The sequence below is a fragment of the Salipiger thiooxidans genome (genome assembly GCF_900102075.1).
GTDB classification, from domain to species: Bacteria; Pseudomonadota; Alphaproteobacteria; order Rhodobacterales; family Rhodobacteraceae; genus Salipiger; species Salipiger thiooxidans.
The window spans coordinates 1-81,125 of sequence record NZ_FNAV01000019.1; the positions used below are offsets into that span (position 1 = coordinate 1).

General features: G+C 61.2%; 88 protein-coding genes and 4 pseudogenes. 55 read left to right on the top strand and 37 right to left on the bottom strand.

The window, feature by feature from the left end; translation table 11 throughout:
- Nucleotides 1-351 (top strand): annotated as a pseudogene (locus BLQ77_RS22915) (hypothetical protein); the annotation flags it as partial.
- A 19-nt stretch (nucleotides 352-370) separates the two neighbouring features.
- Here BLQ77_RS22915 and BLQ77_RS29975 read toward each other — a convergent pair.
- Nucleotides 371-448: pseudogene (locus tag BLQ77_RS29975) on the bottom strand (IS6 family transposase); the annotation flags it as partial.
- A 212-nt stretch (nucleotides 449-660) separates the two neighbouring features.
- Complete coding sequence (locus BLQ77_RS22920; protein WP_206894423.1) at nucleotides 661-1,308, bottom strand: TetR/AcrR family transcriptional regulator; 648 nt, start codon at nucleotides 1,306-1,308, stop codon at nucleotides 661-663.
- A 156-nt stretch (nucleotides 1,309-1,464) separates the two neighbouring features.
- On the opposite strand from BLQ77_RS22920, the gene BLQ77_RS22925 reads away from it, so the two are divergent.
- From BLQ77_RS22925 to BLQ77_RS22975, 11 genes and pseudogenes are all read left to right on the top strand, one after another.
- Nucleotides 1,465-2,325: an FAD binding domain-containing protein gene (locus tag BLQ77_RS22925; protein ID WP_072704201.1), complete on the top strand. Its 861-nt coding sequence runs from the start codon at nucleotides 1,465-1,467 to the stop codon at nucleotides 2,323-2,325.
- On the top strand, nucleotides 2,322-2,822 hold the full coding sequence (locus BLQ77_RS22930) for a (2Fe-2S)-binding protein (protein ID WP_072704168.1): 501 nt from the start codon (nucleotides 2,322-2,324) through the stop codon (nucleotides 2,820-2,822). Before BLQ77_RS22925 ends, BLQ77_RS22930 begins: the two co-directional genes overlap by 4 nt.
- Nucleotides 2,819-5,182, top strand: a complete 2,364-nt coding sequence (locus BLQ77_RS22935; protein WP_089963103.1) for a xanthine dehydrogenase family protein molybdopterin-binding subunit — start codon at nucleotides 2,819-2,821, stop codon at nucleotides 5,180-5,182. The genes BLQ77_RS22930 and BLQ77_RS22935 overlap by 4 nt, the downstream gene beginning before the upstream one ends.
- Nucleotides 5,179-5,640, top strand: coding sequence for an SRPBCC family protein (locus BLQ77_RS22940; protein ID WP_089963105.1), 462 nt, complete (start codon nucleotides 5,179-5,181; stop codon nucleotides 5,638-5,640). Before BLQ77_RS22935 ends, BLQ77_RS22940 begins: the two co-directional genes overlap by 4 nt.
- 80 nt (nucleotides 5,641-5,720) lie before the next feature.
- The gene (locus BLQ77_RS22945; RefSeq protein WP_072704150.1) at nucleotides 5,721-6,794 is read left to right on the top strand and encodes a C4-dicarboxylate TRAP transporter substrate-binding protein; all 1,074 of its coding nucleotides are present in this window, start codon (nucleotides 5,721-5,723) and stop codon (nucleotides 6,792-6,794) included.
- A 40-nt stretch (nucleotides 6,795-6,834) separates the two neighbouring features.
- Complete coding sequence (locus BLQ77_RS22950) at nucleotides 6,835-7,380, top strand: TRAP transporter small permease subunit (protein ID WP_165617183.1); 546 nt, start codon at nucleotides 6,835-6,837, stop codon at nucleotides 7,378-7,380.
- Nucleotide 7,381: 1 nt separating this feature from the next.
- Nucleotides 7,382-8,704, top strand: a complete 1,323-nt coding sequence (locus tag BLQ77_RS22955) for a TRAP transporter large permease (protein ID WP_072704144.1) — start codon at nucleotides 7,382-7,384, stop codon at nucleotides 8,702-8,704.
- A gap of 99 nt (nucleotides 8,705-8,803) precedes the next feature.
- Nucleotides 8,804-9,349 (top strand): annotated as a pseudogene (locus BLQ77_RS22960) (IS110 family RNA-guided transposase); the annotation flags it as partial.
- Between the two features lie 142 nt (nucleotides 9,350-9,491).
- Entirely contained in the window at nucleotides 9,492-11,126 is a 1,635-nt protein-coding gene (locus tag BLQ77_RS22965) for a TnsB C-terminal domain-containing protein (RefSeq protein WP_110476937.1), read from the top strand.
- A gap of 1 nt (nucleotide 11,127) precedes the next feature.
- Nucleotides 11,128-12,009: a TniB family NTP-binding protein gene (locus BLQ77_RS22970; RefSeq protein WP_038147410.1), complete on the top strand. Its 882-nt coding sequence runs from the start codon at nucleotides 11,128-11,130 to the stop codon at nucleotides 12,007-12,009.
- Nucleotides 11,946-12,722 (top strand): TniQ family protein, encoded by a 777-nt coding sequence (locus BLQ77_RS22975; protein WP_242661826.1) that lies wholly within the window; start codon nucleotides 11,946-11,948, stop codon nucleotides 12,720-12,722. The genes BLQ77_RS22970 and BLQ77_RS22975 overlap by 64 nt, the downstream gene beginning before the upstream one ends.
- On the opposite strand, the gene BLQ77_RS22980 is transcribed toward BLQ77_RS22975, so the two are convergent.
- A protein-coding gene (locus BLQ77_RS22980; RefSeq protein WP_089963108.1) for an IS5 family transposase occupies nucleotides 12,653-13,410 on the bottom strand; the annotation gives its coding sequence in 2 pieces (ribosomal slippage) (nucleotides 12,653-13,089 and nucleotides 13,089-13,410; 759 coding nt in all). The two genes, BLQ77_RS22975 and BLQ77_RS22980, sit on opposite strands and share 70 nt — an antisense overlap.
- Nucleotides 13,411-13,585: 175 nt before the next feature.
- Here BLQ77_RS22980 and BLQ77_RS22985 point away from each other — a divergent pair.
- Genes BLQ77_RS22985 through BLQ77_RS22995 form a run of 3 tightly spaced genes read left to right on the top strand, consistent with a single transcriptional unit; the run spans nucleotide 13,586 to nucleotide 16,241 of the window.
- On the top strand, nucleotides 13,586-14,800 hold the full coding sequence (locus BLQ77_RS22985) for a multicopper oxidase family protein (protein WP_242661827.1): 1,215 nt from the start codon (nucleotides 13,586-13,588) through the stop codon (nucleotides 14,798-14,800).
- Nucleotides 14,801-14,817: 17 nt separating this feature from the next.
- On the top strand, nucleotides 14,818-15,747 hold the full coding sequence (locus BLQ77_RS22990; RefSeq protein ID WP_242661828.1) for a WD40/YVTN/BNR-like repeat-containing protein: 930 nt from the start codon (nucleotides 14,818-14,820) through the stop codon (nucleotides 15,745-15,747).
- Entirely contained in the window at nucleotides 15,747-16,241 is a 495-nt protein-coding gene (locus BLQ77_RS22995) for a DUF411 domain-containing protein (RefSeq protein ID WP_089963110.1), read from the top strand. Before BLQ77_RS22990 ends, BLQ77_RS22995 begins: the two co-directional genes overlap by 1 nt.
- 75 nt (nucleotides 16,242-16,316) lie before the next feature.
- Here the strand turns inward: BLQ77_RS22995 and BLQ77_RS23000 are convergent.
- A protein-coding gene (locus BLQ77_RS23000; RefSeq protein WP_375360194.1) for an IS5 family transposase occupies nucleotides 16,317-17,071 on the bottom strand; the annotation gives its coding sequence in 2 pieces (ribosomal slippage) (nucleotides 16,317-16,735 and nucleotides 16,735-17,071; 756 coding nt in all).
- 79 nt (nucleotides 17,072-17,150) lie between these two features.
- Between BLQ77_RS23000 and BLQ77_RS23005 the strand changes: the two genes are divergently transcribed.
- Complete coding sequence (locus tag BLQ77_RS23005; RefSeq protein WP_089963206.1) at nucleotides 17,151-17,603, top strand: c-type cytochrome; 453 nt, start codon at nucleotides 17,151-17,153, stop codon at nucleotides 17,601-17,603.
- 291 nt (nucleotides 17,604-17,894) lie between these two features.
- On the top strand, nucleotides 17,895-18,557 hold the full coding sequence (locus BLQ77_RS23010) for a L,D-transpeptidase (protein ID WP_089963112.1): 663 nt from the start codon (nucleotides 17,895-17,897) through the stop codon (nucleotides 18,555-18,557).
- Between the two features lie 25 nt (nucleotides 18,558-18,582).
- Here the strand turns inward: BLQ77_RS23010 and BLQ77_RS23015 are convergent, their stop codons facing one another.
- Entirely contained in the window at nucleotides 18,583-18,867 is a 285-nt protein-coding gene (locus BLQ77_RS23015; protein ID WP_089963114.1) for a hypothetical protein, read from the bottom strand.
- 182 nt (nucleotides 18,868-19,049) lie between these two features.
- Here BLQ77_RS23015 and BLQ77_RS23020 point away from each other — a divergent pair, with 182 nt between their 5' ends.
- Both BLQ77_RS23020 and BLQ77_RS23025 read left to right on the top strand, forming a co-directional pair.
- Nucleotides 19,050-21,404, top strand: a complete 2,355-nt coding sequence (locus BLQ77_RS23020; RefSeq protein ID WP_089963115.1) for a heavy metal translocating P-type ATPase — start codon at nucleotides 19,050-19,052, stop codon at nucleotides 21,402-21,404.
- Between the two features lie 63 nt (nucleotides 21,405-21,467).
- Nucleotides 21,468-21,980, top strand: a complete 513-nt coding sequence (locus BLQ77_RS23025) for a L,D-transpeptidase family protein (RefSeq protein ID WP_089963117.1) — start codon at nucleotides 21,468-21,470, stop codon at nucleotides 21,978-21,980.
- Here the strand turns inward: BLQ77_RS23025 and lnt are convergent.
- Genes lnt through BLQ77_RS23075 form a run of 10 tightly spaced genes read right to left on the bottom strand, consistent with a single transcriptional unit; the run spans nucleotide 21,961 to nucleotide 29,446 of the window.
- Nucleotides 21,961-23,568: an apolipoprotein N-acyltransferase gene (gene lnt / locus BLQ77_RS23030; protein ID WP_110476938.1), complete on the bottom strand. Its 1,608-nt coding sequence runs from the start codon at nucleotides 23,566-23,568 to the stop codon at nucleotides 21,961-21,963. The two genes, BLQ77_RS23025 and lnt, sit on opposite strands and share 20 nt — an antisense overlap.
- Nucleotides 23,535-23,993 (bottom strand): signal peptidase II, encoded by a 459-nt coding sequence (gene lspA / locus BLQ77_RS23035; RefSeq protein ID WP_089963118.1) that lies wholly within the window; start codon nucleotides 23,991-23,993, stop codon nucleotides 23,535-23,537. The genes lnt and lspA overlap by 34 nt, the downstream gene beginning before the upstream one ends.
- Before the next feature lie 25 nt (nucleotides 23,994-24,018).
- Nucleotides 24,019-24,801 (bottom strand): ZIP family metal transporter, encoded by a 783-nt coding sequence (locus BLQ77_RS23040; protein ID WP_089963119.1) that lies wholly within the window; start codon nucleotides 24,799-24,801, stop codon nucleotides 24,019-24,021.
- A gap of 12 nt (nucleotides 24,802-24,813) precedes the next feature.
- A complete protein-coding gene (locus BLQ77_RS23045; RefSeq protein ID WP_089963121.1) occupies nucleotides 24,814-25,269 on the bottom strand; it encodes a DUF411 domain-containing protein in 456 nt (151 codons plus the stop codon).
- A gap of 3 nt (nucleotides 25,270-25,272) precedes the next feature.
- Nucleotides 25,273-26,646, bottom strand: coding sequence for a M23 family metallopeptidase (locus BLQ77_RS23050; protein ID WP_089963123.1), 1,374 nt, complete (start codon nucleotides 26,644-26,646; stop codon nucleotides 25,273-25,275).
- Entirely contained in the window at nucleotides 26,643-27,269 is a 627-nt protein-coding gene (locus tag BLQ77_RS23055; RefSeq protein ID WP_089963124.1) for an SCO family protein, read from the bottom strand. The genes BLQ77_RS23050 and BLQ77_RS23055 overlap by 4 nt, the downstream gene beginning before the upstream one ends.
- Nucleotides 27,269-27,736, bottom strand: a complete 468-nt coding sequence (locus tag BLQ77_RS23060) for a copper chaperone PCu(A)C (protein WP_089963126.1) — start codon at nucleotides 27,734-27,736, stop codon at nucleotides 27,269-27,271. Before BLQ77_RS23060 ends, BLQ77_RS23055 begins: the two co-directional genes overlap by 1 nt.
- Nucleotides 27,737-27,759: 23 nt before the next feature.
- Nucleotides 27,760-28,419, bottom strand: a complete 660-nt coding sequence (locus tag BLQ77_RS23065) for a DsbA family protein (RefSeq protein ID WP_089963127.1) — start codon at nucleotides 28,417-28,419, stop codon at nucleotides 27,760-27,762.
- A complete protein-coding gene (locus tag BLQ77_RS23070) occupies nucleotides 28,416-28,838 on the bottom strand; it encodes a disulfide bond formation protein B (RefSeq protein WP_089963129.1) in 423 nt (140 codons plus the stop codon). Before BLQ77_RS23070 ends, BLQ77_RS23065 begins: the two co-directional genes overlap by 4 nt.
- A gap of 5 nt (nucleotides 28,839-28,843) precedes the next feature.
- On the bottom strand, nucleotides 28,844-29,446 hold the full coding sequence (locus BLQ77_RS23075) for an SCO family protein (RefSeq protein WP_242661830.1): 603 nt from the start codon (nucleotides 29,444-29,446) through the stop codon (nucleotides 28,844-28,846).
- Nucleotides 29,447-29,617: 171 nt separating this feature from the next.
- Between BLQ77_RS23075 and BLQ77_RS23080 the strand changes: the two genes are divergently transcribed.
- From BLQ77_RS23080 to BLQ77_RS23150, 15 genes are all read left to right on the top strand, one after another.
- A complete protein-coding gene (locus BLQ77_RS23080) occupies nucleotides 29,618-30,034 on the top strand; it encodes a MerR family transcriptional regulator (protein ID WP_089963132.1) in 417 nt (138 codons plus the stop codon).
- 115 nt (nucleotides 30,035-30,149) lie between these two features.
- Nucleotides 30,150-30,728, top strand: coding sequence for a cation efflux transmembrane domain-containing protein (locus tag BLQ77_RS23085; protein ID WP_089963134.1), 579 nt, complete (start codon nucleotides 30,150-30,152; stop codon nucleotides 30,726-30,728).
- 96 nt (nucleotides 30,729-30,824) lie between these two features.
- On the top strand, nucleotides 30,825-31,580 hold the full coding sequence (locus BLQ77_RS23090; protein ID WP_089963135.1) for a transglutaminase-like domain-containing protein: 756 nt from the start codon (nucleotides 30,825-30,827) through the stop codon (nucleotides 31,578-31,580).
- Complete coding sequence (locus tag BLQ77_RS23095; RefSeq protein ID WP_089963137.1) at nucleotides 31,570-32,526, top strand: cation diffusion facilitator family transporter; 957 nt, start codon at nucleotides 31,570-31,572, stop codon at nucleotides 32,524-32,526. The genes BLQ77_RS23090 and BLQ77_RS23095 overlap by 11 nt, the downstream gene beginning before the upstream one ends.
- Nucleotides 32,527-33,173: 647 nt before the next feature.
- Nucleotides 33,174-34,613 carry a multicopper oxidase family protein gene (locus BLQ77_RS23105; RefSeq protein WP_083840589.1) on the top strand — a complete coding sequence of 480 codons (1,440 nt, stop codon included), beginning with the start codon at nucleotides 33,174-33,176 and terminating at the stop codon, nucleotides 34,611-34,613.
- A gap of 38 nt (nucleotides 34,614-34,651) precedes the next feature.
- Entirely contained in the window at nucleotides 34,652-35,107 is a 456-nt protein-coding gene (locus BLQ77_RS23110) for a DUF411 domain-containing protein (protein ID WP_009503830.1), read from the top strand.
- A 66-nt stretch (nucleotides 35,108-35,173) separates the two neighbouring features.
- The gene (locus BLQ77_RS29730) at nucleotides 35,174-35,308 is read left to right on the top strand and encodes a hypothetical protein (protein ID WP_009503829.1); all 135 of its coding nucleotides are present in this window, start codon (nucleotides 35,174-35,176) and stop codon (nucleotides 35,306-35,308) included.
- Nucleotides 35,309-35,510: 202 nt separating this feature from the next.
- Nucleotides 35,511-35,888 (top strand): c-type cytochrome, encoded by a 378-nt coding sequence (locus BLQ77_RS23115; protein WP_375360214.1) that lies wholly within the window; start codon nucleotides 35,511-35,513, stop codon nucleotides 35,886-35,888.
- Nucleotides 35,885-36,481 (top strand): DsbE family thiol:disulfide interchange protein, encoded by a 597-nt coding sequence (locus tag BLQ77_RS23120; protein WP_089963142.1) that lies wholly within the window; start codon nucleotides 35,885-35,887, stop codon nucleotides 36,479-36,481. Before BLQ77_RS23115 ends, BLQ77_RS23120 begins: the two co-directional genes overlap by 4 nt.
- Entirely contained in the window at nucleotides 36,478-36,990 is a 513-nt protein-coding gene (locus tag BLQ77_RS23125) for a TlpA family protein disulfide reductase (RefSeq protein ID WP_089963143.1), read from the top strand. Before BLQ77_RS23120 ends, BLQ77_RS23125 begins: the two co-directional genes overlap by 4 nt.
- Nucleotides 36,991-37,072: 82 nt before the next feature.
- The gene (locus tag BLQ77_RS23130; protein WP_068286437.1) at nucleotides 37,073-37,354 is read left to right on the top strand and encodes a hypothetical protein; all 282 of its coding nucleotides are present in this window, start codon (nucleotides 37,073-37,075) and stop codon (nucleotides 37,352-37,354) included.
- Between the two features lie 40 nt (nucleotides 37,355-37,394).
- Nucleotides 37,395-37,667 carry a hypothetical protein gene (locus BLQ77_RS23135; RefSeq protein ID WP_071974092.1) on the top strand — a complete coding sequence of 91 codons (273 nt, stop codon included), beginning with the start codon at nucleotides 37,395-37,397 and terminating at the stop codon, nucleotides 37,665-37,667.
- Between the two features lie 60 nt (nucleotides 37,668-37,727).
- The gene (locus tag BLQ77_RS23140; RefSeq protein ID WP_242661831.1) at nucleotides 37,728-38,423 is read left to right on the top strand and encodes an SCO family protein; all 696 of its coding nucleotides are present in this window, start codon (nucleotides 37,728-37,730) and stop codon (nucleotides 38,421-38,423) included.
- On the top strand, nucleotides 38,420-38,911 hold the full coding sequence (locus BLQ77_RS23145) for a hypothetical protein (protein ID WP_089963146.1): 492 nt from the start codon (nucleotides 38,420-38,422) through the stop codon (nucleotides 38,909-38,911). The genes BLQ77_RS23140 and BLQ77_RS23145 overlap by 4 nt, the downstream gene beginning before the upstream one ends.
- A complete protein-coding gene (locus BLQ77_RS23150) occupies nucleotides 38,908-39,648 on the top strand; it encodes a cytochrome c biogenesis CcdA family protein (protein ID WP_207545879.1) in 741 nt (246 codons plus the stop codon). Before BLQ77_RS23145 ends, BLQ77_RS23150 begins: the two co-directional genes overlap by 4 nt.
- A 103-nt stretch (nucleotides 39,649-39,751) precedes the next feature.
- On the opposite strand, the gene BLQ77_RS23155 is transcribed toward BLQ77_RS23150, so the two are convergent.
- The 4 genes from BLQ77_RS23155 to BLQ77_RS23170 all read right to left on the bottom strand — a co-directional run bounded on the left by BLQ77_RS23155 (nucleotide 39,752) and on the right by BLQ77_RS23170 (nucleotide 44,489).
- Entirely contained in the window at nucleotides 39,752-40,516 is a 765-nt protein-coding gene (locus tag BLQ77_RS23155) for a MauE/DoxX family redox-associated membrane protein (RefSeq protein WP_207545880.1), read from the bottom strand.
- Between the two features lie 22 nt (nucleotides 40,517-40,538).
- A complete protein-coding gene (locus BLQ77_RS23160; protein ID WP_089963151.1) occupies nucleotides 40,539-41,411 on the bottom strand; it encodes a DUF305 domain-containing protein in 873 nt (290 codons plus the stop codon).
- A gap of 132 nt (nucleotides 41,412-41,543) precedes the next feature.
- Nucleotides 41,544-41,963: a Cu(I)-responsive transcriptional regulator gene (gene cueR, locus BLQ77_RS23165; RefSeq protein WP_066010352.1), complete on the bottom strand. Its 420-nt coding sequence runs from the start codon at nucleotides 41,961-41,963 to the stop codon at nucleotides 41,544-41,546.
- Between the two features lie 18 nt (nucleotides 41,964-41,981).
- Nucleotides 41,982-44,489 (bottom strand): heavy metal translocating P-type ATPase, encoded by a 2,508-nt coding sequence (locus BLQ77_RS23170; RefSeq protein WP_089963153.1) that lies wholly within the window; start codon nucleotides 44,487-44,489, stop codon nucleotides 41,982-41,984.
- 140 nt (nucleotides 44,490-44,629) lie between these two features.
- Between BLQ77_RS23170 and BLQ77_RS23175 the strand changes: the two genes are divergently transcribed.
- The 4 genes from BLQ77_RS23175 (at nucleotide 44,630) to BLQ77_RS23200 (ending at nucleotide 49,316) form a co-directional block, all read left to right on the top strand.
- Complete coding sequence (locus BLQ77_RS23175; RefSeq protein ID WP_009815466.1) at nucleotides 44,630-44,830, top strand: heavy-metal-associated domain-containing protein; 201 nt, start codon at nucleotides 44,630-44,632, stop codon at nucleotides 44,828-44,830.
- A 915-nt stretch (nucleotides 44,831-45,745) separates the two neighbouring features.
- Nucleotides 45,746-47,209, top strand: a complete 1,464-nt coding sequence (locus BLQ77_RS23190) for a TolC family protein (RefSeq protein ID WP_089963157.1) — start codon at nucleotides 45,746-45,748, stop codon at nucleotides 47,207-47,209.
- Between the two features lie 11 nt (nucleotides 47,210-47,220).
- Nucleotides 47,221-48,579 carry a multicopper oxidase family protein gene (locus BLQ77_RS23195; protein WP_110476940.1) on the top strand — a complete coding sequence of 453 codons (1,359 nt, stop codon included), beginning with the start codon at nucleotides 47,221-47,223 and terminating at the stop codon, nucleotides 48,577-48,579.
- Between the two features lie 47 nt (nucleotides 48,580-48,626).
- Entirely contained in the window at nucleotides 48,627-49,316 is a 690-nt protein-coding gene (locus tag BLQ77_RS23200; protein ID WP_089852425.1) for a copper-binding protein, read from the top strand.
- Nucleotides 49,317-49,559: 243 nt separating this feature from the next.
- On the opposite strand, the gene BLQ77_RS23210 is transcribed toward BLQ77_RS23200, so the two are convergent.
- Complete coding sequence (locus BLQ77_RS23210) at nucleotides 49,560-51,818, bottom strand: heavy metal translocating P-type ATPase (RefSeq protein WP_242661832.1); 2,259 nt, start codon at nucleotides 51,816-51,818, stop codon at nucleotides 49,560-49,562.
- A gap of 271 nt (nucleotides 51,819-52,089) precedes the next feature.
- Here BLQ77_RS23210 and BLQ77_RS23215 point away from each other — a divergent pair, with 271 nt between their 5' ends.
- Complete coding sequence (locus BLQ77_RS23215) at nucleotides 52,090-52,836, top strand: hypothetical protein (RefSeq protein ID WP_242661833.1); 747 nt, start codon at nucleotides 52,090-52,092, stop codon at nucleotides 52,834-52,836.
- Nucleotides 52,837-52,955: 119 nt separating this feature from the next.
- Here the strand turns inward: BLQ77_RS23215 and BLQ77_RS23220 are convergent, their stop codons facing one another.
- The 3 genes from BLQ77_RS23220 to BLQ77_RS23230 form a co-directional block, all read right to left on the bottom strand.
- Nucleotides 52,956-53,183 carry a hypothetical protein gene (locus tag BLQ77_RS23220; RefSeq protein WP_089963162.1) on the bottom strand — a complete coding sequence of 76 codons (228 nt, stop codon included), beginning with the start codon at nucleotides 53,181-53,183 and terminating at the stop codon, nucleotides 52,956-52,958.
- A gap of 167 nt (nucleotides 53,184-53,350) precedes the next feature.
- Nucleotides 53,351-53,608 carry a helix-turn-helix domain-containing protein gene (locus BLQ77_RS23225; protein WP_009503807.1) on the bottom strand — a complete coding sequence of 86 codons (258 nt, stop codon included), beginning with the start codon at nucleotides 53,606-53,608 and terminating at the stop codon, nucleotides 53,351-53,353.
- Nucleotides 53,609-53,732: 124 nt separating this feature from the next.
- Entirely contained in the window at nucleotides 53,733-53,984 is a 252-nt protein-coding gene (locus tag BLQ77_RS23230; protein WP_072794323.1) for a hypothetical protein, read from the bottom strand.
- Nucleotides 53,985-54,194: 210 nt separating this feature from the next.
- On the opposite strand from BLQ77_RS23230, the gene BLQ77_RS23235 reads away from it, so the two are divergent.
- The 15 genes and pseudogenes from BLQ77_RS23235 to BLQ77_RS29515 all read left to right on the top strand — a co-directional run.
- Nucleotides 54,195-54,563 (top strand): hypothetical protein, encoded by a 369-nt coding sequence (locus tag BLQ77_RS23235; RefSeq protein WP_089963164.1) that lies wholly within the window; start codon nucleotides 54,195-54,197, stop codon nucleotides 54,561-54,563.
- Between the two features lie 43 nt (nucleotides 54,564-54,606).
- Nucleotides 54,607-55,227: a lytic transglycosylase domain-containing protein gene (locus BLQ77_RS23240; RefSeq protein ID WP_089963166.1), complete on the top strand. Its 621-nt coding sequence runs from the start codon at nucleotides 54,607-54,609 to the stop codon at nucleotides 55,225-55,227.
- The gene (locus BLQ77_RS23245) at nucleotides 55,224-55,517 is read left to right on the top strand and encodes a TrbC/VirB2 family type IV secretion system protein (RefSeq protein ID WP_073038186.1); all 294 of its coding nucleotides are present in this window, start codon (nucleotides 55,224-55,226) and stop codon (nucleotides 55,515-55,517) included. Before BLQ77_RS23240 ends, BLQ77_RS23245 begins: the two co-directional genes overlap by 4 nt.
- Nucleotides 55,510-55,788: a VirB3 family type IV secretion system protein gene (locus BLQ77_RS23250; protein WP_009808059.1), complete on the top strand. Its 279-nt coding sequence runs from the start codon at nucleotides 55,510-55,512 to the stop codon at nucleotides 55,786-55,788. The genes BLQ77_RS23245 and BLQ77_RS23250 overlap by 8 nt, the downstream gene beginning before the upstream one ends.
- Nucleotides 55,778-58,153, top strand: coding sequence for a VirB4 family type IV secretion/conjugal transfer ATPase (locus BLQ77_RS23255; protein ID WP_089963167.1), 2,376 nt, complete (start codon nucleotides 55,778-55,780; stop codon nucleotides 58,151-58,153). The genes BLQ77_RS23250 and BLQ77_RS23255 overlap by 11 nt, the downstream gene beginning before the upstream one ends.
- Nucleotides 58,150-58,419 carry a hypothetical protein gene (locus BLQ77_RS28510; protein ID WP_131822051.1) on the top strand — a complete coding sequence of 90 codons (270 nt, stop codon included), beginning with the start codon at nucleotides 58,150-58,152 and terminating at the stop codon, nucleotides 58,417-58,419. The genes BLQ77_RS23255 and BLQ77_RS28510 overlap by 4 nt, the downstream gene beginning before the upstream one ends.
- Nucleotides 58,409-59,563: a lytic transglycosylase domain-containing protein gene (locus tag BLQ77_RS23260; RefSeq protein WP_207545881.1), complete on the top strand. Its 1,155-nt coding sequence runs from the start codon at nucleotides 58,409-58,411 to the stop codon at nucleotides 59,561-59,563. The genes BLQ77_RS28510 and BLQ77_RS23260 overlap by 11 nt, the downstream gene beginning before the upstream one ends.
- Nucleotides 59,563-60,372, top strand: a complete 810-nt coding sequence (locus BLQ77_RS23265; protein ID WP_089963171.1) for a type IV secretion system protein — start codon at nucleotides 59,563-59,565, stop codon at nucleotides 60,370-60,372. Before BLQ77_RS23260 ends, BLQ77_RS23265 begins: the two co-directional genes overlap by 1 nt.
- 14 nt (nucleotides 60,373-60,386) lie before the next feature.
- Nucleotides 60,387-61,043 (top strand): VirB8 family type IV secretion system protein, encoded by a 657-nt coding sequence (locus BLQ77_RS23270; protein WP_089963172.1) that lies wholly within the window; start codon nucleotides 60,387-60,389, stop codon nucleotides 61,041-61,043.
- 2 nt (nucleotides 61,044-61,045) lie between these two features.
- A complete protein-coding gene (locus BLQ77_RS23275) occupies nucleotides 61,046-61,741 on the top strand; it encodes a TrbG/VirB9 family P-type conjugative transfer protein (RefSeq protein ID WP_089963174.1) in 696 nt (231 codons plus the stop codon).
- Complete coding sequence (locus BLQ77_RS23280; protein WP_089963176.1) at nucleotides 61,738-63,117, top strand: TraB/TrbI/VirB10 family type IV secretion system protein; 1,380 nt, start codon at nucleotides 61,738-61,740, stop codon at nucleotides 63,115-63,117. The genes BLQ77_RS23275 and BLQ77_RS23280 overlap by 4 nt, the downstream gene beginning before the upstream one ends.
- 4 nt (nucleotides 63,118-63,121) lie before the next feature.
- Nucleotides 63,122-64,108 (top strand): ATPase, T2SS/T4P/T4SS family, encoded by a 987-nt coding sequence (locus tag BLQ77_RS23285; protein ID WP_089963177.1) that lies wholly within the window; start codon nucleotides 63,122-63,124, stop codon nucleotides 64,106-64,108.
- Entirely contained in the window at nucleotides 64,105-64,296 is a 192-nt protein-coding gene (locus tag BLQ77_RS23290; protein WP_089963179.1) for a DUF4177 domain-containing protein, read from the top strand. The genes BLQ77_RS23285 and BLQ77_RS23290 overlap by 4 nt, the downstream gene beginning before the upstream one ends.
- Nucleotides 64,296-64,709, top strand: coding sequence for a hypothetical protein (locus BLQ77_RS23295; RefSeq protein WP_089963180.1), 414 nt, complete (start codon nucleotides 64,296-64,298; stop codon nucleotides 64,707-64,709). Before BLQ77_RS23290 ends, BLQ77_RS23295 begins: the two co-directional genes overlap by 1 nt.
- Before the next feature lie 12 nt (nucleotides 64,710-64,721).
- Nucleotides 64,722-65,564: pseudogene (locus BLQ77_RS29515) on the top strand (TrbL/VirB6 family protein); the annotation flags it as partial.
- Here BLQ77_RS29515 and BLQ77_RS23305 read toward each other — a convergent pair.
- The 14 genes from BLQ77_RS23305 to BLQ77_RS23370 form a co-directional block, all read right to left on the bottom strand.
- Entirely contained in the window at nucleotides 65,524-68,022 is a 2,499-nt protein-coding gene (locus tag BLQ77_RS23305; protein ID WP_089963182.1) for a strawberry notch-like NTP hydrolase domain-containing protein, read from the bottom strand. The pseudogene BLQ77_RS29515 and the gene BLQ77_RS23305 sit on opposite strands and share 41 nt — an antisense overlap.
- 106 nt (nucleotides 68,023-68,128) lie before the next feature.
- The gene (locus tag BLQ77_RS23310; protein ID WP_089963184.1) at nucleotides 68,129-68,404 is read right to left on the bottom strand and encodes a type II toxin-antitoxin system RelE/ParE family toxin; all 276 of its coding nucleotides are present in this window, start codon (nucleotides 68,402-68,404) and stop codon (nucleotides 68,129-68,131) included.
- On the bottom strand, nucleotides 68,391-68,690 hold the full coding sequence (locus tag BLQ77_RS23315; protein WP_044353023.1) for a type II toxin-antitoxin system RelB/DinJ family antitoxin: 300 nt from the start codon (nucleotides 68,688-68,690) through the stop codon (nucleotides 68,391-68,393). Before BLQ77_RS23315 ends, BLQ77_RS23310 begins: the two co-directional genes overlap by 14 nt.
- Before the next feature lie 104 nt (nucleotides 68,691-68,794).
- On the bottom strand, nucleotides 68,795-69,451 hold the full coding sequence (locus tag BLQ77_RS23320) for a DUF6927 domain-containing protein (RefSeq protein WP_089963186.1): 657 nt from the start codon (nucleotides 69,449-69,451) through the stop codon (nucleotides 68,795-68,797).
- Nucleotides 69,451-70,044, bottom strand: coding sequence for a regulator (locus tag BLQ77_RS23325; RefSeq protein ID WP_089963187.1), 594 nt, complete (start codon nucleotides 70,042-70,044; stop codon nucleotides 69,451-69,453). Before BLQ77_RS23325 ends, BLQ77_RS23320 begins: the two co-directional genes overlap by 1 nt.
- A gap of 74 nt (nucleotides 70,045-70,118) precedes the next feature.
- Nucleotides 70,119-72,101: a ParB/RepB/Spo0J family partition protein gene (locus BLQ77_RS23330; RefSeq protein WP_089963189.1), complete on the bottom strand. Its 1,983-nt coding sequence runs from the start codon at nucleotides 72,099-72,101 to the stop codon at nucleotides 70,119-70,121.
- A 156-nt stretch (nucleotides 72,102-72,257) separates the two neighbouring features.
- Nucleotides 72,258-72,647, bottom strand: coding sequence for a DUF3768 domain-containing protein (locus BLQ77_RS23335; RefSeq protein WP_089963191.1), 390 nt, complete (start codon nucleotides 72,645-72,647; stop codon nucleotides 72,258-72,260).
- Nucleotides 72,648-72,734: 87 nt separating this feature from the next.
- Nucleotides 72,735-72,944, bottom strand: a complete 210-nt coding sequence (locus tag BLQ77_RS23340) for a DUF6330 family protein (protein WP_088726107.1) — start codon at nucleotides 72,942-72,944, stop codon at nucleotides 72,735-72,737.
- A 23-nt stretch (nucleotides 72,945-72,967) separates the two neighbouring features.
- The gene (locus BLQ77_RS23345) at nucleotides 72,968-73,906 is read right to left on the bottom strand and encodes an ArdC family protein (protein ID WP_089963192.1); all 939 of its coding nucleotides are present in this window, start codon (nucleotides 73,904-73,906) and stop codon (nucleotides 72,968-72,970) included.
- 40 nt (nucleotides 73,907-73,946) lie between these two features.
- Entirely contained in the window at nucleotides 73,947-74,432 is a 486-nt protein-coding gene (locus BLQ77_RS23350; RefSeq protein ID WP_089963194.1) for a hypothetical protein, read from the bottom strand.
- A 1,196-nt stretch (nucleotides 74,433-75,628) separates the two neighbouring features.
- Entirely contained in the window at nucleotides 75,629-76,840 is a 1,212-nt protein-coding gene (gene repC / locus BLQ77_RS23355; protein WP_089963197.1) for a plasmid replication protein RepC, read from the bottom strand.
- Nucleotides 76,841-77,053: 213 nt separating this feature from the next.
- Nucleotides 77,054-77,983 (bottom strand): plasmid partitioning protein RepB, encoded by a 930-nt coding sequence (repB, locus tag BLQ77_RS23360; RefSeq protein WP_089963198.1) that lies wholly within the window; start codon nucleotides 77,981-77,983, stop codon nucleotides 77,054-77,056.
- Nucleotides 77,967-79,160, bottom strand: coding sequence for a plasmid partitioning protein RepA (repA, locus tag BLQ77_RS23365; RefSeq protein ID WP_009827042.1), 1,194 nt, complete (start codon nucleotides 79,158-79,160; stop codon nucleotides 77,967-77,969). The genes repB and repA overlap by 17 nt, the downstream gene beginning before the upstream one ends.
- Before the next feature lie 134 nt (nucleotides 79,161-79,294).
- Nucleotides 79,295-80,176 carry a recombinase family protein gene (locus tag BLQ77_RS23370; RefSeq protein WP_089963200.1) on the bottom strand — a complete coding sequence of 294 codons (882 nt, stop codon included), beginning with the start codon at nucleotides 80,174-80,176 and terminating at the stop codon, nucleotides 79,295-79,297.
- 226 nt (nucleotides 80,177-80,402) lie between these two features.
- Between BLQ77_RS23370 and BLQ77_RS23375 the strand changes: the two genes are divergently transcribed.
- Nucleotides 80,403-81,125: hypothetical protein (locus tag BLQ77_RS23375; RefSeq protein WP_089963209.1), on the top strand; the 723-nt coding region annotated here is incomplete at its 3' end.

Below are 81,125 nucleotides of genomic sequence, written 5' to 3' on the forward strand. Positions count from 1 at the left end.
GCTATGGGCGGGGCAGGGGGGCTACGGGCCTCGGGCTTGCCACCTGAACGTTTGGCCCGCTGGTTGGATGGGATGAACAGCGCGATTCTAGCGACGATGCGAACACTTGACGAAATTGAAGCGTGGACCGGTCGGGCAGAAAACGTCATGGCGCATTTGTCTGGCCGCACGCCAGTCGCCTTAAGAAAAATATTCGCGGAATGGCCCCTGCTCTCCGCCCCAATGGCTGAGATAGTGACCGGCGCCAGTCGCGCCGCCGTTCAGCGCAATCTGGCATGGATGGAGGCCAAAGATTTAATCCGCGAAGTGACAGGGCAGGGGCGCTTTAGGATGTGGCGGATCGAGATCTAGTTGCATTTTAAGGCCCAGCGCTCTCGATCAGATTGTACCGCCATTTTCGGTTTATGTGCCGAATGCTGTCGAAATGTGGATTATACCGATGATTAACGCGTTAGATGGTCATCGGCGGTATCCTCTATTCGCTCGGAACGCCATTTCTGCTGTGGAGGAACATGCGCTTTTCATGACACGATCTGGCACGGTCTTGTCGTCGCGGCGACAAGCGTGACCTGACGCAGCTGACCTTTGCCGGGGCGTAGGGGTGCCGACGCCGCATGCACACTCTACCGCTAATCACCCAACGGGTAGCGGATGGCCGACCTAACGCTTTGACCTGCCATCAAGCGCCCCGTCGAAGAAATTCGACACCGTGGCGCGCACTGCCTCCTCCACGTCGATTTCAATCGGCATGTTGTAGACGAATTTTCGAATCGCGATGTAAAACACCGCGCCGTGCAGCCCCCAAAACAGTTCGAGTTCGTCCGAACCGGGTGGCGCGCTCGGGTTCACTTCGCCCCGCTCCCGGCGCAGTTCCATCGCCGCCGGCTCGATAATCTTGTTGCGCACGATGTCAAGATAGCGCTCGGTCAGCCCGTACGACTTTAGTCCTGATGACACAAAGATTCGGACCCAGTCATAGTCGAACACCCGTTCTGCATATTCGACATAGAACTGCGTCAGCCGTTCCCGCAGCGTCCGGTTCCGCTCAAGCACCAGGCTTTCCCACTCAGGGTTCCAACGCTTGAGGTAGACATGGTCGTAAACACGCTCGATCAGCGCGTCCTTGCTTTCGAAATGCCTGTATATAACGGCGTGGGACACGCCCATGCGCTTGGCCAGCTCTCGGGTCTGGCCCTCGAAGCCCGATTCGGCAAAAAAGCGCACCGCCTCGGTCACGATCAGCTTTTCACGCTCTTCGGCGCGCATGTTCTTGCGGCGCGGTGCCTTGGTCCCGGTGTCTGAGGTCATGCCCGTCTCATGTCATTTTCCAACACGAGGATAGCGGCAAACAAAAAAGTTACCAAGTGGTCATTTTATCTTGACCGACTCCCGGCGCGATGATTTAGATAAGTTACCAAACGGTCACTTTTGCAGCTGGAGGAGCTGCGGACCGAAGGGGGGAAAGTGAAATTACCATCGTTCGAATACCTGCGTGCGCGCAGCATGGAAGAAGCGTGGGCGCTGCATTCCGAGGCCGGAGGCGACGCCGTCTACCTGTCCGGCGGGCACAGCGTCGTGCCCTCTATGGCGCTGCGGTTGCAAGCGCCGTCGCGGCTGATCGACATCTCGCAGATCGCCGAGCTGCGCGGGGTTTCGCTTGCTGATGGCACGCTGCGCATCGGTGCGATGACCCGCCACGCCGAGGTGCTGGCAGACCCGCTGATCGCGCGCCATGCCCCCTTGCTCTCGCAGGCTGCGCCGCATGTAGCGCACCCCGCGATCCGCAATCGCGGCACCATCGGCGGCAACCTCGCGCTGGCCGATCCGGCATCGGAATTCCCGGCCGCCGTGCTGGCGCTGCGCGCTGAAATCGAGGCGACGGGCCCCGAAGGCCGCCGCCTTATCGCAGCCGACGACTTCTTTCTCGACCTATACGAGACTGCCCTCGCCCCCGGCGAATTGCTGACCGCGATCCACGTGCCGCTGCCTCCCGAGAGCCGCCTTTTCGGCTTTGACGAGATTGCCCGGCGCCGGGGCGATTACGCCATGGTCGGCGTTGCGGCGCAGGCGGATGTTGCGGGTGGCGTGATCGCCGATGCGTCGGTCACACTCTTTTCGGTGGGCTTTACCCCCGTGAGGGCCAAGGCGGCAGAGCAGGCGCTGGACGGCGCGCCCCTGTCGCCCGAAAGCATCGCCCGCGCGCAGGCGGCGCTTGCGCAGAATCTCGACCCGCCCGAGGATCCCGGCTTTCCGCCAGAGCGGAGGCTGCAACTTGCGCGCGTTCTTCTGGGCCGGGTGCTGAGCCGAATGGAGCCGGTGAAATGAAACATCTGCTGACCACGACCGTGAACGGTGAACAGGTGCAGGAGGCGGTCTCGCCCCGCACCAGCCTTGCGGATTTCCTGCGCGAGGACATGGGCCTGACAGGCACGCATCTGGGCTGCGAGATGGGCGCCTGCGGCGCATGCCTCGTGCTGATGGACGGCGCGCCCGTCCACGCCTGCCTGGTGCTCGCGGTGCAGGCCGAGGGCTGCACTGTCGAGACCATCGAAGGGCTGACCGAAACCGGCGCCGCCGCCGATCTGCAGGCGCGGTTCCACGACCGCAACGCGCTGCAATGCGGCTATTGCACCAACGGCATGCTGATGAGCGCACAGGCTCTGCTGGCGGCCAACCCCGATCCCAGCCGTGACGAGATCCGCGACGCGCTGTCCGGCAACTACTGCCGCTGCACCGGCTATGAGGCTATCGTCGATGCCATCGCGGCCACCGCCAGTGACCGCGCCGCCCTGCCCGAGACAAAGGCGGAGGCAGCGGAATGACGATGCATATCGGCCAGGCGGCACGGCGCGAGAATGCCCGCCGTCACCTTGCCGGGCGCGGCCGTTTTGTCAGCGACCTTGCCCTGCCCCGCATGCTGCACGCGGTCTTTGTCCGCAGCCCCATGGCGCGCGGCCGGATTTTCGAGATCGACACCTCGGAGGCCAGCGCCTGCCCCGGCGTCGTGCGGATCTTTACCGCCGCCGAACTGAACGCCCGCTGCACGCCCTGGATCGGCACGCTTGGCCATTTCGCGGGCATGCAGAGCCCGCCGATGAACATCCTTGCCGAGGACGAAGTGCTGTGGACCGGCCACCCGGTCGCGATGGTGCTGGCCCGCAGCCGCGCCGAGGCGGAAGACGCCGCCGAGCTCGTGATGCTCGACATCGAGGACGCCGAGCCTGTCACCGACGGGGCCGCCGCCCTGCGCCCCGGCGCACCGCTGGCCAACCCCGCCGCACGAGACAACCTGTGTTACGAGGCCGTGCTCGAAACCGCTGACGTGGACGCGGCCTTTGCCGGTGCCGCGCATGTGGTCGAGGCCAGCATGACCTTTGGCCGGCACACGGCCGTGACGCTTGAACCGCGCGCGGTGATTGCTGATTTCGATGCGTCGAGCGGGGCGCTCACCGTGCATCATGGCACCCAGACACCCTACCAGTTCCAGGACGTCTATTCCCGCCACTTCGGCCTGCCCGAGGGCAAGGTGCGCGTCATCGCCCCTGATGTGGGCGGTTCCTTCGGCATGAAGCTGCATGTCTACAACGAGGAAATGGGCGCCGTCGCGGCCAGCCTGATCCTCGGGCGCCCGGTGCGCTACGTCGCCGACCGGCTGGAAAGCTTCCTGTCGGACATTCACGCCCGCGACCACATCGTGCAGGGCCGCATGGCGCTGGATGCCGAGGGCACGATCCTTGCGATGGAGGTCAATGATCTGACCCAGGTCGGCGCGATCTCGGCCTATCCGCGCACCAGCGCCGCCGAGGGCAACCAGGTGATCCGCCTCATGGGTGCGCCCTACCGCATGTCCGACTACCGCGGGCGGCTTTCGGTCGCGTTTCAGAACAAGGTCCAGACAAGCCAGTATCGCGCCGTGGGCCACCCCATCGCCTGCGCCGTGACCGAGGCGCTGGTCGAACGCGCGGCCGAGGCCACGGGGCTTGATCCGTTCGAGATTCGCGCCCGCAACCTGATCGCCGACGATGCCTATCCGCATGTCTCGGCCACCGGTTACCAGTTCGAAAAGCTGTCGCATCAGGCTTGCCTTGCCAAGCTGCACGAGATGATGGAGCCCGACGCGCTGCGCGCCGAGCACGCCAGCCTGCGCAAGCAGGGCATCTATCGCGGCTTCGGCATTGCGTCCTTTGTCGAGATCACCAACCCCGGCGCGGCTTTTTACGGCGTTGGCGGTGCCAGGATCTCGGCGCAGGACGGGGCGGTTGTGAGGATGATGCCCTCGGGCGACATTCACTGTGCCATTTCGGTCACCGAACAGGGACAGGGCACCGAGACGATCATCGCGCAGGTTGTGGCCGATCAGCTGGGCGTCACGCCCGAGCGCGTGAGCGTGACAACCGGCGACACCGCGACCACGCCCAGCGGCGGCGCCACCTGGGCCTGCCGGGGTGCAGGCATCGGCGGCGAGACCGCGCTGCGCGCCGGGCGCAGGCTGCGCGACCGGATCCTGACGCTGGCGGGAGCGCTGGTGCAGGCCGACCCGGCGAGCCTGCGGCTCGAGAACGGCGCGGTGGTCGATGCCACCGGGGCGGCCCGGATCACGCTGGAGGAGATCGGCCGCATCGCCACCTACCGGCCCGACACCCTGCCTGACGGGATCGACCATTCGCTGACCGTGGCGCATCACTTTGCGCCCACCGGCTATCCGTTCGATTTCACCAATGGCATCCAGGGATCGCTGGTCGAAGTCGATGTCGAAACGGGCCTCGTGCGGATCCTCAAACACTGGGTGGTCGAGGATTGCGGCCGCATTATCAACCCGCTTCTGGTCGACGAACAGATCCGCGGCGGCGTCGTGCAGGGGCTTGGCCCCGCCTTTTTCGAGGAATGCCAATACGATGCGGACGGGCAGCTGACCAACGGCTCGCTTGCCGACTACCTCGTGCCCATGGCCTGCGAGATGCCCGACATCGAGATTGCCCATATCGAGACACCCACCGGCGACACGATCCTTGGCGCCAAGGGCGTGGGCGAGGCAGGCACCGCCGCTGCCGGTGCCGCAGCGATGAACGCGGTGAACGACGCGCTGCGCCCGTTTGGCGCGCGGCTCACCCAGACCCCCATGACTCCGCTGCGCATCCTCGATGCGCTTGACGCGGCCCGAGAGGAAAGGACCGATCCATGAAGCTCGACGGAGAGCAGTTTCTGAACGCCGACCCGCAGACCGTCTGGACGGCGCTTTTCGACCGCGACGTGCTGGCCGGGGCGATCCCCGGCTGCGAAAGCCTCGACCAGCTCAGCGCAACCGAGTTTGCCGCCGTGGTCAAGCTCAAGATCGGCCCCGTATCAGCGCGCTTCAAGGGCGACGTAGAACTGAGCGACATCGTGCCCGGCCAGTCCTGCACGCTTTCGGGCAAGGGCTCGGGCGGGATCGCGGGCTTTGCCAAGGGCGCCGCGCAGGTGACACTGACGCCCGAGGCGGGCGGCACGCGTCTTTGCTACGACGCCGATGTCGCGGTGGGCGGCAAGCTTGCCTCGCTCGGCAACCGTCTGATCGGCGCCACGGCGCAGAAACTGACCGATGCCTTTTTCGCCAACCTGTCCGATGCGCTGACCCCGCCCGAAGAGGCCCGGTCGGCCTGACCCGCTGGCGCGCAGCGGATGCGGCTCCGCCGCGAAAAAGGCGCGCAGAACAAAGCACCATCCCTGGGAGGAGGATACCAATGACCACCACGCGCAGGGCCTTTCTGGCCACAAGCTCGGCAGCCTTGGCGCTGCCTTTTCTGAACACGCGCAGCATCGCGGCAGAGAACATCTCGGTGCAGATCGGGTCGAGCCACCCGACCAACAACATCTGGGTCTATGCCATGCAGACCGCGCTGCAACCGGCGCTGGACAAGCTGCTGGCGGACGCAGGCGGCGAGTATTCGGTGACCTGGAACGAGAACTACGGCGGCACGCTCTACAAGTTCAAGGACACCCGCGCTGCGGTGCGCGACGGCATCGTCGACGTGGGCATGGTCGGCACGGTCTGGGAAGGCTCGGCCATGCCGCTGCAGAACGTGACCTATTTCACGCCCTTCGCCAACGCCGACCACAACGTCACCATCGACATCTTCGACAAGCTGACCGACGAGCTGCCCGAGCTGCGCGCCGGATGGACCGACCAGAACATGGTGCATCTTTCCTCGCTGGTGACCGACAGCTACGACGTCTATGCCACATTCCCGATCGCTTCGGTCAATGACATTCGCAACCGCCGCCTGAACGCGCCGGGCACCTCGGCCAATTGGCTGGCCGATACCGGCTGCACACCGGTCGACGGCGCGCTGACCACCTATTACACCGATATCCAGACCGGCGTTTCCGAAGGCACCCTGTCCTTTGCCAGCGGCATCCAGCCGACACGCGTCTACGAGGTTGCGCCGCATCTGACACGGGTCGGCTTCGGCTCGATGTATTTCGGCGGGATTGCGGTAAACAAACGCTTCTTCGACAACCTGCCCGAGCCGGTGCAGACGGCGCTAAAAGAAGCCGGGCGGATCACATCGCGCGCGCACGGCGACTACATCACCAAACGCACCACCGAGGCGATGACCGAGATGGAGGCCGCCGGGCTTCAGGTCACCGAGATGGCAACCGCCGAGCGTGAACGCTGGGCCGCCACGCTGCCCGATGTCGCCAGGCCCTGGCTCGATGCCAACGGTGCGGCGGCGGCGGCGGTGGTCAAGGCATATTTCGCCGAACTCGCAGCCCGTGACATCACGCCGGCCCGCGACTGGACCAAGGGTCTCTGACACTATGGCCCTGATCCAGCGCGCATCAGAGGATGCCCCCATGCAACGCGCCAGTTTCCTGTCAACCGGTCTGCCCGCGCTCCGGCGCGGGCTCCAACTGGTTTTGAACGCGATGGCCGCAGTGGGCACGCTGTGGGTCTTTGCCATCATGATGCTGATCGTGGCCGATGTGGTCGGCCGCAATTTCCTAGCCACGCCGATCATTGGCGTGGCCGAGATCTCAGCCCGCTCGGTCGTGGCTATCGTCTTCCTGCTGCTGCCGCCCGCCGCGCTGAACGGGATGCTGATCCGGTCGGATTTCCTGATGCGCGGGCTTCAGCGCCTGTCGCCCGGCGCGGCGCGGCTGCTCGACGGGCTGTTTGCGCTTGCGGGCGCGGTCATCTTTGGCCTGGTGGCGCTGGCCGCCTGGCCTGACACACACGACGCCTGGGTCAGTTCTGAGTTTTTCGGGGTCCGCGGCGTCTGGACCCTGCCGACCTTCCCGTTCCATCTACTGGTGGTGCTGGGGGCCTCGGCCACCAGTCTCGCCTTCACCGTCTCGGCGGCTGAAACCCTTTTGAAACAGCGCGCTGTCGGAGATACCTGAGATGAGCAGCATCACCATCGGACTGATCCTCATCGGCGCACTCGTCGCGCTTGTGCTTCTGGGAATGCGCATCGCCGTGGCGCTGATGGTCGTGGCCTTTGCCGGGGTCTGGATCATTCGCGACAGCTTCGACCTGTCGATGCGGCTGATGTCCATCGCCGCCTATAACGGCGTTGCCAACTACCTGTTCGCAACCATCCCGCTGTTTGTTCTGATGGGGCACCTGGTCAGCATCTCAAGTGTCGGCAAGGACACGTTCGATGTGGCCGAGGCGCTGCTGCGCCGCCTGCTTGGCGGGCTGGGCATCGCAACCGTGGCGGCAAACACCGTCTTTGCCGCCGTAACCGGCGTTTCCATCGCCTCGGCGGCCGTATTCACCAAGGTCGCGGTGCCCGAGATGACGCGCCACGGCTACAAGCCCTCGTTCTCAGCCGGCACCGTCGCGGGCAGTTCGGTGCTGGGCATGCTGATCCCGCCAAGCCTGCTGCTGATCATCTACGGCGTGCTGGCCGAACAATCCATCGGCCGGATGTTCATAGCCGGGCTGGTCCCCGGCGCATTGCTGGCGGCAGGCTTCGTGCTGTGGATTCTACTGCTGGCGAAATTCGCGCCCCGTTTCGTCTTTGCCGCCGCCAATGACGAGGGGGTCGAGCCGGACACGCAGCCCCATCCCGACATGGTGGCGACGGAACTGCTGCTCAAGATCGTGCCCATCGTCGTGCTGGTCACCTTTGTTCTCGGCGGGCTATATTCCGGTTTCTTCACCCCCACCGAGGCTGGCGGCGTCGGTGCTTTTGCCGCGCTCGTCATCGCCCTTTTCCGGCGCAGTCTCGACCTGCGCCGCTCGTGGGCGGTGCTCAGCCAGACCGGCACTATTTCGGTCGGTATTCTCGCGCTGCTGGTGGCCGCCGGGTTCTACAGCCAGATGCTGGCCGTCGCGGGCATTCCCGCCGCCATCGGCGCTTTTGTCACCGACAGCGGTTTCGGCGCGGTGGGGTTCCTCGTCGTTTACGTGCTGCTGGTGCTGCTTCTGGGCATGATCCTGGACAGCAGCTCGATCCTGCTGATCGTTGTGCCCATCGCCGCCCCCATCGCGCAGAGCCTTGGCTACGACCTAGTTCAATTCGGCATCATCACGGTGATAGCGGTCGAGGTCGGGTTGCTTACACCGCCCTTCGGGATCTCGATCTTCACGGTACATTCGACGTTGGGGGACCGGGACGTATCGCTGGAATCGATCTTTGCCGGCGCCCTGCCCTATGTCGGCGTAATGCTGGGCGTTCTGATACTGGTGGCCGCTTTTCCCGGTCTGATCATTGGCTGAACGCGGCCTTAGCTGCAATGGGCCTTGATGCTGTAACCGCCCCCCGGCGGCATCGATGTGCCAAAGTGGGATCGCAACAATCCGTATTGGGAGGCGGTCATGTCGGAGATTATCACGGTTGGACTGGATCTGGCGAAGAATGTGTTTCAGGTCCACGGCGCTGACAGCAAAGGCAATGCTGTCTTACGCAAGAAGCTCAGAAGAGCTCAGGTGATCGAGTTCTTCGAGAAGTTGCCGCCCTGCCTGGTGGCGATGGAGGCTTGTGGCGGCGCGCATTTCTGGGGACGGGAACTGTCCAGGCTCGGTCACGACGTCAGGCTCATCCCGCCCGCCTATGTGAAGCCCTTCATCAAGCGGCAAAAAAATGATGCGGCTGACGCCAAGGCGATCTGCGAGGCCGCGCAGAGACCGAATATGCGCTTCGTGCCCGTGAAGAGTGAGGAAACGCAAGGGGCGAGCAGCGTCTTCCGCGTCCGAGAATTGCTCGTCCGGCAGCGAACTCAGGCCATCAACGCGCTCCGCGGACACCTCACCGAGTACGGCCGGGTCGTGCCTCAGGGGGCGACAAATGCCCGGCGCCTGGTTGCCCTTGTCGCGGACGAGGGCTCGGGACTGCCCGCAACGGCGCGGGCTTCTCTGAGTGTCGCGTAGCCCTTAATTGTGAGATGAGAAATCCAATGAAATCAACGGCAGTCCTTTGCCCTTAAATATGAGATTTTGCCTTTAATTCCGATATTCTTGCTCTTAAACCTGAGACAGGGTTCACAGACATGTGCGGCAAATATCGATGGATGATGATGGCGAAGCCTCAGTTGCAGTTGGTGCTGAAGAGTCGCGCAGGGCCGCCGTGCTACGTGCGCTTGTTCAGGCATATCTTAATGGGGCTGGCAGTCTGGAAAGCGGCATCAATGACGCCGTTTGGGAGCTTGGTGTCAGCAGGGCGACGGTCTGGCGTTGGATAAAGCGGCTGGCGGAAGAGGGTGGGCGCACCAGCGCGCTGGCTCCGCGGAAACGGGGCCGTCCGGCCGGTACAACTTTGATATCCGGCAAAGTTGAATCGGTGATCGAAGAGCATCTTCGCCGATATTTCTTGCGCCGGGAGCGTTCGAGCCTCTCGCGCGTCGTGACTGAGATCCGCAGCGCGTGCTGGCAGCAGGGCTTGCAACCGCCGACACGGCGGACGGTTCAGCGTCGTCTGGATGCGATGGATACCCGCGAAGTTGCGAAGGCACGAGAGGGCGCAAAGGCGGCCCGCCAGAAATTTGCACCGGTCACAGGCGAGAACAAGGCCAGCCAGCCACTTGAGGTCGTGCAAATTGATCACACGTCCGCGGACATCATTCTTGTCGACAGTTTTGAGCGCCAAACAATTGGCCGACCGTGGGTCACGCTGGCAATCGACGTCGCGACCCGGTTGGTAACGGGATATTACACCTCTCTCGAGGCGCCTTCGCGACTGTCAGTGGCACTTTGCCTGACACAGGCGGTAGCCCCCAAGGCGGAACTTCTGGCGGAATTGGCGTGCGATGTTCCTTGGCCGGCACAGGGCAAACCGCACAGCATCCACGTCGATAACGGTCGCGATTTCCGGTCGCGCGCCTTTCGGTCGGCCTGTGCGGATTGGGGGATCGATCTGGTCTATCGACCGCCAGCAAGTCCTCACTTCGGTGGTCACATCGAACGGTTGATCGGCACCATGATGGGGGCCGTTCACCTGTTGCCGGGAACAACGCAATCCTCGATCGCGGCAAAGGGCGACTATGACGCCGAAAGCAAGGCCACGATGACGTTGAGCGAATTCGATCGCTGGTTTGCTCTGGAAATCTGCCGTTACAACAACAGCATTCATTCAAGTCTTGGCTGCACGCCCGTTGCCAAATGGGAGGCGCTCTCAGAGCAAATGACAGGCGACATCCCCTTCGAGATGGAAGCCTTTCAGGTGAGCTTCCTGCCGAGTGAACTGCGCAAGATCAGGCGTGACGGCATCCATCTGTTCCAGATAAGGTACTGGTCCGATGCCCTTGCAGGCCACATTGGGCGCGGGGATGGAAAGGTGGTCGTTCGCTACGATCCTCGCGATATCTCAATGATCTGGGTCGAACTGGACGATGGCCGGTATGTTGAGGCGCGGTACAGAAACCTGGAAATTCCGCCCGTCTCGCTCTGGGAATATCGCGAAGCGATGAGGAAGGCCCGTGCCCTTGGCAAGTCCGGGTCTAATGAGCTGGTGCTGGCTGAGCTGATCCGACAGCAACGCCAGATCGAAGCTGAAAGCCGGGGCCTGACGAAGGCCGAACGCAGAACCCGTGAAAGAAAAGGGACATTGAAGGGCACGAACTCGGCCGTCTCGACAACCGAAGGGCTGCGCCCGATCGATACGGGTGATACATCGCGCCCATTGTTCAAGGTGGAGAGATGGTGAATTGAGGGCAGGGACAACTGAAGAAGACGGCCGGATCGCCCTCATTCAATCGGATATCTGGATCGGCTTTCCTCGGGCGGAACAGGTGTTGGACCGCTTGCAGGGCATGATCGAAGCGCCACGACAAACCCGTATGCCTGGGCTTCTTGTGCATGGCGCCTCCGGGATCGGAAAGACGATGATTGCCCGAAACCTGTCGCGCAAGTACGCACCAGAATACGATCCGGCGTCGGGCATCACCCGCACACCGCTTCTGCTGTTGCAAGCGCCGCCCGCACCTGATGAACGGCGGTTTTACCTGCACATCCTGGCCGCCGTCGGCGCCCCGGCGACGGCTCTTAGCGCCCGCGCTCAAAATGTGGCTTCCCTCGAAGTCCGTGTCATCGCGCTCTTACGCGACCTTGGCCTGCGGATGATCATGATCGACGAGGTCCACAATCTCTTGGCCGGGACCCACCGCGAACAGCGCCGATTTCTCAATGTCCTGCGGTATCTCAGCAATGAACTCGAGGTGTCACTGGTCTGCCTTGGGGTCAGCGAGGCCGTCGATGCTATTCGCGGTGATATCCAGCTTGCCCGACGGCTGGACGAACATCATCTGCCAAACTGGCGCGACGATGCCGAGTTCTCGGACATGATCCAGACCCTTATTGCTGCCATGCCACTGGAAAAGAAGTCCAACCTGAAGGTCAAATCTCTCAAGCAGGTCTTGGCACTGACCGGTGGGGTGACCTCGCGCATCTTCGCTCTGGTCAAGGATCTTTCCATCGACGCCATTATCACAGGCGAGGAATGCATCACCGATGACGCAATCGCAAAATGGACGCCGGTTTGGTCGCGCCATGCGAACCCCCATCGGCGGCTCCAGAAGTCCCGGGTGTGAAGCCGCACCCGCTGCCCAAGACTGTCGCGCCGCTGCCAGACGAGTTGTTGTCAGGTTGGTTGTCTCGGCTGGCGGCGGCCAACTACTGTGATGATGCGGAACTACTGGCTCATCTCAGAATCGATACCGCGCATGGCACCGCCTTGGACTTCAACGTCGACGCGGCTGCGGCGGCGAAGATTGCCAACGCCGCACGGGTTAACCCAGATGTTGTTCGGTCTTTGACCTTTCCGGCAATGACGCCACGAGAAGCCTCGCTGACGGCTCAGATGCCATTCCAGCATTGCATGCAATGCGCCAGAGAGGGTCTTTCGCTCAGGCATTGGAGGCGGGCCTGGGCATTTGACTGCCAAGTTTGCGGGACGAGACTTGTGCAGACCCTTGGCAAACTCCGTGAGGAACAAATATCTGGAAAACTGATATACCGAGCGCGCCGCGGGGCAGAGATGCTTGAGTGCGCCGCGCGCTCGCGCGGCCCCAAGCAACTTCGGCGCGCAATGCGCGCAGTCACCTTTGCCATGTCACTCAAAACCTTCCGCGGGGATCCGTCGTTCGCTGTCCAGAACCCCAGATCGGAAGTTAGGCTGTTCTGCCTCGCCGCAATCGCCGCCGCTCGATCTCATCCCTTGGCTAGGCTCAGGACTCATAGCCAGTACATGACGATTGCCGCGAGAGCGATTGCCGACAAGAAGACCTTCGGGCAGCGGTCGTAGCGGGTTGCCACACGCCGCCAATCCTTGAGCCTGCCGAACATGATCTCGATCCGATTGCGCCGTTTGTATCTGCGCTTGTCGTATTTGACGGTTTTCTTCCGCTGTTTTCGGCCCGGGATACATGCGCGTATCCCTTTGTCTTTCAACGCTTCTCGAAACCAATCGGCGTCATAGCCACGATCTCCAAGCAACCAGTCCACCTTGGGCAAACTGCTCACCAATGCACGGGCACCGATGTAATCGCTGACCTGTCCTGCGGTCACGAACAGGTTCAGCGGGCGTCCCTGGCTGTCGCAGATGGCGTGCAGTTTCGTGTTCATGCCACCCTTGGTGCGTCCGATCAGGCGTCCACGCCCCCCTTTTTCACGCCCATGCTGGTCGCTGTTCGGTGGGCCTTGAGATAGGTCGCGTCGATCATGACGGTCTTCTGTTCGCCGTGCTCAGCGGCAAGTCCCGCCATCATCCGGGCGAAGACGCCCATATCGCTCCACCGCTTCCAGCGATTGTACAGCGTCTTGTGCGGGCCATAAGCTGCAGGCGCATCGCGCCACCGTAAGCCATTGCGATTGATGAAGATAATTCCACTCAGCACACGCCGGTCATCGACGCGGGGTTTGCCGTGGGATTTCGGGAAGAAGGGCTCAAGACGCGCCATCTGCGCATCGCTCAACCAGAAAAGATCAGACATGTTCACCGCTCGTTTTTCGAACCGTGAATCACGACCCTACACGGAAATCAATGGGTCCTGACCCTAAGGCAGCCATCGTCAGCAAAAGCATCGACGACTATGCAAGGGTTGCTCTCTTGCGCGCCTTCGAGAAGGAGCCTCGATTGCTTGCCGCGGTTAATCACATCGCGCAAAGGTGCGCGAGAAACAGGGGCCCCATGACAGCCGTATCTCACAATTAAGGGCAAAAATTGTCGCCAAACGCGTCGCGTCTCAGATTAAAGGGCAACGCGACAACGGGGTTCCACACCTGACGCAGGAGCCGGTCGCACCCGGAGAAACCTTCACCTACGAGTTCGACGCGATCGATGCCGGGACCTTCTGGTATCACCCCCACCAGCGCAGTTTCGAGCAGGTCGGACGTGGGCTGGCCGGACCGCTCATCATCGACGAATCCAACCCGCCGCGGGTCGACCGCGATGTCACCTGGCTGCTTGACGACTGGCGGCTGACGCAGGACGCGGCGATTGCGGATGACTTCGGCGCAGCCATGGACATGAGCCATGCGGGCCGTCTGGGCAATACTGTCACGATAAATGGGCGTGTTCCCGATGTCTTCGTGGTGCGGCAAGGCGAACGTATCCGGTTGCGGCTGATCAATGCCGCCAACGCCCGCATCTTCGCGCTCGACTTCGGCGACCTTTCCGCGCGCATCATTGCGCTCGACGGCCAGCCGATCACTCCGCACGCCGCGCCTGACGGTGTCGTGGTTCTGGGCCCGGCGATGCGTGCGGACATCATGCTCGATTGCCCTGCCGACCCCGGAACCATCGTTCAAATTATCGACCGCGCCTATCGTGACAATGAATTCAACCTGCTGGATGTCGTCTTTGACGATACGCCCCTGCGTGCCACGCCGCCTGATTGGGAGATTGCCCTTCCAGCCAATCCGCTGATCGAACCTGATCTGAACGCAGCCCGTCGTCACGAAATCCTGTTCACCGGGGGCATGATGGGAGCAATGGTCGAGCGCCAGATGGGCCTGAGCCAGTCCGGGAGCATGATGGGTGGCGTTGTGGGTGGCGGCATGTGGTTCGTCAATGGCGTCGCGGCCGAAGGGCACATGCTCGATCCCTTCCTGACATTGGAGCGCGACGCGAGCCATGTCCTCCAGATGACGAACGCCACGGCGTTCGACCATCCGATCCACCTGCACGGCCACTCCTTCCGCGTCATCAGCCGCGATGGCGTGCCGACCGAATTCCGTGAATGGCAGGACACCGAGCTGATCGCGCCGCGCGAGCAGCTCGAAATCGCCCTGGTCGCCGACAATCCCGGAGACTGGATGTTCCATTGCCACATCCTCGAGCACCAGGCGGCCGGGATGATGGGCGTGATCCGCGTCGCATGAGCAGGGGAGCATGCAGATTGAAGTCGATTGAGATTGGATGTCGGCCAAACCGGCGCAAGGTACTCATCGCGGCACTCAGTATCGGCGTCGCTTCGATGTTGCCGGGGTTCGCACTCGCGGCGAGCGATGGTGATCCAGCGGCTCTTGCCTTTGATGGCGATACCATCCTGCTGGCGAGAGGAGGGCTGTTCGTCAGTGATAATGGCGGCCGGACTTGGACCGCGACAGAAACACCGGGGAACGTGCTGTCGCTGGCGACCCATCGCGACCGGCCCGGCCGTGTGGTTGCGGGGCTCGCCGTGGGCGGTGTCAGCATTTCCGAAGATGGGGGCGCTTCGTGGCGCGTCAGCGACGCTGGGCTGCCTGACGGAGAGATCAATGCCGTCGTCATCGCCTCGCGGAACCCGGACATGATCTATATCTCGGTTCGCGGAGACGGATTGTGGAAGAGCGAGGACGCCGGTGCAACCTGGTCGCTCGCCATGGACCGCCCCTGGCTCGACGACGCAGAGCGCGATCTTCTTGCTCTGGCTTCGGTCGAGCTTGAAACCGGCATGGGCGGTATCTGGATCTATGCGGGCACCGAGGTTGGCCTAACGCGGGTGCCCGATTGCTTTTGTCGCTGGCAGGACGTGCAGCCAGGCAACGCGATGGACGCATTGGTTGCGGGTGAAGCCCCACCCTCCGAAGCGCCATTGCCAGGCGGTCAACCGATCCTGTCGCTGGCCAGTGCCCCCTCGGCGCCGGAAGTGATGTATGCCGCTCTGCGTTCGGGCCTCTGGGCATCGCAGGACGGCGGAGTCATCTGGCAACAGCGGGCCAGCAAAGCTGCGACCGCTGTTGCGGTTCATCAAAGAGAAGAGACCTACATCGCTGCCCTGTTGGGCGGCATCTTGAAAATCAGCCGTGACGGCGGCGCAACCTGGATCGAAACAGGAGAACAATGATGGAGAAAATGATGCGGAGAAGAAACGCGCTTGGTCTGATTGGTAGCGGCATTGTCGGAATGGTGGGCCTGTCCACATCGGCCTGGGCGCAAGCGACAGGCGATATGGCGTCCGATCTGGCGGGCAGCGAAAGGCAGATCACCATCTGGCGCGATCCGGGCTGCGGCTGCTGTGATACCTATGGGGATTATCTCGAAGAACACGGCTTTACCGTTACGCGTGTGGATGACCGCGACTTCGACAAACGCTCGGTCGAAGTCGGTGTGCCCGCCCAGGGCATCGGCTGCCACTTGGCCGAGATCGACGGCTACTATGTCAGCGGTCTCGTCCCCGTCGACATCATCGAGCGGCTGCTGGAAACCCGTCCGGCGATAACGGGTATCACCTTGCCGGGAATGCCCGCGAACGCGCCGGGCATGGCTGCGGTCAAGTCGGGCACGCTAAGGACCTACGCCTTTGGCCCGGAAGGAATCTCAATCTATGCCGATGAATAAGGGGCCGAAAAACCGACTGGCGAAGGGTACGGTCAGGCGGTCAGTGCACCTCGCTGCCCTAGGGTTCAGACTCAATCAGGTCCACCATATGACGATGGCGGCGAGTGCGATTGCGGATTCGAAGTTGATGGCGAGCTTGTCGTAGCGTGTGGCGATGCGCCTCCAGTCCTTGAGGCGGCAGAAGGCGCGCTCGATGAGATTTCTGTCGCGGTAGGCTTCGGTGTCGTAGGGGATGGGGGCCTTGCGCGATCTGGTCGAGGGGATGACAGCCTCTGTTTGGGTCGCCGCGAGACGGTCACGCAGGCTGTTGGCGTCGTAGCCCTTGTCGGCCAGAAGCCGGGCTGGCGCGGGGCATTTGTCCAGAAGCGCGGGGGCTTCAGATATGTCGGCGTGGTTTCCGGGGCTGAGCGTGAATGCCACGGCCCGCCCGCAACCGTCTGTCAGGGCGTGGATTTTGGTGGTTGGCCCCCCACGCGAGCGCCCGATGGCCTGAACTTTCGCCCCCCTTTTCCGCCATGGGCGGAGCGGTGGGCGCGCACGGCGGTGCTGTCGATGCTCAATTCGTCCGGCAGTTCCGCCTGCGCCGCAAGGGTCGCGAAGATGCGTCCCCAGAGGCCGCGATGGCTCCATCGGTTGAAGCGGTTGTAGATCGTCGTCGACGGGCCATAGGCGGCCGGGCAATCCTCCCAGCGGCAGCCGATCCGCAGCACATGAATGATACCGCTGATAACGCGGCGATCATCCACCCGCCGAGCGCCAGGTTGGTTCTTGGGCAAAAGCGGCTCGATCGCCGCCCAGGCCCGATCCGAAAGCCAAAATCCCACCGTCATGCCCAACTCCCTTGTGACCAACACGAAGTGAATCAGGCGGATGACTGTAAATCAATACGTTGATTGGGTTTGGAGCCTAGTGTCCACGCTCGCGACCACTGGCCTCGTGGTGCTGGCCCAATCGGAACCGGTGGACCCGCATGTCGAGGGACTGACGTTTTTGGGAGAGCCCGTGCTTGCAGCCGAGGTCACGGCAGGGCAACGGCTTTATGCGGACAACTGCGCCAGTTGCCATGGTGCGAACCTTGAAGGCCAGCCCGATTGGCGTCGTCGTCTTGACACCGGAAGAATGCCGGCCCCGCCGCATGATGACACAGGCCACACTTGGCACCATTCAGACCGCATGCTTTTTCAGATCACTAAAGGCGGGGTCGGTGCCGTCGTGCCGGGATACGAGAGCGACATGCCGGCCTTCGGAGAGGATCTGACAGACGCAGAGATCGAGGCGATCCTCGTCTACATCAAGAGCACCTGGCCTGAGCGACAAAGTGCGTTCCAAGCCGAAGTTTCAGCCAATGACACGGGTGGGTGAAGATCGACAGGGTGTCAGGATAGTATCTTTCGACGAAAGCCGATCCACCGGGGGACCAATTCGACATATCTGTCCTACTCCGCCCCCAGACTCCCGCTTTACCAGGCTAATTCGGACCTGACCTAGTTGGCCGTTAACCCGACCGCAAGGCAAGCATGTGCTACCAGGGTCGCGTGCATGCGTTCACGAAAATATGCCCTTGAACCTCTAGCCACTAGAAGGCCTATCTATTCAACGAGAACACATACCGTTCTTGCCATCAATCGCCGGCGGGAACCGAAAGGGTACGAAATGCTGACAAGACGACACTTCATTCAGACAACAACGGCGCTATTTTCGGTGACCGGTCCCGGCATGGCTTTTGCCGACAGTTGGCCCACCGAGGCTCAGAAGGCTGAATGGGACGCACAGGTGACGCCGCAGAATTATGTCCCCGAGACCTCCAACCCATGGGGATTGCACCCGCGGTTCCTACCGCAACGTGTAGTCGCGAACGACGGTCTCGTGCCGGGAGATATCCATGTCGATGCGGTCGCGCGATATCTCTACCACATTGAAGAGGGTGGAACCGCGATGCGCTACGGCGTGGCGATCGCGCGAGGGAACCTCTATGAGCCGGGTGTCTATACCATCAAGCGCAAGGTCAGGTGGCCGCACTGGACGCCAACACAAAACATGATCGAACGCGATCCCGTGAACGCACAATGGGCCGATGGAATGGAACCAGGGCCTGAAAACGCTCTCGGATCACGGGCCCTCTATCTCTACGTCGGGGATCGCGACACCTATCTCCGGATCCACGGCACACCCTACCCCAGAAGCATCGGTGGCCGCGCAAGTTCGGGCTGCGTACGGATGGTCATGGCGCATATCAATAACCTTTACCCGAACGTCGAAACCGGCTCTACGGCCTATCTTTACTCGGCAGAGGACAGCGTCACTGCCCGCAGCTAAGCCAAGCAGCGGTCGGCAAACGTAATTAAGTTTCGCGAGGGGTGCAGATACGATTGCCGTTCGCCGTGCGCAGCGGCAGCAAGGTCGTCTCGACGGGGCCGCTGTGTTCGTACCAATAGCAGCCGTCTTCCGGCACCAAGCGCGCGGTTGCAACATCCTGATCCGGGCCAGCCATCGCAATCACGGCTTCGGGAACGCTGTCCCGCTGGTCTGCCGCGTCGCCCGGTCCAGTCGGCTGGATTGCGCACCCGGCCGTAAGCGACAACGCCACTGCGACCATCATTTTTTGCTTCAGCATCAAAACCCGCATCAAGCTTCCTTTCGTGACTGTTTTTTTTTGCAGCGGCTGTTCATGCTTAAAGGCGTGATAGAGCCGTTCACCGCATCCTCTAGCAATAAAACAAACTGAAATACCACTGTATTTTGCCCTTGAAGCTCTAGCTACTGTAGGGGCTATGTCATGGTAAAGCACCCGAATCCAGAGGTCCGTTCATGCCGTCCGACACCCACCGTCACGATCACGATCACGCCGAAGATGCCCAGACAAGCGGCGGCAGCTGCTGCGGGAGCGCCGGAACGTGCGGCGACATCGTTCCAACGACGCCCGCGCCAGCGGGCGGGCGCAGTTTTCAGGTGTCCGGCCTCGATTGCGCCGAGGAGGTAGCAATCCTGAACAAGGTGGTCGGCCCGAAGATCGGCGGGGCCGAGCATCTCGCGTTCGACGTGATCAATGGACGGATGACTATTCTCGACAGCGCCAAGAGTGTATCGGACGGCGAAATTGCAGAACTGGTCGCAAGCACCGGCATGACCGCCAAGCCCTGGGATGCCGAAAACGCGTCGGTCGACCAGGCGGCCCATCTTGCACGCCAGCGGCTGTTTACGTCGCTCAGTGGCGGCTTCTGGGCCGCGGGATTTCTGTGGCACATCATCGAGACCGGCATGGGGGGGGCACTCGGCCTCTTCGCAGGGCACGGCGAAGCGCCGATGCCACTGGTCGAGGCAGGGCTATTCGCGGTTGCGATCCTGTTCGGTGTCTGGCTCGTGGCACCCAAGGCATGGTCGTCTGCACGGAGGCTGTCGCCCGACATGAACCTGCTGATGGTCGTCGCAGTCGCGGGTGCAATTGGCCTCGGCGAATTTTTCGAGGCGGCGACGGTCGCGTTCTTCTTCTCGCTCTCGCTTTTCCTCGAAAGCTGGAGCGTCGGGCGTGCGAGGAATGCGGTTTCAGCTCTGCTCGACCTGGCGCCGCCGACGGCAAGAGTTCTTAATGATGACGGCTCAGAAGCGGACGTTCCGGCTTCTGCGGTTGCTATCAACGCACGTTTCGTCGTGCGCGGCGGAGACCGCATCCCATTGGATGGTGAGGTTGTCGATGGGGCAGGGGCCGTCGATCAGGCGCCAATCACCGGAGAGAGTGCGCTGGTCCCAAAGGAACGGGGCGACGAAGTCTATGCCGGTACGATCAACGGCGAAGGCACACTGACGGTGCGCGCCACGAAGGCCGCCTCGGATACCGTGTTGGCCAAGATCATCCGCATGGTCGGTGACGCCCATGCCCGCCGCGCGCCGGTGGAGCAGTGGGTGGCGAAGTTCGCCCGCATCTACACGCCTATCGTCATGGCTCTCGCCATTGCAATTGCCCTGCTGCCGCCGCTCATTTTCGGTGGGGCCTGGGATTATTGGTTCTACAATGCACTCGTGCTGCTGGTGATCGCCTGCCCGTGTGCTCTGGTCATCTCGACCCCTGTCTCCATCGTCGCCGCACTCACCGCCTCAGCGCGGGCTGGGGTGCTGATCAAGGGCGGTGCATATGTTGAGGCACCGGGCAAGACCACTGCACTGGCCATGGACAAGACCGGCACGATCACCATGGGCGAGCCGGAGGTGGCGGCGGTGCATCCGCTGGGCAAAGCATCGGCGCAAGATCTGATGACCCTCGCCGCTGGGCTGGAGGCACGTTCCTCGCATCCCTTGGCGCGCGCCATTCTCGCGCGGGCAGAAGCCGACGGCATCAATGTGTCCGCCGCGCAAGATACCCGAACCGTTCCAGGTAGGGGACTTGAAGGACGCACAGACGGCCGGTCGATCTGGCTAGGGTCCGACCGGTTTGCCGAGGAGAAGGGTTTCGGCGACGCCATTCCGAAGGATCTGCGCGACCGCATCGAAGGGGCCGGCAGCACCCTTGTTGCCGTGGGCGACGACACCGGCGTCACCGGCATCCTGGAATTGCGCGACCGTATCCGCCCCGACGCCAAGGGCATCGTGGCACAGCTCCACGCGCAAGGCGTGAAGACCATCGTCATGCTGACGGGCGACAACGAGCGGACAGCGCGCGCCGTTGCCGCCGAGGTCGGCATCGACGAGGTCCGCGCCGAGCTTCTGCCCGAAGACAAGGTGACTGCCATCGAAGAACTGGTCGAAACGCATGACATGGTGGCCATGATCGGCGACGGGGTGAACGACGCCCCCGCCATGGCACGTGCGCATTACGCCATCGCGATGGGTGCTGTTGGTTCGGACGCGGCAATCGAGACGGCTGATATTGCCCTGATGACCGACGACCTCGGGAAGGTGCCTTGGCTGATCGGTCATTCGCGCCGGACAATGTCGATTATCCATCAGAACATCGGTATTTCCTTGGCGACCAAGGGCGTTTTCGTTGTCGCTACCGCTTTCGGAGTGGCATCGATGTGGGGCGCTATTGCAGCCGATGTAGGAGTGTCATTGCTGGTGGTGGCCAACGCCTTGCGCCTGCTGAACAGCCAAGTGGCCAAGGCGCCGCCGTCCGGCGGTGAACAGGTTGGTCCACAGATGGCAAAGGCCGCGCTGGCCCACGGACATTGATCACGCAGCATTTGCAAGGTAACGTAATGTCCATATCAGACCTCACGAAAGAGGCATCGAGCAGTGAAAACCATCCGATTTCCCCGCCGCGCCGTCCTGTTGGGCGGGTTGGCAGCGTTCTTGTCCGGCTGTGCCAGCAAGTTCCGCAGCTATGGCGGACCCGAGGTGACCCGTGTTCGGCTTTACAAAGGACAGCGCCTGCTTGTTCTCGACGGAGCCGATCGCGTATTGCAAACCTATTCGGTCGGACTGGGTTTCGCTCCTGAGGGTCACAAGCAATTCGAGGGAGACGGCCGGACCCCAGAGGGCGCCTACGTAGTCGATAAGCGCAACCCCGACAGTACGTATCATCTTTCGGTTGGAATCTCCTATCCGAATGAGGCCGACATCGCCTATGCTGAAGCGCAGGGCCTTTCCCCCGGCGGCAACATCTTCATCCATGGTGGTCCACGCCCAGGCATCGACCCAAGGGACGTCCGCGACTGGACAGCTGGCTGCATCGCGGTCACAGATCGGCAGATCGAGGACATTTATGCAATGGTGAAGGACGGAACACCTATCCACATCTTTGCATGAAGGTCTTTCTCATGCGGCGGTATCGAGCCGTCGCATTTGCCGCCATTGCCCAGCTCCACGAAGCCAAGATGAGCGCCAACAGCATCCAGTCCCCGAAGCTCGCGTAGAGTGTCGGCGGCCGCGCGGAGGGCAGGCTAGCGTTGATGATTCCCGTTTCGCCGGTATCGAGCCGCGCAACGATCTCTCCGTTCGCGTCGATGACCGCGGAGATGCCCGTATTCGCGGCTCGGATGACAGGAAGGCCTTCCTCTACGGCGCGCATCCGTGCGGAAGCCAGATGCTGCTCGGGTCCGATGCTGGTGCCGAACCAGGCATCGTTTGTCGCGTTAAAAATCCAGTCGGGTCGGAACAGGTCGTCGACCACATGGCCTGGGAAGATGATCTCATAGCAGATCGCCAGGGCGACCAGCGGCACACCCGGAAGCGCAAGCGTTCGTGGGCCCGGTCCGGGCGTAAAGTCGCCCAGCCCCGCCGTGAGCCGCTCGATCGGCAACCAGCCGCGGAATGGCACATATTCGCCGAAGGGTACGAGATGGTGTTTCGCGTATCCGGTCAGGATCTCGCCGGTCTCGTCAAATGCCTGAACCGTGTTGAAATATCGGGTGCCATCCTCGCTCGGTACACGGTCCGGCACTCCGGTGAGCAGCACGCTGCCTTCCGGTAGCGCAGTGGCAATCCGGGCCCGCGCCTTCTTATCCTCATCGAGGAAACCCGGAAAGGCGGTTTCCGGCCAGAGAAGAACGTCGAAATTGCCGGGGCGGGAAGAAAGTTCGAGATAGCGCGCGAAGGTCGCCTCGCGGTTCTCGGGCGCCCATTTCTCCTCTTGTGGAATGTTGCCCTGGACGATGCGCAGGTCGACACCGGGTGGCTGTTGTGCATCCGACTGGAGGCGCAGCGTGCCGACAGCCCACATCGTCGCGATTCCGGCCAGCGCCATGAGCGAAACGGTCAATCGTTGCCGCCCGGACGCCATAGCAGCCGCGCCAGGGAGTACCGCGACGAACACGGTGAGAAAGCTTAGCCCATAGCTTCCGACCCAGGCGGCGGTCTGGCGAAGGGCGGCGTAGTCTACAAGTGCGTAACCGGCCAGATTCCAGGGAAACCCTGTCAGAACGTGACCACGCAACCACTCGGCTACGGTCCAGAAGGTCGCGAACAGGAGGCAGGCCAGGAAACTGCCCAGGGCTCCGCGCCGCGCGATTTCCGCGAAGAGCACAGCGGCAATGGCCGGGAAAATCGCGAGACCTGCGGACAATCCCGCGACGGCCGGAATCGCCATCGCCCCGAACCGCTCGGCCTCGACGTAGAAACTCTCCGCGATCCATGAAATCCCGAAACCGAATTGGCCGAGTCCGAACGCCCAGCCGACGAGAAAAGCACGCCCGAAGGAGAGACCGCGAAGACCGACAAACAACGCGGAATAGACAACGGGAACGAGTAGGAGAATCGAAAAGGGCGGGAAAGTCAGAACCGTCAGCGCCCCGGCGGCGAAACCAAGCGTCACCCGCGAAAGCAGACGTTTGCGCAGAGCGATGCGGTTCAGAACTTCCGGCTTCACGACTTGATCGGACGCCGCTCGCTGATCCATGGCGCAGCGAGCAAGAGCCCTACGCCACTGACCACAAACACATCGGCCATGTTGAAGGCAGGCCAATGTGTTGTGCCAATGTAGAAATCGAGAAAGTCTGTTACAGCCCGATACCGCACACGATCAACGACGTTGCCCAGGGCTCCGCCAATGATCGCGCCATAGGCAAGCGTTTCGACCGCATTTTCGGCGCGAAACAACATAACCTCCAGCCAAACACAGATGGCAAGAGCGAGAACAGTGAGGCTCCACCAAGGCGCGCCGCCCAGCATCCCGAAAGTCACGCCGTCATTACGATAAATGACGAGATTGAATCCCGGAAACACGGGGATCCCGGTGCTAAAAGTGGCGGCATTCGCAATGACAATGGCTTTGGTGATCTGATCGATCGCGAACGCAGAAAGCGCCGCGAAGACGCCGATCATCGGAGTTACTCTTAGTGACATTGCTTCACCCCAACCAGACATCGAGAAACAGCATCAGAACGAGCCCGACTGCCAGGCCGAGCGTTGCCCTGTTCTGATGGCCGCTGCGATGCGTTTCGGGGATAATCTCGTGGCTGATGACGTAGAGCATTGCGCCCGCGGCAAAGGCCAGTCCCCATGGAAGCAGCGGTTCCGAAAGTGTGATGATGCCGGCCCCGAGCAAACCGCCAATCGGCTCGACCATGCCCGTTAGTGCCGCGATGCCCCAGGCGCGCAGCTTCGGATATCCCTCGCCCAGCAGAGATACAGCGACGGCCAATCCTTCGGGCGCATTCTGAAGCCCGATGCCGACAGCAAGCGGCAGACCGCCCTCCATACCTCCGGATCCGAAGCCGACCCCGACCGCGAGGCCTTCGGGGAAGTTGTGAATCGTGATCGCGATGATGAACAGCCAGACCCGCCGCAAAGACGCCGCTTCGGGCCCTTCGCGTCCTGTCTTGAAATGCTCGTGCGGCAGCTTTTCGTTCATCAGGGCGACAGCCGCCATGCCCAGAAGGATCGAGACGCATACGATGGCCGCAGGCATCGCGCCGTTTTCGAACATTGGCTCTGCCGCATCCAATGCCGGGATGATCAGCGAAAAGAACGAGGCTGACAGCATGACACCGGCAGCGAAGCCGAGCGACAGATCGCGCGTGGCCCGAGACGGGATGCGCCCGAACAGCACGGGAGCTGCTCCGACTGCCGTGAGCGAACCGGCGGCGAGACTTCCGAGAAAACCGAGCACTATCGGAGACAGATTTTCCATGGGCGGGCCAGATTATCCTTCGGCGTAGCTCGAAAAGACTTCCGTCGACCCGTCCTTGCGGATGAGGAAGACATCATAGGCCTCGCGGTCGTCTTCTGGCCCCATGCCGGGCGAGCCATAGGGCATCCCAGGCACGGCGAGACCGACTGCGTCCGGGCGTTCCTCGAGCAGGCGGCGGATGTCAGCGGCCGGGACATGGCCTTCGATCACGTAGCCATCAATGAGCGCGGTGTGGCAGGAGACCATGCGCTGCGGCACGCCGTTGTCGAGCTTGAAGCGAACCAGCGACCCACCGAACATGTTCTCGCCCGTCGGCGCAAACCCGTTTTCTTCGAGATGGTTCATCCAAGACAGGCAGCAGCCGCATCCGTTCGTCTTGCGGACGTCGATCGCCGTTTCCTCTGCGAGGACCTGGGCCGCTGGTAACAGGGCAAGTGTGATTGCAAGAGCTTGGGTCATGCGTTTCATGGGTCAGAGCCTTTCGGTTGTCGTTTCGGCAATCTCGCTGCCGAGGTTTTGATTCAGAAGCGCGCGCGCCTCGGCCAGACGCGAGAGCGCGGCGGTATCATCCGCTTCGCTCTCGGCTGCTTCGGCGAGCCGGTCGTCAGCGAGGGGGTCAGTCGGGCGCCCATCCACGAGGACTTCGTAGTGCAGGTTCGGACCTGTCGCCGTACCAGTCGCGCCGACGCGGCCGATCACGTCTCCCGCCGCAACGCGTTGGCCTTGTGCCAAGTCTTCCGGCACGGCGCTCAGATGCGCGTAGCGCGTCATGGTGTCGGAGCCGTGCGAGATTTCGACCACGCGACCATATCCGCCGCGCCAGCCGATGAAACTGACCCGCCCCGGTGCCGTCGCTTGAACCGGTGTCCCACGTGCCGCTGCGAAATCGACGCCGGTGTGCATCCGGACGTTGCCAAAGACCGGATGCGTGCGGCGCCCGAACACCGAGCTGAGGCGCGCACCCTCGACCGGCTGTGCGAAGACGCGCAGCACCTCGCCATCGACGTAGATCGTCGCCTGACCGCTGCCGTCGTCCGGCCATACGATCTCGTAAAGCGAACCGCCGATCTCCAGTGCGGCGAAGGCAAGCTCGGGCTGTCCGATCCTGTCCTCGCCGACCCGCGCCTCGCGCCAGAGAAGCCTTAGTGTTTCGCCACCGGCCATCTCGCGGCGGAAATCCACGGTCCCACCCAGCATCTGCGCAAGGTCCACGGAAAAACGGGCGGGTATGCCGGCTTCGTCGAGTGCCGCGAAGATCGAGCTGTCGATCACCGCTTCGCCGGCAAGGGTTACGATCTCCGGATCCGGAGCCACGACCTGTGTGGACAACTGCTCGCCGAAAACCACCTCGATCCGCACTCCGTCCTCGACGGCGAGTGAGACGGTGCGGGGGCTGCCGTCCACGGTCGAAGCGACAGTGACCGAGTGCCCCGGCCGCAGCCGTCGCAGATCGTATTCCGCGCCAAGCGCGAGGGCAACTTCGGCTCTGTCAGGTGCCGCAAGTCCAGCTTCGGACAGCAAGAAATCGAGCGTCTCGCCAGGTGCAATGTCGCGCGACCACATCGACAGCGGTGGCTCGATCGCCCTTACCGGCCTGTCGGCAAACGCGACCTGCAGAAGGGGCAGGGGGCCTAGGTTGGGTGCATCTTCTGCCCATACCGTCACGGGCAGCGTCACGAAGATGTCAACGTTCTGGGGGGCGTCAGGACGCTGGGGCATCCAATTACCTGCCGAGGCAAGTTCCGGCGGCACGGGTTCTTTCGACAGAACATCGGAGATGACGATAGCTGCCCCCGAAACCGTCCCCAAAATTGCGACAACCGCCGCCAAAGTTCTGAGCCTCATGTTGCCCCCTCCATTTCTTCTTCCAGCGCGCGGCGAATTTTCGGCACCGCGAATTCTCTTGGTTCGTGATAGTCGATCATGGTGACGAACCGCCCAGAGGCTGCGAACAGGAAGACGCTCGCGGTGTGGTTCATCGTGTAATCGCCGCTCCCCGTCGGCACCCGCTCGTAGGTGGCGCGGAAGCCGTCCGCGACGCGCGCGATCTGCTCTTCCGGTCCCGTCCAGCCACGGATCGCAGGATGGAAGTAGCCGACATATTCGGCCATCGTTTCGACAGTGTCGCGCTCGGGATCGACCGTGATGAAAACCACGTTCATCTCGTCGGCCTCGTCTCCCAGATCGTCGAGCCATCCCGAAATGTCCGAGAGCGTGGTCGGGCAGACATCGGGACAGTAGGTGAAGCCGAAGAACGCCATCGTCGGGCGACCGATCAGGGTTTCCGGCCCGACCGCGTTGTCTTCATGATCCGTCAGACGGAAATCCATCTCGGTCAGGGCCACAGGCCGCTGCCCGACAGGAGCGGGAGCACCGGGTCCATCGACCTGCCACCAACCGACGAAGAGCATCAGGGCGACCGCCCCGACACCAGCCGCGCCGTACCCCAGGATCGCCCGTCGCCGCATCAGTCCTCTGGCCCCCGCGCGGCGATGCCGAGGATCGGCACCTCGACCGTCACTTCGCCTCCGTCGTCGAAAAGCAGGGTCAGCGGAAAGGTTTCCCCTTCCGTCATCGGTTCTTGCAGCCGCATCAGCATTGCGTGCAGGCCCCCCGGTTCGAGCGCGACGCTCTCGCCCGGGGCGATCGCGATCTCCCCCGCCGGGCTCATGGAACTCACACCTTCGGCATTTGTCTTCGTCTCGTGGATTTCGGGCATCATCGCGAGCGGTGTTGCAAGGCCGATCAGCGTCACTGGCTCGTCGCCAGTGTTGCGGATCGTCATGTAAGCGGCCCCGGGACGGTTCATCCCGATGGAGGCGCGGGACCACGCGTTCACGACGACAACATCCTCGGGTCCGGCCAGCGCGGGCACCGAGAGCCCTCCAAGGGTCAAAAGCGCCGCCAGTGTGCCGGTCAAAGTATGCTTTTTCATCGTTCTGATTCTGCCCTTTCCATTCAGCTTTGCGCGGCAGCGACTTCGGCAGCCACCAATCGCCGCAGTTCTGCCTCTCCGAACGGATCGAGCGGCTTGCCGTTCACGAAGAATGTGGGCGTCTGGCGAATTCCCACGGTCTCGACGTCAGCACGATCCTGGTTCAGGATCGCCACGACATCGGGTGCCAGCATTTGCGTGCGCGCGGCCTCGGCATCGAGTCCGGCCGTGGCGGCGATCTGAAGGATCAGGCCAGGCTCCGGGGCACCGTGCGACGCCCATCTCGGCTGTTCCCGCAGAACGGCCTCGAGCACCGGCACGTAAACGTCCTGCATGCGCGCCGCCTCGAGCACGCGGATGGCTTCCTCGGATGCCGCGCCGTGGAAGGGCGTGTAGCGGATCACGACGCGAACCGCGTCGCCATGTTCCGCCATGATGTCTTTGACGATTGGGTGAAACGCGCGACAGGCCTCGCAAGCCGGGTCGAAAAATTCAACGATCGTGACGGGCGCATCCGCAGGCCCGAGGATGGGCGAGTAGGGGCGGATCATCGCGTCCGCAAGTTCCGGAGCAACAGGCTCGGCTTCGGCCACCGGGCCGGGGCGGTTTGCAAACCAGGTGGCTCCGGCGAAACCGGCGACGCCGAGGGCGAGAACGGACAGGATCAGGCCGCGTCGGTTCATGTTCGTGTGTCCTTCAATGAAAGGGCCGACAGCGCCCCGATCAGCGCGAAGGCGGCGAGCGCCATCAGCGGGATCGGGATGCCGAAGACCAGTTGGTTGTCATCGGTGCAAGAGGGGCCGGTGGCCGTGCAGGGTTGGATGCGTCCGGGAACAAGACCGACGTACAGCCCCATGTGCCAGAGGGCGATTGCGCCGCCGCCAAGCGCCAATGCGATGCCGTAGCGCCCCACGCGGCCGTCCCGCCACCAAAGGCCGAGCCCGAGGACAATGGCCAAGGGAAACATGAAGGCGCGCTGGAACCAGCACAGCACACAGGGCGTCTGCCCCAGCACCTCGCCGATGAAAAGCACGGCAAGCGAGGCGACAAGCGCGATGATCCACGCCAGCCCGAGGGCTGTTTCTCCGGATATGCGGTTCATGTCGATCAGATCCTCTCTTCCAGATCGGCGAGAATCTCTTCGGCCGGGGTGCCGTAGGGCCAGGAGTCGGCAAAGCCCGCGTCGGGATCGAAGAGGAACAGATGCGACGTGTGGCCCATCGTGTAACCATCCGGCGCCGCAGCCTCTTCGACGCGTTCAAAGAAGATCGGAAACGTCTCGGATGTGGCGGCGATTTGTTCCGGCGTGCCCGTCAGCCCGATGATGCCCGCATCGAACAGCGGGACGTATTCGGCGAGTGCGGCGGGCGTGTCCCGTTCGGGGTCGATTGTTATGAAAATCGGCTGGACCTTGGCGGCATCGTCGCCCAGACCGTCCATCACCGCCGCGACCTCTGACAGGGTCGTCGGGCAGACGTCGGGACAGTTGGTGAAGCCGAAAAACACCAGCATCCAGCGCCCCGCAAAGTCCTCCTCGGTTCGAACCATACCCTGGTGGTCCGTTAGTTCGAATTTAGCGAAAAAAGGCGGTTCGGCGTCGGTTCGGGCGCGGTCGGCACGATAGTCGGACCAGAGCAAAAGCCATACGAAGGCAAGCGCTGCCACGCCTGCCAAAACCCAAAGAAACTTCTGTGCCGATGTAAGGGACAATCCTGTTCGCCTGTTTTTGATTCTTATTGCATGTGCGGATACATCCTCTAGCCGCTAGAGGTTCAAGCACGAAATCATGGTATAGCTTGAACTCACGCGTCTGTGAATCCGACACTTGTTTATTCCGACGGCAAAACCTACACAAACTGTATCTTTTTCATGGAGGCTAAAATGCTCACGATCGGTAATCTGTCAAAGAAGACTGGCACAAAAGTGCAGACCATCCGGTACTACGAACAGATCGGACTCATGCCCGAACCTGGCAGAACCGAAGGCGGACAGAGGCGCTACGACAATGCACAGCTCGACCGACTGTCCTTCATCCGCCATTCGCGGCAACTTGGTTTCTCGCTCGATGCGATCCGCGAGCTGCTCGACCTCAGCGACCATCCCAACCGCCCCTGCGACGAGGCAGATGCCATCGCGCGTCGCCAGCTCAAACAGGTGGAGCAGCGCATGGCCCGCCTGAAGGCGCTGCGCACGGAACTGAAACGGATGGTCCACGAGTGCAGCGGCGGGCGGACCGCGGATTGCCGGGTGCTCGAAGTGCTGCGAGACCATTCGGAATGCTTGACCGAGCACGAGTAAATCGGGGCCTGAAGGAATTCAGCCAACATTCCGGCTGGAACGCAAATCAGCCGTGGAAGTTATTGTGTCGTACAACACAGGCTGGAACCACAAAATGGCCGCTAGACAAGATTCAATGGAGAGACGAACACTTTGGATCGTTCTAGCGCTCAATATCGGTTTGGCTGTGGCCTTTTTCGCAACAGGCGCCTTCGGCGACTCAAGTGCCCTGATCGCCAACGGGCTCGATAACCTCTCCGACAGCTTCGTCTACGCGATCAGCCTTTTCGCTTTGTCCCGATCCGACAAATGGAAACGCGGGGCGGCGAACATCTCCGGTGGGCTGCTGATCCTGTTCGCTGCAGGCATCCTCTACGATGCGTGGCGCCGCTACATCGGCGGGTCAGATCCGCTCGGGACGATCATGATCGCCATGGCCCTGATTGCGGCGGCCATCAACGCAGTCTGCGTCTGGCTGCTCGCTAAGCTCAAAAATCCGGACGTCAACATCCGCGCGGCCAACACCTTCAGTTACAACGATTTCGCCGCGAACCTCGGAATCGTCTTGGCTGGCGGCCTCGTCGCCTGGCTGGGAACCAACTGGCCGGACCTCTTCGTCGGCGTGATTGTCGCCGGGATCGCGGCCTGGGGAGGTATCGACATCCTGCGCGACGCACATGGCGAACACCACAAAGCGGTTCACACGGACAAATAGTTGAGGGAGATTCTTTCTGAAGGAAAGGGTTGAAGCTACAGTAACTATAGCAATTAGGCTTGTTGCAAGACGATTCGAGGAGCGACTCCGTTGCAGATGACCGACCCCCAACTTGCACCCACCAAACTACTGGATTTTGATGCCGCGCCTCTTGCGCATCTAATTGAGACCCGCAGCTGGCGCGCCTTATCCGAATACGAACGGATCGGAGCAGTCTATGATTTCGTTCGGAATGAAATTGCGTTCGGATACAATCGAGCTGACGATATCCCCGCATCCGAGGTGCTTTCCGACGGCTACGGGCAGTGCAATACCAAAGGCACGCTCTTGATGGCGCTGCTGCGTGGTATCGGCATTCGTTGCCGGTTGCATGGCTTCACGATCCACAAAGGCTTGCAGCGCGGTGTTGTCCCAGAGTTGGTGTATCCGCTTGCTCCGCGGGAAATTCTCCACTCATGGGTTGAGATCGAATATCAAGGGGCCTGGATCAACCTTGAAGGCTTCATCCTGGATGACGCTTTCTTAAAAGTCCTTCAAACGTCTTTCTCGAACACAGACAGTCTCTGCGGTTATGGCGCGGGCACGGATTGCCTTGGCGCGCCTCCCGTCACCTGGAACGGAGAAGATACCTACATTCAGAAAACCGGCATTGTGCAAGATTTTGGCGTGTACGATTCGCCGGACGCCTTCTATTTGTCCCATGAGCAATCCTTTGGATGGCTGCGTAGCGCCCTTTACCGTCATATCATACGCCACTGGATGAATGCGCGCGTACGTGGTTTCCGCAGCGGCCGCCTGAAGACTGACCGACGCGCGACACACGCGCACGCGGAGCCTGCCAATGCCACATGACCACGGGCACGCGCATATCGATCCGAATTCTGGGGACCGGCGGGTTGCCATCGCCATCTGGGCAAACGGGCTACTTACCGTTGCGCAAGTCGTCGGGGGCATATTCTCGGGCAGTCTGGCACTGATCGCCGATGCGCTGCACAACTTTTCCGATATGGCCTCGCTTGTCATTGCCTTCGCCGCACGCAAGATCGCGCGCCGCCCGGCCGATGAGCGCATGACCTTCGGCTATGGCCGGGTCGAAATCGTCGCGGCCCTGATTAACTACACCACCCTCATCGTGATCGGCTTCTATCTGATCTACGAAGGTGGCATGCGCATGATTGATCCACCCGAAGTCATGGGGTGGACCGTCGTCATTCTCGGTGGAATTGCGCTTGTGGTCGACACGCTGACCGCAATGCTGACCTATTCGATGCAGAAGGGGAGCGTGAACATCCGCGCGCTTTTCCTGCATAACCTGTCGGACGCGCTTGCTTCAGTCGCGGTTATCGTCGGTGGGTCGCTGATCATCCTTTACGACATGCGTTGGGTCGATCCTGCCATCACCATCGGCATCGCCATCTACATCCTGTATCTGTCTTTCACTGAAATAGGCGGCCCAATCCGAACCCTGATGCTCGGGAGCCCGCCGGACATCGACAACGAGGCCGTCGTCGAAGCGATGCGGAAAGTCGAAGGCGTCGCCGACGTCCACCACGTCCATCTCTGGCAAATGCAAGAGCACGAGGCTGCGCTCGACTGCCATGTCGTCGTGGCAGCCGAGGGGTGGTCGAAGATTGAAGAGATCAAGAGCGCGATTAAGAAGCGGCTGAAGGGAGAATTCGGCATCAGCCATTCCAGCCTCGAATTCGAGCACGAGGATCGCGCTCATCAGAACGCCGATCTCTATGGTCACGGTAATTCGAGAGATGGGGAGGAAACTCATACTCACGAAAAAAGCTGACCGAGCATGAGGACATCATTACCTCATTTGCGACGGCAAGTTGACGTCGACCAACGTCAAGTGGACTGATGAACCTTTGCATGAGCAACTGGCTGCGAAGGGCAGTAACGAAGGTCTGAGGCGGATACACTACAGGGGTATCACGTCCAAGTTACAGAATGTCACTTGACCTCCCCTTGCTGGAAGGTTGTAGCAGTAACTGTATGACCTGCGTTTTTCGCCTTGTTTTGATTCTCATGCTGACCTTCGGTGCAGTGACTGCGCCGGATATGTCGTCGGCCAGTATGTCAATCACGGCTATGGCGCAGATGGAACCCACCGAAAGCGCGGATGGCCGTTGCGGCGGGTGCGATCCCACCGGATTTGCTGAGGGCACTGCCTGTGAAGGTGGGTGTCCTGTTCCTTGCGGCCCCAGCGGTACTTCTGGCCTCCTTGCCAAGATGCCGTCAGCGCGGCTCACGAGGCCTTTTGGTACTGCCGTCCGGGGTGCCGAACCTCTGATCTCACTCGGCACGAATCCGTCGCTTGATCCATTCCCTCCCAAACTGCCTCTCGGAACCTGAAACCGGCCTCGCCTGCTGCGAGGCCTGATTGTTGCCTTGGCCGAAGCTGGCTGAGTGCGACCTTTTCAGATCAAGGCCGTTGCGATGATCCTCCACAGACCGATTTCACGAAGGCACGTGCTTCGCACAGGTGCCGCATTCACAGCCCTATCCGCTCTGTCACCTGCACAAATGGCGATGGCCGATCCAACTGGGGACCCATTCGTCCTACGCGCGGCATCCGGACAGGCCGCCCTGCGCCCGTCACCATACGGCCCGACTAATGTCTGGAGCTATAATGGATCCGTCCCCGGCCCTAAAATCCGAGTACGCCAGGGCGACCGACTCCGCGTTCTGGCTCAGAATGGATTGGATGAAGGAACCACAATCCACTGGCATGGCATCCGCACGCCCAATGCGATGGACGGAGTGCCGTTCCTTACACAGGATCCGATCCCGGTTGATGGCGATTTTCTCTACGAGTTCGATGCGCTGGATGCGGGCACGTTCTGGTACCATCCGCACCAGCGCAGTTCGGAACAGGTTGGACGCGGCCTTTACGGGCCGCTGATTGTCGAGGAAGCGGACCCGATCCGCGTGGATCGTGACCTGACTTGGATGCTGGACGACTGGCGCATGACCCGGCACGGACAGATTGCGGGTGACTTCGGCAGCCGCCACGACGCCATGCACGGCGGTCGTATCGGCAATTCCGTGACCATCAACGGTCAGATACCCGAACGCATCGCGGTGCGATCCGGCGAACGCATCCGCTTGCGGCTAGTCAACGCGGCGAACGCGCGGATATTCGGGCTGGATTTCGGGGGTCTTACTCCGGTCGTGGTCGCGCTGGACGGTCAACCCGTGACGCCCCATGCCCCTGACGGCGGGGTCGTGGTGATCGGCCCGGCGATGCGTGTCGATTTGGTCATCGACTTGACCGGCAAGCCCGGAGATGCCGTAACCGTCATCGATGCCTTCTACGAGGGACTTGAATACCGTCTGGTCGATCTCGCCTACGGGCCGGACAGGTTGCGGGACACGGTGCCGGATTGGTCGATGGATCTGCCCCCCAACCCGTTGGCCGAACCGGACATGGCGTCGGCCGCGCGGCATCAGATCGTCTTCAACGGCGGAATGATGGGGCAGATGATGATGGGCGGCGGCATGGGGTCGATGATGGACCAGATGCGCGAGGGCAACATGTGGTTCATCAATGGAGAAGCCGCAACGGGTCATATGATGGACCCCTTGCTGGTCCTGCCGCAGGGCACGTCGCACGTGTTCGAGATGGATAATCGCACCGCCTGGCACCATCCGATCCATTTTCATGGGCATTCGTTCCGTGTGATCGCCCGCAACGGACAACCGACTCGGTATCGCGAATGGCAGGACACCGTCCTGATGGCACCCGAAGAACGGGTCGATATTGCCTTCGCCGCGGACAATCCCGGTGATTGGATGTTCCATTGCCACATTCTGGAACACCAGGCGGCAGGCATGATGGGCGTCATCCGCATCAATCCCGGCACGACCAAAATTTGAAATCTCACAACCCAATGGCCACGGAAAGGAATGAACCGATGAACAAGATACTTGGATTTGCCAGCCTTGGCACGGCAGGTGCCGTCGCCGTCCTTGCGATGAGCCTGAATGCCGCGCCTGCCGCCGCGCAGGAGGTCACGCTCTACAAGAACCCACAATGCGGATGTTGCGAGAGTTACGCGGACTATCTGCGCGAGAACGGTTTCACGGTGGAGGTGAAGCCGACCCACGATCTGGCGCAGATCAGCCGCGATGCGGGCATCCAGGATGACTTCCAAGGCTGCCATACAGCCTTTTTAGACGATTACGTCGTCAGCGGCCACGTGCCGATTGATGTCGTCAACAGGCTGCTGGAAGAGCGCCCGGAAATTGCCGGTGTGACTCTTCCCGGCATGCCATTGGGATCGCCGGGTATGGGCGGCGCGAAACAGGAGCCCTTCAAGATTTACACCGTCGAGGAAGGTGTGAGCCCGACCGTATATGCGGTCGAATGATCAATTGCGCGGTCTGGTGCGAACCCGTGCCGGACCGGCTTCAAGGGAAAACAAAGGATGGAATGCATGATGATGGACGGTGGAATGATGGGCGGCGGCATGATGATTGCGATGGGCCTCGTCTGGTTGCTGATCGTGGGTGTGCTGGTGCTCGCGGCGATCGCCTTGGTCAAATACATCCGCTCGGACAGCGGAAAATAGAAATGTGCCAGAATGCGGATTGAGGGTGCCAGCAGCGGCGACAGCCTGTTGTCGATGGGATTGGTCTGGGCGCTTTGCGTCCTGCTTGTCCTGTCGTTGCTCGCGGCACTAATCGTCCTCTGTAGGTGGCTCGTAACAAGAAGGCGGAAACTTAGTGAAAAACACGATTAGGCTCTCGGCTGTCCTGCTCGCCACAACGGTTTTGCCCGTAGCGGCGCAGAGCGACGTGCTCATGGGCGAGCGCCTTTATCAAGAGAATTGTGCCAGTTGCCATGGGGTAAACCTGGAGGGGCAATCAGATTGGCGCACACGATTGCCGAACGGCAGGTTGCCTGCCCCGCCGCACGACGCCTCCGGCCATACCTGGCATCACCCCGACCGCGTATTGCTCGACATCGTGAAACGCGGACCGGCGGCGATTGTCGGGAACGGGTACGAAAGCGACATGCCCGGATATGAGGATGTGCTGACAGACGATGAGATCACGGCGATCATTGACTACATCAAGAGCACATGGCCCAACCGGATCCGCGCGTCGCAGGAAAGCCGATCCCTTGCCGATGAGCAGGCGCAGCCATGACGGAAGAGGTCGAGGGAAATGCCGACCCTGTGTCGCGACGCAGTATCTCCGGGTTCGTGCTGGTTCCGCTGATAGCTTTTGCCCTCATGGTCCTGTTCGGTTGGGGGCTTTTCAGGGGTGGCGACGACTTGCCGTCGGCACTTCTCGGCAAACCCGTGCCCGACTTCGCGCTGTTTCCGGTGCTCGGCCGAGAAGAAGGTCTTTCGACGCAGGACCTGATCGGACACGTGTCACTGGTGAACGTCTTCGCCTCGTGGTGTGTGCCCTGCCGTGCCGAACACCCGTTGTTCATGGAGTTGAGTGCAACCGGTGAGGTGCCGCTCTACGGAATCAACTACAAGGACCCGCCCGATCAGGCGCGCGCCTGGCTCGACGAGTTGGGTGATCCCTACGCGCGCATCGGGGCCGACATCAACGGACGCGCCGGTATCGAATGGGGCGTCTATGGCGTGCCCGAAACCTACGTCATCGCGCCCGACGGCATCATCGCCTACCGCCATGTTGGTCCGATCACACGAGCAATCCTGCAGGAAACGCTGCTGCCGATCGTCCGTGACCACAAAACCCAATCCGCCAAGAAGAAAACGCCATGAAAAATCTGAAACCGGCGCTGATCGCCTGGGCACTGTCCGTCGGCGCGGCTCTCGCGACACCGCAAGGGTTTGCACTTCACGACACCCCGCAGCCTGTCGCCAATGTGCGCTACGAGAAAGATGACGGCAGCCGCGGAGACATGGAAGATTTTCGCGGCAAAGTGATCCTCGTGAATGTCTGGGCAACCTGGTGCGTCCCCTGCCGCGAAGAGATGCCGACGCTCGATGCGCTTCAGGCGGAACTTGGCGGCGACGACTTCGAAGTGGTTGCCCTTTCCATCGACCGGGCCGGATCACAAATCGTTCGGCGTTTCTACGACGAGATCGGTGTCACCAATCTCAATATGTATGTCGACCAGACCATGCTTTCGATGACCGCGCTGCGCACCGTTGGCCTGCCGACGACGATCCTGATCGACGCGCAGGGGCGGGAGCTCGGGCGACTGGTCGGCCCGGCCGAATGGGATGATCCCGAGATGGTGTCCTTTTTGCGAAGCTTTATTGAATGAATCCCAGCAAGAGTCCACTGCTCACCCTTGATCTTCCAGTTACTGGAATGACTAGCTTTTAATCATCGAAAGGACTTTCCGGATGACCGAAATATCACCTTCCAACATTGCGGGTGCCGCCAACATCGAAAGCGCAGGAAATTGGCCCCGGTGGTTGACGCGCAGACGATTGCTGTTCGTCGGTGCGGCAACCGTGATGGGGGGCGGCATGGCCCTGAACTGGGGATGGCTCACCGCGATCGGGCTCGCGCCTGTTCTGGTCTCGCTGGCCCCCTGTGCCGCGATGTGCGGCCTGGGTCTGTGCATGAAGGGCGGGTCTGGAAAGGGATGCTCCAACTCGCCGGATGGGGCGTCTCCCGACTGAGTTCTTTCGATAACCACACGATCAACCCAAGGAGAAAACCATGAGAAAAACACTTACAACTTTCGTCGTTGCGACGGCCCTTACCGCAAGTGCATTTGCCGTCAGCGCCCAGGAACAGACCACGCCGGAAACGGGCGAAATGATGCAGAATGAGGGGGCCATGCAAGGCGGCATGATGGACGGCGACATGATGGGCATGATGAAGATGATGGCCGAAATGAAACCCATGATGGAAGCCTGCACCGAGATGATGGCGTCCATGACCGAGAATATGGACGGCGGCATGATGCCGTCGGAAAAGTCTGACGGCTAGATTTGCCCAAATGCCTGTCGGTCAACGGATCGGCAGGCATTTATTGTAAGGATACAAGAATTGACAGCACTGACACGGCGCGCCGCTTTAGCGATACTCGCGGCCACGATTTCGTCTCCGGCCTTCGCCAATCATCCGGGGGAAAACCTGGATGCGCGCATGTTCGAGATGGAGCCCTACTTCCAGGCCATCGATGCAGCGCAGGCTCCGAGTTTCGAATTGCAGGATCCCGAGGGGAATCCTGTGCGCCTGTCGGACTTCGGCGACAAGGTCGTCATCCTGCATTTCATTTACGCCAACTGCCCGGATGTCTGCCCGCTCCACTCCCAAAAGATCGCGGCCATACAGGCCTCGATCAACGACGGGTCGATGAAGGATTTAGTGCAATTCATCTCGATCACGACCGATCCAGTGAACGACACGCCGGACGTGCTGCGCGATTACGCAGATCGGCATGGACTCGATCCGAGCAACTGGGTCATTTTGACCACGCAGCCTGATCAGTCTGATGACGCAACGCGCCTTCTGGCGCGGGACTATGGGCTGGAGTTCACGATGACCGCCGACAGCGACATGATGATGCATGGAGCGGTCACCCATGTCGTGGATATCGGCGGACGGTTCGCCGCAAAATTCCATGGCATGAACTTCAAGAACGTGAACCTGATCCTCTATGTCAGCGAGTTGATCAACAACGCCCAGCATCGACGCCGGGAACCCAGCTTGTGGGACCGGCTGACAGGTGTGTCTCAATGAGTGTCTTTGCGACTGGCGTCAGGCTGTCCTCGACAGACGGAATTTCCCTGACAGCTCTGCGTCGGTATTTTTCGGTGATCATCCCGGCCAATCTGATCTGGGAGTTCGCGCATATGCCGCTCTACACGATATGGAACGAGGGCACCTGGGGTGAGATTGTCTTCGCAGCCGTCCATTGCACGGGTGGTGATATCCTGATCGCCATGAGCGCGCTGATGCTTGCCCTCATGCTGTCGGGCCGGGGCTGGCCCCTGGTCGCCTCCACGCGGCGGTCTGTGACCGTCCTGACGGTGGTGTTTGGACTGGGATACACGCTGTTCAGCGAATGGCTCAACATCGTGATCCGCGCGGCCTGGGCCTATTCGGACCTGATGCCGATCATTCCGGTCCTCGATGCGGGCCTGTCACCTGTTTTGCAATGGATCGTGGTCCCGCTGGTCGCGTTCTGGTGGGCCGTGTGGTCCTTCAACACTAAGCGAGAAACATGATGGATATTTCCGGCATCGGCATTTTCGCGGCCTTCCTTGCGGGTGCCATTTCGTTCCTGTCGCCTTGTGTACTGCCACTGGTGCCCGGCTACGTTTCGTACATTGCGGGGCAGCCGGACCTGCGTACGGCGCGGTCGGTTGGTCTGCGGGCACGTGCCGGGGCGCTCGGATTGAGTGCCTGCTTCGTGCTGGGCTTTTCGACGGTCTTCGTCGCCCTCGGGGCCGGGGCCAGCGCGCTCGGGTCGCTGATGCTGACATGGCGCACCGAGCTGAATTATTTCGGTGGCGGGATCATCATTCTGTTCGGACTGTTCATGGTGGGTATCTTTCGTCTGGATGCGTTCTCGCGCGATACCCGTTTCAATCTCGACATTCCCGGCGGTCGCCCGTTTGGGGCCTACGTGCTGGGACTGGCCTTCGCCTTTGGCTGGACACCTTGCATCGGACCGATCCTCGGCGCGATCCTGACACTCAGTTCGACCTCCGGCGGCATGTCGGACGGCATCTGGCTGCTGTCGATCTATTCCGCTGGTCTGGGGGTGCCTTTCCTGCTGGCTGCGCTGTTCACCGACGCCATCGCCGCGCGGGTAAGGCAGATCGGCAAGGCCGGTCGCTGGCTCTACAAGGGCGCGGGTGTTGCCATGATCATCATGGGAGTTGCCATCATGACCGGGCAACTGTCACGGTTTGCATATTGGCTGCTGGGGACGTTTCCCTTTCTCGCGACAATCGGCTGACGAACTTCGAACCAGCTCTTGGCGCGATGGCTGGTAAGTGGGGATCATCTCCACCAGTCAAAAAGGTCGTACACGCCGCGCCTCTGTAGAGGTCGCGGGGCCGTCAACCGATCAGGTAGACCCGGATCGGCATCCAGATACCCATGACCATCATCATCAGGTTCTCGGTGAGCGAGACGAACCCTAGTGGCACGTTGCTGTCCCCCCCGACGCAGGCGCATTTCAACTCGCGCTTGTCGATATAGACCGCCTTGAAGACCGAAACTGCACCGACCGTTCCGATGAAGAGGGCCACGGGAGCCGAAAGCCAGGTGAGCGCCCCGGCGACCATAAGGATGCCGGCGAAGGCCTCTCCGAAGGGATAGAGATAGCCGTAGCGCACCCAGCGGCGCGCCAGCAGGTCGTAATTCAGGAACATGGTCGAAAAGCTTTCGACGTCCTGAAGTTTCTGCACTGCAAGCAAGCACATCGAGATCGAGATGAACCATTCCAGCGCGCGCAGGCTGAGGATGGTTCCAAAGCTGTGCCACGACAGGCCGAGCGCCATCAGAAACGCGACGGCAAAGATCGCGATCACCGGTTGATAGGATTTGTCCGAGCGTTCGCTTTCCGGTGCGTCGAGGCCGAAATGGACCCGCAGATCGTCATAGCCGCCGATCCGCTTGTCGCCGATCCAGGTCTGCGGAGTGGTTTCGACGCCATGTTCATCCATAAAGGCATCGGTTTCCTCGCGTGTCGTCAGGTGATGATCCTCGACCTCGTACCCTTCGCGTTCGAGCAGGTCCTTGGACTTCAGGCCATAGGGGCAAAGATGATCCTGCATGACCATCCGGTAGAGTTGGGCTGATTTCGATGCGTCTTTCGGCATGGTGTTTCCTCCAGTTTCTGGTTCAGGCACCGCAACCGTAATATCCGCGATACCCTGAACGCAGACCGGACCCAAGTTCGAGAACGAGATCGGCGTCCTGCATTTCGCCACTATTTGCGTCCAATGTGCCGGGTCCGCTCGGCGCGCTCAACGCCACTGTCATGCCTTCCGTGCCCCAAGTGCTTCCGGCGTCGCCAGCCTCCAGCCGCACCAGATCGCCGCTGATCTTGGCGAGAGCTACACTCCCACCGTCGATGCGGCCCACCGCCAGCGCAGGCCTGCTTGTGGTGGTGTAGGTGAACGTGCACGCGGCGCCGCCGGGAAACATCTGCGCAATGTCCTCCGTAGTCAGAAATTCGAGGTCGAGAATGGCGACTTCCGGGGTTGATAGCGCCTCGTCAAGGCTCATGATCTGCGTCGGTCCGCTTTCTGACTGTGCCGGACTGTCACCGTTGGCGTCGATATCGTTCACCAGATAACGCATCTCGGCGATTTCCTTGTCCTGCGCATAGATGATCTCATCCGCCAGCTTGCGCACGCGCGGGTCCGAGATATCGGCGCGGCTGGAGGTCATGATCGCGATCGAGTGGTGCGGGATCATTGCCCGCATGTAGCTGGTGTCGCCCACCGTCACCTGGCTGCGGACCAGCCAAAGCGAGGCGGCAAAGACCACAGCGGCACCGATGAAGATGGTGGCGTTAGCCATCTTGCTGGAATACATCGACAGCATGAAGCCCAGCATGATGATCGCCATGGTGGCACCCATCAGGAGAGCCATGTAGGCCCGCGTTTCCGACCAGAACACATGCGTCCAGAGGTAGGTATTGAGATACATCAGACCGAACATGACGACGGTAGATGTGGCGATCATCGCGAAAAAGCGGCCATATGACATGAAGTTGTCCTCTCTCGAAATCGTGAAGTCTAGAGGTGGAACAACTTTCCCGCGCTGGAATGTTCCGAAATAACTACAGTCAGTCGCACCTTATGGGTGGCGCTGCCCGCTGCGGAACATATCTAAGCCCGCTTAATCCGCTGCCCTGGCGGTCCGGGTCTTATCCTCTTCCATAGCCAGATCTGCGAGAATCGGACAATCAGGCCTGTGATCGCCAGCGCAGGCATCGACAAGGTGCGACAGGGTCGCGCGCATCTCGGTCAATTCTGCGATTTTCCGGTCGATCCGGTCGAGGTGTTCCTCAGCAATCTGCTTGACCTCGGCGCTGGCGCGTTCGGTATCGGCATAGAGTTTCAGCAGGCTCCGGCAGTCCTCGATGGTGAAGCCCAAGGCGCGCGCCCGGCCGAGAAATGCCAGCTTGTGGACGTCGCTCTGCCGGAAGCTGCGATAACCGTTGGCACTGCGCAGCGGCTCGACCAGCCCGATGTCCTCGTAGTAGCGGATGGTCTTGGCGGGAAGGCCGGACAGGTCGGCCACGTCTCCGATATTCATGATCGTATTCTCCTTGTTTCATTCAGCCGGGACGGGAGACATGCGGGGGTCGGTCGCGGCCTTCGCCGCCTCGTCCATCGCCGGGCGGACGCGGCGCAGGCGCAGCGCGTTCGTCAGTACGAAGACCGAGCTGAGCGCCATTGCCCCAGCCGCCAGCACCGGCGACAGCAGCAGGCCCGACACCGGGTAGAGCAGCCCCGCCGCCACCGGAATGAGGGCCACGTTGTAGCCGAAGGCCCAGAACAGGTTCTGGCGGATGTTGCGCATCGTACGCCGCGACACTTCCAGCGCGTTGACCACGCCGCGCAAATCGCCCGACATTAGCACCACATCGGCGGATTCGATGGCGACGTCGGTGCCGGTGCCGATGGCGATGCCCACGTCCGCATGGGCAAGCGCGGGTGCATCGTTGATGCCGTCGCCGACAAAGGCGATGTGCTGGCCCGTGCCGCGCAGATCGTCCAATGCCGCGACCTTGCCATCCGGCAGCACACCCGCGATCACATGGTCGATGGCGGTCTCGCGCGCGATCGCTTCTGCCGTCTCGCGCTTGTCGCCGGTGATCATGGCAACCTTCAGGCCCAGATCGTGCAGCGCCCGGATGGCCGCCGCGCTGGACGGCTTCACCGGATCGGCCACGGCGATAACGGCGGCAACGCGTCCGTCGATGGCGGCGTAAAGCGCGGTGCGGCCCCGCTCGGCCAGGCGGCGCTCTTCGTCGACCAACGCGCCGATGTCCAGGCCTTCGCGCGCCATCAGGCGGTCTGCCCCCACCAGCACGTCGTGGCCCGAGACCTCTGCCCGGACACCGTGGCCAGTGACGGACGCGAAGTTTCGGGCGTCGTGCCGGGCAACGCCCTCGGCCTCTGCCGCCCGCAGGATGGCCTCGGCGATGGGATGTTCCGACCGCGCCTCTACGGCCGCGACCAGAGCCAGCACTTCGGCCCGGTCAAAACCTTCCGTTAGCACCAGATCGGTCAGTTCGGGGCGTCCTTCGGTCACCGTGCCGGTCTTGTCCAGCGCGATCACATCGACGGTAGAAAGCTGTTGCAGCGCATCGCCCTTGCGGAACAGCACACCCATTTCGGCGGCACGGCCGGTGCCCACCATGATTGAGGTCGGCGTGGCCAGCCCCATCGCGCAGGGGCAGGCGATGATCAGCACCGAAACGCCGGCGACCAGCGCAAAGGACAGGGCGGGCGATGGTCCGACCAGCAGCCAGATTATCACCGTCAGCAGCGCCAGCGCCATGACCGCGGGCACGAACCACAGGGTGATCCGATCCACCAGACCCTGGATGGGCAACTTGGCACCCTGCGCCTCTTCGACCATACGGATGATTTGCGCCAGCGTCGTATCCGCTCCCACGCGTGTCGCACGGAACTGGAAGGCACCGGAACCGTTGACGGTCCCGCCGGTGACGGGATCGCCCACCGACTTGGCCACAGGCACCGGCTCGCCGGTGATCATGCTCTCATCGACGCGGGCGCTGCCTTCCGTCACTTCACCGTCCACGGCAATCCGCTCTCCGGGGCGCACGAGCAGGATGTCGCCCGCGGCGATGCGCTCGATGGCCACGTCCTCAGGCTCTCCGTCCACCAGCACGCGGGCGGTCTTGGCCTGAAGGCCCAGCAGCTTCTGGATCGCTGCGCCGGTGCGGCCCTTGGCGCGCGCCTCCAGCCACCGGCCCAGCAGGATCAGCACGACGATGACTGCCGCCGCCTCGAAATAGACGGCACGCGACCCTTCGGGCAGCAGCGCGGGCGCGAAGAGTGCGACGAGAGAATAGAGATAGGCGGCAGAGGTGCCGACCGCAACAAGGCTGTTCATGTCCGGCGCACCCTTGAACAGCGCGGGAAACCCGCGCGTATAGAAGCTGCGCCCCGGCCAGAGCAGGACCACCGTGGTCAGGACGAACTGGATCAGCCAGCTTGCCCGATGGCCGATCGTGTCGCCGATCAGACCATGCATGCCGGGGATCAGATGCGCGCCCATTTCCAGCAGGAACACCGGCAGGGCGAGGGCCGCCGCCAGGGCGGTCCTGCGGGCCAGCATCCGCGCCTCTTCATCCTTGCGGGCACTCGTGTCTTCCGGCGCGCTGTCCTGCGGCAAGGTCGCGGGATAGCCTGCGTCACCCGCCGCCTTCAGCAGGTCCGCAACCGCAACCGAGCCTTCGAGATACGTTACCGTCGCAGTTTCCGATGCCAGATTGACGTTCACGTCCAGCACGGCCGGCACCGCCGCCAGCGCCTTGTCCACCCGCCCAACGCAGGACGCGCAGGACATGGAGGCCACGTTCAGGCGAATGCTCTGAGTACGGGCCGGATAGCCGATCTCTTCCAGCTTTTCGACGATGTTCGAAATGCGCCCTGGCGCGTCGAACTGCGCCTGGGCCGTCTCGCTAGCGAGGTTGACGTGAACGTCGCTGACACCCGGCAGGCCGGAAAGCCCACGCTCCACCCGCCCGACGCAAGAGGCGCAGGACATGTTCTGCAGGGAAAGTCGAAGGGTATGCGAATCCGACATGGGTGACTCCTGATCCTGGTCCTCCGAGAGATAAGGGTTCCATTCGCTGGAAGGTCAACAGATGCATCGAGGAATTTTTTCGGGCATTGACCTTCCCATAGGGCAACGCCCTAGATGGCAGCAGCAAGAAGGAGATCGTGATGATCAGGTTCAGCGTGCCGGACATGAACTGCGGACATTGCACCGCGTCGATAGAGAAGGCCATTGTGACGATAGACCCACACGCGACTGTCACCTGTGACCTGACTGCGCGTTCCGTCGAGGTAGATAGCGCATTGGATGAAAGCGCTCTGAAGGCAGCGATTCACGATGCGGGCTACGGATCGCAAAGACTGAGTTAGTCCCGGCACTTCCAGTCATTACTGAAGTACTCACTACTATTTTCGCGTCTTCTGTCTGACTGGTGAACGTTGCTATGTATCTATTGCGCAACAGTTTTGAGCGCTCGCAGCGAGAATTCGCCTGCCTCGCTGGAATGTGCCAAACCTTCCCGCGCTGTAAGCGTTGACTAATTTGTCAAAACGTCCAAGTTTCCGTTCATGAGAATGCGTGTCGCCACTTCGGTATGGGTGAAATTCCTCACTTGCTTCGCTTTTGCGTTGGCATTGGTTCTGTCTCCACCTTCTGCGGCACACGCGGCCTCGGGAATGCATGATGGTCAGCATTCTGGATCGATCAGCGCTCTTCTCAGCGAACCGACAGTTGGACAGGGAACTGATATCCACGCCGACCACATGAAACACCCGGCGACAGTTGACGTGGATGACATATCCTCCGACATTGGTGAAACAGAGCATCAATCAACTCAGTGTTGTAACGGAATATGCATTTCTGTCGTCATTCCAGACGCAGACTTGGTATTCACGGATCCTATTGCTGCGAAAGAATATATGATCCTGAGCGGTCCGACGCATTCCGTCGAAACATCAGGGTTTCTGCGGCCCCCTCGATTCCTGATCTGAAACGGCGCCCAATCCGGGTGTGAGCCTTGCGCAGACTCTGCGTGAGACATCGTTCATCAATCAGGTTACCTTCATGAAAATTCATCTATTTATGGGGGCTTCGGCCCTCGGGCTTGGCGCATGCGCCTATGAGCCTACCCCTTTGCCCTCCGTTGCGACACAACAGGCTGTCGTCAACGCGACCGTTTCGTCTCCGATCAGCTATCAAGATCCCTTGGCTGGCTACACCTATCGTGGTCCGACCGGCCCCCGTGATTGGCGGTCTGTCAATCAAGAGCAGTCGGAGGGCAACTGATGCGGGTATCTAAGATTCCGCTGGTTTTTGGCTTTCCACTTTTCTTGGGTGCCTGCGCTACCGCAGTACCGGGTATCTACACGGAACCGAAAGCCGGCTTCGCCAACATTTCCAGCCAGGTCACACCGGCCATCGGCAAACGGACGGCCTTTGCGGAAACACAGGCCGAAAACGAAGCTCTCAAGAAACAGGTGCACAGCATGGTGCATCAGAAGACGATCACGGCCGATACGGCGGTTCAGGTTGCGCTGCTGAACAATAAGGGTCTGCAAGCGTCTTACGCCGATGTTGGCCTCTCGGCCGCTGAGGCTTGGCAGCAATCGACGCCGGAAAACCCGATCGTCTCAATTGGTGTCTTGGGAATCGGTGCGCCTGAACTCGGTGTCTACAGGGCGATCGAAGGGCTGATCCGGTCGAACGTCCTCGATGCCACCACGCGCAAACAGCGTATGGCCATTGCTGATGCAAGCTTCCGGCAGGCTCAGCTCAATGCCGTGAACGACACACTCGCACTGGCCAATCAGACGCGAAAGGCATGGGTCGATGCAGTCGCCGCCTTCGAGGCAGTGAGCTATCTGCGGCGCGCGAAAGCGACCTCTGACGCCGGCTCTGAACTGGCGATGAGGTTGGGCGAGACCGGCGCACTCAACAAAGCTGGGCAGGCCCGCGAACAGGCATTCAATGCCGAACTGGCGGGGCAACTTGCACAGGCCCGATTGAATGCTACCCGGTCCAAAGAGCAGCTGACGAGGCTCATGGGGCTGTGGGGCACCGAAGTCGATTATTATGTGCCCGATGCCCTTCCTGCGCTGCCGCGCTCCGTCGGCCGTGTGACCGACGTCGAGGCCAAGGCGCTAAGAAACCGGGTGGACCTGCGTGTTGCCAAACTTGGCCTGGAAGCGCAGGCCAAGGCGTTTGGGCTGACCGATCAGACCCGCATTGTCAGCGATCTTGAGTTCATTGCCGGGTTCGAGGCGGAGCGGGAAATTGAGGACGGAGAAACGGAAACCGTGACCACCCCTCAGGTGGAAGTGGAGTTCGCGATCCCGATCTATGACACCGGCAAGGCCCGGATGCGCAAGGCGGAATTGTCTTATCTACAAGCGGCCAACGTGCTCGCAGAGAAGGCCGTGAACGTCCGGTCCGAAGCGCGCGGTGCTGAGACTTCCTATCATGCCGCATATAAAATCGCGCGCCACTACCGCGACGTTCTGGTGCCGCTACGCACGACCGTCGAAGAAGAGGGTTTGCTGTCTTACAACGGCATGATCACCAACACTTTCGAGCTGCTGACTGACGTGCGCGAGAAACTTGGCGCATCCCTGGAAGCGGCAAATGCAAAACGCGAATTCTACATGGCACAGGCCGATCTGACCGCCGCGATCTATGGCGGCGGCGAAGGCGGCGGTGGTGCTGGTGGAGAAGGCGCAACGCTTGCCGCCGGTGGCGGTGCAGGACACTGAAAGGAACTGACATGTTGAACAGACGTCAATTACTCGGAGCCGGCGCGGCAGGCGCAACGCTGGTCTCTTCAAAAGCCTGGGGTCAAACCCTGAACATGGGCCTACCCGAAGCCGCGCAGATGGACAGTGCGGCAACGGCGATTACGGCGCGTCCGTCGTCGGGGCCGGACTACACACCTGTGGTCACGCTGAACGGGTGGACCCTGCCGCACCGGATGAACAACGGGGTCAAGGAATTTCACCTCGTCGCCGAACCGGTAGAGCGCGAACTTGCCGACGGCATGATCGCGCATTTGTGGGGTTACAACGGCCAGTCCACCGGCCCAACGATCGAAGCAGTCGAAGGCGACCGGGTCCGCATTTACGTCACTAACAAGCTGCCGGAAGGCACGACAGTGCACTGGCACGGGCTCATCCTGCCTTCGGGCATGGATGGGGTCTCCGGGTTGAGTCATCCCAGCATCCCGCCAGGAAAAACGTTTGTCTACGAATTCGACTTGGTGAAGTCCGGCACGTTCATGTACCACCCCCATGGCGACGAAATGACCCAGATGGCGATGGGGATGATGGGCATGTTCGTGGTCCATCCCAAGGATCCCACCTTCATGCCGGTGGATCGCGATTTTCTGATCATGCTGAATGCCTTTGACATCGATCCCGGCACATACGTGCCCCGCATCATGACGATGACGGACTTCAACCTGTGGACGTGGAACAGTCGGATCTTCCCCGACATCGATCCGCTGGTCGTGAACAAGGGCGACAAGGTGCGAGTACGCGTCGGCAACCTCACGATGACAAACCACCCGATCCACATGCACGGCTATGACTTCAAGGTCACCTGCACGGATGGTGGCTGGGTGCCGCCAGAAGCGCAATGGCCGGAGGTCAGCATCGACATCCCTGTAGGCGCGATGCGCGCCTATGAGTTCGTCGCAGACCATCTGGGTGACTGGGCGATTCACTGCCACAAGTCGCACCACACCATGAATGCCATGGGTCACGATGTGCCGACATTCATCGGGGTCAACAAGAAGCCGCTGACCCAGAAGATCCGTCAGTTCCAGCCGGAATACATGCCCATGGGCATGTCCGGCATGGGGGACATGGCGAAAATGGAAATGCCGCTGCCTGACAACACGATCCCGATGATGACGGGTTGGGGGCCCTACGGCCCCATCGAGATGGGCGGCATGTTTTCGGTCGTAAAGGTGCGGGACGGCATCGACGCGGACGATTACTCCGATCCCGGCTGGTACGAAAATCCTCCGGGCGAGATGGCCTACGAATGGACTGGCGAATTGCCCGAGTTCGCCTCGAACAACAGTCCCAAGACCATTCTCACACCAAAACCAAACTCGAAGGGCTGAACGGCCCTTCGTCGACTCCAACCAAACCAAACCTAAAGGAAAACCAAATGAAAAAACTTCTTCTGAGCACCTCTCTCGTCCTTTTCGCTTCAACGGGGGCTTTCGCTGACGTTGGTCATGCCAAAATGGCCGTCGGTATGCCCGGCCATACGGCAAAAGTCGACCGGTCGATTGATGTAACCCTGCTTGAAAACGACGAAGGCGAAATGCTGATCGAGAGTGAGGAGATGACCATCAAGCAGGGCGAAACCATACGCTTCAACATCACGAACAAGGGTGAGCTGGAACACGAGTTTGTTCTCGACACGCTGGAAAATAACGCCGAGCACAAGATCGAAATGGCCAAGATGGACATGGAACACGACGACCCGAACCGTATCCGTCTTGATCCGGGTGCCACGGGCGAGGTCGTCTGGACGTTCGCGAATGCTGGTACGTTCGAAGCCGCGTGCCTGATCCCGGGTCACTACGAATCCGGCATGCACCGAGCGGTCTCAGTGGGGGACCAGATGGCTCAGGCTGACGTGGAATACACGAGCGGGACCATCAAGAAGATCGACGCCAAGGCCGGCAAGGTCACAATCATCCACGGCCCTCTGGTCAACCTCGATATGCCCGCGATGACGATGGTATTCCGCGCGGACGAAGCGATGATGGCCAAGATGGCAGAAGGACAGGACATCGAGTTCGTTGCCGACCGGGTCAAGGGCAAGCTTACTGTCACGCAAATGAAGTGAAGACTGACCTTGGGGCCGAGGCGAACATGCCCGGCCCCAACGCTTTGAGGCAATAAAATCAAGCGCTACGGAGGTAGCCGAGCATTATGAATTTCCTGATAATCTGCACATGCGCCCTTGCGCTCGTCTTTCCGGCTTTCTCAGTGAACGCTTCCAGTGGCAAAGGTCAGCAACCTCATGCAGCAATACACGTTTTGCTGAAATAGAAGTGTCGTCCAGCTTCACGCTCAATACGCGGATCGTCTAAAGCCTCAATCGCCGTAGTCTGAGCGCGTTCGCGATGACCGAGACCGACGAGAGGCTCATTGCGGCGGCGGCGAACATGGGCGACATCAACAGCCCGAATACCGGGTAGAGCACGCCCGCGGCTAAGGGCACACCGAGCGTGTTGTAGGCAAAGGCCCAGAACAGGTTCTGGCGTATGTTACGGATCGTCGCCACGGCCAGCGTCCGTGCCTTGACGATACCGTTCAGATCGCCGCGCAAGAGCGTGATGCCCGCGCTTTCAACCGCCACGTCTGCACCCGTGCCCATGGCCAGACCGACGTCTGCTGCGGCCAGAGCCGGGGCGTCGTTAACGCCATCACCTGCCATCGCGACCTTTTTGCCTGTCGCGTGAAGCTCGTCCACCAGCGCCTTCTTGTCTTCCGGCAGAACGCCCGCCCGCACCTCGTCGATACCGAGGCGCTGAGCGACGGCCTTGGCCGTGCGTTCATTGTCTCCCGTTGCCATAATGATCCGCAGGCCAGCCTCGTGCAGTTCCTTGATGGCCTCGGCCGTCGTTTTCTTGATCGGGTCGGCGACGGCGACGATACCGGACAGTTTTCCGTCTATGGCTACGAACATCGCAGTCTTACCGTCGGCGCGCAGGGCATCTGCTGTTTCCTCCGCCGCAGAGGTATCGACGGACATGTCGCGCATCATTGCGGTATTCCCAAGCGCGACGGCCCGGCCCGAGACGGTCCCGCTCACGCCTTTTCCGGTCACCGCCTCGAAGTTTTCGGCATTGCCGACCTTGATGCCCTTTTGCTTCGCGCCTTCGACAATGGCCTCTGCCAGCGGGTGCTCCGAGCCTTTTTCCAGTGCCGCGGCCAGAGTCAGAATGGTTTCCTCGGTCTCCTGGCCCAGAGCATTCACATCGGTCAACTTCGGCTTGCCCTCGGTCAGGGTGCCGGTCTTGTCCACGATCAGCGTATCGACCTTGGCCATACGCTCCAGCGCCTCGGCATCCTTGATCAGGACACCCGCCTGTGCACCGCGCCCTGCAGCCGTCGTGATCGAGATCGGCGTCGCAAGGCCCAATGCACAGGGGCAGGCGATGATCAGCACTGACACCGCCGAGGCGATGGCAAAGACGAGCGCAGGTTCGGGCCCGAAGCCGAGCCAAGCGGCGAAGGAAAGGATGGCGACCACGACAACGGTCGGCACGAAATAGGAAGAAACCTTGTCCGCAAGCCCCTGGATCGGTGCGCGGGATCGCCGCGCGTTCGCGACCATCTCGACGATCTGGCTCAGCATCGTGTCGGCACCTACACGAGCGGCTTCTATGACAAGGGAGCCGTTCTTGTTGATCGTGCCGCCGGTGACCGTATCGCCGGGGCCTTTTTCGACTGGCATTGGCTCGCCAGTGATCATGCTCTCGTCGATGGAAGACGTGCCGTCAATGACCTTGGCGTCGACGGGGACCGCGTCGCCCGGGCGAACCCTTAAGCGATCTCCCTCCACGATGTTTTCCAGCGGTGCGTCGTATTCGGTGCCGTCGGGCAGGATACGCCGCGCGGTTTTCGGCGTTAGATCGAGCAGTGCCCGGATGGCATCGCCGGTCCGTTCACGCGCCCGCAATTCCAGAACCTGCCCGACGAAAATCAGAGTGATGATGACGACGGCAGCTTCAAAATAGGTGCCGACACCCGCGCCCATTCGGTACTCGTCCGGAAACACACCAGGAAGGAACGTGGCGACCAGCGAATAGAGATATGCCGCGCCGACACCAATCGCGATCAGCGTCCACATGTTGGGTGAGCGGTTCACGATCGACGCCCAACCCCGCACGAAAAACGGCTTCGCCGCCCACAGCACGATCGGCGTCGCCAACACAAACTCGATGTATGTCGCCAGCCGATGTCCGATCCAGTCCCGGACCGGCAAACCGACCAGCTCTCCCATAGTCAGGATAACCAGAGGAACGGCCGCGGCGGCACTGATCCACATTCGGCGGGTAAAGTCGGTCAGTTCTTCGCTGGGTTCATCCGACGGCACCATCGGTTCAAGCGCCATGCCGCAGATCGGACAGGCGCCGGGCTCGTCACGAACTATCTCGGGGTGCATTGGGCAGGTGTACTGAGTCCCGGCTTTCGGGGTCATGCTGTGATCCGATGCCGTACCTGAGGCATAGTAGATCGGATCGGCCTCGAACCTGGTCTGGCACTTATCGGAGCAGAAGTAGAAGGTTTCACCGTCATAATCCGCCTGACGGGCCTCCGGAGACATAGTGACGGACATGCCGCAAACTGGATCCTTGGCCTGATCGGATGACCGCTCTCGCGGGTGCGGTTCTGTTACCTGTATCATGCTCTAGCCCTCCAAAATGATGCCGACTCCTAAGATGGAGCTTCCAGCAACTGGAAGGTCAAGCTTGGATTGCTGATTAGCGAAGGAAAGCTGATTGATACTGCCAATATATTACATAAACTTCATTATGCGTATTTATACTAAGTGTTGCGAAAGTATATTATCGTATGTATGCTGAGACCTATCACATTAGGACTTCAGCATGCGTCATTTACTCAAGAAGCTCCTCCCCTCGTTCGCAGTCGCTTTGACTGTGACAAGTACGTGGCTGCCGATGCCCGCCCGCGCGCAGACGTACCCGATCGATTGCGCGATCCTTCTGTGCCTGTCTGGCGGCTGGCCTGCTTCCGTGCCATGCGCCAGAGCTCGAGCCGAATTCATCCGACGCATTACGCCTTGGCCGGTGGAACCTCCGCTTCAAATCTGGCGCTGTCCTATGGGCGCTTCCTTTGAGACCGCTCCAGCACCAAACAGTTCAGACCGCATCTTTGAAGCGTTCTTCCAGTACAACGGCACTGGTCCGCGACAATCCTTTCCAGCGCACGATACCGCTGACCCAATTGCGGCCGCTTGGCGCACCTCAGAAGCCCCAGACTACCTTGTTCCCGCCGAGCAGGCCCTCCGGCTCGTTCAAGATCGCGCGGACATTGATATCAGCGGACCTGAGTTCAACTTCGTGCGGTCCATCCGCGTCTTTGATGTCCGGTATGCGCGACAGCACGAATCCGGACGCGACGGCGATTGCAACCGTAGTGCCACCGTGGTCCTCGGCACATATGGAACGCAAGGTGACTTCGCCTGGCAGAGGTCCTCCATAACCGCCCTACCAGCCGCCCATGCCGGTCTCGAACGATGGGGCCAGAATTGCCCCGGTATCTATCATCGATCCGTTTTCGTCGACTGGCGTGACTACGAGGGCAACTACGGCTTTGAACAGGTGAACTACTGAACTTACGCAAAATGGCTCGGACTGTAAGATTGGTTTCTTGGACATGTGTAATGCCACCTCGCGCGTTAGTCATCGCAGTGCGGTTTGGCATTTCGGCAAACGCCGCAGGGTAGCCCTCCTCACCCGCCCTCGTCTCTTCCGATCCGCATGAGCGCCTCGAAGTCGATTTCTTGCTTCTGTTCGTCACTTATATCCGGCCGGATTTTCGATACCGGCTGGGGTCCATGGACGTCCCACATCACCGCGTGTGCGCCTGTAGTCCAGCTATAAACCCAACCAACAACGCTGCGCCCGTCGGTCGCGATCAGATTGGCAATCGCGACGCCTTCACCATTATCATCGTCCACTGTTTACTGACTTCCTGCACTTTGGCGCTGCAATCGCGGCATCGTGTTCCCAGGCTTCGCCTGCACAGCATAACGCAATTGGTGGATGTTGGCTAACTGCTCTTCCTTGAGGTAGCGGATTTCACGAAGGGACATCCAAAGCGGTACGCCCCAAATCTGCATTTTTCTCAAATTCTATGGTCGGGCTCCGTGGCGGCTTCAACGATCGCGAGAACCTCGTAGGGGTCAAAGCCGATGGCGCGGGCGAGGACGACCAGTTCGACGACGTCGACTCGGCGCTGGCCGCTTTCAAGGCGGGCAATGAGGGATTGGTGGCATCTGAGCTTAGTCGCCAATTCAGCCTGTCCAAGGCCTGCCTTGATTCGGGCGTCGACCAACGCCTGGCAGAGTGCCAACTGTCCCGTGCTTCTGATTGTCTTTGCCACGCGTCACATACCTTTTGTGACGTCGCTAGCGGATGAAATCTGTTATCTAAAAAGTAGATATATGAGGGTGTTATCGGCGTCTGGTTTCCATGGGCTGCAAGTCTGATGCTCCCGAGGTCGCCCATCAATCCCCTACCAATTGTAGAAATCGGCCATAGTCCTCGCTGACTTCGCGCGCTTCCTCGAAAGCGCGGGCGCGTTCGCTGTCGAGGCAACGGAAGTAGCTCTGGATATCCTGGATGTAGTTTTCGAAATCGCCACGGATGATGTCCGCATAGTCCCGCGCCGCCTGCGAATCGCTTGGCAGGAAAGGACGGGCCGGGGCGAAGCAGGATTCCGCCAAAACCGGCCCAGGAACGCAGATTAGAAGGACTATAGCTTGCAATGGGAGCAGGCATGTCAACCTTGGGTTTCTCAAACCTGTTATCTCCTTGATCGCAGACACTGGCCGTGACTAGTGTTTGCGTGACCAAACTACAGCTAAAGCACGATATTACATCTTGCGGTTGATAGTATACTATCGTAACTCTGGGCTTCAAGTGGGAATGCCTGGGGTCGCGCCATTGGAGAAAGCGTGAGCCGGGCCATGAACTGGGACATCGAAGCACCAAATGTGGTTACGGAAGCCAGGTTCCGCGAGCTCGTGGAAAGCGGCTATAGCGCAGAAATCCTGTGCCAGGAGTCGGCACATAAGAAAGGCCCCAGCTATTACGGGGTCTGGATCATGCGCGTTGTCTCTGACGAAGGCGTGGAAAAGCTCCTCGTCACCGCCCGCACGCGGACGACCTACAACGATATCAAGATCCGCGAGTTCAAGACGATCTCCGGCGTGGTGTCATTCTTCATTGGCCTTGGCTTTGCGCATGTCGACCTGCCGCTTGAGGCGGGTACGAGCCGCACGCATAAACTCGCCCCGCCAGACAAAGCCCCATCAGACAAGGGCGCTGGCAACTAACCTTGTCTGCCTCTGGCTGGTCGCCGCGCCAGCCTCAGCGCAAATGGTCCTGGTCATGGAGAGCGACGGCTCTCTGACCCCATCCCGGTCTCAGAGCGGTTTTGCCCGGAACTACAATGACGGCGTTGGTCAGGGATCGGCGTCCGATGGTCTGGCCATTCTTGGTGAGACTGAAGCGGCTTCCGAGCCTGACGCGCTGAGGTTTGCGGCGTTCGCCCAACCAGCACCCCTGCCCCGCGCAGACGTTCTCTCGGGCATCGAGGCAACGGCCTTGCGCTATGCCGGCCACCCCGGCCTGCGTCGCGCGGAGCTTTCCGTCACGGATTGGCTGGCTCTCTACCGGGCCAATATCGAGGTTGAGAGCGCCTACCGGCAGGATGCGGTCTCCCGCGCGGGCGCTATCGGCCTTGGCCAGCTGATGCCCGCCACTGCCCGTGATCTCGGCGTTGACCCACGTGATCCGCTGCAGAACCTCGACGGCTCCGCCCGCTACCTCGCGATGATGCTGGAGACGTTCGGCGATCCGCATCTGGCACTGGCGGCCTACAACGCGGGACCGGACGCCGTGCGCCAACACGATGGCATTCCCCCTTACCGAGAAACCCAGAACCACGTGGCCCGCGTCATGGCTGTCGTGGCTCGATTGGAAGGATCAAATTCATGAAAAAGATTTCAAACCTCTTTGTCGCCTCGCTGGCGCTATTCCTGCTCATTGCAGAACCGGCCCTTGCGCAAAGCATCGATCTCTCGCCGATCCAAAGCCTGTTGCAAGGCATCGTCGATGCGCTGACCGGACCCCTTGGTGTCGTCATCGCGACGCTCGCGGTCCTCGGCGTTTTCTTGAGCTGGTTCTTCAACATCATCGATCTGCGCCAGGCGCTCTGGGTCCTCGTGGGCATCGCTGGTGTCGCGGCTGCCCCCACCATCGTTGCCGCGGTCTTTGCCGGTGGCTGAGCGTTCGCCTCTCTTTCTCGGCCTCGTGCGCCCGCCCAAACTTCTGGGCCTGCCCATCATGTACGCGATGGTCTGGCTTTTCGGTTCGGTGCTCTTGTTCGTCTGGGTCCAGCACATCGCGGTGCTGGCTGTCGCCGCCCTGCTCTATCCGGTGCTGTGGAAGGCCGCGGATTGGGACCCGCGCTTCATCGACGTGATGATGACGGCCCTGCAGGAGACACCGCCCACGCGGAACCGCTCGATCCACGGCGGGGACAGCTATGCGCCCTAGTACAGCCTTGGACGAAACGCTCGATCTCCGCACAATGACGCCGGACTGGTATGCCCGCGAAACCCGCCTCGCGCATATGCTGTCCTATGTGAGCCTCGTTGACGACCAGACCGTGCGGACGCGGGTGAACGAGCTCTTCCAGTGCATCCGTCTTGACGGGGTCAACAGCTACACGACCGACGATGCCTATCTCGACAAGGTGACCGCGCTCTTTGCTCGGATCATCGCGCAGCTGGGGCCGGAATTCAGCTACTACGTCCACAAGGTCTCGAAGGCGATCATGCCGGACCTCGAGCCAGTGCGCGAGGACAGTTTTGCGGGAGAAGTTGACCGCCTGTGGCGTGCAAAACTCGAGAGCAGTGGCCTACGCGACAAAACCTTGACCCTCACGGTCATTCACCGCCCGCCTCCGAAAAGCGTCCTGCCCTTCCTGAACCGAAGCGCACCGGACCGGCTGAAGGAAGCGACCGAGAAGCGCCTGCGCCGTCTAGGCGAAGCCGTGAATGTCTTTCTCTCCGGTCTGACCGAGCTGAACCCGCGTGTGCTCCAGGCCAAGAGTGGTGAGTTGATCGGCTTTCTGGGTGCGCTCAACACCGGCCAGGAACTGCCGCTCTATCCGGCGAACACCTATGGCTTCCTGTCCTTCAACGTCGCCAATACCCGCGTGACGTTTCAGGGTGATCACTTCGAGCTCTCCGAGGGCGTCGTGGGACATCGCTATGGCAAGAGCTTTACCATCGCGGAATATTCCGAGGCCACCTCCTGTACCATGTTCGACATGCTGAACCTACCGGTCGACATGATCGTCACGCATTCCTTCACGCCAATAAACTCGAACCTCATGGCGGGCCGCATCAAGCGGCAAAAGCGTCAGATGCAGGCCTCCCAGGACGCGGCCCTATCGCTCATGGAGGCGCTCGACATCGCGGCGGATGATCTGGAGGCCAAGCGCCAAAGCTTCGGCGAGCATCACATGGTCGTGACGCTCTTTTGCGACACGCTCGAAGAACTGCAAACCCTCAGCGCCGAGATCGTGAACGCCGCCGCGACTGAGGGCGTGAAGATGATCGGTGAGCGGGTCGCCGCAAAGGCCCATTACCTCAGCCAGCATCCCGGCAACCAGCCCAAGCGCGTGCGTGCAAGCGCCGTCACCAATCGCAACTTCGCGGATTTCGCGGCGTTTCATCGGACCCAGCTTGGCAAGCCTGCGGAGAAAACGCCCTGGGGTCAGGTCATCACCTACCTGCCAACGCCCGAGCAGAGCGCCTACCGGTTTTCCCATCACGAGCAGGGCAGCCCGGACAAAGAACCCACCAGCGGCCATACCCTGATCATGGGACGACCCGGGTCGGGCAAATCGGTGCTGTCGGCCTTCCTGATGACCCAGGCCCGTCGCGCAGGCGCCCGGATCTTCGTCTTCGATTACCGCCTCGGCATGGAGATGGCCGTCCGCGCCAACGGCGGGCGCTACGCCTCCCTCAAGGCCGGCCAGCCCACGGGTCTCAACCCGCTCTGGACAGAGATCGATGCGCGCGGCACCGCCTGGCTCTCGGATTGGCTTGCCACCCTGCTCTACCGTGCCGACAAGCCGCTGACGCCGGCGCAGACCAACCGCATCCAGGAAGTGGTGCGCCAAAACGCGCAGGCCACGAACCCGGCCTTAAGGAACTGGCGGGATTTCGCATCGCTCTTCGTGTCCACCGATGACGGCGGCGATCTGCACCAGCGCCTGCTCGAGTGGACCGAAGACGGCCGCTATGGCTGGATCTTCGGGCAGAGCCTCGAGGACACGTTCTCGCTCAAGGGCGATGTCGTGGGCTTCGATCTGACCGGCATTCTCGACAGCGAGGCCGACAAGGAACGGATGGCGGTCCTGTCCTATCTTTTCCGCCGGGTCGAGCGCGAGATCGAGGATCGCCGCCCGACCATCATCGTGATCGACGAGGCCTGGAAGGCGCTCGACAACGCCTATTTCGCCGAACGGCTTTCGAACTGGCTGGTCACCGCGCGCAAGCAGAACACCGTCGCGGTGATGATGACGCAATACGCAAGCCAGCTCGAGCGCACCCGGACCGGCAAGACCATCGTCGAGGCGGTGCCGACGCAAATCCTGCTCCCGAACATCCGCGCCCATGCCGCCGATTACGCGATGCTGAACCTCTACGAGAAGGAACTCGACGTGCTGCTCAACACCGGCAGCGACAGCCGTCTCGCCCTCATCCGTGACGACCAGGGCTCGATCGTCGTCGATGCCGATCTGAGCGCGCTTGGGTCCAATCTCACAATCCTCGGCGGCATGGAGAAAGGCGAGGCGCTTGTAGGCGCCGATTACCGCGACCGCCCGGACTTCTGGAGGCTTTCATGACCCGTACATGGCGTTTTGAGAATACAACAAAGAAACTTGCATCGTTTTTCGCGTTCGAGCGAAGCGAGAGGCAGCGAACAAACGATTCAAGAAAATCTCGAAACGCCAAATTGTTTCTTCTCGCCGCACTCAGCGCTGTGGCCTCCTGCGCCCAGTACCAGGAACCGCAGGCCAATTGCTTCACCTTCCTGGCCTCGACTGCCCCGGTCGCACCTGATTGCACCTTCACGCCTCTAGATACGCTGGTGGGCGACATTGACGTCTAGGCTCCCCCACCTCATCGCGTTTTGCCTGCTGCCCGGTTTCAGCTTCGCCCAAGGCGTGCCGACCAATGACAATGGGCTGACCGCGCGTGACATCGTCGAGACCGGCGATCGCGAGGCAGACTTGGCTGTTCAGGCCGACAAGCTTGCAGTGCGCGAACTCATCGCCGAGATCGAACGGGAGCAGCTGGAAACCCTCCGACGCATCCTCGATGCCCAGACCAGCTTCGGCGGTCAGGGCTTGCCGGCTATGGTCTCGGGGCTGGAAAGCGGCAGCGGGGATCCGGCCCGGTCAGTCGAGGCGGTCTATGGCAATGCCGACATCGACCCCAATCCCGGCGGTGCGCAGATGTTCGGCGACGCCGCCGAGAACATCGAGCAGCTCATCATCCGCGTCGCCCAGGAAACCAGCGGCTTTGCGGGTGTTGGCCGCGCAGGCCTCTCCCCCGTCCAGTGGCGAGCGCTTCTACAGGCGCTGATCTGGCAGGAAAGCCGGTTTACGATCGGTGCACGGTCTCCCGTCGGCGCCTATGGCCTCACCCAGATCATGCCGGGCACCGCCAGCGATCTCGGCATCAACCCGGAATACTATGACAGCCCCTATCTGCAGGTGCATGGCGGCGCGCGCTACCTCGCGACCCAGCTCAACACATTCGATGGCAACATCATCAACGCCCTCGCGGCCTATAACGCCGGACCCGGCCGGGTTTTCGAGTATGGCGGCGTTCCGCCCTTTCGCGAGACCCAGCACTACGTCCAGGTGATCCCCGAACGCTATAACCTCTATTTGACCCGTATCGGCGGGATCGATGCGCTTGGCACGATCGATCCGGCGCTTCTCGCCAATGCCAACCTCTCGCTCACTGGGCACGGCGCGGCCTTCTATGGCAACAACTCACCCGCCGCGATCAGGCAAGCCGCCCTGCGTATTGCGGATATCGTCGAACGGATTTCCGAGACCGAGGATGTGCAGGAAAGCATCGCACTCAACACCTATGCCCGCGCCGAACTCGTGCGCCTCGTCGCTGCACGCATCCGGCTTCAGGCGGCACGAGCCCGCGTCCTTTCTGCCGAGGAGCTGGCCCAGGCCAGCGCCCGCATGGCCGAAGGCGCGTTCATGGATTTTACGATCAGGGAGATTGAATGATGGGACATCTGCTCTTGAGGACAGCTTTGGCCACGACACTTGGGGTTGGTCTGCATCTTGGCGCCCTATCCCCTGCCCTCGCGCAAGGCGTGCCCGTCGTCGATACCCAGAACATCGCGCAAAACATCCAGCAGCTACGGCAGATGATCGAAGACGAGATCCTGCAAAACGAGCAGCTGACGCAGCTCCGCGAACAGCTTGCCACACTCACGGATCAACTCGCGGAGCTGCAAAGAACCTATGAAGCGCTCACCCGACTTGCCGAGCTTCCCGAAATCATCCGCACCGAGATGGAAAACGAACTCAATGGCCTGCTCGACCAGGAGTTCGGGGACATTCTCGCAACGATTGAGGCGATCAAGACGGGCGATTTCTCGGGGCTCTCCGGCTCCGGCGCGGGCGAGATCGAAACCCAGATGGACCGGGTGCTGGCCGATCTCGGATTTGACGATGACACCCTCTCGGAAATGGCCACGAGCGGCAATCCCGGGGCCAACCGCGTGGCAACACAAGCCACGACCGGCGCGCTCGTCTCGGCCGCGGCCCAGAACAGCTATGAGGACGCCGGACAATCGCTGGAACGCGTCGACCGGCTCGTCGGGCTCATCGACGACATGGACGAACTCAAGGAAAGCATCGATCTCAACACGCGCGTGACGGCGGAACTGGCCATCGCACTTGTCGCCATGTGGCAACTCGAAGCCGTGCAAACCGTGGGTGACGGCACCGGCGGCGTGATCGATGCCGCCACCATCGCCGAGGAGCAGCGCTTCATGGATTTCACCTTGCCGGACCTCCGGGCAGACTGATCGTGGGGGCATGAATGGTGGCGAGTGAACAAGAAATCATCGAGGAAGAACTGGTCTACGGCGCCTTGCGCCGCGAACGCCTCTGGCAACGCCTTTGCCTGATGGGCCTTGTCTTCGGCATCCTCGGCTGTCTGAGCGCCGCGGCTGTCTCGATCCTCGATGTCGACCCGCCCCCCGTCGTTGTCCCCTATGATCCCGCCACCGGCTTTGCACTCCCCGAAGCCTCGGTGGGCGCGACTTCGGTCACAGCCAACCAGGCGGTCATCGAGGCGGAGGTCTTCCGCTATGTGACCGACCGCGAGGTCTATAACCAGCTCGACAATGACCTGCGCATCCGCAGCGTTCTGCGCCGCTCGGACGGAGCTGCCGAGAGCGGGCTGCGCCAGATCTGGAACAGCGCCAATGAGAACTACCCGCCGACGGTCTATGGCCCCAATGCGCGGCTCGACGTGGAGATCCTCAGCATCAACCAGATCGGAACCAACCGCGCGACGGTCCGCCTGCGCAAGCGCCTGACATCTATCAACGGCGTCCAAACCGGGCTTTTCACCGCCACCCTCCTCTTCGAGTTCCGCCCCGAGACCCGCCGCTCCATCGATGAGGTCTGGACCAACCCCTTCGGCTTCACGGTCCTCGAATATTCCATCCGCTCCGACAGATTGGAGAATTGAATTTGTTCCCTGTTCGACTTTTGATATTGCTGATTGCCCTGTTGCCCGGCCTCGCCTTCGCCGAAGCCATCCCGCGCGGCGGGCCCAATGACAACCGGGTGCGGCTTGCCAGCTATCAGGAGGGCCAGGTCTACCGGCTAAACGTCTCGCTCACCCATGTGACCACCATCGAGTTCGGCGAGGGTGAAAGCATCCGTTCGATCATCGCGGGTGACACGGAAGGGTTTGAGATCGACGGCGTACCCGGCGGTCAGGCCTTCGCGATCAAACCCGTCGCGCGCGGTGTCCATACCAACGTGACGGTCTATACGAACCGGCGGAGCTACTACTTCAACGTCCAGGAGACCCGCAGTCCGACCTTCTACGTGGTCCAGTTCCGCTACCCCGAGGATACCAGCCGCCCCACACGTGCCATCGCAGCCCAAGCGCCGAACTATAATTACGGTGCAAGCGCGCGGACCGAGTTTACCCCTGCCCGCGTCTGGGATGACGGGACGTTCACGTATTTTGAGTTCCCACGGAACGCACCGGTGCCAGCGATCTTTCGTTACGCCAATGGCCGTGAGCGCACGGTCAACACGCAAGCCACCGAGGACGGTGTGATCCGGGTTTCAGGAGTGAACCGACAATGGGTGCTGCGGATCGGAGAGGAGGTGGTCTGCATCGAGGCCACACCACCTGCGGGGGTAGGCTCATGAGCGATACCGGAAACACAGACCTCGAGAAACGCCTCGCGGCCCTCGAACAAGGCAAGGGCGCTGGTTCGCCCCCTGCCCCGCGGCGCTCGCCACTTCTGGCCTTGGTCGTTGTTCTAATAATCGGTGCTGGCGGAGCGCTGCTCTATCTCCTGTCCCAACCCGAGGAAGAGGAGGCCCTACCCACGGCCACGCCGGACGTGTTCCAAAACGAAGGCGACGGGTTCGGCGCCATCGAAACCCTGCCCCCGCCTGAGCCCGAAGTCGTTCTGGTCGCGCCGGAACCGGTGGAACCAAATGCGGAGCTTCTGGCGCAGATCACCGCCCTGCAGGCTCAGATCGAGGAATTGCGCAACGCGCCTGAGCCGGTGGTCCAAGAAGACACGGCCGCCGCAGAGGCGATCGACGCGCTGACCGCTCAGATCGCTGCGCTCCAAGCCGCCTCGGAAGCCGCACAGCAACGATTCCAGGACGAACTGACGGCGCGGGATCGCAGCCTTGAGCAACTCCGCATGGATCTGGAACTGGCCCAACTCGAGGCCAACCGCCCGCTCCCCGCACCCATCGGACCCACCGAGGACGAGTTGCGCGCGCGGGAAGAAGAACGGCTCCGCCGCGAGGAGGAAGCACGACGGCTCGCGGAACTTGAGCGCCGCGCGGCCGAGGAACGTGCATTTCAGGAACGCCGCATCACCTCGCCCACCATCGCCTTTGGCGGCACGTCCGGTGCGAATGAGACGGCGCTGACCGAGCGCACCTTTGGCGAAGTGACGGATTTCGTGCTGAATGGCGCGCTGCCCACGTCGGTGACGCAAGCCGAGGTCATCGCCAATCCTTCCAACACCATCATTCAGGGCACGATGATCCAGGCCGTCATGGAAACCGCTCTCGACAGTTCGCTGCCCGGCCAGACCCGGGCCGTCGTCTCCGAAGATGTGTTCAGTTTCGACGGTTCTCGGCTCCTGATCCCGCGCGGCTCTCGTCTTATCGGACGCTATCGCTCCGGCGTTGATATCGCGCAACGCCGCGTCACCGTCGCCTGGGACCGGATCATCCTGCCGGACAATCAAACCATCCAGATCAGTTCCTTTGGTGGCGATGAGCTTGGCCGGTCCGGCGTGACTGGCTTCGTCGACACGCGCTTTGACGAGCGCTTTGGATCGGCAGCGCTGATTTCACTGATCTCCGCCGCACCAAGCGCCGCCGCCGCAAATGCCCAGGACGAAACCGCCGCGGATGTGCTGGAAGACGTGGGCGATGATCTGGCCGATGCCACGGACAGCGTGATTGGCGACTACCTCTCCATCGGCCCCGTCATCTATGTCGATCAGGGCGCGCGCGTCACGGTGATGGTCGACCGCGATCTGGAGATGTTCTGAGCCCATGTCGCTGAGCTATCTCCAGACCTCGCTTGATCGGATCGATGCCGCCGCGCGCGACGATGTCATCGAGATATGTATCAACCCTGACGGCACCTGCTGGGGCGAATTCCAGGGCGATCATTTCATGCGGAAGCTGGATCAGACGCTGACCGCAACCGAAGTGAAGGACCTCGGCAACCAGATCGCTTCCTCCGCCAACACTACGATGAGCAAGGACCGCCCCATCGTCTCCGTCTCGATCACCTACAAGGGCCGCCCGATCCGGGCGCAGGTCATCACCCCGCCAGCCGTGCTCTCAGCCATGTCGATCAGCCTTCGGTTCTTCTCAAGCCTGCCGCTCGACGGGATCACCCTCGATTTCCTCTATGGCAAGGAACGCAAACTGGAAGAACTTCGCCTCGAGAAAACCCGCGAACTGCGCGAAGTGGTGGCCGCGGGCGCCATCGATGATGCACTTGCCTTCTGTGTCGACAACAAGCTCAACATGATCGTCTCGGGCGGCACGTCCACCGGCAAGACCGTCGCCGCGCGCAAGATCCTCTCGCACGTGCCAACAGAAGAACGCATCGTCACCATTGAGGAAGCGGCCGAGCTTCTGCCGACCCAGCCCAATGCCGTGACCCTCATCGCCAACCGCGACGCGGAATTCCAAACCGCCGATGTGCTTCTGACCGCGACGCTGCGCATGCGCCCGGACCGCATCATCCTCGGCGAAGTGCGCGGCAAGGAGGCCATGACCTTCCTCGAGGCGATAAACACCGGTCATGGCGGGTCAATGACCACGCTGCACGCCGAAACCCCGCAACTTGCCGTGCAGCGCCTCGCAATCGCCGCGCTCAAGACCGAGATCCCAATGACCTATGCTGACATGATCCAGTACATCGAGAACTCCATCGATGTGATCATCCAAGCCGGTCGGAATGACGGCAAACGCGGCATCACCGAATTCTACCTCCCCGGCGCCAATGAGATCGGAGCTTCCCAATGAAGACCTTTGAATATGATATCCTCAGCTTTCCCATGACTCGTAAGACCAGCCTCGCTGACATGCAGGCCAGCCTTAATGCCAAAGGGGCAGAAGGTTGGGAGGTGGTGTCGATCAGCTCTTCGGAATTCGCCAACGTGGGACACACTGTCTTCCTGAAGCGGGAAACGACAGCTGGCGGCGCGGTCTGATGATACGTTGCGGGATCGATATCACTTTCGTCACTCTTGCTCTGGTACTGGCGGCGTCATCCTCCTTGGCCGAGCGCAACCTGGTCCCGAGCCTTGAGCGCAGTTTTGATGTTTGCCCGGACAGACCGCTGGAGTCCGAATGGATGCAAAACATACCATTGCGCCAAGCCTATCAGCGGGTTCTGGTTCAGGACATCTACCGCGCCCAAAACCTCGAGCGCATCGTCGAGACTGGCAACTGCGATTGTGAAATCCGGTTCCCCTCTTGGGACGCTGCCGAGGCGGTGTTTCGGGAAAGGTACGCGAGTGACGAACGATGGGAGATGCTGCAAGCCTCGGACGCCTACAACCGCCGCGCAAACGCTGCCCGCCCTGCCGCCAAGGCCATCTGCGAAGCCGCGGGCAATTGGTAAGGCAGCCCCGTCATGAGCGTCGTCACCTATTTCGTTGAAACCTCCCAGGGCTATCTCGACACCGCCGCAGAAACCCAGTTCGGGTCCGTCGCGGCGACAGTCGGCACGCTTCTGGTGCTGGGAACAACTCTGGTGGTGATCCTCGTCTTCCTGAACATGATCTACCAGTACAAGGCGATGGACGGGCGCATGGCCTTCTGGCTCGCGGTCAAGATCGGGCTCATCGGGATATTCGCGACCAACTGGGTGCAGTTCAACGCCCTCTCCTCCGCCATCCTGGCCGGCATCGACAGCATTGCGGGGGCGCTTGTCGCCTCGGTCGGTGGCGGAACCCCGGGTCCCTCTGGCACCTTTGCAGAAGAATTCGATCGGCTGATCGCGGAACTAGGGGACTATCTCAACGCCGCCGGGTCCGAGCTGAACTGGATGGCAGGGGCCATGCTCGACATTGTCGGGGTCCTCTTGCTCTCGATCCTCGGCGGGCTGGCCGCCTTCATCCTCGTGGCCTCCCGCCTGATGATCGCACTTCTGATCGGGATCGCACCGGTGATGATTTTTCTGACCCTCTTCGAGGTCACCAAGGACTATTTCGCGCGCTGGCTGTCGGCACTGGTTTCCTTCGCGCTCTACCCCATCGTCGTGGCCGGCGTGTTCGCGACAATCACGGGTGTCTCCTCCGCACTCATCGGCGAGCTTGGCGACCCGGAAGGGGCCTCAAACATCGGCGCGCTCATCCCCTTCTTCATGATGGTCCTCATGGCGAAGGGCTTCATTATCGCCACGCCGTTCATCGTTCGCGCGATCTCCGGAAACATCATGATGCCCGCCCTCTCAGGTGGTCTCGGCGGCGGTTACCCTCGACGAGCTCGTCGTCGGAATCCACCGTCTCAAGCCGGCGTTTCAGCAGGCTCTCGCCCGTCGAGACCACCTGGATGACGCAGGCGTTGCCCGCCGCGAGGTCATCCTCGATGGCACGGATGATGGTCGGGGCTTTCATGCCCATCAGGAGATGGTTGAAGAAGCGCTGCTTGGTGCTTTCAAACCGGGACTTGGCCGAGGCGCGTGCGGCCGAGGCATTGGTCTCGCCAGAGGCATCGTTGACACCGGTCGCGGTCAGCGCTGCTTCGAGGTTATGGTGGATGGTGCGGAAGGCACCCGCATAGGCGTCGTAGATCTCGATCTGGGCAGGAGTCAGCGCATGTTCGAGCACGTCATATTCCACCCCATCGAAGCTGAGGGCGCGGGCCGTGTAGAGGCCGAGCGTCTTGAGATCACGCGCGACCACTTCCATGGCGGCAACGCCGCCGGCTTCCATCGCCGACACGAAACTCTCGCGGCTCGGGAAGGGGTATTCGGGTCCCTGCCCCCAGAGCCCCAGCCGCGCGGCATAGGCGAGGTTGTGCACGCTCGTGGCGCCCGTTGCCGAGATGTAGAAGACCCGGGCGCGAGGCGCGGCCAGTTGCACCCGCAGGCCGGCAAGGCCCTGCTGCGAGGGTTTGACCCCCCTGCCCTGCTCGGACCCTGCCGCGTTCTGCATGGCATGGGCCTCATCAAAAGCGAGGACGCCGTCGAAATCTTCGCCCATCCAGTCGAGGATCTGGCTCAGCCGCGTGGTGCCGCATTTTCCCGCGGACCGCAGCGTGGCGTAGGTGACAAAAAGGATACCATCGCCCATCGGGATGGGCTGATCCGGTTTCCATTTTGAGAGCGGCTGGATGTCGGCGGGCGAGCCGCCAAGATCGGTCCAGTCGCGGATCGCGTCCTCGATGAGTGTGGCGGATTTGGAGACCCAGATCGCCTTTCTGCGTCCAGCGAGCCAGTTCACCAGGATGAGCCCGGCGCATTCGCGCCCCTTGCCGCAGCCCGTGCCGTCACCGAGGAAGTAGCCAAGGCGATAAGCATTGGCGTCCGGGTCATCATCGGCACGGGTGAGTTTGGTCTGGTCGTCGTCGATGGTGAACCGCCCCGGCAGGTCACGCCCATGGGCATCATGGGCCATGATGATGGTCTCGAGCTGAGCCTCGGAGAGATGCCCATCCTCGATCAGCCTGGCAGGCAGGCGCAATTCCGCACTGGCCGCGCCAGAAGGCACGGGCGGCGCCACGGAAGCCATGGCGATGCTTTCGACCAAGGGCGTGGGATGTTCCTGCGCACCAGCGATCTCGATCCGCTGAGGGCGATAGCGCGCATAGATATCCGAGACGGGCGTGTTGTCGCGCGCGGCCTCAAGGCTTGTGAAAGTGAGCGGTATGGCGGCGTTGGTCTGAACGTTGGACGCCACAACTCTAGCAACTGGTCGCTTGCGCGTGACAGGTACTGGACCGACCGATCGCGCATGAGGGTTTTTCGCCGCCTGTTGTACGGGGCGCGCCTCGGGCCGGGTTGCGGCCACGGCGTCGGCAAAAGGAAGGGCTTCATCCAAGTCCCTGACGCTGGCGCGGATCATCTCTCCGTCCTCCTGCACCTTGTCGAAGACCATCAGCTGGGTTTCCACAGAGGTGCCGAGCTTGCGGTAAACCTGTCCCGGCATCGTGAGGGCCAAGCGCGGCGTCAGGAGACCGCAAGCGCGGGACCAATGCGCGGCATCGCGTTCGGGCGTGAATCCCGGCGGCATGATCGCCACCAGCCGCCCGCCATGCGCGAGACGCTTTGCAGCCGCAATGAGATGTTTGGCGGCGATGTGCTTGTCGCGGGAGCGATCGACCGAGGAGGCGAACGGCGGGTTCATCACCACGATGTCGGGTAGAACCGGCGTCTGCAGCAGATCGTCGATATGCTCGCCGTCATGGCCCGTCGCCTCGCCGCCGAAGACCGCGCGCAATAGGCTATGGCGAAAGGGGTCGATTTCATTGAGAGAAAGCGTGGCACCGGCCCGGGCAGCAAAACCGGCCAAAGCACCGGTGCCAGCCGAGGGCTCCAGCACGGTCTCGCCCTTGCGAATGGCTGCCGCCCGCACGGCCAAGGCGGCAAATGGCAGTGGCGTGGAAAACTGCTGCAACCGGATCTGCTGCTCGGAGCGGCGGGTTTCCGTCAGCAGCCGTGAGGCAAGCAGTTTTGCGGCGAAGTAATCATCCTCACTGTTGTCGCCACGTAGCAGCGCCTGCACAGCCGCCGCCTGCATCAGGTCATAGGCCTTCCGCCAGTCCCAGGCGCCCCCGGCATCACTGCCAAGAAAGGTCTCTCGCATGATGCGTGCGAGCGCTGAGCTGCGCAGGGGTTGGTGGTCGATCTCCGTGCCGATCTGCTCGAGGGCAGAGACGAAGTTAGCTTTGGATTCAATAGGATCGGGGAGCGTTGAGCAGGGCTTGGACATGGGGAATTCCTTTGGATCAGGGTCTGAGTTCCAAAGGAGAAAAAGCCCGCTCTACACTTTGAAGGCGTAGAGCGGGCAATTTCTTAGCGGGGGGCCTGCACCCCCATCATGGCCACTGCTGCGCAGCATGAAGAACGCGTAAAATGGTCACCATCTCAAGGCTTTCAGCATAAACCACGATGTAGTTCGGCCGAATAACCATCTCCCTAGTCCCGTCCACACGGCCCGCGCGGTACATCTGAGGGCGTTCTGGAAGGAGGGACGTCTTGTGTTCAATCTCGTCTTTGAGAACTTGGGCGGCATCCGGGTTGTCGTCAGAGATGTAGTCAATGATTGCCAGCAAGTCGGCGATGGCCGTCGCTTTCCATTCAAGATTTGGCAAGGCGCTTCCCGTCAATCAATGCCTGAGCGTCTTGCATCGCCTTGGCATGGGGCGTTGTGGGCCTTGGATCGTCTAGCGCTTCCTGTACCTTCGCCCGGAACCAGGCGTCATAGGCATCCGGATCAGCGGTCAATCCGGCAGGCAAGCCGCCTTCTGCGGCCACGCGGGTCAGAAGAATACGCACCGCGTCGGAGAGCGTCAGACCGACGCCCGCAAGTGCGTCCGAAGCCTGTGCTTTCAGCTGATCGTCAACACGGACATGAAGCATGGATGTTTGGGCAGGCATGGATGGTCCTCCAGTTGATGGGAGCGATGTATCTCATTTGAGATACGGTTTCAAGGCGGCAGTATGTGTGCACGTGGTCCCGTGGTGTTGTCTCCGCGGGAAACTCAGCCACCCTGCCCCGCGAGATACTCCGCCAGCACCGGGCTGGCAGCACCTTTCGCGGAGCTGAGCAGCTCAGAACCCGCAAGCGTGGCCTTCGAGAGGCGTACGAGCCCGCCGGTTTCCTCGATCCGGTAGCAGCGGCGTTTTTGCCGCCCCCGCTTGTAGTGGGTCGCGGTGACGATCTGGCATGTACTGCCATCGGTGAGCGTCACAGGGGTGGCGAGCCTGATCTTGTCGCCTTCCTCGTAGTTCGGGATCGAAGCCCATTCCCGGCAGCGCTGGCGCCAGTCCCGGGCGTAGCTGTCCGGGTCTTTCAGGTCGGAGAGAAGTTCGATCAGCGCAAGGGGCGCGCGCGACGCGTTCGGGCCAGCGCTTTCCTCCATATCCTTGTAGCCCCAACACCCATCGTCGTAGGCGGTGAGGAAGACGGCGGCGAAAGTGATCGAGCCGTCAGGATCGGTGACATAGGTCGCGTCCTCGACAGGGGTGCCATCACGATTGGTAACCCTAGCCGCCGCATACCAGGTTGAGCCGACCTTGCAGGCTTTCACCAGTTCGGTTTTGCGCGTGTCGCCCTCAAAGGTGCAAAGCCGGGTGATCTCTGCTTTCTCATCCGCGTAGGATTTGACGCGGCCGTCGGTGTAGAAGAGCCAACCCATTACGCCGCCCTCCGGTCATCGATTTCCATCAGCGTATCGAGCGGCACGCGGTAGGGCTGCATGGCGTCGAAATCCTCGCAATTGCCGCAGTTCTGAACGATCGCGAAGGTGTCGCAGGCATCCTTGAGGATGACCCGGAAGGTACCGCCAAGACCTGAAGGCACCTCGTAGGTCCCGCCGATCAGATAGTCCGAGGCCCGGCGCACGAAGACGCGGATGCTGTGGCCATCGGTGGCGAGCCGGATCGCCCCCTGCCCCCGATCGATGAGCGCCTGCACATCGTCAAGGATGTCCGTGTAGAACTGGCCGGTCAGATCGCGAAACGCCATGCGGCGCTGCGCCATCCAGTCGGCATCCCGAAACGGGTTCATGCCTTGGGCGAAGGCGAAGGACGGATCGGCCTGCTCGGTCGTGACGATGCGGGTGGTTGTGCCGTCGATGCCGTTCGAGCGCAGATGCACGCCATTGCCGACGATGAGGATCAGGGCCGGCCTGTCCACGGGCCCGTTCCAGTTGGGCAGGAAGGTTTTGCAGGCGCGCGCATGGGCGATCTGCGCCGCAACAGCGGAGGCAGAGAACTTGAGAATAGCCATGGGGATGTCTTTCGGTTGGGTATGAGAAGATCGACCCGCGCAGGCGTCATGGCTCGCGCGGGTCGCGTGAGGACTCAGGCCGCTTGCGCGATCTCGCTGTCAGGCTCGGGAGATTGCGAGGCATGCTCCGCCTCATCACAGGCGACGCCGGCGGTCTGCATCATGGGCGGGCACCAGGCGGCCACAGCAGCGCGCTGCGCGTCCGTGAGCGTCGCGAAAGGCTCGGCGAAGAGCTTGTCGCAGAAGGCGACGATCTCTTTCTTGCTCGACGAGGCCAGCGTCACCGCCTCCTGGGCCAGACCCAGATCTTCGCCGAGGATCTTCAGGAGCCAGGCCTTCTTGAAGCGGTTGAAGAGCGCCGCATTTGGCGTCCAGTGGGCGCGGATGTCGGGCATGATCTCGATCTCGAAGTCATGCATCAGGCTGTCGCGCTGGCGGTCCCGTGCGAAGCAGGACTGCGTCGTGCTGGCGGTCGCATAGGCCACGAGCTTGGCCTTCTCGCCGGCCTCCAGCGCGCGAAACGCCGCGAACTGATCGGCGGGCGAACGGTTGTCATCGAGCCAGGAGAGGTCCAGCGCATCATGCGCCGCCGCCACCTGCTCAAGCGAGGTCTCGTCGATCTCGTCCATTTTGGCATGGCTGCGGTATTCCTTGCGGGCATCGATCTTGATCGCCTGCGTGACGCTCATGCCGCTGGCCAGAACATCACTGACCAGCTTGAAGAGCGTCAGATCGAGCGTGGCCTCGGGATGCAGCGCCATCGCGGCGCCGAGGGCCATGGCCCGCTCCGTCTTGAGGTCCTCTGCCAACGAGGCCGGGTAGCTGATTTCACCAGCGTCGGGGGCCTCCTCTCCGGTGGTGTTGGTCGACGAACCGCGCGCGCCCTCCTCTTTCACGGTGTCCTCGGGGCGCACGAGGCCGATATGGAGCGTAATCTTTCCACCCTGCCACGACGCGATCACCCCGGACCGCGCGAGGTCCTCGGCGCTATAGGCCTCCTGCAGATCGCGCGCTTCGTCTTCCAGAGCGTCCACGCGCTCGTAAAGGGCATTGTGGGCATCGTCTTCGAGCCCCTCATCCTCCATCTCGAGCTGCAGTTTCTCAAGCTCGGCAGTGATCTCATCGATGCGCTTCTGGCTCGCCTCATCCGGCTCGATCGGGCTGGGATAGACTCGGCCATAGTCGGCCATGGTCGCGTAATCGTAGCCGACCACCGAATCGGCCCAAGCAAAGCCCAGCTTTATGCGGGCCTCCTCGGCGGCGGCCGCGAGCTTCTCGAGCAGGATGGTTTCGACCAGCGCAGCGTCTTCCAGCACCGAATGCTCTTCCAGGAGATCGGCCGCGATCGCTCCGCCGCGGGCCTCGTATTCCTCGCGCACGAAGGTACCGATGTCGTCGCTGACCTGCACCCCGCGCGATTTGAGCGCCTGACGGACGGTGTAGGCCTGCAAGTAGCTGTCTTCCTTGGTGAGCGCCTCGAAGACCTCGCGCTGCACTTCCTGGCTCGGATGCTCAGCAAAGGCCTTCATCGTGTCGAGTGTGATTGTCTTCGCGCGAGCCGCCGCGCGAATGTCGGGATGAATGAGACCGTAGCGCAGGCGGCCTTTCACGGCAGCGACTGTGGTGCCGAAGGTCCTGGCGATGGTCTCGGGGGTCTGGCCATCGACCTCCATCATCCGCGCGAAGGCCTCGAACTCGTCAATCGCGTTCATCGGGGCTTGCGTGATGTTCTCGGCGAGCGACAAGGCCGTGGTGACGTCGCAGTCGTCCCGGACGAGACGGCAGTCCACCTTGGTTTTCGCCGTGAACCCCTTGACGGCCTTGTCCGCGACCAGCTCTTTCAGCGCGGCATGGCGCCGGCCACCGGCAAGCACGGCATATTTGCCGTCGAGCTTCTGGACAAGGAGCGGCTGGAGCAGGCCCAGTACGGCGATGCTGGCCTTCAGATGGGCGATGTTCTCGGGGTCGTAGGTTTCCGGGGAGTTGCTACGCACATTGGCTGGATGGGCAGTCAGATCGCCGATGGCGACGGAGACGGGTTTGAAGCTTGCGGTCATGGGATGTCCTTTTCGATGGGTATGGTGAGATCCGCGCGTTCACGCACGTGACCAATCCCCGGCTTCGGGGATCAAAAGGACAAAAGGCCCACTCTCCCTTTGAGGGGTCGGTGGGCCTTCATTGCCTGAGATGTCGGGGAGGAGTCCCCTGCCCTTCTACCAGTCGCGCGCCAGCATGATGGTCAGCACGCGCGTGGTGGTCGTGGGGTTGTCCGGGGTCTCGGCTTCGTAGCGAAAGTCGGAATCCGCTTCATACAGATCGATTTTCCAGAACACGGTCTCGCCGCGGACCGTGACCGACCCGAAATCATGCCATCCCTCCGGGTCGTTCTCGGGCTCGAACACATCAAACTCCCCGGTCGCCTTCACCGCCTCGGCCATGAAGCCGTCACCAGCCTCCATGAGCGAACGGGTAACATGCATCCGGCCTTGGATGGGCTGCGCGGGCGGCACTCCAAGGCACGCGAGTTTGCGGAACGCGTCGTTCTGCGCCGCGATCACGGTCGGATCCGGACGGTCTGACTGGGGTTGAACGGTCATGGACATGGGTCTTTCCTTTAAGAAGTTGAAACACCCTTCCCAAAGCCTGCTTTTTCTTTTCCGCGGGGCGGAGGAACCGAAGCAGAAGGTGCCCTACCCGAACAGCCCCTTGGGTCTGTAATTCGGGTTGGGGATGGTTTCGATCCAGCCGCCCTGGTCCTTGATGCTCTCAAGTGCCGCCGAGAGCGGATAAGCGCCCTCAGACGCGCTCCACCAATAGGCACCGCGTTTGAAGGTGATGATCTTGCGGCCGCCGTCTTCGAAGCAGGCCACCCGCAGCGTCTTGGGTTCCTTGCGTGACATGCGAGTCTCCGTTCTCCGTGTGGTCAGGCGGCCTCGGCACTGCGCCCTGCCCTGCCCGTCTCCGATCTGGCGATCAGATAGTCGCAGGCGCGCTGCGCATCCGCGGCGTGCTTGAAGATCGCACCCTTGTCCGACCGAAGGACCCGTAACCAGTTGTGGAGATAGGCGGCATTCATCTCGAGCGTATGGGCCGTGAAGCCGAGCGTCTGACCCAGGAAAACCGAGGTGAATTCCGCGACGATCTCCTCGCGCGCATAGGAGGTGTTGCCGAACTTCGAGAACCCGAAATCACGGTTCAGTCGATGGGGGGCTTTCGTTGCATGGGCCAGCTCATGCGCCCAGACCCCGTAGAAGTTCCGCGGGTTTTCGAACCGCGCGATCGACGGCATGAAGACCTTGTCCACGGGCGGCAAATAGTAGGCTTCTGTTCCCGTGAAAACGGTCGTGATGTCGATAGCATCGAAAAACGCCTGCATGTGCGGGATGGGCTCGGACGGCGGATGCTCGGGCACGGGCTCCGGGTCGGGGAAGAAGCTGTCGGGCAAGCCATCGATCTGGCAGGCGTTGAACACGCGGTAGGATTTCTGGAAGCGGAATACGCGGGCCTCCTCGGAGCGATCATCCCTCTCCCCGTGGTCATCCTCGCCGCCGGCGTCCCTCCGGCTTTGACCGTAGTAAACGACGACAGAGGACTTCTCGCCCTTGCGGACCTTCGCATCCAACGCATTGGCTTGCGGCAGCGTCATCCAGAAGGGCGAGCTGTGCCCCGCCATCACGGTGCGCATGGTTAGCAGGAAGTTGTTGACCCCCTGGTAGGGCTCACCGCCCACGCGCAGGGGGCGCGAGCTGCCGCCTGCGGTCCAGGGCTTGCGCCACGGCAGGACACCGCGCTCGATGATGCGGATGATTTCGTTCGTGATGACCTCGGAGGCATCGAATTTGGGCGTGCGGGATCGGGCCATGGCTGGCGTCCTTTCGTGTGTTGGTGAGAGAATTTAGGGGTCAGGTTGACTGGCGGGGGCGCGGATCGTTGACGATCCTCGCGCCGAGCCGCTCGACCATGTCGATGTAGGTGGTCAGCGAGACAGACTGGCCGGCACCTGAATGGTCAGCGTCAACCGATCTGCCTCGTGTCACACGGGGCAGGTTCGCGAAGCCGATGCCATCGGTGACGGGTCGGATATCGATGAACGGCGTCCCTCGCGCGACCGCAAGAGAGGCCACGGGAAAGCGCTCGATTGGCGCGTGGGTGGATACGGTGGCGCAGCCGAGATGGAGGAACGTTCCACCCGCCCCGCAGATCACATGGGCATTCGGCAGCGTCGCCGCCTGCCTGAGATAGCCGAGATCACGCAGGACGGTCTGGCGTTCGAGCCGCTGTGCCAGCGCCGTCTGGCCAGTTCGGCGCAGCTCTCTATGTCGCCACCAGGAGGCCGCGGTTGCGCGGAGCACGCGCAAGACACCTGTTTGCATGGAAATGCCCTTCATCCGGAACGGCAGACCGGAACCCGGCCCGGACCCATCTGAGGGACCCCAAAGGCCCTCATCCGTCAGTCACAAAACCCGAAGAACACTTTCACTTTTCGTGGACCAAACCCATGAAACACCCAACCGCCACCGAACTGTACTGGTACGACGGGATCAGAACTTCCACAGGGCCCATCGGCTAGACCTGTGGCGGCTCCTTCTTCACGAGATAGCCCAAACCGCTCAATCGGCCCGCAACTGCCAACTTCTTCATAAAGCGTGCTGATGCTTTGGCTTCCCGCCGATGTAGCGGATCGGCACCCTGGAAAGGGAAACCATGTCGATGATGGCTGTTATGGGCATAATTTCCCATCGCGAACACTAAAACACAATAACCCATTGTTATTAAATCGCTTTCATCCACCGGATGGATCAGATCATTCCGCAACCAACATCAAAGCACTCTTTTGAAGAGTTCGGGTGTCATGAAATCAAGAGATTAAGTTGCACCCGCTGTTCTGCGATGTCCTCGCCGTCCACTACGACCAAATCAGTGGAACGCGGGACCGCTGGCAACCAGCTGCTGCGCTTGAGGAACCGATTGCCTCGCTGGCCATGTCGCCATTATCGAAGTGACTGAGAAATTACCGGCTCCCCGCGTGCGGGAATTCGAGGATCGAGCCCTTGGTCAAACGGTTTTGGCAACCATCGATCGTCTGCTCCTTGTGCGCTGCGGCCCGTAGCCACGATATCATGCAACAGACATCCACAACCTACCTCTCAGGCATTAGCACCGATGAAGGCCAAGGGAATATCCGAGGCCAGGACCCAAATCGCCGTCAGCAGGCGCCGGATAGCGTAGAACCAATTGTTCAGGGTATTCATCTTCAGATCTCAGACATCGAAAAGGGCAGGGGCCGCGGAGGCGCGCAACTGCTAGGTTGGCTACAGCGCAACGCTCTGTATGTTCTTCACTAGCCGCCTTTGCGCTACTAGCAGCGATGGTCACCAGCTGAGGTTTTACCATGATGATCGGGATGCCCTCGTCATCAGATCTTCGCCGCGACGAAGGCGAAAGCCACTTTCACGATCTCAAATACCGCCACACCTCAACCCCCTAACTTTTCTCTCTCGAACACCGTTTGTGTGCCGAGAGCCTGCTTAACAGCTGTTAAGTTATGCCATGCCCGCCGCACGAGATCGGAGTTTAACAGCTGTTAAGCCGCGTTCCGCCGGCCAATCAATGCCATGACCATTGGGCCACAGGAAAACTCGCCTGCCGCAGCTTTGGCAGTCAGAGCTCGCAAGTATCCACCAGGCGATCTTATGTCGGCGAAGCGTTCCAGCATGGCAGCAACGACGATCGACGCTTGCTCCGGACCCATGAACCGCTGTGCTTCTTCCCATGCAGACGCACTGATGCCCATGGCTGGCCGCACATGGCACGCCGCATCGAAGAGCTGATGCCAATGCCGGATCTCACCTTGGTAGAAGGTCTTGAGCGAGGGACATGCCGCGATCACTAGGTGCAGCGGGATCTTTGGCAGGTGTCTTGTGTCCTGTTCATCAACGTCAGCCACCGGCTCATTCGTGTCCACATCTGGCACACCCGCCGCCGCCCCGCTTTTTTCTAAAGCAGGTTCAAGATCTATAGATTCTTTATTTGAATTATGATGGTGACGCTCAGATTGGGCATCATTGGTGTTCATTTCTTCTGTTTCAGGGCCATCAATGATGTTGCGTGCCTGGTCAAGGAGAGCTTCAAGGTCGGCTCGATAGGCCGCGAGGTCCTCAACTGAAAGCTTGCGGCGAAGCGCGCGGGCTGTGAGGGCAGCCCTGTCGCGAAGCTGATCCCAGAAGCCTAGGCCTGGCTGCATCTCGTCTCCGAACTCGGCGAGGGCCGCGAGATCGCGGCGCATGAGGCTTACGACCTCTCTCAGGCGCCTGACGCGCTCCTCAGCCTCACGTACGGCCTCTGCGGCCCGTGCTATCTCCTCGGACTGACAGTAGAGCGGGGAAAGATCGAAGCCAAAGGCAACGCGGTCTTCGCCGTGCTTACGGACGTAGCGCTTCCCATTGGGGCTATCGCGCCGCTGGAGCAAGCCAGCCTCGACAAGACGCGCGAGGTGACGACGCATCGTGGAGCAGGGCATACCATTCAGGCGCTCACAGATCGCCTTGTTCGAGGGGAAGACGACCATCTCGGCGTTCCCGCCAAGCGCATCGTCCGGAAAGAAGCTGAGGAGCCCCTGCAAAACCGTCAGATCACGTTCCGAGACCCCAAAGGCCGCTTGCGCCTTGGAGAGCTCGCGCAGGAGTTCCCACTTGTTAACGGGTCTGGCTGGAACAGATGCCTCGGGTCGCTCAATGACGCGCAAATGGGCGTGCGAAATTGGCCGCATAAACGGCGAGATTGGTGTGTACTCCATGAAAATGTCCACGAAGACAAAAATTCTAGGGCCCGCGAATCGCTTTGCGCTTGCGGGGTAGGGGCCAGAACGCTACATTCAGAGGTGCGAAAACTGAGATTTTGTAGCGGGCTGATCCCGGTGCGAAACCTTACAAAGGTCTCGTGAAGCTAGCTTCTCGGGGCCTTTTTCTTTTTGCCTGTATCGTGCCTCCTTCTTGTTGGTTGCTCTTCCTCAGTCTCCTGAACGCTTCCAGCGCTCATGAAGCTCGGTAATCAGCTTTGGGGCGTTGCCCTCCAACCAGCTGATAAAATCAGGTTCATCCGTAGTTAGATCAAGTTTGAGCTGCTTGCCTTGGCGGCTGGTCTTGACCGTCGCAGCTCCAACACCGGGGATCGCCAAAGCAGGCACACCCTTTCTAGACGGGCTTGCTTTCTTTTCTGCGCTCTTCGCAGCTGCCAGAACTGCGAGAAACGCACGCTCAGAAACCTCATCGACCGAGCCGGAACTTCCGGACTTGGCTGCATGAGCTATGGCTAGCAGTTGGTCCCGATTACCGTCGTAGGCACCCAAAGCCTTTTTGAGCTCTTCCCATCTCGGGCGACCAATCCCAGGAGCTGCACCAATTGCCTGGATGAGATCCTCGCCGACCGTCCGAACGACACTCAAGAGCTGTGAAACCCCAGCTTCGTGGAGGTTAAGGACTTCGGCGACACCACGATTGGTGCGCTCAGCCCCTTCCAAATGGTCGCCGTCTAGAAGCGCCGTCGCTACTAGCGCACGTTCAATAAAGCTCAGATCACGACGCTCTTGGTTCTCGAGAAGCTGATCTCGAAGCGCTTGATCACCTTCAACCTCTGTGACGATGGCTCGAACTTTGATACCGAGTTCGCGACATGCTTCCAAGCGTCTGCGGCCATAGATCAGGTTGTAGCGATCGCCTTCCAGTGGGCGGACCAAGACAGGCACACGCTGACCGTTCTTGGAAATAGAGTTCTTCAGGCCCTCAACTTCAATCTGAAGCCTGTCATCCAACCGTCCTTCGGTAACAATCTGCGCCGGATCGATCTCAAAAACACCGCCACGCAGTCGGCGCCCTTCAAGAGCGTCAGGAGCGTTGCGAAGGGTCTGCAGCGGCAGGCCAAGTTTAGGCTTTCTTGCCATTCCGCCCCCATGTGTTCTGGATGATTTCAGCGATCTCATCGTTCACTGCGTTCATAGACTCGATCGCACGATCAAACGTCTGACGCGTGAAGTCCTTCTTGTCAGCTTCGTATAGCGTTTGCTTGGTCAAGCCGGCATCAGAAATTGCGGTCGACTCAACCATGTGATTGGTCAGGACCGACCTCCCAAAGAGCCCGCGAATGAAGGCGATGACTTCGGTCTGTGGTGCGTCGCCGACTTTGTATCGCGTTGGCAAGAAGCGAAGCCAATCGAAGCGCAGATTTGCGCCTGCATCCCTGATTACTCCAAGGAGATCCGCAGTCATTCGCAGGAATTGGGACATCGACATAAGGTCAAGCATCTGCGGGTGAACCGTCACGAGCACACCAGAGGACGCGGAAAGTGCTGACATCGTCAAGAAACCAAGTTGCGGCGGACAGTCGATCACAACAACGTCGTAGTTCGCTTCAACACTATCGAGTGCGTCATGAACTCTCGCGAAGAACGCCTTCGCTCCGCCTCGCTGGATCGCAGCAGGCGTCTCGTGCTCGAACTCCATGAGTTCAAGGTTGCCCGGGATAAGATCAAGGCCGCGGATGTAGGTCTTGCGGATCACTTCGGCGATCGGAACCGGATCGTCATAGCGAACGGCATCATAGAGGGTTCCGCCCTCCATGAGGTCGAGTTCTGGCTGGATTCCGTGAAGAGCCGAAAGAGATGCTTGGGGGTCGAGATCGATCGCAAGAACCCTGTACCCCTTGAGCGCCAAGCGCTGAGCGAGGTGAGCAGACGTCGTCGTTTTGCCGGACCCGCCCTTGAAGTTCACCACTGAAATGACTTGAAGCTCGTCACCGTCGCGACGTCCAGGCACGTAAGTTCCAGACTTTTTTGCGTTTCCTTCAAGCGTCTGCCGGATTTCCCAGATATCGTCGAGCGTATAGCGGCGATGACTTCCAGCCGTCGTCTCGACGTCAACGATCTTTCCTTCTCGATGAAGCTTCCGAAGATAGGTATGGTCGACGCCAAGGAGCTCAGCAGCTTCGCCGCTGGTCAGAGTGCGCATCACCTTCTTTGCATCTGGTGGGAAGTGTGCAGCGCGCTGAGCATGCAGGTTCGACGCGAGAAGTTCCGCGTAGTGCCCGATGGCGATATCTAGATCCTGTTCTGCTTCGCTCATGTTTGCCCCGATCCGTGGGCGCGTTTTTTATGTGACCGCGCGTTATTTTTCGAGACTATTGCCCGAGCAGCCAGATTCGTGCAAGCACTTTCTAGATTTAGTGGCAATCCGTTAGGCCAACACAAGTGTCGTGTTCAGAGGAGCCCCAACCTTTCCGCACGCTCAAGCAGCATTTTGACCGAAGACGGCTGCCAGCCAGTGCGGCCTCGAGGGGTGCGCTCACGCATGGCTTCCAACCGGTCGCAGATCGCTTGTAGCGTGATATCCGGGTCCGACCCTTTGATGGCCGCCACGATGGCCGGCAGGCGGTCATCGGTTTCGCGGCGTCCGGCGCGGCCAAGCACCTCGGCAGGAAGGAACCCGTCGCGCACATATGCCTTCACAGCGCGGAGCAGTCGGCTTTGTGTCCAATGGCGATCTGGGGGCAGGGGGCCATTGATGATCCGCAGCAGGTCTTCCCAGGCCATATCGGGGCGCAAGCGGCGCACATGGGGCACCCAATCCTGCGCGGTCTCGTTGAGGCGCTCCATATAGCCGTCCTGTCGCGCCAGCCGCACCTTGCGCAGTGCGGCGGGGTCTTTGGCGCGCAGTCCAGGATTGCCACCAACGCGCCCTTTGGCCCGCGCAGAAGCAAGCCCGGCCTTGGTGCGTTCGCGGATCAGAGCGCGTTCGAACTCGGCCGCGGCGCCCAGAACCTGCAGCGTGAACTTGCCCTGTGGTGAGGATGTGTCGATCGGGTCTTGGAGCGAGCGGAAGAAAGCCCCCTTGGCCTCCAGACGCTCAATCACCTCAAGAAGGTGCGACAGCGACCGCGCGAGCCGATCGATTCGCACGACGACCAACGTGTCGCCGCTCTGGACACGTTCGAGCACCCGCGCGAGCACCGGCCGCGCACGATTGCCACCTGAGGCGTGTTCTTCGAATATCTCGACGCAACCCGCAGCTTGCATGGCCTCAGACTGGGGCAGGGGGGTCTGATCCTCTGTGGAAACGCGGGCATAGCCTATCAGGGGCATGAAATCGGGCCGTTTGCAATTTTAGGTATCGCCACTAAACGACCGTTTATAAGCGAATGCAACTAGGTGCTCTCTCGCCGTGCTCGTCTAAAAACCCTTGGTTTCCTTGCGCTGAGCGCGATCTGAGAGGTTCCGCCGGCAGTCGCGTGCGCGTACTATTTAAAGGGCGCAGGCAGCGGCCACAAAAATGCTTGGGTAATGTGCTAAAAATCATCATTTTGCACATATGAAGACTCAAGCCTCTACTTTGAATGATGATTATGACAACCTCCTCATTACCAATGAGGAGGATGAAGAGGCTCACGAAGACGATCTCTGGTTCCTGCCTGGGCCACTCGAAGAAGAACCGGATGATTTGCCTCCCGGGCCGCGTGCGGAACCGCCCGACACCGCTGTCGTCCATGACTGGGCAAAGGCAGAGAGGCTTCACGCTGCGCGGCTGGCACGCGTGGCTGGACGCCTGGGTGCTCTGGATGACCGGCTGCTGCGCGGCCCGGAAGGCTGGCGGCATCGGCTTGCTTTAATCGAGGCGGCGGCTCTTAGCTGGTTCGCAGGGGACCGGGTGAGTTCTGATCGGCTGGCGCTCTGGATATCGATGCGGCTCTCGGGCGCACAGGATGACCCAAATGCCTTGGCAAGAGTTGGATGGGCTGTTCGGCGCCTGACAGGCGGTCCCGGACCGAAAGTAGACTTGGCCGCCTTCCTGGATCGCCGCGATCCCAAGAACATTGAAAACAGCGCTGAGCGTTTCGAGGATCGCGCGGGTGGATGGCTGGACGTTATGACAGCCGCAACCGATCTCCACCCGATCACCAGGGCTTGCATGGGTTTTCACCTCTGGAGTCTGGCAGGCCTCGGACAGCACGGCGACCAGATCGAAGCCGCCGTCACCGCGTCCAGGATCGCCGCGAGCGATGGACACGGTGCCATCTTCGCACCGCTCGCTATG

What these genes read in the sequence shown, in the direction of transcription:
- BLQ77_RS22920 (WP_206894423.1), bottom strand. Translation starts at nt 1,308, where the DNA reads ATGACCTCAGACACCGGGACCAAGGCACCGCGCCGCAAGAACATGCGC.
- BLQ77_RS22930 (WP_072704168.1), top strand. Translation starts at nt 2,322, where the DNA reads ATGAAACATCTGCTGACCACGACCGTGAACGGTGAACAGGTGCAGGAG.
- BLQ77_RS22935 (WP_089963103.1), top strand. Translation starts at nt 2,819, where the DNA reads ATGACGATGCATATCGGCCAGGCGGCACGGCGCGAGAATGCCCGCCGT.
- BLQ77_RS22940 (WP_089963105.1), top strand. Translation starts at nt 5,179, where the DNA reads ATGAAGCTCGACGGAGAGCAGTTTCTGAACGCCGACCCGCAGACCGTC.
- BLQ77_RS22945 (WP_072704150.1), top strand. Translation starts at nt 5,721, where the DNA reads ATGACCACCACGCGCAGGGCCTTTCTGGCCACAAGCTCGGCAGCCTTG.
- BLQ77_RS22950 (WP_165617183.1), top strand. Translation starts at nt 6,835, where the DNA reads ATGCAACGCGCCAGTTTCCTGTCAACCGGTCTGCCCGCGCTCCGGCGC.
- BLQ77_RS22955 (WP_072704144.1), top strand. Translation starts at nt 7,382, where the DNA reads ATGAGCAGCATCACCATCGGACTGATCCTCATCGGCGCACTCGTCGCG.
- BLQ77_RS22965 (WP_110476937.1), top strand. Translation starts at nt 9,492, where the DNA reads ATGGATGATGATGGCGAAGCCTCAGTTGCAGTTGGTGCTGAAGAGTCG.
- BLQ77_RS22975 (WP_242661826.1), top strand. Translation starts at nt 11,946, where the DNA reads ATGGACGCCGGTTTGGTCGCGCCATGCGAACCCCCATCGGCGGCTCCA.
- BLQ77_RS22995 (WP_089963110.1), top strand. Translation starts at nt 15,747, where the DNA reads ATGGAGAAAATGATGCGGAGAAGAAACGCGCTTGGTCTGATTGGTAGC.
- BLQ77_RS23010 (WP_089963112.1), top strand. Translation starts at nt 17,895, where the DNA reads ATGCTGACAAGACGACACTTCATTCAGACAACAACGGCGCTATTTTCG.
- BLQ77_RS23015 (WP_089963114.1), bottom strand. Translation starts at nt 18,867, where the DNA reads ATGCGGGTTTTGATGCTGAAGCAAAAAATGATGGTCGCAGTGGCGTTG.
- BLQ77_RS23020 (WP_089963115.1), top strand. Translation starts at nt 19,050, where the DNA reads ATGCCGTCCGACACCCACCGTCACGATCACGATCACGCCGAAGATGCC.
- lnt (WP_110476938.1), bottom strand. Translation starts at nt 23,568, where the DNA reads ATGGATCAGCGAGCGGCGTCCGATCAAGTCGTGAAGCCGGAAGTTCTG.
- lspA (WP_089963118.1), bottom strand. Translation starts at nt 23,993, where the DNA reads ATGATCGGCGTCTTCGCGGCGCTTTCTGCGTTCGCGATCGATCAGATC.
- BLQ77_RS23040 (WP_089963119.1), bottom strand. Translation starts at nt 24,801, where the DNA reads ATGGAAAATCTGTCTCCGATAGTGCTCGGTTTTCTCGGAAGTCTCGCC.
- BLQ77_RS23045 (WP_089963121.1), bottom strand. Translation starts at nt 25,269, where the DNA reads ATGAAACGCATGACCCAAGCTCTTGCAATCACACTTGCCCTGTTACCA.
- BLQ77_RS23050 (WP_089963123.1), bottom strand. Translation starts at nt 26,646, where the DNA reads ATGAGGCTCAGAACTTTGGCGGCGGTTGTCGCAATTTTGGGGACGGTT.
- BLQ77_RS23055 (WP_089963124.1), bottom strand. Translation starts at nt 27,269, where the DNA reads ATGCGGCGACGGGCGATCCTGGGGTACGGCGCGGCTGGTGTCGGGGCG.
- BLQ77_RS23060 (WP_089963126.1), bottom strand. Translation starts at nt 27,736, where the DNA reads ATGAAAAAGCATACTTTGACCGGCACACTGGCGGCGCTTTTGACCCTT.
- BLQ77_RS23065 (WP_089963127.1), bottom strand. Translation starts at nt 28,419, where the DNA reads ATGAACCGACGCGGCCTGATCCTGTCCGTTCTCGCCCTCGGCGTCGCC.
- BLQ77_RS23070 (WP_089963129.1), bottom strand. Translation starts at nt 28,838, where the DNA reads ATGAACCGCATATCCGGAGAAACAGCCCTCGGGCTGGCGTGGATCATC.
- BLQ77_RS23080 (WP_089963132.1), top strand. Translation starts at nt 29,618, where the DNA reads ATGCTCACGATCGGTAATCTGTCAAAGAAGACTGGCACAAAAGTGCAG.
- BLQ77_RS23085 (WP_089963134.1), top strand. Translation starts at nt 30,150, where the DNA reads ATGGAGAGACGAACACTTTGGATCGTTCTAGCGCTCAATATCGGTTTG.
- BLQ77_RS23090 (WP_089963135.1), top strand. Translation starts at nt 30,825, where the DNA reads ATGACCGACCCCCAACTTGCACCCACCAAACTACTGGATTTTGATGCC.
- BLQ77_RS23095 (WP_089963137.1), top strand. Translation starts at nt 31,570, where the DNA reads ATGCCACATGACCACGGGCACGCGCATATCGATCCGAATTCTGGGGAC.
- BLQ77_RS23105 (WP_083840589.1), top strand. Translation starts at nt 33,174, where the DNA reads ATGATCCTCCACAGACCGATTTCACGAAGGCACGTGCTTCGCACAGGT.
- BLQ77_RS23110 (WP_009503830.1), top strand. Translation starts at nt 34,652, where the DNA reads ATGAACAAGATACTTGGATTTGCCAGCCTTGGCACGGCAGGTGCCGTC.
- BLQ77_RS29730 (WP_009503829.1), top strand. Translation starts at nt 35,174, where the DNA reads ATGATGATGGACGGTGGAATGATGGGCGGCGGCATGATGATTGCGATG.
- BLQ77_RS23120 (WP_089963142.1), top strand. Translation starts at nt 35,885, where the DNA reads ATGACGGAAGAGGTCGAGGGAAATGCCGACCCTGTGTCGCGACGCAGT.
- BLQ77_RS23125 (WP_089963143.1), top strand. Translation starts at nt 36,478, where the DNA reads ATGAAAAATCTGAAACCGGCGCTGATCGCCTGGGCACTGTCCGTCGGC.
- BLQ77_RS23130 (WP_068286437.1), top strand. Translation starts at nt 37,073, where the DNA reads ATGACCGAAATATCACCTTCCAACATTGCGGGTGCCGCCAACATCGAA.
- BLQ77_RS23135 (WP_071974092.1), top strand. Translation starts at nt 37,395, where the DNA reads ATGAGAAAAACACTTACAACTTTCGTCGTTGCGACGGCCCTTACCGCA.
- BLQ77_RS23145 (WP_089963146.1), top strand. Translation starts at nt 38,420, where the DNA reads ATGAGTGTCTTTGCGACTGGCGTCAGGCTGTCCTCGACAGACGGAATT.
- BLQ77_RS23150 (WP_207545879.1), top strand. Translation starts at nt 38,908, where the DNA reads ATGATGGATATTTCCGGCATCGGCATTTTCGCGGCCTTCCTTGCGGGT.
- BLQ77_RS23155 (WP_207545880.1), bottom strand. Translation starts at nt 40,516, where the DNA reads ATGCCGAAAGACGCATCGAAATCAGCCCAACTCTACCGGATGGTCATG.
- BLQ77_RS23160 (WP_089963151.1), bottom strand. Translation starts at nt 41,411, where the DNA reads ATGTCATATGGCCGCTTTTTCGCGATGATCGCCACATCTACCGTCGTC.
- cueR (WP_066010352.1), bottom strand. Translation starts at nt 41,963, where the DNA reads ATGAATATCGGAGACGTGGCCGACCTGTCCGGCCTTCCCGCCAAGACC.
- BLQ77_RS23170 (WP_089963153.1), bottom strand. Translation starts at nt 44,489, where the DNA reads ATGTCGGATTCGCATACCCTTCGACTTTCCCTGCAGAACATGTCCTGC.
- BLQ77_RS23175 (WP_009815466.1), top strand. Translation starts at nt 44,630, where the DNA reads ATGATCAGGTTCAGCGTGCCGGACATGAACTGCGGACATTGCACCGCG.
- BLQ77_RS23190 (WP_089963157.1), top strand. Translation starts at nt 45,746, where the DNA reads ATGCGGGTATCTAAGATTCCGCTGGTTTTTGGCTTTCCACTTTTCTTG.
- BLQ77_RS23195 (WP_110476940.1), top strand. Translation starts at nt 47,221, where the DNA reads ATGTTGAACAGACGTCAATTACTCGGAGCCGGCGCGGCAGGCGCAACG.
- BLQ77_RS23200 (WP_089852425.1), top strand. Translation starts at nt 48,627, where the DNA reads ATGAAAAAACTTCTTCTGAGCACCTCTCTCGTCCTTTTCGCTTCAACG.
- BLQ77_RS23210 (WP_242661832.1), bottom strand. Translation starts at nt 51,818, where the DNA reads ATGTCCGTCACTATGTCTCCGGAGGCCCGTCAGGCGGATTATGACGGT.
- BLQ77_RS23215 (WP_242661833.1), top strand. Translation starts at nt 52,090, where the DNA reads ATGCGTCATTTACTCAAGAAGCTCCTCCCCTCGTTCGCAGTCGCTTTG.
- BLQ77_RS23235 (WP_089963164.1), top strand. Translation starts at nt 54,195, where the DNA reads ATGAACTGGGACATCGAAGCACCAAATGTGGTTACGGAAGCCAGGTTC.
- BLQ77_RS23240 (WP_089963166.1), top strand. Translation starts at nt 54,607, where the DNA reads ATGGTCCTGGTCATGGAGAGCGACGGCTCTCTGACCCCATCCCGGTCT.
- BLQ77_RS23245 (WP_073038186.1), top strand. Translation starts at nt 55,224, where the DNA reads ATGAAAAAGATTTCAAACCTCTTTGTCGCCTCGCTGGCGCTATTCCTG.
- BLQ77_RS23255 (WP_089963167.1), top strand. Translation starts at nt 55,778, where the DNA reads ATGCGCCCTAGTACAGCCTTGGACGAAACGCTCGATCTCCGCACAATG.
- BLQ77_RS28510 (WP_131822051.1), top strand. Translation starts at nt 58,150, where the DNA reads ATGACCCGTACATGGCGTTTTGAGAATACAACAAAGAAACTTGCATCG.
- BLQ77_RS23265 (WP_089963171.1), top strand. Translation starts at nt 59,563, where the DNA reads ATGGGACATCTGCTCTTGAGGACAGCTTTGGCCACGACACTTGGGGTT.
- BLQ77_RS23270 (WP_089963172.1), top strand. Translation starts at nt 60,387, where the DNA reads ATGGTGGCGAGTGAACAAGAAATCATCGAGGAAGAACTGGTCTACGGC.
- BLQ77_RS23280 (WP_089963176.1), top strand. Translation starts at nt 61,738, where the DNA reads ATGAGCGATACCGGAAACACAGACCTCGAGAAACGCCTCGCGGCCCTC.
- BLQ77_RS23285 (WP_089963177.1), top strand. Translation starts at nt 63,122, where the DNA reads ATGTCGCTGAGCTATCTCCAGACCTCGCTTGATCGGATCGATGCCGCC.
- BLQ77_RS23290 (WP_089963179.1), top strand. Translation starts at nt 64,105, where the DNA reads ATGAAGACCTTTGAATATGATATCCTCAGCTTTCCCATGACTCGTAAG.
- BLQ77_RS23295 (WP_089963180.1), top strand. Translation starts at nt 64,296, where the DNA reads ATGATACGTTGCGGGATCGATATCACTTTCGTCACTCTTGCTCTGGTA.
- BLQ77_RS23305 (WP_089963182.1), bottom strand. Translation starts at nt 68,022, where the DNA reads ATGTCCAAGCCCTGCTCAACGCTCCCCGATCCTATTGAATCCAAAGCT.
- BLQ77_RS23315 (WP_044353023.1), bottom strand. Translation starts at nt 68,690, where the DNA reads ATGCCTGCCCAAACATCCATGCTTCATGTCCGTGTTGACGATCAGCTG.
- BLQ77_RS23320 (WP_089963186.1), bottom strand. Translation starts at nt 69,451, where the DNA reads ATGGGTTGGCTCTTCTACACCGACGGCCGCGTCAAATCCTACGCGGAT.
- BLQ77_RS23325 (WP_089963187.1), bottom strand. Translation starts at nt 70,044, where the DNA reads ATGGCTATTCTCAAGTTCTCTGCCTCCGCTGTTGCGGCGCAGATCGCC.
- BLQ77_RS23330 (WP_089963189.1), bottom strand. Translation starts at nt 72,101, where the DNA reads ATGACCGCAAGCTTCAAACCCGTCTCCGTCGCCATCGGCGATCTGACT.
- BLQ77_RS23335 (WP_089963191.1), bottom strand. Translation starts at nt 72,647, where the DNA reads ATGTCCATGACCGTTCAACCCCAGTCAGACCGTCCGGATCCGACCGTG.
- BLQ77_RS23340 (WP_088726107.1), bottom strand. Translation starts at nt 72,944, where the DNA reads ATGTCACGCAAGGAACCCAAGACGCTGCGGGTGGCCTGCTTCGAAGAC.
- BLQ77_RS23345 (WP_089963192.1), bottom strand. Translation starts at nt 73,906, where the DNA reads ATGGCCCGATCCCGCACGCCCAAATTCGATGCCTCCGAGGTCATCACG.
- BLQ77_RS23350 (WP_089963194.1), bottom strand. Translation starts at nt 74,432, where the DNA reads ATGAAGGGCATTTCCATGCAAACAGGTGTCTTGCGCGTGCTCCGCGCA.
- repC (WP_089963197.1), bottom strand. Translation starts at nt 76,840, where the DNA reads ATGGAGTACACACCAATCTCGCCGTTTATGCGGCCAATTTCGCACGCC.
- repB (WP_089963198.1), bottom strand. Translation starts at nt 77,983, where the DNA reads ATGGCAAGAAAGCCTAAACTTGGCCTGCCGCTGCAGACCCTTCGCAAC.
- repA (WP_009827042.1), bottom strand. Translation starts at nt 79,160, where the DNA reads ATGAGCGAAGCAGAACAGGATCTAGATATCGCCATCGGGCACTACGCG.
- BLQ77_RS23370 (WP_089963200.1), bottom strand. Translation starts at nt 80,176, where the DNA reads ATGCCCCTGATAGGCTATGCCCGCGTTTCCACAGAGGATCAGACCCCC.